The sequence below is a fragment of the Zhengella sedimenti genome, from assembly GCF_046506625.1.
In the GTDB taxonomy this organism is placed as follows: Bacteria; Pseudomonadota; Alphaproteobacteria; order Rhizobiales; family Rhizobiaceae; genus Zhengella; species Zhengella sedimenti.
The window spans coordinates 113,025-224,614 of record NZ_JBKFFP010000003.1; the positions used below are offsets into that span (position 1 = coordinate 113,025).

The 111,590-nt window shown below is 65.2% G+C and carries 105 protein-coding genes and 1 tRNA gene (2 of these 106 cut by a window edge); 64 read left to right on the top strand and 42 right to left on the bottom strand.

The annotated features are described in order from the left end of the window. Positions 1-465: the final stretch of a guanine deaminase gene (gene guaD / locus ACLB6G_RS09970; RefSeq protein ID WP_410356022.1), read on the top strand. The gene continues 849 nt to the left of window position 1, outside the view; 465 of the gene's 1,314 nt are visible here — the last part of the coding sequence; its start codon lies off the left edge, out of view; the stop codon is at positions 463-465. A 79-nt stretch (positions 466-544) separates the two neighbouring features. Further along, on the top strand, positions 545-1,324 hold the full coding sequence (otnI, locus tag ACLB6G_RS09975; RefSeq protein ID WP_410356418.1) for a 2-oxo-tetronate isomerase: 780 nt from the start codon (positions 545-547) through the stop codon (positions 1,322-1,324). 18 nt (positions 1,325-1,342) lie between these two features. On the opposite strand, the gene ACLB6G_RS09980 is transcribed toward otnI, so the two are convergent. The 3 genes from ACLB6G_RS09980 to ACLB6G_RS09990 form a co-directional block, all read right to left on the bottom strand. Next, positions 1,343-2,317, bottom strand: a complete 975-nt coding sequence (locus ACLB6G_RS09980; RefSeq protein ID WP_410356023.1) for a WD40 repeat domain-containing protein — start codon at positions 2,315-2,317, stop codon at positions 1,343-1,345. A 7-nt stretch (positions 2,318-2,324) separates the two neighbouring features. Further along, positions 2,325-3,413, bottom strand: coding sequence for a CobW family GTP-binding protein (locus tag ACLB6G_RS09985; RefSeq protein ID WP_410356024.1), 1,089 nt, complete (start codon positions 3,411-3,413; stop codon positions 2,325-2,327). A 91-nt stretch (positions 3,414-3,504) separates the two neighbouring features. After that, the gene (locus ACLB6G_RS09990) at positions 3,505-4,302 is read right to left on the bottom strand and encodes a creatininase family protein (protein WP_410356025.1); all 798 of its coding nucleotides are present in this window, start codon (positions 4,300-4,302) and stop codon (positions 3,505-3,507) included. Between the two features lie 130 nt (positions 4,303-4,432). Here ACLB6G_RS09990 and ACLB6G_RS09995 point away from each other — a divergent pair, with 130 nt between their 5' ends. From ACLB6G_RS09995 to ACLB6G_RS10010, 4 genes are all read left to right on the top strand, one after another. Then, a complete protein-coding gene (locus ACLB6G_RS09995; RefSeq protein ID WP_410356026.1) occupies positions 4,433-4,909 on the top strand; it encodes a MarR family winged helix-turn-helix transcriptional regulator in 477 nt (158 codons plus the stop codon). A gap of 102 nt (positions 4,910-5,011) precedes the next feature. Next, positions 5,012-5,950 carry a DMT family transporter gene (locus ACLB6G_RS10000; protein WP_410356027.1) on the top strand — a complete coding sequence of 313 codons (939 nt, stop codon included), beginning with the start codon at positions 5,012-5,014 and terminating at the stop codon, positions 5,948-5,950. A gap of 75 nt (positions 5,951-6,025) precedes the next feature. Next, positions 6,026-7,048 carry a LacI family DNA-binding transcriptional regulator gene (locus tag ACLB6G_RS10005; RefSeq protein ID WP_410356419.1) on the top strand — a complete coding sequence of 341 codons (1,023 nt, stop codon included), beginning with the start codon at positions 6,026-6,028 and terminating at the stop codon, positions 7,046-7,048. A gap of 60 nt (positions 7,049-7,108) precedes the next feature. Continuing rightward, on the top strand, positions 7,109-7,510 hold the full coding sequence (locus ACLB6G_RS10010; protein ID WP_410356028.1) for a hypothetical protein: 402 nt from the start codon (positions 7,109-7,111) through the stop codon (positions 7,508-7,510). On the opposite strand, the gene ACLB6G_RS10015 is transcribed toward ACLB6G_RS10010, so the two are convergent. Beyond that, positions 7,456-8,256 (bottom strand): gamma-glutamyl-gamma-aminobutyrate hydrolase family protein, encoded by an 801-nt coding sequence (locus ACLB6G_RS10015; RefSeq protein WP_410356029.1) that lies wholly within the window; start codon positions 8,254-8,256, stop codon positions 7,456-7,458. The two genes, ACLB6G_RS10010 and ACLB6G_RS10015, sit on opposite strands and share 55 nt — an antisense overlap. A gap of 253 nt (positions 8,257-8,509) precedes the next feature. Here ACLB6G_RS10015 and ACLB6G_RS10020 point away from each other — a divergent pair, with 253 nt between their 5' ends. Further along, positions 8,510-9,631, top strand: coding sequence for a TRAP transporter substrate-binding protein (locus ACLB6G_RS10020; RefSeq protein WP_410356030.1), 1,122 nt, complete (start codon positions 8,510-8,512; stop codon positions 9,629-9,631). A gap of 3 nt (positions 9,632-9,634) precedes the next feature. Here the strand turns inward: ACLB6G_RS10020 and ACLB6G_RS10025 are convergent, their stop codons facing one another. From ACLB6G_RS10025 to ACLB6G_RS10040, 4 genes are all read right to left on the bottom strand, one after another. Continuing rightward, positions 9,635-10,588: an alpha/beta fold hydrolase gene (locus ACLB6G_RS10025; RefSeq protein WP_410356031.1), complete on the bottom strand. Its 954-nt coding sequence runs from the start codon at positions 10,586-10,588 to the stop codon at positions 9,635-9,637. Between the two features lie 107 nt (positions 10,589-10,695). Next, positions 10,696-12,597 (bottom strand): TRAP transporter large permease, encoded by a 1,902-nt coding sequence (locus ACLB6G_RS10030; RefSeq protein ID WP_410356032.1) that lies wholly within the window; start codon positions 12,595-12,597, stop codon positions 10,696-10,698. Further along, the gene (locus ACLB6G_RS10035; protein ID WP_410356033.1) at positions 12,597-13,199 is read right to left on the bottom strand and encodes a TRAP transporter small permease subunit; all 603 of its coding nucleotides are present in this window, start codon (positions 13,197-13,199) and stop codon (positions 12,597-12,599) included. Before ACLB6G_RS10035 ends, ACLB6G_RS10030 begins: the two co-directional genes overlap by 1 nt. A 139-nt stretch (positions 13,200-13,338) precedes the next feature. Beyond that, entirely contained in the window at positions 13,339-13,635 is a 297-nt protein-coding gene (locus ACLB6G_RS10040) for a hypothetical protein (protein WP_410356034.1), read from the bottom strand. On the opposite strand from ACLB6G_RS10040, the gene ACLB6G_RS10045 reads away from it, so the two are divergent. The 10 genes from ACLB6G_RS10045 (at position 13,624) to ACLB6G_RS10090 (ending at position 28,837) form a co-directional block, all read left to right on the top strand. After that, entirely contained in the window at positions 13,624-17,103 is a 3,480-nt protein-coding gene (locus ACLB6G_RS10045; RefSeq protein ID WP_410356035.1) for an indolepyruvate ferredoxin oxidoreductase family protein, read from the top strand. The genes ACLB6G_RS10040 and ACLB6G_RS10045 overlap by 12 nt on opposite strands. Positions 17,104-17,212: 109 nt before the next feature. Next, on the top strand, positions 17,213-19,534 hold the full coding sequence (locus ACLB6G_RS10050) for a putative bifunctional diguanylate cyclase/phosphodiesterase (RefSeq protein ID WP_410356036.1): 2,322 nt from the start codon (positions 17,213-17,215) through the stop codon (positions 19,532-19,534). A gap of 154 nt (positions 19,535-19,688) precedes the next feature. After that, positions 19,689-20,465 carry an N-acyl amino acid synthase FeeM domain-containing protein gene (locus ACLB6G_RS10055; RefSeq protein ID WP_410356037.1) on the top strand — a complete coding sequence of 259 codons (777 nt, stop codon included), beginning with the start codon at positions 19,689-19,691 and terminating at the stop codon, positions 20,463-20,465. A gap of 114 nt (positions 20,466-20,579) precedes the next feature. Continuing rightward, positions 20,580-21,254, top strand: a complete 675-nt coding sequence (locus ACLB6G_RS10060) for a Crp/Fnr family transcriptional regulator (RefSeq protein ID WP_410356038.1) — start codon at positions 20,580-20,582, stop codon at positions 21,252-21,254. 253 nt (positions 21,255-21,507) lie between these two features. Further along, positions 21,508-23,487, top strand: coding sequence for an AMP-binding protein (locus ACLB6G_RS10065; protein WP_410356039.1), 1,980 nt, complete (start codon positions 21,508-21,510; stop codon positions 23,485-23,487). 47 nt (positions 23,488-23,534) lie between these two features. Next, complete coding sequence (locus ACLB6G_RS10070; protein WP_410356420.1) at positions 23,535-24,335, top strand: ABC transporter ATP-binding protein; 801 nt, start codon at positions 23,535-23,537, stop codon at positions 24,333-24,335. Positions 24,336-24,349: 14 nt separating this feature from the next. Then, positions 24,350-25,351 carry a branched-chain amino acid ABC transporter permease gene (locus ACLB6G_RS10075; protein ID WP_410356040.1) on the top strand — a complete coding sequence of 334 codons (1,002 nt, stop codon included), beginning with the start codon at positions 24,350-24,352 and terminating at the stop codon, positions 25,349-25,351. 6 nt (positions 25,352-25,357) lie between these two features. Further along, entirely contained in the window at positions 25,358-26,452 is a 1,095-nt protein-coding gene (locus ACLB6G_RS10080; protein WP_410356041.1) for a branched-chain amino acid ABC transporter permease, read from the top strand. 78 nt (positions 26,453-26,530) lie between these two features. Beyond that, positions 26,531-27,823, top strand: a complete 1,293-nt coding sequence (locus tag ACLB6G_RS10085) for an ABC transporter substrate-binding protein (protein ID WP_410356042.1) — start codon at positions 26,531-26,533, stop codon at positions 27,821-27,823. A 180-nt stretch (positions 27,824-28,003) separates the two neighbouring features. Further along, positions 28,004-28,837, top strand: a complete 834-nt coding sequence (locus tag ACLB6G_RS10090) for an ABC transporter ATP-binding protein (protein ID WP_410356043.1) — start codon at positions 28,004-28,006, stop codon at positions 28,835-28,837. A gap of 75 nt (positions 28,838-28,912) precedes the next feature. Here ACLB6G_RS10090 and ACLB6G_RS10095 read toward each other — a convergent pair whose 3' ends face one another. Continuing rightward, complete coding sequence (locus ACLB6G_RS10095; protein ID WP_410356044.1) at positions 28,913-29,626, bottom strand: HAD family hydrolase; 714 nt, start codon at positions 29,624-29,626, stop codon at positions 28,913-28,915. Between the two features lie 120 nt (positions 29,627-29,746). Here ACLB6G_RS10095 and ACLB6G_RS10100 point away from each other — a divergent pair, with 120 nt between their 5' ends. From ACLB6G_RS10100 to ACLB6G_RS10115, 4 genes are all read left to right on the top strand, one after another. After that, entirely contained in the window at positions 29,747-29,974 is a 228-nt protein-coding gene (locus ACLB6G_RS10100; protein WP_410356045.1) for an aa3-type cytochrome c oxidase subunit IV, read from the top strand. A gap of 100 nt (positions 29,975-30,074) precedes the next feature. Then, positions 30,075-31,265: a Re/Si-specific NAD(P)(+) transhydrogenase subunit alpha gene (locus tag ACLB6G_RS10105; protein ID WP_410356046.1), complete on the top strand. Its 1,191-nt coding sequence runs from the start codon at positions 30,075-30,077 to the stop codon at positions 31,263-31,265. Beyond that, positions 31,265-31,693 (top strand): proton-translocating transhydrogenase family protein, encoded by a 429-nt coding sequence (locus ACLB6G_RS10110; protein WP_410356047.1) that lies wholly within the window; start codon positions 31,265-31,267, stop codon positions 31,691-31,693. Before ACLB6G_RS10105 ends, ACLB6G_RS10110 begins: the two co-directional genes overlap by 1 nt. Before the next feature lie 11 nt (positions 31,694-31,704). After that, positions 31,705-33,105, top strand: a complete 1,401-nt coding sequence (locus tag ACLB6G_RS10115; RefSeq protein ID WP_410356048.1) for an NAD(P)(+) transhydrogenase (Re/Si-specific) subunit beta — start codon at positions 31,705-31,707, stop codon at positions 33,103-33,105. A gap of 116 nt (positions 33,106-33,221) precedes the next feature. Here ACLB6G_RS10115 and ACLB6G_RS10120 read toward each other — a convergent pair whose 3' ends face one another. The 3 genes from ACLB6G_RS10120 to rpsU form a co-directional block, all read right to left on the bottom strand. After that, on the bottom strand, positions 33,222-33,710 hold the full coding sequence (locus ACLB6G_RS10120) for a DUF992 domain-containing protein (protein ID WP_410356049.1): 489 nt from the start codon (positions 33,708-33,710) through the stop codon (positions 33,222-33,224). 109 nt (positions 33,711-33,819) lie between these two features. Then, entirely contained in the window at positions 33,820-34,668 is an 849-nt protein-coding gene (locus ACLB6G_RS10125; protein WP_410356421.1) for a tetratricopeptide repeat protein, read from the bottom strand. A gap of 157 nt (positions 34,669-34,825) precedes the next feature. Further along, positions 34,826-35,050 carry a 30S ribosomal protein S21 gene (gene rpsU, locus ACLB6G_RS10130; protein ID WP_410356050.1) on the bottom strand — a complete coding sequence of 75 codons (225 nt, stop codon included), beginning with the start codon at positions 35,048-35,050 and terminating at the stop codon, positions 34,826-34,828. Between the two features lie 324 nt (positions 35,051-35,374). On the opposite strand from rpsU, the gene ACLB6G_RS10135 reads away from it, so the two are divergent. The 6 genes from ACLB6G_RS10135 (at position 35,375) to ACLB6G_RS10160 (ending at position 41,256) form a co-directional block, all read left to right on the top strand. Further along, complete coding sequence (locus ACLB6G_RS10135) at positions 35,375-36,628, top strand: sarcosine oxidase subunit beta family protein (protein ID WP_410356051.1); 1,254 nt, start codon at positions 35,375-35,377, stop codon at positions 36,626-36,628. 21 nt (positions 36,629-36,649) lie between these two features. Beyond that, positions 36,650-37,066 (top strand): hypothetical protein, encoded by a 417-nt coding sequence (locus tag ACLB6G_RS10140; protein WP_410356052.1) that lies wholly within the window; start codon positions 36,650-36,652, stop codon positions 37,064-37,066. 15 nt (positions 37,067-37,081) lie between these two features. Further along, on the top strand, positions 37,082-37,384 hold the full coding sequence (locus ACLB6G_RS10145; protein ID WP_410356053.1) for a sarcosine oxidase subunit delta: 303 nt from the start codon (positions 37,082-37,084) through the stop codon (positions 37,382-37,384). Beyond that, positions 37,381-40,359: a sarcosine oxidase subunit alpha gene (locus ACLB6G_RS10150; protein ID WP_410356054.1), complete on the top strand. Its 2,979-nt coding sequence runs from the start codon at positions 37,381-37,383 to the stop codon at positions 40,357-40,359. Before ACLB6G_RS10145 ends, ACLB6G_RS10150 begins: the two co-directional genes overlap by 4 nt. Beyond that, positions 40,352-40,915, top strand: a complete 564-nt coding sequence (locus ACLB6G_RS10155; RefSeq protein ID WP_410356055.1) for a sarcosine oxidase subunit gamma — start codon at positions 40,352-40,354, stop codon at positions 40,913-40,915. Before ACLB6G_RS10150 ends, ACLB6G_RS10155 begins: the two co-directional genes overlap by 8 nt. A gap of 80 nt (positions 40,916-40,995) precedes the next feature. After that, entirely contained in the window at positions 40,996-41,256 is a 261-nt protein-coding gene (locus ACLB6G_RS10160) for a hypothetical protein (protein ID WP_410356056.1), read from the top strand. 286 nt (positions 41,257-41,542) lie between these two features. Here ACLB6G_RS10160 and ACLB6G_RS10165 read toward each other — a convergent pair whose 3' ends face one another. The 4 genes from ACLB6G_RS10165 to ACLB6G_RS10180 are packed head-to-tail and all read right to left on the bottom strand — an operon-like array spanning position 41,543 to position 44,697. Then, entirely contained in the window at positions 41,543-42,319 is a 777-nt protein-coding gene (locus tag ACLB6G_RS10165) for an SDR family NAD(P)-dependent oxidoreductase (RefSeq protein WP_410356057.1), read from the bottom strand. A gap of 5 nt (positions 42,320-42,324) precedes the next feature. Continuing rightward, a complete protein-coding gene (locus ACLB6G_RS10170; RefSeq protein ID WP_410356058.1) occupies positions 42,325-43,365 on the bottom strand; it encodes a phosphotransferase family protein in 1,041 nt (346 codons plus the stop codon). Next, the gene (locus ACLB6G_RS10175) at positions 43,362-43,865 is read right to left on the bottom strand and encodes a MaoC family dehydratase (protein WP_410356059.1); all 504 of its coding nucleotides are present in this window, start codon (positions 43,863-43,865) and stop codon (positions 43,362-43,364) included. Before ACLB6G_RS10175 ends, ACLB6G_RS10170 begins: the two co-directional genes overlap by 4 nt. 16 nt (positions 43,866-43,881) lie before the next feature. Further along, positions 43,882-44,697, bottom strand: coding sequence for an SDR family oxidoreductase (locus ACLB6G_RS10180; protein WP_410356060.1), 816 nt, complete (start codon positions 44,695-44,697; stop codon positions 43,882-43,884). A gap of 172 nt (positions 44,698-44,869) precedes the next feature. Here ACLB6G_RS10180 and ACLB6G_RS10185 point away from each other — a divergent pair, with 172 nt between their 5' ends. The 10 genes from ACLB6G_RS10185 (at position 44,870) to ACLB6G_RS10230 (ending at position 55,530) form a co-directional block, all read left to right on the top strand. Next, entirely contained in the window at positions 44,870-45,511 is a 642-nt protein-coding gene (locus ACLB6G_RS10185) for a TetR/AcrR family transcriptional regulator (RefSeq protein WP_410356422.1), read from the top strand. Next, a complete protein-coding gene (locus ACLB6G_RS10190; protein WP_410356061.1) occupies positions 45,508-46,746 on the top strand; it encodes an acyl-CoA dehydrogenase family protein in 1,239 nt (412 codons plus the stop codon). Before ACLB6G_RS10185 ends, ACLB6G_RS10190 begins: the two co-directional genes overlap by 4 nt. Before the next feature lie 6 nt (positions 46,747-46,752). Continuing rightward, positions 46,753-47,721, top strand: coding sequence for an NADPH:quinone oxidoreductase family protein (locus ACLB6G_RS10195; RefSeq protein WP_410356062.1), 969 nt, complete (start codon positions 46,753-46,755; stop codon positions 47,719-47,721). A gap of 7 nt (positions 47,722-47,728) precedes the next feature. Beyond that, on the top strand, positions 47,729-48,760 hold the full coding sequence (locus ACLB6G_RS10200) for a zinc-binding dehydrogenase (protein ID WP_410356063.1): 1,032 nt from the start codon (positions 47,729-47,731) through the stop codon (positions 48,758-48,760). 98 nt (positions 48,761-48,858) lie between these two features. After that, positions 48,859-49,734: a branched-chain amino acid ABC transporter permease gene (locus ACLB6G_RS10205; protein ID WP_410356064.1), complete on the top strand. Its 876-nt coding sequence runs from the start codon at positions 48,859-48,861 to the stop codon at positions 49,732-49,734. Between the two features lie 7 nt (positions 49,735-49,741). After that, positions 49,742-50,842, top strand: coding sequence for a branched-chain amino acid ABC transporter permease (locus ACLB6G_RS10210; protein ID WP_410356065.1), 1,101 nt, complete (start codon positions 49,742-49,744; stop codon positions 50,840-50,842). Further along, entirely contained in the window at positions 50,839-51,621 is a 783-nt protein-coding gene (locus tag ACLB6G_RS10215; protein WP_410356066.1) for an ABC transporter ATP-binding protein, read from the top strand. The genes ACLB6G_RS10210 and ACLB6G_RS10215 overlap by 4 nt, the downstream gene beginning before the upstream one ends. Beyond that, positions 51,618-52,424, top strand: a complete 807-nt coding sequence (locus ACLB6G_RS10220) for an ABC transporter ATP-binding protein (protein WP_410356067.1) — start codon at positions 51,618-51,620, stop codon at positions 52,422-52,424. The genes ACLB6G_RS10215 and ACLB6G_RS10220 overlap by 4 nt, the downstream gene beginning before the upstream one ends. Before the next feature lie 17 nt (positions 52,425-52,441). Further along, entirely contained in the window at positions 52,442-54,340 is a 1,899-nt protein-coding gene (locus tag ACLB6G_RS10225; protein WP_410356068.1) for an AMP-dependent synthetase/ligase, read from the top strand. A 29-nt stretch (positions 54,341-54,369) separates the two neighbouring features. After that, positions 54,370-55,530 (top strand): ABC transporter substrate-binding protein, encoded by a 1,161-nt coding sequence (locus tag ACLB6G_RS10230; protein ID WP_410356069.1) that lies wholly within the window; start codon positions 54,370-54,372, stop codon positions 55,528-55,530. 104 nt (positions 55,531-55,634) lie between these two features. Here the strand turns inward: ACLB6G_RS10230 and hemN are convergent, their stop codons facing one another. Then, positions 55,635-56,984 carry an oxygen-independent coproporphyrinogen III oxidase gene (hemN, locus tag ACLB6G_RS10235; RefSeq protein WP_410356070.1) on the bottom strand — a complete coding sequence of 450 codons (1,350 nt, stop codon included), beginning with the start codon at positions 56,982-56,984 and terminating at the stop codon, positions 55,635-55,637. A gap of 197 nt (positions 56,985-57,181) precedes the next feature. Between hemN and ACLB6G_RS10240 the strand changes: the two genes are divergently transcribed. Then, the gene (locus ACLB6G_RS10240; RefSeq protein ID WP_410356071.1) at positions 57,182-57,916 is read left to right on the top strand and encodes a Crp/Fnr family transcriptional regulator; all 735 of its coding nucleotides are present in this window, start codon (positions 57,182-57,184) and stop codon (positions 57,914-57,916) included. A gap of 27 nt (positions 57,917-57,943) precedes the next feature. Here ACLB6G_RS10240 and ACLB6G_RS10245 read toward each other — a convergent pair whose 3' ends face one another. Continuing rightward, complete coding sequence (locus tag ACLB6G_RS10245) at positions 57,944-58,468, bottom strand: hemerythrin domain-containing protein (RefSeq protein WP_410356072.1); 525 nt, start codon at positions 58,466-58,468, stop codon at positions 57,944-57,946. A 176-nt stretch (positions 58,469-58,644) separates the two neighbouring features. On the opposite strand from ACLB6G_RS10245, the gene ccoN reads away from it, so the two are divergent. The 13 genes from ccoN (at position 58,645) to pcaF (ending at position 72,037) form a co-directional block, all read left to right on the top strand. Continuing rightward, a complete protein-coding gene (gene ccoN, locus ACLB6G_RS10250) occupies positions 58,645-60,252 on the top strand; it encodes a cytochrome-c oxidase, cbb3-type subunit I (protein ID WP_410356073.1) in 1,608 nt (535 codons plus the stop codon). Positions 60,253-60,267: 15 nt separating this feature from the next. After that, positions 60,268-61,017, top strand: a complete 750-nt coding sequence (ccoO, locus tag ACLB6G_RS10255) for a cytochrome-c oxidase, cbb3-type subunit II (RefSeq protein WP_410356074.1) — start codon at positions 60,268-60,270, stop codon at positions 61,015-61,017. Between the two features lie 13 nt (positions 61,018-61,030). Then, positions 61,031-61,189: a cbb3-type cytochrome c oxidase subunit 3 gene (locus ACLB6G_RS10260; protein WP_410356075.1), complete on the top strand. Its 159-nt coding sequence runs from the start codon at positions 61,031-61,033 to the stop codon at positions 61,187-61,189. Positions 61,190-61,192: 3 nt separating this feature from the next. Then, the gene (ccoP, locus tag ACLB6G_RS10265; RefSeq protein WP_410356076.1) at positions 61,193-62,056 is read left to right on the top strand and encodes a cytochrome-c oxidase, cbb3-type subunit III; all 864 of its coding nucleotides are present in this window, start codon (positions 61,193-61,195) and stop codon (positions 62,054-62,056) included. 274 nt (positions 62,057-62,330) lie between these two features. Then, positions 62,331-63,947 carry a cytochrome c oxidase accessory protein CcoG gene (gene ccoG, locus ACLB6G_RS10270; RefSeq protein WP_410356077.1) on the top strand — a complete coding sequence of 539 codons (1,617 nt, stop codon included), beginning with the start codon at positions 62,331-62,333 and terminating at the stop codon, positions 63,945-63,947. A 2-nt stretch (positions 63,948-63,949) separates the two neighbouring features. Next, on the top strand, positions 63,950-64,444 hold the full coding sequence (locus tag ACLB6G_RS10275; protein ID WP_410356078.1) for a FixH family protein: 495 nt from the start codon (positions 63,950-63,952) through the stop codon (positions 64,442-64,444). A 1-nt stretch (position 64,445) separates the two neighbouring features. Beyond that, positions 64,446-66,716: a cation-translocating P-type ATPase gene (locus ACLB6G_RS10280; RefSeq protein ID WP_410356079.1), complete on the top strand. Its 2,271-nt coding sequence runs from the start codon at positions 64,446-64,448 to the stop codon at positions 66,714-66,716. 10 nt (positions 66,717-66,726) lie between these two features. Next, entirely contained in the window at positions 66,727-66,924 is a 198-nt protein-coding gene (gene ccoS / locus ACLB6G_RS10285) for a cbb3-type cytochrome oxidase assembly protein CcoS (RefSeq protein ID WP_410356080.1), read from the top strand. Between the two features lie 163 nt (positions 66,925-67,087). Beyond that, positions 67,088-67,750 (top strand): CerR family C-terminal domain-containing protein, encoded by a 663-nt coding sequence (locus tag ACLB6G_RS10290; protein WP_410356081.1) that lies wholly within the window; start codon positions 67,088-67,090, stop codon positions 67,748-67,750. Then, positions 67,750-68,703 (top strand): HlyD family secretion protein, encoded by a 954-nt coding sequence (locus ACLB6G_RS10295; protein ID WP_410356423.1) that lies wholly within the window; start codon positions 67,750-67,752, stop codon positions 68,701-68,703. The genes ACLB6G_RS10290 and ACLB6G_RS10295 overlap by 1 nt, the downstream gene beginning before the upstream one ends. After that, positions 68,703-69,620 (top strand): ABC transporter ATP-binding protein, encoded by a 918-nt coding sequence (locus tag ACLB6G_RS10300; protein ID WP_410356082.1) that lies wholly within the window; start codon positions 68,703-68,705, stop codon positions 69,618-69,620. Before ACLB6G_RS10295 ends, ACLB6G_RS10300 begins: the two co-directional genes overlap by 1 nt. Next, positions 69,617-70,753, top strand: a complete 1,137-nt coding sequence (locus ACLB6G_RS10305) for an ABC transporter permease (RefSeq protein WP_410356083.1) — start codon at positions 69,617-69,619, stop codon at positions 70,751-70,753. Before ACLB6G_RS10300 ends, ACLB6G_RS10305 begins: the two co-directional genes overlap by 4 nt. An 81-nt stretch (positions 70,754-70,834) precedes the next feature. Next, positions 70,835-72,037, top strand: coding sequence for a 3-oxoadipyl-CoA thiolase (gene pcaF, locus ACLB6G_RS10310; protein WP_410356084.1), 1,203 nt, complete (start codon positions 70,835-70,837; stop codon positions 72,035-72,037). Between the two features lie 43 nt (positions 72,038-72,080). Here the strand turns inward: pcaF and ACLB6G_RS10315 are convergent, their stop codons facing one another. The 3 genes from ACLB6G_RS10315 to ACLB6G_RS10325 all read right to left on the bottom strand — a co-directional run bounded on the left by ACLB6G_RS10315 (position 72,081) and on the right by ACLB6G_RS10325 (position 77,719). Then, positions 72,081-75,518 carry an AAA family ATPase gene (locus ACLB6G_RS10315; RefSeq protein ID WP_410356085.1) on the bottom strand — a complete coding sequence of 1,146 codons (3,438 nt, stop codon included), beginning with the start codon at positions 75,516-75,518 and terminating at the stop codon, positions 72,081-72,083. After that, entirely contained in the window at positions 75,518-76,753 is a 1,236-nt protein-coding gene (locus tag ACLB6G_RS10320) for a metallophosphoesterase family protein (protein WP_410356086.1), read from the bottom strand. The genes ACLB6G_RS10315 and ACLB6G_RS10320 overlap by 1 nt, the downstream gene beginning before the upstream one ends. A gap of 129 nt (positions 76,754-76,882) precedes the next feature. Beyond that, positions 76,883-77,719: an intradiol ring-cleavage dioxygenase gene (locus tag ACLB6G_RS10325; RefSeq protein WP_410356087.1), complete on the bottom strand. Its 837-nt coding sequence runs from the start codon at positions 77,717-77,719 to the stop codon at positions 76,883-76,885. A gap of 177 nt (positions 77,720-77,896) precedes the next feature. Here ACLB6G_RS10325 and ACLB6G_RS10330 point away from each other — a divergent pair, with 177 nt between their 5' ends. Then, positions 77,897-78,730: an IclR family transcriptional regulator gene (locus ACLB6G_RS10330; protein ID WP_410356088.1), complete on the top strand. Its 834-nt coding sequence runs from the start codon at positions 77,897-77,899 to the stop codon at positions 78,728-78,730. A gap of 6 nt (positions 78,731-78,736) precedes the next feature. Here ACLB6G_RS10330 and ACLB6G_RS10335 read toward each other — a convergent pair whose 3' ends face one another. Together ACLB6G_RS10335 and ACLB6G_RS10340 are read right to left on the bottom strand one after the other, a co-directional pair. After that, positions 78,737-80,437: an FAD-dependent oxidoreductase gene (locus ACLB6G_RS10335; protein ID WP_410356089.1), complete on the bottom strand. Its 1,701-nt coding sequence runs from the start codon at positions 80,435-80,437 to the stop codon at positions 78,737-78,739. Between the two features lie 28 nt (positions 80,438-80,465). Then, positions 80,466-81,218: an SDR family NAD(P)-dependent oxidoreductase gene (locus tag ACLB6G_RS10340; RefSeq protein ID WP_410356090.1), complete on the bottom strand. Its 753-nt coding sequence runs from the start codon at positions 81,216-81,218 to the stop codon at positions 80,466-80,468. Between the two features lie 163 nt (positions 81,219-81,381). Here ACLB6G_RS10340 and ACLB6G_RS10345 point away from each other — a divergent pair, with 163 nt between their 5' ends. The 3 genes from ACLB6G_RS10345 to ACLB6G_RS10355 all read left to right on the top strand — a co-directional run bounded on the left by ACLB6G_RS10345 (position 81,382) and on the right by ACLB6G_RS10355 (position 84,443). After that, positions 81,382-82,419 carry a TRAP transporter substrate-binding protein gene (locus tag ACLB6G_RS10345; protein WP_410356091.1) on the top strand — a complete coding sequence of 346 codons (1,038 nt, stop codon included), beginning with the start codon at positions 81,382-81,384 and terminating at the stop codon, positions 82,417-82,419. Between the two features lie 118 nt (positions 82,420-82,537). Beyond that, complete coding sequence (locus ACLB6G_RS10350; RefSeq protein ID WP_410356092.1) at positions 82,538-83,104, top strand: TRAP transporter small permease subunit; 567 nt, start codon at positions 82,538-82,540, stop codon at positions 83,102-83,104. After that, the gene (locus ACLB6G_RS10355; protein ID WP_410356093.1) at positions 83,097-84,443 is read left to right on the top strand and encodes a TRAP transporter large permease; all 1,347 of its coding nucleotides are present in this window, start codon (positions 83,097-83,099) and stop codon (positions 84,441-84,443) included. The genes ACLB6G_RS10350 and ACLB6G_RS10355 overlap by 8 nt, the downstream gene beginning before the upstream one ends. A gap of 207 nt (positions 84,444-84,650) precedes the next feature. Here ACLB6G_RS10355 and cydX read toward each other — a convergent pair whose 3' ends face one another. From cydX to ACLB6G_RS10380, 5 genes are all read right to left on the bottom strand, one after another. Then, complete coding sequence (gene cydX, locus ACLB6G_RS10360; protein WP_410356094.1) at positions 84,651-84,788, bottom strand: cytochrome bd-I oxidase subunit CydX; 138 nt, start codon at positions 84,786-84,788, stop codon at positions 84,651-84,653. 13 nt (positions 84,789-84,801) lie between these two features. Next, positions 84,802-85,965 carry a cytochrome d ubiquinol oxidase subunit II gene (cydB, locus tag ACLB6G_RS10365; RefSeq protein WP_410356095.1) on the bottom strand — a complete coding sequence of 388 codons (1,164 nt, stop codon included), beginning with the start codon at positions 85,963-85,965 and terminating at the stop codon, positions 84,802-84,804. Between the two features lie 5 nt (positions 85,966-85,970). Then, a complete protein-coding gene (locus ACLB6G_RS10370; protein ID WP_410356096.1) occupies positions 85,971-87,584 on the bottom strand; it encodes a cytochrome ubiquinol oxidase subunit I in 1,614 nt (537 codons plus the stop codon). A 118-nt stretch (positions 87,585-87,702) separates the two neighbouring features. Further along, positions 87,703-89,361, bottom strand: a complete 1,659-nt coding sequence (locus tag ACLB6G_RS10375; protein ID WP_410356097.1) for an amino acid ABC transporter ATP-binding/permease protein — start codon at positions 89,359-89,361, stop codon at positions 87,703-87,705. Next, positions 89,358-90,983, bottom strand: a complete 1,626-nt coding sequence (locus tag ACLB6G_RS10380; protein ID WP_410356098.1) for an ABC transporter ATP-binding protein/permease — start codon at positions 90,981-90,983, stop codon at positions 89,358-89,360. Before ACLB6G_RS10380 ends, ACLB6G_RS10375 begins: the two co-directional genes overlap by 4 nt. 128 nt (positions 90,984-91,111) lie before the next feature. Here ACLB6G_RS10380 and ACLB6G_RS10385 point away from each other — a divergent pair, with 128 nt between their 5' ends. From ACLB6G_RS10385 to ACLB6G_RS10405, 5 genes are all read left to right on the top strand, one after another. After that, entirely contained in the window at positions 91,112-91,591 is a 480-nt protein-coding gene (locus ACLB6G_RS10385) for an RrF2 family transcriptional regulator (protein ID WP_410356099.1), read from the top strand. Positions 91,592-91,975: 384 nt separating this feature from the next. Then, on the top strand, positions 91,976-92,857 hold the full coding sequence (locus ACLB6G_RS10390) for a LysR family transcriptional regulator (protein ID WP_410356100.1): 882 nt from the start codon (positions 91,976-91,978) through the stop codon (positions 92,855-92,857). 113 nt (positions 92,858-92,970) lie between these two features. Then, positions 92,971-93,594, top strand: a complete 624-nt coding sequence (wrbA, locus tag ACLB6G_RS10395; RefSeq protein WP_410356101.1) for an NAD(P)H:quinone oxidoreductase — start codon at positions 92,971-92,973, stop codon at positions 93,592-93,594. Continuing rightward, positions 93,594-94,232: a DsbA family oxidoreductase gene (locus ACLB6G_RS10400; protein ID WP_410356102.1), complete on the top strand. Its 639-nt coding sequence runs from the start codon at positions 93,594-93,596 to the stop codon at positions 94,230-94,232. Before wrbA ends, ACLB6G_RS10400 begins: the two co-directional genes overlap by 1 nt. Positions 94,233-94,415: 183 nt before the next feature. After that, positions 94,416-95,315 (top strand): EamA family transporter, encoded by a 900-nt coding sequence (locus ACLB6G_RS10405; protein WP_410356103.1) that lies wholly within the window; start codon positions 94,416-94,418, stop codon positions 95,313-95,315. Positions 95,316-95,766: 451 nt separating this feature from the next. On the opposite strand, the gene rsgA is transcribed toward ACLB6G_RS10405, so the two are convergent. From rsgA to ACLB6G_RS10430, 5 genes are all read right to left on the bottom strand, one after another. After that, positions 95,767-96,843 carry a ribosome small subunit-dependent GTPase A gene (rsgA, locus tag ACLB6G_RS10410; protein ID WP_410356104.1) on the bottom strand — a complete coding sequence of 359 codons (1,077 nt, stop codon included), beginning with the start codon at positions 96,841-96,843 and terminating at the stop codon, positions 95,767-95,769. Between the two features lie 4 nt (positions 96,844-96,847). Then, on the bottom strand, positions 96,848-97,387 hold the full coding sequence (locus ACLB6G_RS10415) for a GNAT family N-acetyltransferase (RefSeq protein ID WP_410356105.1): 540 nt from the start codon (positions 97,385-97,387) through the stop codon (positions 96,848-96,850). A 29-nt stretch (positions 97,388-97,416) separates the two neighbouring features. Beyond that, a complete protein-coding gene (locus ACLB6G_RS10420) occupies positions 97,417-98,586 on the bottom strand; it encodes a MerR family transcriptional regulator (protein ID WP_410356106.1) in 1,170 nt (389 codons plus the stop codon). 312 nt (positions 98,587-98,898) lie between these two features. Beyond that, positions 98,899-99,828, bottom strand: a complete 930-nt coding sequence (locus ACLB6G_RS10425) for an MBL fold metallo-hydrolase (RefSeq protein WP_410356107.1) — start codon at positions 99,826-99,828, stop codon at positions 98,899-98,901. Between the two features lie 10 nt (positions 99,829-99,838). Beyond that, positions 99,839-100,420, bottom strand: coding sequence for a Spy/CpxP family protein refolding chaperone (locus tag ACLB6G_RS10430; protein WP_410356108.1), 582 nt, complete (start codon positions 100,418-100,420; stop codon positions 99,839-99,841). 66 nt (positions 100,421-100,486) lie between these two features. Here ACLB6G_RS10430 and ACLB6G_RS10435 point away from each other — a divergent pair, with 66 nt between their 5' ends. Then, a complete protein-coding gene (locus ACLB6G_RS10435) occupies positions 100,487-101,023 on the top strand; it encodes a Crp/Fnr family transcriptional regulator (protein WP_410356109.1) in 537 nt (178 codons plus the stop codon). Here the strand turns inward: ACLB6G_RS10435 and ACLB6G_RS10440 are convergent. The 5 genes from ACLB6G_RS10440 to cpdR form a co-directional block, all read right to left on the bottom strand. Then, entirely contained in the window at positions 100,981-101,292 is a 312-nt protein-coding gene (locus ACLB6G_RS10440; protein ID WP_410356110.1) for a hypothetical protein, read from the bottom strand. The two genes, ACLB6G_RS10435 and ACLB6G_RS10440, sit on opposite strands and share 43 nt — an antisense overlap. Continuing rightward, entirely contained in the window at positions 101,285-103,972 is a 2,688-nt protein-coding gene (locus ACLB6G_RS10445; RefSeq protein ID WP_410356111.1) for a cation-transporting P-type ATPase, read from the bottom strand. The genes ACLB6G_RS10440 and ACLB6G_RS10445 overlap by 8 nt, the downstream gene beginning before the upstream one ends. Positions 103,973-104,296: 324 nt before the next feature. Beyond that, positions 104,297-104,740 (bottom strand): XRE family transcriptional regulator, encoded by a 444-nt coding sequence (locus ACLB6G_RS10450; RefSeq protein ID WP_410356112.1) that lies wholly within the window; start codon positions 104,738-104,740, stop codon positions 104,297-104,299. 169 nt (positions 104,741-104,909) lie between these two features. Beyond that, positions 104,910-104,984: transfer RNA gene (locus tag ACLB6G_RS10455), tRNA-Val, on the bottom strand. 142 nt (positions 104,985-105,126) lie between these two features. Beyond that, on the bottom strand, positions 105,127-105,489 hold the full coding sequence (gene cpdR, locus ACLB6G_RS10460; protein ID WP_099306048.1) for a cell cycle two-component system response regulator CpdR: 363 nt from the start codon (positions 105,487-105,489) through the stop codon (positions 105,127-105,129). Positions 105,490-105,683: 194 nt separating this feature from the next. Between cpdR and ACLB6G_RS10465 the strand changes: the two genes are divergently transcribed. Together ACLB6G_RS10465 and hisN are read left to right on the top strand one after the other, a co-directional pair. Continuing rightward, a complete protein-coding gene (locus tag ACLB6G_RS10465) occupies positions 105,684-106,589 on the top strand; it encodes an N-formylglutamate amidohydrolase (RefSeq protein ID WP_410356113.1) in 906 nt (301 codons plus the stop codon). A 226-nt stretch (positions 106,590-106,815) separates the two neighbouring features. Further along, positions 106,816-107,589, top strand: coding sequence for a histidinol-phosphatase (gene hisN / locus ACLB6G_RS10470; RefSeq protein ID WP_410356114.1), 774 nt, complete (start codon positions 106,816-106,818; stop codon positions 107,587-107,589). Between the two features lie 27 nt (positions 107,590-107,616). On the opposite strand, the gene ACLB6G_RS10475 is transcribed toward hisN, so the two are convergent. Beyond that, the gene (locus ACLB6G_RS10475; RefSeq protein WP_410356115.1) at positions 107,617-108,591 is read right to left on the bottom strand and encodes an alpha/beta fold hydrolase; all 975 of its coding nucleotides are present in this window, start codon (positions 108,589-108,591) and stop codon (positions 107,617-107,619) included. 443 nt (positions 108,592-109,034) lie between these two features. Here ACLB6G_RS10475 and ACLB6G_RS10480 point away from each other — a divergent pair, with 443 nt between their 5' ends. Then, positions 109,035-109,502, top strand: coding sequence for an Hsp20 family protein (locus tag ACLB6G_RS10480; protein WP_410356116.1), 468 nt, complete (start codon positions 109,035-109,037; stop codon positions 109,500-109,502). Positions 109,503-109,576: 74 nt separating this feature from the next. Here ACLB6G_RS10480 and ACLB6G_RS10485 read toward each other — a convergent pair whose 3' ends face one another. The 3 genes in view from ACLB6G_RS10485 to bufB are tightly spaced (each overlapping or abutting the next) and all read right to left on the bottom strand, a layout consistent with a single transcriptional unit that may run on beyond the window. Next, positions 109,577-110,176: a DoxX family protein gene (locus ACLB6G_RS10485; protein WP_410356117.1), complete on the bottom strand. Its 600-nt coding sequence runs from the start codon at positions 110,174-110,176 to the stop codon at positions 109,577-109,579. Continuing rightward, a complete protein-coding gene (locus ACLB6G_RS10490) occupies positions 110,173-110,970 on the bottom strand; it encodes an HvfC/BufC family peptide modification chaperone (RefSeq protein WP_410356118.1) in 798 nt (265 codons plus the stop codon). The genes ACLB6G_RS10485 and ACLB6G_RS10490 overlap by 4 nt, the downstream gene beginning before the upstream one ends. After that, positions 110,957-111,590, bottom strand: partial view of an MNIO family bufferin maturase gene (gene bufB / locus ACLB6G_RS10495; protein ID WP_410356119.1) — the 3' portion only. It continues 281 nt past the right edge of the window; only the last 634 of its 915 coding nucleotides appear in the window; its start codon lies off the right edge, out of view; its stop codon occupies positions 110,957-110,959. Before bufB ends, ACLB6G_RS10490 begins: the two co-directional genes overlap by 14 nt.

The window sequence follows — 111,590 nt, forward strand, 5'->3', positions numbered from 1 at the left end:
GACAGCGGGTCGGTGGCCGTGTTCTGTCCGACCTCGAACCTGTTCCTGGGCTCCGGACTGATGGACTGGCAGCGCTATGTGCGAAGGCCGAAGCCCGTGCGAGTGGCGGCGGCGACGGATGTGGGCGGCGGTACGAATTACTCCATGCTGCGCACAATGGACGAGGGCTACAAGGTGATCGCGCTCAACGGCGAGAAGATCAATCCGCTGGCCTCCTTCTGGCAGATCACGCGGGGCAATGCCGAGGCGCTTTCCATGGAAGACCGGATCGGCTCGCTGGACGAAGGCTCGGACGGCGACCTCGTCGTCCTCGATGCGCGCGCGACGCCGGCCATGGCCTTGCGCATGGAAACGGTGACAACGCTGGCCGAGGAACTGTTCCTTCTGCAGACCATGGGCGATGACCGGGCCATTGCGGAAACGTGGGTGGCCGGGCGCCGGGCCAAGGCGGCGCTCCCGCGCTGATCCTGTTTCATTGTGCGGCCGGACCGTACGGGACATGAAACGGCTTGCGCGGCATGCGGATTGGTCATAGCCAATGGCCATGCCGCGCTTTGCCGCCAACCTGTCGATGATGTTCGCCGAAGTGCCGTTCCTTCAGCGCTTCGCGGCCGCGCGCGCGGCCGGTTTCGGGGCGGTCGAGTATCTCTTTCCCTATGAATACCCGGCCGGCGACCTGAAGCGAGCCCTGGACGAGGCGGGGCTTCAACAGGTGCTGTTCAACGCGCCGCCGGGCGGGGATTTCGCAGCCGGAGCGCGCGGGCTGGCCGCCATGCCCGGGCGGGAGGCCGATTTCCTGGCTTCCATCGATCTGGCGCTTGAATACGCGGCCGTGCTTGGTGTCCGGCAGATACACGTCATGGCCGGGGTCATGCCCGGAGAGGCCGATCCCCGGGAGTGGCGCGCGGCCTATGCCGCCAATCTCCGCCACGCGGCGGCGTTGGCGGGCCGTCATGGGGTCGCCGTGCTGATCGAGCCGATCAACCCGTTCGACATGCCGGGCTATTTCCTCGCCACCGTCGAGCAGGCGGTTTCGGTGATCACGGACACCGGATCCAACAACCTCTTCCTGCAATACGATCTCTACCACCAGAGCCGTCACGGCGGCGAACTGACCGGCACCTTCCTGCGCCACCAGCGGCTGATCCGCCATGTCCAGGTGGCCGGCAATCCGGGCCGGCACGAGCCGGACACCGGCGAGGTCGACTACGGCTTCGTGTTCGCAGCGCTGGACCGGGCCGGTTACAAGGGCTGGATCGGCTGCGAATACCGCCCTGCGGGGCGAACCGAAGACGGGCTTGGCTGGCTTGCGCCGTGGCTGTAGCGCGGCTGCACCGGGACGTCAGGCGCGAATGTCGATGACGCCGCAGTCACCCGTCTCCGAGCCGAAGGCCACGCGGATGCCGTCGCGGTCCCAGCCCATCGACGTGATCGCAGCCTTGCCGCCGCGCCGCAGCACCGCCTCGCGGCCGTCGGCGAAGCGCACGGCCAGGATCATGCCGTCGGCGTAACCGATGGCGACGAGGTCCTCGGCGGGATGGCAGGCAACGCATGTCACCATGGAATCGCCGCGCGTGCCGAGTTCCAGCGGCGCCTTGCCCATCGGGCCGTCCTTGCCCTGGAACGGCCAGACGATGGCTGCCGGCGCGCCGGCGGTGGCCAGCCACTTGCCCTTGACGCTCCAGGACCAGCTTTTCACCTTGGCCGGATAGCCGGTCATGCGCATGTGCTTGCCGTCGGCCAGCTTCCAGCCATGCAGGGCGTTTTCCTGCATGGTGGTGACGAGGAACTCGCCGCCCGGCGAGAAGCTGACATCGATATGCGCGCCGGCCCATTCCAGTTCGACGGGCTTTCCGTCGGTGGCCGGAAAATGCAGCGTGGCGCCGTTGTAGCGGGCGGCGGCAAGGCGCAGGCCCTTCGGCGCGAAGGCCAAGCCTTCCACCGAACGCGAATGCGCCAGCACCTTCGCCTTGCCATCGGGCAGAACCACATGGGCGTTGCGTCCCTCAGCAAAGGCGATGGCACCATTGGGTCCGGCGGCAACCGCGTTGATCCACTTGCGCGGCGCCTCGGCGAGCGTCTTGGCCATGCCATCGGCGGTCACGGCGCAGACCTTGCCGTCCTCGCCGCCGGTCAGCAGGCGGTTTGCCGCGCCGTCGGACGTGGCGCAGAGCAGCCCGTCATGGGCTTCCACGGTCTTGTGGCCATTGTCGAGGCGGTGAACGAGGCCGTCGGCCATGGCGAAGTGCGGGACGCCGGACAGGAATGTGGCGGCGACGCAATGGCCGTCGAGATCGAGCGGGGCAAGCGTGGGCATGGCGTCCTCAGGCCTCGCAGGCCTTGAAGGTGCGTTCCAGCAATTCCGGATCGAGATTGCGGCCGATGAAGACCATGCGGCTTTCGCGCTTCTCGCCTTCCTTCCAGGGGCGCTGGTGGTCGCCCTCGACGATCATGTGCACGCCCTGGACGACATAGCGCTCATCGTCGCCGGCAAAGGCGACGATGCCCTTGAGGCGCAGGATGTCCGGCCCTTGCGTCTGGGTGATCTTCTCGATCCAGGGGAAGAAGCGCTGCGGGTTCATCTCGCCGGCGCGCAGCGAGACCGATTTCACCGTCAGGTCGTGGATGGCGGAAACCGCACCATGGTCATGGTGATGATGTACGTGGTCGTGCGCGTGATCATGGTGTTCATGACCGTGATCATGGTGATGGTCATGGTCGTGGTCGCAATGCGGCCCGCATTCATGGTCCGGGTGATCGTGGTCAAGGAAATGCGGATCGTTGTCGAGGGCGCGCTGCAGATCGAAGGCGCCCCGGTCGAGCACCTGTTCCAGCGCAATGGCCGAACGCTGCGTGCGGTGGATGCGCGCCGACGGGTTGATGGCGCGCACGAGGCGCTCCACCTCGGCCAGTTCGTCGGGCGAAACGAGGTCGGTCTTGTTGAGCAGCACGACATCGGCGAAGGCGATCTGGTCTTCCGCCTCGCGGCTGTCCTGCAGGCGCAACGGCAGGTGCTTGGCATCGACGAGGGCGACCACGGCGTCAAGACGGGTCTTCGCCCGCACGTCGTCATCCATGAAAAAGGTCTGGGCGACGGGGGCGGGATCGGCAAGGCCGGTGGTCTCCACCAGGATGGCGTCGAAACGGCCGGGACGGCGCATCAGGCCCTGCACGACGCGCACGAGATCGCCGCGCACGGTGCAGCAGACGCAGCCATTGTTCATCTCGTAGATTTCCTCGTCGGATTCCACGATGAGGTCGTTGTCGATGCCGATCTCGCCGAACTCGTTGACGATGACGGCGTAGCGCTTGCCGTGATCCTCCGACAGGATACGGTTCAGGAGGGTCGTCTTGCCCGAACCGAGATAGCCGGTCAGAACGGTGACGGGAACGGGATTGGCGGCTTCGCTCATGGGATCTGCCTCGGATCGTGTCTTTGCCTTGCGGCCGGGAAGTCTGTGTCGCCGTCATATAGGCGAGCGCGCGGCGCAAGGCCAGACGCTGCTAAGGCGCCAGCCAGGGCGGATTGAAGGCGTGCATGTCCGCCAGCAGGGCAGCGATGCCATCGGCGGCGGTATCGAGCAGGGCCTGTCCGAGTTCCGGCGTCGCGGCGGCCGCGTTTCCAGTCACGCCGTCGGCGTTCAGGTCGCTCATCTTCCAGCCATAGGCGTGAGGGCCATAGGCCCGCAGGTAGGTGAAGTCGCGGACGTGAGCGGCCTGCGCCGACGGGAAGTCGCGTGCCCGGGCCATGTCGACGAGGTCCGGGCGCAAGGCCAGCATGACGGCGGTCTCGATCTGTCCGCCGTGGATGCCATAGGCCTTTTCCTCCGCGCTGACGCCGCCGCCCGGCGCGATGAAGCGGGTCCAGCTTGTCGCCACGGCGAGCATGGACAGGCGCACGCGCAACTCGGTGGCCACTACGGTCATCAGCGGCGAGTTTCCGCCATGCGCATTGATCATCAGGAACTTCCGGAATCCTTGCGCGAACAGCCCTTCGCCGATGCCGATCCAGCGGTTGACTGCCTCGTCGAAGGCAAGCGTGCGCGTGCCCGCCACGTCCATGTGCTCGACGGAATAGCCGACCGGTTCGGCCGGCAGGACGGTGAAGGGGAGGTTTTGCGGCGCACGCGCGGCGACCCTGTCGGCCACGCCTTGCGCAATGATCGTGTCGGTTTCGAAAGGCAGATGCGGCCCGTGCTGTTCTGTTGCGCCAAGCGGCAGGACCGCGATCCACCTCTGCGCGCGGGCGGGCGACATTTCGCCGGCTGTCATCCGGGTGTAATGGCGGCGGGGCAAAAGCATCACGGCGCTCTCATGGCGGGGAAAGGCGGCGGTGCACGCTATCGTTTTCCGGCGGAAGTGCGCAACCGCTTCGTTGGCGAATCGGTTTCCTGTACGTAAAGTGGACCGGCAACAAAGACAGGAGCAATCCATGGCGAAGACCGGCAAGGGTGCCATATCGACGCGTCTGCAATCGGTCGCGCGTCTGGCGCGCACGGATCTTGCAGCCCGGCTTCTCGAGCACGGCTTCTATGCCGGGCAGGACCAGATCATGCTGGCGCTGAGCGCCGAGGAGGGCTTGACCCCGACGCAACTGGCCATGCGGCTTGGCGTCAAGCCGCCGACCATCACCAAGACGATCAACCGGCTGCAGGCACAGGGGTTCCTCGCCAAGACCGGCTCCGAGACCGATGCGCGCATCGCGCACATCGCCTTGACGGATGCCGGCCGCGACGCGATCAGGGCGATCGAGAAATCGGTCAAGCGCACAGAGAAGGCCCTGGTCAAGGGGCTCGACAAGAAGGAGCGCAAGGCGCTGCTCAAGCTCCTCGCCAGGGTGGAGGCGAACCTTTCGCGGCCCGGCGCGCAACCGGACGAGAACGGCGAAGACGAGGACGAGGCAGCCTGATCTGCCAGGGTGAGGCGGCCTGTCCCGTCGGACAAGGAAATTTGACTTGTGCGCCGCTGCGCGCCGGTCGAAGAGCGGAAGGGCATTTCGAAGGATGACCGCTTGACCCGACCCGACACAGGCGAGACCGCCACGCCGACCGCCGCGATCCTGCTGATCTTTGCCGCCTGTTTCCTCTTTGCCTGCCTCGACACCAGCGCGAAATTCCTCGTCACATCGGGCATGGATGCCCGGTTCGTTTCCTGGGTGCGCTTCGCCGAACACGCGCTGCTGGCACTCGTGCTGCTGCGCGGCTGGTCGCGGCCGGAGGTGTTCCGGGTGGCGAGCATTCCGGCACAGGCCGTCAGGGGCATGTTCCTGTTCGGCTCCACCTTCTGCAACTTCCTTGCCCTCCAGACGCTGCAACTGGCCGAGACGATCTCGATCTTCTTCTTCGCGCCCATGGTGATCACGGCGCTGTCCGGGCCGTTGCTGGGTGAATGGGCCGGCTGGCGGCGCTGGATGGCTGTCGCGGTCGGCTTCATCGGCGTTCTGGTGATCACGCGGCCGGGGGCCGGGGTGCTCGGCATCGGCCACCTCTATGTCACGCTCGCCATGCTCAGCTATTGTTTCTACGTCATCATGACGCGCAAGATGAGCGGCAGCGAGACCCCGGAAAGCCTGATCTTCTATTCCGCCCTCGCGCCAACGGTGCTGATGGCGCCGACGGTTCCGCTGTACGGGTCGCTCCCGGACACCGGCGTGCAATGGGCCGTCCTGATGGGACTGGGGTTCTTCGGCGGGATCGGGCACTGGCTGCTCATCAATGCCTACAAGCGGGCGACCGTGTTCGCCCTGGCGCCCTATCCCTATCTCCAGATGGTCTGGATGGTGCTCTTCGGCTGGCTTGTCTTCGGTGACCTGCCGGACCACTGGACCTTGGGCGGATCGCTCATCATCATCGCGTCGGGTCTCTACATCGTGCATCGCGAACGCATCCTGCGGCGCACGTCGCTGTCCACACCGCCGGTGCGATCCGTCTTGCCGGCAAAAAAGCGTTGAAACGCGGGCACGCCACCGCTAGGACTTTAAAACGTTTAAGTTGACGGTTCGGTCCGAGGCGGGGAGGCTGCGGCCCTGGCGCAAAAAATAAAACTATCGACCATCGCGGAAGCCCTCGGGGTCTCTACGGCAACCGTCTCGCTGGCGCTGCGCGACAGTCCGCTCGTCGCCGACCTGACGCGCGAACGCATCAAGGCGCATGCGCGCGAAATCGGCTACATCTACAACCGCCGTGCCGCCAGCCTGCGGACCTCGCGCTCGGGCATCGTCGGCGTCGTGGTGCATGACATCATGAACCCGTTCTACGCCGAGATCCTGCGTTCCATCGAGGACGAACTCGACCGGTCGGGCCAGACCTTCCTCCTGTCAAACCACTACGACCAGGTGGAAAAGCAGCGCGCCTTCCTCGACACGCTGCTGCAACTGGGGGCCGATGGCATCATCATGTCGCCGGCGATCGGAACGCCGCCGGAGGACATCGAGCTGGCGGAGAAGAACGGGCTGCCGGCGGTGCTGATCGCGCGCAACGTGCCGGGCGCCGACGTGCCGGTCTTCCGGGGCGACGATGCCTATGGAACGGGCCTTTCGACGCGTCATCTCATCGGGCTCGGCCACCGCCGCATTGCCATGGTGGGGGGCACCGACCAGACCTCGACCGGCCGCGACCGCTTCCAGGGCTACAGGGATGCGATGCAGGAAGCCGGCCTGGAAGTGCGGCCGGAATGGCGTATCGCCGGGCCGCGCACCAAGCTTGCCGGGTTCGATGCGACCGAGACGTTCCTCTCCATCAGTCCCCGTCCGACCGCGGCCGTGTGCTGGAACGACCTTGTGGCCATCGGCCTGATGAACGGGCTTGCGCGGGCCGGGCTGAACGTGGGGACCGACGTCTCTGTGACGGGCTACGACGACTTGCAGGAAGCGGCCATCGCCACGCCGGCGCTCACGACCGTCTGGAACGGCCAGCGCGAGGTGGGCCGCCGCGCCGCCAAGGCGCTGCTCGACCGCCTGGCCGGCCACGATGTGCATGGCGGGCAGGAGCTCATCCGCCCGGAATTGCGCGTGCGCCAGTCCACCGGAGCGCCACCGGCGGCTCCTTAACAACCCGTTTACCGTACAGGGGCCATTCTTCCGCGCTGACAAGCAGCGGAAAGGGGCGACATGTTGCGATTCGTCGTTCTGGCGGCGGGACTGGGCAGTGCCGCCATCCTTCTCATCCCCGCCGGCGGGGTGTTCCATGATGACGTCCGGGCGGACGCCCCCGTGCGGCCCATTGCGGCGGCCGTCTCACCGGGCACCCAATTCCGCCTCTGGCTGGCAGGCAGGAAAACCGGTTGCCTGGTGTCCATCGACATGGATACGGGCATGGCCTCGTCACAGGACTGCGGGGACGGCGCCGCAAATCCGCTCGTCGAGGCCACCAGCGTCACGGGGCACAGGGGCGGGCTCATCCTGACCGATGCCAGCGGCGAAGCGGTCGCCGAATTCGCGGTGGCCGAAGGCTTCGCCTACGAGGCGGTTGCGCCGGCCGGGCTGTTGATGGCGCTCTCGGCCGTGGATTGACGGGCGAGCGCCCGTTCGCGCGCCGCATCGCCGAAGGCGCGGAAGATCGCTGCCGATGGCGCATCCGTCCTGGCCCAGTATTCCGGATGCCACTGGACGCCGAGGGCGAAGGCCTTCGCCCCCGCCACCGACACCGCTTCCACCGTGCCGTCGGGCGCAAGGGCGTCGACGGAAAGGCCCGGAGCCAGTTCGCTGACGGCCTGGCGGTGCAGCGAATTGACCTGGATTTCGCCCTTGCCGACGATCGCGGCAAGGCAGGAGCCCGGCTTGACGCTGGCGGGATGGCGGATCGCGAAGCGCTCGTCGTTGTGATCGCTTTGCGGCGCGCGGTGATCGTCGATGCCTTCCAGTTCCTGGATCTCGGTTTCCAGCGTGCCGCCAAGGGCGACGTTGAGTTCCTGCATGCCCCGGCAGATGGCCAGAAGGGGAACGCCGCCGGCGATTGCCGCCCGGATCAGGGCGATCGAGGTTTCATCGCGTGCCGGGTCGAAGGGCTCATGGCGCTCGCTCGCCTCGACGCCGTAGCGCCCCGGATGAACGTTCGTGCGCGAACCGGTGACCAGAAGTCCGTCCATGCGCGCCAGCAGCGCCGCGGCATCGATGTTCCCGCCCATCGCCGGGACGGCAAGCGGCAGAACGCCGGCCACGTCCATCGCGGCGGCAAGATAGGTTTGCGGCGCGCAGTGCCAGACATAGTTGTCGAACTCGCGAATGTCGGACGAAACGGCAACGAGCGGTTGGATCATGAAAGACGACTCCTGGACGACCGGCCCCTACATAATCGGCAAGCTGACCGTCCGCCAGATGGCGGCAGGGGCAGCGGGACAAAAATCCTTGTGCTGCCGAGGGATGGCAACTGGTAAAAAAAATTGGCCACGTATTTCCACGGTGCTGGACAGCGTGCCGTCAACGTGTATTGATAACCTTCGGAAAAGGGCGAGGGCGTGAGGGCGCCGGACGCATTGTTCCTCTGTTCTGATCACCAATGGGAGGATATCCATGGATCGTCGTTCATTCATCAAGAAGGCCGGTCTCGCCGGCGCGGGCGCTGCTGCGGCCACGAGCCTGGCTGCTCCGGCCATCGCGCAGGAGAACCCGAAGATCACCTGGCGTCTGACCTCTTCGTTCCCGAAGGCGCTGGACACCATCTATGGTGCGGCCGAAACGATGGCGAGGTTCGTCAGCGAGGCGACGGGCGGCAATTTCCAGATCCAGGTCTTCGCCGCGGGCGAGATCGTTCCGGGCCTGCAGGCCGCCGACGCGGCTGCCGCCGGCACGGTGGAGCTTTGCCACACTGCTTCCTACTACTACTGGGGCAAGGATCCGGTCTATGCGCTGGGCACGGCCATTCCGTTCGGCCTCAACGCCCGCATGCAGAACGCCTGGTACTACTATCCGAATGCCGAAGGCGTTTCGGGCAACGACCTGATGAACGAGTTCTACGCCACGCAGGGCCTCATCGGATTCATGTGCGGCAATACCGGCACCCAGATGGGCGGCTGGTTCCGCAAGGAGATCAATTCGGTCGCCGACCTGCAGGGCCTGAAGATGCGCATCGGCGGCATGGGCGGCAAGATCATCGAGAAGCTTGGCGTCGTTCCGCAGCAGATCGCCGGCGGCGACATCTACGCGGCACTGGAGAAGGGCACGATCGACGCCACCGAGTGGGTCGGCCCCTATGACGACGAGAAGCTCGGCTTCAACAAGGTCGCCCAGTACTACTACTATCCCGGCTGGTGGGAAGGCGGCCCGGTGCTGCACACCATGGCCAACCTGGAGAAGTACAACGAGCTTCCGGAGCACTACAAGGCTGTGCTGGAAGTCGCCAACCGTGCCGCCAACACCGACATGATGGCCAGCTACGACGCCAAGAACCCGGCCGCGTTGAAGCGTCTCGTCGGCGCCGGCGCCCAGCTGCGTCCGTTCTCGCGCGAGATCCTGGAAGCTTCCTACGAAGCGGCCAAGGGCACCTATGCCGAGATCTCGGCCGAGAACGCCATGTTCAAGAAGATCTACGACCACCAGCTTGCGTTCAAGAAGGACGCCTATCTGTGGATGCAGATCTCCGAGAACACGTTCGATACGTTCATGATGATCCAGCAGCAGGCCGGCAAGCTCTGATCCTCAGCCCGCTGGCATGGCGATCTCACCGGACCCCGGGGCGGCAACGCCCCGGGGTCTTTCATAGGCGGGATGGGCGCCCTCAAGGTTATTGGCCGGTGCTGTCGGGCCGCCGGTCTGCAACAGGCCATGCATGCGCATGAAGGCATGCACGGCAACGGCAACCTCGCCGGGCTTCTCCACCATGGGGAGGTGGCCGGCGCTGGGCAGGAACAGCGTCGTCACCGCCGGCATTGCGGCCTGGATGCCGAACTGGTGACGGGGACGGATGACCCTGTCCATGCCGCCGACGATGTTGAGCGCCGGACAGGTGATCGCCGGCAGGACGTCCGACAGCGAGGTCCGGGAGAGAAGCCGCACCAGCGCCGCGATCTCCGCCGGATTGCTTCTCAAAAGGGACTGCCGGACCCGTTCGATCGCCTCGACATCCCTGCGCCCGCGCGGCGTTTCCCCTTGCGCCACGCAGGTGCGCGCGCCTTCGATGAAGCGCGCCGGCGTCGAAATCCAGAGCGACAGCAGGCGCTCGAATCCCCATTGACCGAAGCCGCGCAGGCGCAGAAGCCGCATGGCGAAGGGCTGGCAGCCATCAAGCCCGCCGCAGGACAGCGCGCCCATGATGACCAGACCCTCAACGAGCGCGGGATGCCGTGCGGCCAGGCCCAGCGCCATGAAAGCGCCGGTGGAATGGCCGACCAGCGTGACCGGACGGCCCTTGAAGTCGCGAACGATGGCATCCGCATAGGCATCAAGGATCGCATCCATGCAGAGCGCTCGGGCACCGGCACCAAGTGTCCAGGGAAAATGACCGGGGAGAGGGTAGGCGATGGCGGTGCCGGTACGGCAGACCGGCGGTGCATAGGTCTGCCAGAACGAGGGCGCCATAACCATGCCATGCAGCAGGACGGTGCGCGGGCCGTCACGGCGGGAGATGACAAGGGCAGGCGGTGTGGCAGGCATGGCGGCGATCCGGATGAGCCCACGTCAACGTGGCAGGCGCCGCCCTGGTTCCAATGAGAAAGCCGGGCGCGAGGCCCGGCTTTCCGTGTCTGGTCCAGAGGTTCCGGTCAATCGGCCGGGGCAGGCTCGATCCGCGGCGGGCCGCTGGGCATCTGGAGGCCGCCGGAGCCCTGCTGCTGTGCGCCATTGCCCGATTGCGGTGCCGGCGGCTGGTTGCCGAAATTCGGCGCGCCCTGCAGTTGCAAGCCCGGAAGCTGGATGGTGTTGCCATTGCCGCCGGTGGCCGGCTGGTTGCCGAAGTTCGGCGAACCCTGCAATTGCAGGCCCGGAAGCTGCAGGCCGCTGCCGCCGCCATCGGTCCCGGGAGCCGTTCCCGGCATCTGCAAGCCGCCGCCAAAACTTGGCACCTCGATCTTGATGTCGTCGGGATTGATGACCTTCTGGTCATCCTTGTAGTGGGTCACAAGGCGCGGATAGGCGATGATCAGCAGGATCACGCAGAACTGGATGATGATGTAGGGAATGGCGCCCTTGTAGATCTCGGTTGTCTTGACGCCCGGCATCGTCAGGTTCGTCGCCTTGTCGACCCATTCGGAGCGCGGCGCGATGGAGCGAAGGTAGAAGAGCGCGAAGCCGAAGGGCGGCGTCAGGAACGACGTCTGCAGGTTGATACCCAGGATGATGCCGAACCAGATCAGGTCGATGCCGAGCTTCTCGGCGACGGGCGCCAGCAGCGGCACGAGGATGAAGGCGATCTCGAAGAAATCGAGGAAGCAGCCGAGAATGAACACGATGATCGTGACGACGATCAGGAAGCCGTATTCACCGCCCGGCAGCGCCAGGAGCAGTTCCTCGATCCAGATATTGCCGTTCAGCCCGTAGAAGGTGAGGCCGAAGACGCGCGCACCGATCAGGATGAACATGACGAAGGCAGTCAGCTTCGTCGTCGAATCGAGCGCCTGCTTGAGAACGGAGAAGTTGATCCGCCGCTTCATCAGCGCCAGGACGAGCGCGCCGGTCGCGCCCATGGCGCCGCCTTCTGTCGGCGTGGCTATGCCGAGGAAGATCGTGCCGAGCACGAGGAAGATCAGCGCCAGTGGCGGGATCAGCACGATGACGACCTGTTCGGCCAGGCGCGACAGGATGCCGAGCTGGAAGCGCCTGTTGATGAGGCTGGCGGCAAGCGCCACGCCGACCGCTGTCGTCGCGGCCCAGACGAGCCGGACCTCGTAGCGCATGTCCGCGTAGACCGTGTGATAGGTGGCGAAATAGATGCCGACGGCCACGGCGAGAATGACAATCAGCGAGGTGACGCCGCCGCCCAGCGTGCGGGCCTCCATCGGCAGGGCCGGCGCCCAGGACGGTTTCACCAGCGTGACGGCGAAGACATAGAGACAGTAGGCGCCGACGATGATGGCGGCCGGCAGCAGCGCGCCGACATACATGTCGCCGACGGACCGGCCGAGCTGGTCGGCCATGACGATGAGGACGAGCGAGGGCGGCACGATCTGCGCCAGCGTTCCCGATCCGGCTATGGTGCCGGTCGCAAAGGAGCGGTTGTAGCCGTAGCGCATCATGATGGGCAGCGAGATCAGGCCCATGGCGATGACGGAGGCGGCGACGACGCCGGTGGTGGCCGCGAGGAGCGCGCCGACCAGGACGACCGCATAGGCAAGGCCGCCACGCACCGGGCCGAAAAGCTGGCCGACGGTGTCGAGCAGGTCCTCGGCCATGCCCGAACGCTCCAGGATCAGCCCCATGAACGTGAAGAAGGGGATCGCCAGCAGCGTATCATTGTACATGATGCCGTAGATCCGCTCCGGATGGCTCTGGAGCAAAGGCCAGAACAGGCGGATCTCGCTGGAAAACAGCGACATTTCCACGCCGATGGCGAAGAAGAGCAGGCCGCCGGCGGCCAGCGTGAAGGCCACCGGATAGCCGATCAGCAGCATCACCATGACGGAGACGAACATGATCGGCGCGAGTTCGTGTGCGATCAGGTCGAGCATCAGCGGGCCTCCTCGATGTCGAGTGCGGCTTCCGCCTCGGGCGGCAGGTCATGCTGGGGCATGGGGTCGTCGATGTCGCCGCGAAGCACGGCAATGCGCTTGATGATCTCGGAAATGCCCTGGGCCGTGAGCAGCAGGAAGCCGATCAGGACCATCATCTTGGCTGGCCACAGGATCAGCCCGCCGGCATTGGCCGAGATCTCGCCGCTGTTGTAGGAGCGCCAGAACCAGGGCCAGGCAAGCCAGACCATGAGCAGGCAGAAGGGCATCAGGAAGAAGGTGTGGCAGAAGAGGTCGACCCAGTCGCGCGTGCGCTTCGACAAACGGTTTGAAACGATGTCGATGCGGATGTGTTCGTTCTTCAGCAGGGTGTAGGCGGCCGCAAGCATGAAGACGGTGCCGTAGAGGTACCATTGCAGTTCGAGCAGTGCATTCGATGCACGCGGGATGGGCAGGAAGTCCGGCAGGCCTTCGCCGAGATAGCGCACGGTCGCGTTGTAGGCCGATACCAGGACGGCAGCGAGGATAAGCCACGATACCTGCCTGCCGATGAAATCGTTAATTCGGTCGATGAGTCGCGAGACCGCCAGTAGAACCGTCATGCATGCCCTCCCTTGCACCGGCTGCCCTGCCGGCGTGTTCTCCCGGACTCCCGGCTGCGCCGACAGTGCAACACAAGGGGTCGCTTGTCGACAGCAATACCGGTTCCCGCACGCCTGGCGGACCGCCCGGAATTTCCGGTTAGCAGATTTCAGGCGTGGCGAAAAGAAACTGGATAAGTTTTTTTACCAATTCATGCGTGTCCGCCAGGCACGGCGCATCCCGGCCCGTGGCACAGCCGGCAATTCCGTTACGCCAGACGGTCCATTCCGGTATTTTTCCGAATGGTTTCTGCTGGTTGGCTTCAACGGGCTTGCCAATATCAGCATTGGCGGCGAATTCGATTGACTGGATTTGCCCGGCGCAGAAAACTGCCCATGTATTGGGAAGGGCCACGCAGAGGGCCCGCGCCGGAGGAACGACAAAATGACGCTTCACGCGGTTAGCCTTGCCGACAAGTTCGACCTGTCCAGGAACCGGATCTTCGTGTCCGGCGCGCAGGCGATCGTGCGCATGCTGATGATGCAGCGCGAGCTGGACCGGCGCAACGGACTTGATACGGGGGGCTTCGTTTCCGGCTATCGCGGTTCGCCGCTCGGCGGGCTGGACCAGCAATTCTGGAAGGCGCGCAAGGAATTCGCCGCCAACGACATCGTCTTCAAGCCCGGCCTGAACGAGGAACTGGCTGCGACGGCCTGCTGGGGCAGCCAGCAGACGGAACTGCTCGGCGAAGGCACCAAGGACGGCGTTTTCGCGCTGTGGTACGGCAAGGGCCCCGGCGTCGACCGGTCCGGCGACGTCTTCCGCCACGCCAACCTGGCCGGAAGTTCGAAGCATGGCGGCGTGCTGGCGCTGATGGGCGACGACCACACGGCGGAAAGCTCGACCAATGCGCATGCCACGGAATTCCTCTTCGTTGACACGATGATCCCGATCTTCAACCCGGCCGGCGTCCAGGAACTGATCGATTATGGCCTTTACGGCTATGCGCTGTCGCGTTTCGCGGGCACCTGGTCGGCCCTCAAATGCGTCAAGGACAACATCGAATCGACCGCCTCCGTCGACGTTTCGCTCGACCGGCTCAACATCGTGCTGCCGGAATTCGACATGCCGAAGGGCGGGCTGAACATCCGCCACGAACTCAACCAGATCGGCCAGGAAGAGCGGCTGCACAACTACAAGCGGGCCGCGGCGGCCGCCTTCATCCGTGCCAACGGCCTCAACCGCATCATCTATTCGGGCGGGGCGAACGCCAAGCTCGGCATCATCACGGTGGGCAAGAGCTACCTGGACGTGCGCGAGGCGCTGGACGAACTGGGCATCGACGAGGCACGGGCGAACAGGATGGGCATCCGCCTGTTCAAGGTGGCCTGTCCCTGGCCGCTCGACCTTGAGCATATCAAGGAATTCGCCCTTGGCCTCGACACGATCATCGTGGTGGAGGAAAAGCGCTCGCTCATCGAGGTGCAGGTACGCGAGGACCTCTACGGCACGGCGAACCAGCCCGTGGTGGTGGGCAAGAAAGACGAGCGCGGCGACTGGCTGTTCCCGGTCAAGGGCGCGCTCGATCCCAATGACATCGCGGTGGCGATCGGGGAGCGCGTGCTGAAGGTCATCGGCCCGTCGGAGGAAATCGAGGCGCGCGTGAAGCAGATGCGCCAGTTCCAGGCCATGCTATCCGACACGAAGGACGTGGCGGTGCGCACCCCCTATTTCTGTTCAGGCTGTCCGCACAACACGTCCACACGGGTGCCGGAGGGGTCGCTGGCGGGCGCCGGGATCGGCTGCCACTTCATGGCCCTGTGGATGGACCGCAGCACCGTCGGCTTCACCGCCATGGGCGGGGAGGGCGCGCAATGGGTGGGCCAGGCGCCGTTCTCGAAGCGCAAGCACATGTTCCAGAACCTGGGCGACGGCACCTACAACCATTCCGGTTCGCTGGCGATCCGCTACGCCATCGCCTCGGGCGTCAACATCACCTACAAGATCCTTTACAACGATGCCGTGGCCATGACCGGCGGGCAGCCGCACGAGGGCACGCTTTCGGTCGACCACATCGCGGCGCAGGTGCGCGCGGAGGGTGTCGAGCGGATTGCTGTCGTCACCGACGAGCCGGACAAGTATGCCGGCGTGGTGGCGTTCCCGGAGCGCACGACCATCCATCACCGCGAGGAGATGGACGCCGTGCAGCGCGAACTGCGCGAGGTGCCGGGCGTCTCGGTGCTGATCTACGACCAGACATGCGCGGCGGAAAAGCGCCGGCGGCGCAAGCGCGGCACTTTCCCCGATCCCGACAGGCGGGTCATCATCAACGAGCTCGTCTGCGAGGGCTGCGGCGATTGCGGCGTGAAGTCCAATTGCGTCTCGGTCCAGCCGGTGGACACGGAGTTCGGCCGCAAGCGGCGCATCGACCAGTCAAGCTGCAACAAGGATTTCTCCTGCCTGGAGGGCTTCTGCCCCTCCTTCGTGACGGTGCATGGCGCCAGGATCCGCAAGTCCGAAGGCGCGAGCCTGGAGCAGGACCCGCTGGAGGGCGTGCCCGAACCCGCGCTGTTCGATCTTGGCAAGGGCGGATGGTCTTCCGTGGTCGACGGGGTCGGCGGAACGGGCGTGGTGACCATCGGCGCGATCCTCGGCATGGCGGCGCACCTGGAAGGCAAGGGATGCGGCATGATCGACATGGCCGGCCTTGCCCAGAAGGGCGGGGCTGTCTACTCCCATGTCCGCATCGCCGGGACGCCCGACGACATTCATGCGATCCGGGTCTCGGCCGGCAAGGCGGACCTGATCCTGGGCTGCGACCTCGTCGTTTCCGGTTCGGCCAAGGTGTTGGCGGCGACACGCGAGGGCGAGACACTGTTCGTGACCAACACGGCGGAAGTCATGCCCGGCGACTTCACGCGGTCGCCCGATTTCTCGCTGCCCACCGAACGCCTGAAGCAGGCGATCCGCAAGGCCGCAGGCGAGGAAAAGGCCCATTTCTTCGACGCCACGCGCACCGCGACGACGCTTTTCGGCAATTCGCTGGGCGCCAACATGTTCATGCTCGGCTTCGCCTACCAGCACGGCGGACTGCCGGTTTCGTCGGAAGCGATCGAGCAGGCGATCCGCCTCAACGGCCAGGCCGTGGACATGAACATCGCCGCCTTCCGCTGGGGCCGCCGCGCGGCCCATGACCGGGACGGGGTGATGGCGCTGGTCGACCGCCTGCGCGGGCGGCCGCGGCCGGACTTCTCGGCCGAAACGCTCGACGAGATCATCGCGCGGCGCGAGGCCTTCCTGACAGGCTACCAGAATGCGGCCTATGCGAAACGCTACCGGGCCTTGGTCGAAAAGGTGCGCGCAGCGGAGGCCAAGGCGGCGCCGGGATCCACGGCGGTCACGGAAGCCGTGGCGCGCAACCTGTTCAAGGCCATGGCGATCAAGGACGAATACGAGGTCGCGCGTCTCTACACCGACGGGGCGTTCAGGCAGCAGATGGCCCGCGAGTTTTCCGGCTATGACCGGCTGGAATTCCATCTGGCACCGCCCATCCTGGCGCGCAAGGACAACAAGGGCCATGCCCGCAAATCGCATTACGGGCCGTGGATGATGAAGGCTTTCGGCGTGCTGGCGCGGCTCAAGGGCCTGCGCGGCACGGTCTTCGACATCTTTGGCCATACCGAGGAACGGCGGATGGAGCGGGCGCTGCGCGAGCGCTATGCCGGCGACGTGGAAATGCTCGCGAAGCGCCTGGACAGCAAGCGGATCGCCGCAGCCGTCGAGGTGGCGGGCATTCCCTCCATGATCCGCGGCTTCGGCCACGTGAAGGCGGCGAATGCGGCCAAGGCGGATGCGGCGCGCGAGCAGGCACTCAAGCGCTTTGAAAACCCTGAACCGGACATGGCGCTCGCAGCGGCCGAATAGGCCGGAAGAGAGATGAAAAAGTCAAAAAAAAGGCGGCAAACCGTCGTGAAATAAGGGTTTCTTAAGCCGGAAATGCGAAAAGCCGGGTCCCGGGTACCGGATCTGGCGCATGCAGGACAAGAACAGAAAAACAGTCCAGGACCAGACGCACGACGAGTTCTATATCGCGTTCGTGCAGTCGCTCTTCGAGAATGGGCGCACGCTGATGATGGGCGTGGTGACCCAGATCGCGATGCTGTTGCTTGTCTACTGGAAGACCGGCGATCCCGTTTTCGCCTATATCGCGATCGGAATCCTCCCCGTCGGGCTCTTGCGCTCCTACACGGTCAACCGCTACCGCAATGCCGGCATCGCCCAGACGCTGGCAGAGGCCAAGCGCCGCGAATGGGCCTATATCGCCGTCGGCGCGCTGCATGGCGCGGCACTCGGCGTCTTCACCGTCTACAGCATCTATTTCGTGCGCGACGAATTCGCCGAGGTCGCCTCGATCAGCCTTGCGCTGGCGACCGCGGTCTCCATTCCGGGCCGCAATTACGGCTCGTCGCGCATGGTGTTCGTCCTCAACACCTTCCTGTCGCTGCCGATCTCGGCAACACTGATCGCGCGCATGGACGTCTATCACGTCGTCCTGGGCCTGCTGCTGGCGCCGTTCCTGTTCGCAATCCAGACCTTTTCCACCGACATCCGCGACAAGGTGCTTTCGCTTCTCAGGGAAAAGAAGAAGGCAAGCGCACTGGCCGTCCGCTTCGACAAGGCGCTCAACACCATGTCGCACGGTCTCGTCATGCTGGATGCGCGCGAATCGATCGTCGTGGCCAATTCACGGGCGTCGGACTTCTTCGGCCTGCGCAGCGCGCAGCACATGCAGGGGCGCACCTTCCATGCCCTGCTCAATCGCGGCGTCGCCGCGGGATTGCTGGACCGGCGGGACGCCCGCTACATCGCCGTCGAACTCTCTCGCGCCATCCGCGAGGGGCGCAACCGCAAGGTGCTGATCAAGCTTACCGACGGGCGCTATTTCGAACTGTCGGCCCGCGAGGGCGACGACGACCTTTCCGTGATCACGTTCGAGGATGTTTCCTCGCGCATCGCATCGCAGGAAAAGATCCGCTACATGGCGCGCTTCGATGCCCTGACCGGCCTCGCCAATCGCGGCTACTTCCAGGAGATCGTGGCGGAATCGCTGGCCGAGGGCGACCCGGAGCGGATGTGCGCCATGCTGGTGCTGGACCTGGACGACTTCAAGGGCGTGAACGATTCGCTGGGTCATCCGGTCGGCGACGCCCTGATCTTCGCGCTCGGGGAGCGGCTGAACGCCCAGAACGAGGACCACCTGAAGGTTTCACGGTTCGGCGGCGACGAGTTCATGGTGTTCTTCGACGAGATCCATGACGAGGAAGACCTGAGGGAGAAGATCAACGCCCTCTACCAGCGGCTCAAGGCGCCGGCCGACGTCGCGGGCAACCTGCTGTCGTTGCAGGTGAGCGGCGGCGCGGTCATGGCCAAGGTCCGCGACACGAGCGTCGACAATCTGATCGTCAAGGCCGACCTGGCCCTCTACAAGGCCAAGGGGATGGGCAAGAACAGCTGGGAACTGTTCGAGGAAACGCTCGACCGGGCCTTTCGCGAGCGGCAACGGCTGAAGGGCGAGTTGCGCGGTGCCATCGAGCGCGACGAACTGACGGTGCTGTACCAGCCGATCGTCGATGCGCGGACCCTGCAGGTTGCCAGTTGCGAGGCGTTGTGCCGCTGGCATCATCCCGAACTCGGCAACATTCCGCCATCGACCTTCATTCCGCTCGCCGAGGAAATGGGCATCATTTCCTCGATCTCTGCCTTCGTGCTGAAGCGGGCGACCCTCGATTGCGCCGAACTGCCGGGCGATATCCGCATTTCCGTGAACCTGTCGGCAAACGATTTCCGTTCGCCCGAGATCGTGGCGACGGTCGAGCGGGTGCTGAAGTTCTCGGGGCTGGAACCTTCGCGCCTGGAGATCGAGGTCACGGAAACGGCGCTGGTGGACGACAAGGCGAAGACCTGGGCCTATCTGGAGGAACTCAAGGTTCTCGGCGTCACCATCGCGCTCGACGATTTCGGCACCGGCTACTCGAATCTCGGCTATCTGAACGCCCTGCCTCTCGACAAGATCAAGGTGGACCGGTCGTTCCTCTCGGAGATGGAAACCAACCCGAAGTCACTGGAACTGCTCAAGGGCGTTGTCGAATTGTCACGGCGCCTGCAGCTTGGCGTGACCATCGAGGGCGTGGAAACCGAACAGCAGTTCCGGCTGCTGGTGGAAACCGTGCACCCCGATTTCATCCAGGGCTTCCTGTTCGGCGCGCCGCTTTCCAAGCGCGGCATTGCCGCCATGATCCAGGCAATCAGACCCCTCAAGGACGCGACCCGCAGGGCCAACGTCACGACACGCTGAAGGGCCGGCGGAAACACTGCCGGAGAACGATTTTTTCTAATTAACCAATTGTTAAGGTTAACGATAGGTAAATGGAACCCACCCATTTGTGGGCTTTTTCCGAAGCGTTTGTTTGCCTACACTCTCCCTCTGGTTCTTTTACGAGGGGAAGGCCATGAATGCGGCAAGCGAACCCGCCGTCGTCGGCCAGTTGACGAGAACGGCGTCTGCCCAGGGCGCCATGCTCAAGCGCTTTCTGGCCTATCTGGACCGGATCGAGTACAGGCGCGTGACCTGCGGCGAAGCCCTGGAAGAGGTCGCCCGTCTCCGCTACAAGTCCTATCTCCAGAACAGCCTCGTGACCCGGAACGAAACCCGGCAGATCATCGACCAGTATGACGGCGACGCGAACGCCTACATCTTCGGGGTCTATCTGGACGAGGAACTCGTGGCGACGATCCGCCTCCATCATGCCTCGAAGGCGTTCCCGCGTTCGCCCGCCATGGAGATGTACAGAGACATCCTGATGCCGCGACTGGAGGCAGGAGACAGCTATATCGATCCCAGCAAGCTGGCTGTCGATCCCGACATCGTGTCGGGATCCATCATGATACCCACCGTGACCATGCGGCTGGCCTATATCGCCTGCCGCTACCTGCAGGTTCCCTACTACATCACCATGCTGCGGGACGACCACGAGGTCTTCTACAAGAAGATGTTCGGGTTCTACAGGATTGCGGAAGCCCGCGACTACAAGGGCGCGGTCAACTGCAGCGTGCCGCTGTACGAAGGCGACATCGCCCGGTTCGGCGCCACGACAGTCGAGCGTTTTCCCTTCTTCCAGTTCACGGAAGCGGAAGGGCGCATGCTCTTCGAGCGCCCGGTCGTCGGCGCTGGCGCGCCGCTCTCGATCCTGCCATCGGCGAAATACCTGATCGGCGAACCCGCGTGATACCGTTCCGCCGCGGCACTTGCGGTGGAGTCGCCTTGCGGCGTATATGATCCAGCCCACGCCACTCCGGACCGGTGCGGCGCGATTGTGGCATCACGGCATGGCGGCCAAGGCATGAACGACAAGGTGGCACTGGTCCGGGGGGTCATCTGGGCCTCGGACCTGACCGAAGGCGAACTCGAACGCGCCGCGCAGGGAATCACCGAACGCACCTACGCCAGGGGTGCCTATGTCTGTCACCGCGGCGACCAGCTTTCCCACTGGGGCGGCATTCTCGAAGGGCTCATCAAGATGAGCACGATCGGGCGGTCGGGCAAGGCGGTCACGTTTGCCGGACTCGGCAACGGGGCCTGGTTCGGCGAAGGCTCGGTCATCAAGAACGAGCCGCGAAAGTATGACCTGGTGGCGCTGCGCGAGACCCGCCTGGCACTGATGAACCGGCAGACCTTCATGTGGCTCTATGAAAATTCCGTCGGATTCAATCACTACCTGCTGCGCCAGATCAACGAGCGGCTGAGCCAGTTCATCGCAACCGTCGAACATGACAGGATCCTCGATTCCAAGGCGCGCGTGGCACGCAACCTGTCCTGGCTGTTCAATCCCGTGCTCTATCCCGGCGTCGTCAGGACCGTCGAGATCACGCAGGATGAACTCGCCCTCCTGACCGGCGTGTCCCGCGCGGTCACCAATCGCAGCCTCGGCGAATTGCAGGACGAGGGCCTGCTGACCGTGGAGCACGGCAGGATCACGGTTCACGATGTCCGGGGACTGATGCACTACGGCGACTAACCTGCCTCAAGGCGACCGGACGCTAGAACCCGCTCGCCGACACCGGGCATGATTCGCACTCGCCAGCGCCGCACGCTTTGCGGCCTGTAAAGCATCACTACGACCTTTGTCTGTCAACCGGAAAGTTGCCAGCGGGCTGTTTTCGTGAAATTTTCAGCGGCACATAAAAAGTCCTGTCCGGAAAGGACGGGCGACCACGGGAGAAACACTGCCTTTCTTGCAAGAGGGGCAGATCGGCAAGGAGGAGGCCGCTTTGACGCAGCATCACGCGTCTTTGGACACGTTTCCCAAATACCTGCTTCTCAACGCGAAGCGGTTCGCAAACCGTCCTGCCATGCGTCACAAGGACCTGGGCATCTGGCAAAGCTGGACCTGGGCGGAGCAACTCGACGAGGTGCGCGCGCTGGCGCTCGGCCTTCAGGCCATGGGCGTGGTGGCGGGAGACAAGATCGCCATCGTCGGCTCCAACCGGCCGCGCCTTTACTGGTCGTTTGCGGCGGCCCAATCGCTGCAGGCCGTGCCCGTGCCCGTCTATGCCGATGCCGTGGCGGAGGAAATGGCCTATGTGCTGGACCATGCCGGTGTGCGCTTCGCCGTCGTGCAGGACCAGGAACAGGTCGACAAGATCCTCTCCTTCCGCGAGAAGATCCCGATGCTCGAACAGGTCGTCTATGACGAACCGCGGGGCCTGCGGGACTACGACCACGACCACATGCATGCCTTCGAGGCCGTGCAGACGCTCGGACGGTCGCGGCTGAAGGAGGATCCCTCGCTGGGCAAGGCGTGGGAGGAGGGCATCAATGGCGCCTCCGGAGAGGATCTGTCCATCATCCTCTACACGTCGGGCACGACCGGACGCTCCAAGGGCGTGATGCTCAAGGCCGTCTCGGCGGTCAGGGCGGCGCAGGACACGGTGGCCTTCGACAGGCTCTCCGAGCGTGACGAGGTGCTGGCCTACCTGCCGCTGGCATGGGTCGGCGACCACTATCTCAATTATGCGCAGGGCTATGTTTCCGGCTTCTGCATGGCCTGCCCGGAAAGCCCGGAAACGGTTCCGCAGGACCTCAAGGAAATCGGACCGAGCTTCTACTTCGCGCCGCCGCGCGTGTTCGAGGGGCTGCTGACTTCGGTGATGATCCGCATGGAGGATGCCGGAGCGCTCAAGCGGCGGCTGTTCCATTACTTCATCGACGTCGCCAAGGCGTATGGCGAGGACCTGCTGGAGGGGCGGCCGGTTCCGTTCTCCGGCAAGCTCAAATACTGGCTGGGCAACCTGCTCGTCTACGGGCCGCTCAAGAACACGCTCGGATTTTCCAACATCCGCGTGGCCTATACCGCCGGCGAGGCGATCGGTCCGGACCTGTTCTCCTTCTTCCGTTCGCTCGGCATCAACCTGAAGCAGCTTTACGGGCAGACCGAGGCCTTCCTCTATGTCACCTGCCAGAAGGATGCGGATGTGCGCGCCGACGCGGTCGGACCCGCGGCGCCGAATGTCGATATCCGGATTGCCGAGGATGGCGAAGTGCAGTTCCGTTCGCCGGGCATGTTCTCGGGCTATTTCAAGGAAGAGGAAAAGACGGCGGAGACGCTGACCGAGGACGGCTACGTCAAGACCGGCGATGCCGGGTTCTTCGACAAGGACGGACAGCTCAAGATCATCGACCGCGCCAAGGATGTCGGCCGGCTGACGACCGGCGCGCTGTTCGCGCCGAAGTTCATCGAGAACTCGCTCAAGTTCTTCCCCAACATCAAGGAAGCGGTCGCCTTCGGGCACGGGCGCGACAAGGTGGGCGTGTTCCTGAACATTGACCTGACGGCGGTCGGCAACTGGGCGGAGCGCAACAACATCTCCTACGCCTCCTACCAGGAACTGGCAGGCCACCCCAAGGTCTACGAGATGATGGCCGAGCATGTGGCGGAAACCAACCGCAAGCTGGCCGAGGTCGAGATGATGGCCGGCGCCCAGATCAGCCGCTTCCTCGTGCTGCACAAGGAACTGGACGCCGACGACGGCGAACTGACGCGCACGCAGAAGGTGCGCCGTTCCTTCATCGCCGAGCGCTACGGAGAACTCATCGAGGCGCTCTATGACGGCTCGACGGAGAAATATGTCGAGACGGAAGTGACCTACGAGGACGGGCGCAAGGGCAAGATCCGCGCGACGGTCCAGATCCGCGACGCGAAGACCTTTCCCGTGAACGCGGCACAGACGCACAAGGAGGCAGCGGAATGAACGCACCGCTGAAAACCGCCGACCTGAGGGCTTCGGAACGGTTCCGCATGACCGCCCACCAGGACGGCATCGCCAAGGGCGAGGTGCTGCTCGAAGTGGAAAACGTGTCGCTGTCCTTCGGCGGCGTGAAGGCGATCACCAACATTTCCTTCGACATCCGCAAGGGCGAGATCCGCGCGATCATCGGCCCGAACGGTGCTGGCAAGACCTCGATGCTCAACGTCATCAACGGCTTCTACCATCCGCAGGAAGGCACGATCACCTATCGCGGACAGAAACGCTCGCAGATGCGTTCCACCGAAGCCGCGCGCCAGGGCATCTCGCGAACGTTCCAGAACATCGCGCTGTTCAAGGGCATGTCGACGCTCGACAACATCATGACCGGGCGGATCACCCTGCAGAAACGCAACATCTTCTGGCAGGCGCTGTGGCACGGGCCGGCGATGAAGGAGGATCTGGAGCATCGCGAGGCGGTGGAGCACATCATCGACTTCCTGGAGATCCAGCATATCCGCAAGACGCCGGTCGGCCGTCTCCCCTACGGCCTGCAGAAGCGGGTGGAACTGGGCCGCGCCCTGGCGGCCGAGCCCGCGCTGCTGCTGCTGGACGAGCCCATGGCGGGCATGAACCTGGAGGAGAAGGAGGACATGAGCCGCTTCATCCTCGACGTGAACGACCAGTTCGGCACCACGATCGCGCTCATCGAGCACGACATGGGCGTCGTCATGGACATTTCCGACCGGGTCGTGGTGCTGGACTACGGCCGCAAGATCGGTGACGGTGCGCCCGACGAGGTTTCCAGGAACCAGGATGTCATCGACGCCTATCTCGGCGTTTCGCACGACTGAGGCGGGGGAGAACCATGTCACCAGAATTTCTCTACTTCATCGAAACGGTGCTCAACGGCCTGATGGCCGGCGTGATGTATTCGCTCGTCGCGCTCGGCTTCGTGCTGATCTTCAAGGCCTCCGGCATCTTCAACTTCGCCCAGGGCGTCATGGCGCTGTTCGCGGCGCTGACACTGGTCGGCCTGCAGACCGGGCAGGTGCCGTTCGCCCATCTCATCAACGCCATCTTCGGCACCGAACTGCACCATTTCGGCTGGGAACTGCCGGCTGTCGTCGCCATTGCCGGAACGCTCGTCGTCATGGTGGCCTTCGCCTGGCTCTTCGAGAAGCTCGTGCTCAAGCATCTCGTCAACCAGGAGCCGATCATCCTGTTCATGGCGACCATCGGGCTTGCCTACTTCCTGGAAGGTTTCGGCGACCTGATGTGGGGCTCGGACGTCAAGACGCTGGATGTCGGCATCCCGTCGGGCGGGTCCTTCTGGTGGGAGGACGTGACGCGCGAATGGGCAACCGAGGGCTCCGACTATTTCGGCATGTATATCGACGTGCTCGATGTCTATGCCGCCGTGATCGCCGTCATCCTCGTGGTCGCGCTGACCTTGTTCTCACAATACACGCGAACGGGCCGCGCGCTTCGCGCGGTGGCCGACGACCATCAGGCAGCGCAGTCGGTGGGCATCTCGCTGCGCAGCATCTGGGTCATCGTCTGGTCGATCGCGGGCTTCGTGGCCCTGGTCGCCGGCATCATGTGGGGCTCGAAATCGGGCGTGCAGTTCTCGCTGTCGCTCATCGCGCTCAAGGCGCTGCCGGTGCTCATCCTGGGCGGCTTCACCTCCATCCCGGGCGCCATCGTCGGCGGGCTGATCATCGGCGTCGGCGAGAAGCTGGCCGAACTCTACATCGGACCGCTCGTCGGCGGGGCGATCGAGAACTGGTTCGCCTATGTGGTGGCGCTGGTGTTCCTGCTGTTCCGTCCGCAGGGGCTGTTCGGCGAAAAGATCATCGAGAGGGTGTGACGAACAATGCTTTACCGTGAAGCCGGCGATTTCAAGTCGACCTACGCCGCCGACCAGCAGACCTTCCCGATCAAGTCGGAACGCGTGCTCTTCTGGGCGGCCATGGCCTTTGCCTTCATCGCCATGCCGCTCCTGCTGGGCGCCTATCCGGAAGGCTCCACCTACTGGGTGAAGGCCATCCTGCTGCCATTCCTGGTGTGGTCGATGATCGCGCTGGGGCTCAACATCCTGACGGGCTATTGCGGCCAGGTGTCGCTTGGCACCGGCGGGTTCATGGCTGTGGGCGCCTTTGCCTGCTACAAGCTCATGACCGCCTTTCCGGACCTCAACATCATCATCTGCATCGTGCTGTCGGGCGCGGTGACGGCCGGGGTCGGCGTCCTGTTCGGCCTGCCGTCGCTGCGCATCAAGGGGTTCTACCTGGCGGTGGCGACACTGGCCGCACAGTTCTTCCTGGTGTGGATGTTCAACAAGTTCTCCTGGTTCTACAACTATTCGGCCTCGGGCCAGATCACGGCGCCGGAGCGCACCATCCTGGGCGTGGCGGTGACGGGGCCGAACTCGGCGCCCTGGGCGACCTACCTGCTGGCGCTGACGCTGCTGTTCATCTTTGCCTGGGTGGCGCGAAACCTGACGCGCGGGCGCATCGGGCGCTCCTGGATGGCCATGCGCGACATGGACATCGCCGCCGAGATCATGGGGGTCTCGCCGCTCAACGCCAAGCTCTCGGCCTTCGCCGTCTCGTCCTTCTACATCGGCATGGGGGGCGCGATGTTCTTCGCCGTCTATCTGGGTGCTGCGGAAGTGACGGAAGCCTTCGGCATCGACAAGTCCTTCGATGCGCTGTTCATGGTCATCATCGGCGGGCTGGGTTCCATTCTCGGCGCCTTCCTCGGAGCCGGCTTCATCGTGCTCTTCCCGATCTTCCTGACCGTGGTGATGCGCGACGGCCTTGGCTGGCCGACCGCCACCGTGGAGCATTTCCAGATCATGATCGTCGGCGGGCTGATCATCTTCCTGCTGATCGTCGAGCCGCACGGCCTGGCGCAACTCTGGCGCCTGACCAAGGAGAAACTCAGGCTCTGGCCATTCCCCTATTAGGGGATAGACTGCACGCAACCGGCCGCGCAGCGGCCGGGTGCATCCCTTCGGATCGTCTCACAAATGGGAGGAACATTCATGAGACTGAAGACAATACTTGCAACGGCGGCGATGGTGGCCGTCATGGGAACGGCTCCGGCCATGGCCGAACTGGTGTTCCCGGCCCTGTCCTACCGGACCGGCCCCTATGCGCCGAACGGCATTCCCTTTGCCGACGGCTATGCCGACTACCTGACGCTCGTCAACGAGCGCGACGGTGGCGTCGAGGGCGAAAAGATCCGCATGATCGAGTGCGAGACCGGCTACAACACGGAAAAAGGCGTGGAGTGCTACGAGTCCACCAAGGGCGAAGGCGCGCTCATCTACCAGCCGCTGTCCACGGGCATCACCTACCAGCTGATCCCCAAGGCGACTGCCGACAATATCCCGGTCCACTCCATGGGCTACGGGCGCACCTCGGCAGCCAATGGCGCGATCTTCCCCTACATTTTCAACTATCCGGCGACCTACTGGGATGGTGCCTCGATCATCATCAACCACATCCTTGCGGAGAACGGCGGCGACATCAACGGCAAGAAGATCGCGCTCGTCTACCACAATTCGGCCTATGGAAAGGAGCCGATCCGCACCCTGGAGGAACTCGGCAAGAAACACGGCTATACGCTGTCGCTCTACCCGGTCGACCATCCGGGCCAGGAGCAGAAGGCGACCTGGCTGCAGATCCGCCGCGACCGTCCCGACTACACGCTGATGTGGGGCTGGGGCGTGATGAACCAGGTGGCCATCCAGGAAGCCGTCAACATCCGTTACCCGATGGACCGCTTCATCGGCATCTGGTGGTCGGGTTCGGAAAATGACGTGCTGCCCGCCGGTCCGGGCGCCAATGGCTACAAGCACGTGACCTTCCACGGCGTCGACGCCAACTACCCGGTCTTCGCCGACATCAAGAAGTATGTCACGGACGCCGGCAAGGCAGCCGGCGACGGCACCAATGTCGGCACCGCGCTTTACAACCGCGGCCTCTATGCCGCCATGCTGGCCGTCGAGGCAGCGCGCACGGCGATGGGCATCCACAATACCAAGCAGATCAACGGCGAGATGATGCGTGACGGCATGGAGGCCCTGAAGCTCGACCAGGCGCGCATGACGGAACTCGGCCTGCCGGGCTTCGGTCCGGAGATCAATGTGAGCTGCGCCGACCATGGCGGCCCGGGCCTGGGCGCCATCGCCCAGTGGGATGCAGAGGCCAAGACGTGGAAGCTGATCAGCGATTTCGGCCCGGCCGACCGGGAAGTCATCGACGCGCTGATCAAGGAAGACTCCGAGGCCTATGCCAAGGAGAACAACATCGAGCCGCGCAGCTGCGAGTGACGCGGACCTGACAACCACTCCGGCGCGGGACCCGTGTCCGCGCCGGGGATCCGGAGCATGTCCTGACCCGCTCGGGTGCTCTGTCTCATTTTTCCTGCAATTCCGGACGCGGAACCGGTTCCCGGTTTCGCCGGAATTGCCCTAGTGACGGCCGGGAGCCGGTGATCGGGAGGATTTCGCATGGCGGAAGCGGCAAGGGCCACGAACACGGCCGAAACGCTCTTGCAGGTCAACAATATCGAGGTGATCTACAATCACGTGATCCTCGTCCTGAAGGGCGTGTCGCTCTCGGTTCCCAAGGGCGGCATCACGGCCCTGCTCGGCGCCAACGGCGCCGGCAAGACGACAACGCTGAAAGCCATCTCCAACCTGCTGCATGGCGAGCGCGGCGAGGTGACGAAAGGATCCATCTCCTTCAACAACGAGGTGGTGCACAACCTGTCGCCGAACGACCTTGTGCGCCGCGGCTGCATCCAGGTGATGGAGGGCCGCCATTGTTTCGGGCACCTGACGATCGAGGAAAACCTGCTGACGGGCGCCTTCACCCGCAAGGACGGAAACGCCAATGTGAAGCGCGACCTGGAGATGGTCTATGACTATTTCCCGCGCTTGCGGGAGCGGCGGGGAAGCCAGGCGGGCTACACGTCGGGCGGCGAGCAGCAGATGTGCGCCATCGGGCGGGCGCTGATGAGCCGGCCGAGCATGATCCTTCTGGACGAGCCGTCGATGGGCCTGGCGCCGCAGCTTGTCGAGGAGATTTTCGAGATCGTGAAGAAGCTCAACGAGGAGGAGGGCGTGTCCTTCCTGCTGGCGGAGCAGAACACGAACGTCGCGCTGCGCTACGCCAAATACGGCTACATCCTGGAATCCGGCCGAATCGTGCTCGATGGCGAGGCCTCGGCCCTGCGCGAGAACGACGACGTCAAGGAATTCTATCTCGGCATTGGCGGCGAGGGGCGCCGCTCCTTCCGCGAGGTCAAGCACTACAAGCGGCGCAAGCGCTGGCTGGCCTGAGGCTGGACCGTTTTTCAGAAAATCATCAAGGGGCTGCCATCGGGCGGCCCTTTTCGTTGGCGGCCGGCCGATGCTTCAGCATCCGGCGCCGTTCCCGATCGCGTCGATGAGCGCGGGAAGATCGCCCAGATGCGCGATCTCGCGAAAGCGGGGGTGATCGACGGGCGCGGGCGCATGCTCCAGTTCCCAGGTCAGTTCATGGGGAACATGAACGGCCCAGCTTCCGGCCTCCAGGGCCGGGAGAATGTCCGATTTCAGCGAGTTGCCTACCATCAGCGCATTGCCGGCGCCGGTCCCGTGGCGGCGGAAAAGGTCGCGATAGGTCCGGCTTGTCTTTTCCGACACGATTTCCACGGCATCGAAGAAATCACCGAGGCCGGAGGCGGCGAGTTTCCGCTCCTGGTCGAACAGGTCGCCCTTCGTGATGAGCACGAGGCGATGCTTTCCGGCAAGGGCCGTCAGCGCCGCGCGGGCATGGGGCAGCGGCTCGACAGGGTGTTCATGCATCTCCCGCGCCGCATCGAGAATCAGGCGGATCTCGGCGCCGGAAACCGAATTGTCCGTCACTTCCAGCGCCGTCTCGATCATGGAGAGCGTGAATCCCTTGATGCCGTATCCGTAGCGGGCAAGGTTTCTCCGCTCGGCCGCGAGCAGGCGCTCGGACAGGCGTTCGGGGGAAACATGATCCGCGAGGATGCCGGCAAAGCGTTCCTGGGTCAGCCGATAGAAACGTTCATTGTGCCACAAAGTGTCATCGGCATCGAAACCGATCGCGTCCAGGTGCGGCATTTTCACCTCTTCCAATCACGGTGTGGCAATCTGGAACGCCCAAGCGCCATTGATGCCATTGCCCTTGGGGGCAGGATTCGCTAAGGGCAATAAAAACAGATTTCGGAAGGGGTTGATACGATGGCCGACAATACGCCGACGGGTCCTGTGGAAATGGGCGCGGAGATGGACTACGCCGAGCACGAAAAGACTTATTCCCTGTTCCTCGCCCTGGCAAAATACGGCACGATCGCCTGCGTGGCGCTGCTGATTGCCATGGCTTTCGGCTTCTTCACGACGGCCGGCTTCATCTCGTCGGTCATCCTTTACGTGATCGTCTTCGCACTCGGCGTGTATCTTCTGAAGTAAGGCACGCCGTGGCCGTGAGGCCGGAGCACCTGCGCCGCGACCTTGGGGGACATGGCGCGGGCCCAGTCATGTAGTCCGTCCCCCTGGGGAGGAGCTGAGGGTGGCTCACACAGTTTTCATTCCGGTTGAGTCCGACAGCGCGGAATCGCGCGTGGCGGCGTCGCCGGAGACCGTCAAGCGCCTCAAGGGGCTGGGCCTCGATGTGGTCGTCCAGAAAGGCGCGGGGCTGAAGTCGCGGATCACCGACGCCGAATACGAAAAGGCGGGCGCAACGCTCGGCACGGCCTCGTCGGCTGGAAAGGCCGATGTCGTGCTCAAGGTCCGCCGGCCGGACGCCAAGGAAACCAAGACCTACAAGGCGGGTGCGCTGGTCATCGCGGCCATGGACCCGTTCGGGCACGAGGACTCGGTGAACGCCATGGCGCAAGCCGGCCTGTCGGCCTTCGCCATGGAGTTCATGCCGCGCATCACGCGCGCGCAGGTGATGGACATCCTGTCCTCCCAGGCGAACCTCGCCGGATACCAGGCGGTGATCGACGCCGCGGCGGAATTCGACCGCGCCATGCCGATGATGATGACCGCCGCCGGCACCGTGCCGGCCGCCAAGGTCTTCGTGATGGGCGCGGGCGTCGCCGGCCTCCAGGCCATCGCCACGGCCAAGCGCCTGGGTGCCGCGGTCACCGCGACGGACGTGCGCCCGGCTGCCAAGGAACAGGTCGCCTCGCTGGGCGGCAAGTTCATTGCCGTGGAGGACGAGGAGTTCAAGGCTGCCGAAACCGCCGGCGGCTATGCCAAGGAAATGTCGAAGGAATACCAGGCCAAGCAGGCGGCGCTGGTGGCCGAGCACATTGCCAAGCAGGACATCGTCATCACGACGGCGCTCATTCCGGGCCGGCCGGCGCCGCGGCTGATCTCCGCCGACATGGTGAAATCGATGAAGCCGGGGTCGGTGATCGTCGACCTGGCCGTGGAACGCGGCGGCAATGTCGAGGGCGCCAAGGCCGGCGAGGTCGTGGATGTCGACGGCGTGAAGATCGTCGGCCATCTCAACATGGCCGGGCGCATCGCGGCCTCGGCGTCGCTGCTCTATTCGAAAAACCTCTATGCCTTCCTTGAAACCATGGTGAACAAGGAAACCGGCGAGGTCTCGATCAACCGCGACGACGAACTGGTCAAGGCGACGCTGCTGACGCACGGGGGTGCCGTCGTGCATCCGGCCTTCGCGCCGAAAGAGGCGCCAAAGGAAATCCTCGTGGCCGATGACGCCGCGAACAAGAAGGGAGAGGCGTGATGTCCGCCGAAAAACTCAACGACAGCCTCGACCAGCTTGAGCAGGCGGTTCAGGCGGTGCGACAGGCTGCCACGTCCTTCCAGGTCGACGTCCGCAACGGTGTGGCCGACGCCGCAGCCGCTGCCCATACCGTAACCGGCGGGATCGACCCCTTCGTATTCCAGTTCTCGATCTTCGTGCTGGCGATCTTTGTCGGCTACTATGTCGTCTGGTCGGTGACGCCGGCCCTGCACACGCCGCTCATGGCGGTGACCAACGCGATCTCCTCGGTGATCGTGGTGGGCGCGCTGCTGGCGGTGGGCATATCGGCCTCGGGCATGGCGACCGGCTTCGGCTTCATCGCCCTCGTCCTTGCCTCCGTGAACATCTTTGGCGGGTTCCTCGTCACCCAGCGCATGCTGGCCATGTACAAGAAGAAAGAGAAGTGAGGACCTGACCGATGAGTGTCAATCTGGCAGCATTTCTCTATCTCGTATCCGGCGTCCTGTTCATCCTGGCGCTGCGCGGGCTTTCGCATCCGACGACGAGCCGGCAGGGCAACATCTACGGCATGACCGGCATGGGCATCGCCATCCTGACGACGCTGGCGCTCGCCACGCCGTCGGCTGGCGGCCTCGGCCTGATCGTGCTCGGCCTCGCCATCGGCGGCGGCGTGGGCGCCTATATCGCCCAGCGCATTCCGATGACGGCGATGCCCCAGCTCGTCGCCGCCTTTCACAGCCTCGTCGGCCTCGCCGCCGTCATGGTGGCCGCGGCCGCGCTCTATTCGCCGGAAAGCTTCGGCATCGGCGCGGTGGGTGAAATCCACGGGCAGGCGCTGGTCGAGATGAGCCTTGGCGTGGCCATCGGCGCCATCACCTTCACCGGGTCGCTGATCGCCTTTGCCAAGCTGGACGGACGCATGTCGGGCAAGCCGATCATGCTGCCCATGCGCCATGCCATCAACATCGCCATCTTCGTGGCGCTGGTCGTGCTCATCGCCATGCTGGTGATGACCGAGAGCCACACGGTGTTCTGGCTGATCGTGCTGCTGTCGCTGGCGCTCGGCATCCTGATCATCATCCCGATCGGCGGCGCCGACATGCCGGTGGTCGTGTCCATGCTCAACTCCTATTCGGGCTGGGCGGCCGCGGGAATCGGCTTCACGCTCGGCAACATGGCGCTGATCATTACCGGCGCGCTGGTCGGCTCGTCGGGCGCGATCCTGTCCTACATCATGTGCAAGGGCATGAACCGGTCCTTCATCTCGGTCATCCTCGGCGGCTTCGGCGGCGAGACGGCCGGCGGCGGCGCGGATGACGGCATCGACCGGACGGTCAAGCAGGGCTCGGCCGACGACGCGGCCTTCCTGATGATGAACGCGTCCAAGGTCATCATCGTGCCGGGCTACGGCATGGCGGTCGCACAGGCACAACATGCGCTGCGCGAGATGGCCGACAAGCTGAAGGAGCATGGCGTGGAGGTGAAATACGCCATCCACCCGGTGGCGGGGCGCATGCCCGGCCACATGAACGTGCTGCTGGCGGAAGCCAATGTGCCCTATGACGAGGTGTTCGAACTGGAAGACATCAATTCCGAGTTCGCGCAGGCCGACGTGGCCTATGTCATCGGCGCCAATGACGTGACCAACCCGTCGGCGCGTGACGACAAGACCTCGCCCATCTACGGCATGCCGATCCTCGACGTTGACAAGGCCAAGACCTGCCTTTTCGTCAAGCGTTCGCTCGGCTCCGGCTATGCCGGCATCGACAACACGCTGTTCTACAAGGATGGCACGATGATGCTGCTGGGCGACGCAAAGAAGATGACGGAAGAGATCGTCAAGGCGATGGACGAGTAACGCCGCCGCGCTTCGCGCAGACGGCCGCGAAAGCAAGGCCCCCGCTGACAACCGCAGCGGGGGCTTTTTTCGTTGCTAGCCGGACGCCGGCTCTGGGCGACGGGCGCAAGAGCGCGTCAGCGCGCGACCGGCCGGATTTCCAGTTCCGCGATCCCGGCTGCGATGTTCACGCCTTCCTGGACCTGGACGGATACGGGCTGAAGGTTGATCGACTTGTCAAAGCCGCCGACGAGGACCGATGCGCCGGCCCCGGCGGCCGCGGACGCTTCCGCACTGGCGCCGACATAGGTCCCGGCCAGCGCGCCGGGTTCGAGCGGCGTCGCGGAAGAGGGCGCAAGCACCAGCCACTTCATCAGGGCCGTTCCCGTCACGCCGATGTCGATGCCATATTTGCTGATGGTGCCGGCATAGGTTTCCACCGCTCCGTCAACAGGGGTGAAATCGCAGACCAGGTTCTTGGTCGAACCGAAGACGAAGCCGGCGCCGCCTTCCACCCGGCAGTCGAGGGACCCGGCTTCGACCGTCTGGGCCGTCCCGGGCGTGATGGCGGCGAGCAGAAGCGCCGTTGCAATGGCGGTTGCCGCGAGAATGGATGATATACGCATGGTCTTTCTCCTGTGCCGAAAGGTATCGACGGGAGAAACACCGCATCAGGGCAACAGGTTCCCGGCAGCCCGGATCACGGTTTGTTGCCGTGTCCGGCCGGTCCCCGCGTCAGCTTCCGCGCGTGCGTTCCAGGCCGGCGCGGGCAGGGCCGTAATTGGGGTCGAGCGCCGCGGCGCGCGAATAGGAGGCGCGGGCCTTCTTCATGTCGCCGCGCTTTTCGTAGACCAGGGCCTGGTTGGCCCAGCTTTCGGCCTTCCTGTCATCGAGCTTGATGGCAAGGTTGAAGTCCGCGAAGGCGTTTTCGTCGTCGCCAAGCGCCATGTAGGAGATGCCGCGGCCGTTATAGGGTTCGGCGGCGTCGCCGGATAGCGATATGGCGGTCGAGAAGTCCTCGATGGCATAGGCATGCTGGCCGCGCGACTGGTAGATGAGGCCGCGATTGTGATAGGCGCGCGGGTCGGTGGTATCGAGCTGGATCGCGCTTTCGAAATCACGGAACGCATCCAGATCGCGGCCCATCTTGCGATAGAGATTGCCGCGTCCGATATAGGCGACGTCATAATTCGGATTGATCTGCAGGGCGCGGGAATAATCGGCCTGCGCTTTCGCGTGGTCGCCCTGGAGCCGGTGGATAAGACCCCGGTTGGCATAGGCCTGGTAGAAACTGCCGTTCAGACCGATGGCCGTGTTGAAGTCCTGCAGCGCCTCCTGGTAACGGCCGGCGCGGCCATAGGCGGAGCCGCGTACGTTGTAGGCTTCCGGGTCGCGCGGACTGCGCTCGATCACCGCTGTCAGGGAGGCGATGTTTTCCTCGGACCCCTGGGCCTTGTCGAAATTCGTCGATTCGATCGGTGCGGTCGTGTTGCAGCCGGCCAGAAGCGGCAGCGCGAGAACAAGGGCAATCGCAACCGCGAAGCCGGTCGGGCGTGGGGCGAACTGGCCGCTCCAGGAGGACAGTCTGCTATACACGGTCGAACTACCCCTTCCGGATCCCCGTCCGGCTGTGGCGCGTTCCCGCACTTGGCGGCGGGACGGCCCGATCAACAAAAAAGGTGGAGGCGATAAATCGCCGCCACCTGCGGTACGTCCGGAAATGGACAAAAAAACGGCGGGATCAGCGACCGGTGCGACCGCCGAGCAGACCCTCGCGCTGGGCACGCTTGCGAGCCAGCTTGCGGGCGCGGCGGACGGCTTCGGCCTTTTCGCGGGCGCGCTTCTCGGACGGCTTCTCGTAGTGACCACGCATCTTCATCTCGCGGAAGATGCCTTCACGCTGCATTTTCTTCTTGAGAGCGCGGAGCGCCTGGTCAACGTTGTTGTCGCGTACGAGTACCTGCACGTGTCGATCCTGTCCTGGTCTGTTGTCTGGAAGCGGGCCGTCCGGTGAACGACGGCCTGCTCGTGGAGAGACTGCTCCCCGCGATTTGGAGCGCTCCATAGCAAAAGCCACCCTGTTTGTCGAGAGGTGCCTGCAAAAAAGCGAAGGCCTTTGCGGCGCCCAAGGCTCTGCCGTCCGGGAGCGGCCTCCAAAGGGACATGCGACGGGTTGCCGCTCACGCCAACACGTCACGCGTGGTCGCAAACAGAGCATCGGCTTGCGGCCGCGGCCGCTAGTGATACCCTCGAAACTGTCGTGACAGGGAACAGGTGACGGGGCCGAGACATGCGCAAATATTCCGCTTTCGCCATTGCGCGCGAGGCGCTGCGCAGCCACAAGGGCTGGGAAAAGCAGTGGGACTCGCCGGAACCGCGCGCGGCCTATGACGTGGTGATCGTCGGTGCGGGCGGCCACGGGCTGGCGACGGCCTACTACCTGGCCAGGGAGCATGGCATCACCAATGTCGCCGTGCTGGACAAGGGCTGGCTTGGCGGCGGCAATACCGGCCGCAACACCACGATCATCCGTTCCAACTATCTCTACGACGAATCGGCGGGTCTCTACGATCACGCGGTGAAGCTGTGGGAAAACCTGTCGCAGGACCTGAACTACAACGTGATGTATTCGGCGCGCGGCGTGATGATGCTGGCGCACAACGTCCATGACGAGCAGGTGTTCAAGCGTCACATCCATGCCAACCGGCTCAACGGCGTCGACAATGAATGGCTGACGCCGGCAGAAGCCAAGGCTTTCTGCCCGCCGCTCAACATTTCGGCGACAGCGCGTTACCCGGTGGTGGGCGCGGCACTGCAAAGGCGCGGCGGCACGGCCCGTCATGACGCCGTGGCCTGGGGCTATGCGCGCGCTGCGGCGGCGCGCGGCGTGCATGTCATCCAGAATTGCGCGGTGACCGGCATCCGCCGGTCCGCCGATGGCGCGGTGGAGGGCGTGGAGACGACGCGCGGCTTCATCGGCGCCAGGAAGGTGGGCGTCGTTGCTGCCGGCAACACCACGCCGATCATGGAAATGGCCGGGCTGCGCATGCCGCTCGAAAGCTTCCCGCTGCAGGCGCTGGTGTCCGAGCCGGTCAAGCCGGCCTTCCCCTGCGTGGTGATGTCGAACACGGTGCATGCCTACATCTCCCAGTCCGACAAGGGCGAACTGGTCATCGGCGCGGGCACCGACCAGTACACGTCCTATTCGCAGACCGGCGGGCTGCACATCCTCAGCCACACGCTGGAAGCCATCTGCGAGATGTTCCCGATCTTCAGCCGCATGAAGATGCTGCGCTCCTGGGGCGGCATCGTGGACGTGACGCCAGACCGCTCGCCGATCCTGGCGAAGACGCCGGTCAAGGGCCTCTATGTCAATTGCGGCTGGGGCACGGGCGGCTTCAAGGCCACGCCGGGCTCGGGGCATGTGTTCGCGCACACCATCGCGCGCGACGAGCCGCACCGGATCAATGCCGCCTATACGCTGGAGCGTTTCCGCACCGGCCGGCTGATCGACGAAGCCGCGGCGGCGGCCGTGGCGCACTGAGCCATGGGGGCGGCTATGGCCATGGCGTTTTCAATCGCAGCCTCGGCGGCAATCGTGCCCGCAAGCGATGAGCGTGACCTGTTTGCCATGCCGTCCCAGGAGGATTTCCGGCTTCAGGAAATCGAGCGGCAACCCGGCGAGACCGACTGGCCCTTCGTGAGCGCGCGCGGCATGCTGGCCTGCGCCTTCGTGACCGGGCGGCGCCAGGGCTATTTCGTGCCGCGCGATGACGCCGGCGTCATTCCGGACGACGCGCCCGGGGTGCCCCTGTCGGGCGACCCGGTGGAAATGCTCACCTTCTACCTGATGATGCGGGATGCTTTCGTGCGCATCGACAATCCCGCGGAACTGGTGCGGCGGGTCGCCCCGCTGGCCGATACCGCCAAACGCCTTTGCGACCAGCCCCGCGGAACCGACGTGCCGCGCGGCGACCTCTAGGAAAAAGAGCCTGCCATGCTGCTGATCCGCTGTCCCTATTGCGAAGAGGAACGTCCGGAACTGGAGTTCCGCGGCGCCGGCGAGGCGCATATCGCGCGCCCGGCCAATATCGCGGAGATTTCGGACGAGGAATTCGAGGCCTTCTTCTTCCTGCGTGACAATCCGCGCGGGATCACCTTCGAGCGATGGAGGCATATCCATGGCTGCGGGCGCTTCTTCAACGCGGCGCGTGACACGGTCTCCGACAAGTTCCTCATGACCTACAAGGCTGGCGAACCGAAGCCCGATCTCGGCACCGGCCGGGGAGACAAGGCATGAGCCAGAGCTTCCGCATTGCCGGCAAGGGCCGGCTGTCCCCGTCGCGCGGCCTGCGCTTCTTCTTCGACGGCAAGGCCTATGACGGGCTCGAAGGCGACACGGTGGCGTCCGCGCTGCTCGCCAACGGGGTTCACCTGGCGGGCCGCTCCTACAAGTATCACCGGCCGCGCGGCATTCTCACCGCCGGCTCGGAGGAGCCGAATGCCCTCATCGGCGTGACCAACAGCGCGGCACGGCACACGCCGAACGTGCGCGCGACGGTGCAGGAAGTCCATGACGGGCTGGTCGCGCGGTCGCAGAACCGCTGGCCGTCGCTGGCCTTCGATGTCGGGGCCGTCAACAGCCTCGGCGCGCCCTTCTTCTCGGCGGGCTTCTACTACAAGACATTCATGTGGCCGAAGGCCGCCTGGAAGAAGATCTATGAGCCCTTTATCCGGCAAGCGGCCGGTCTCGGCACCGCGCCGAACGAACCGGACCCGGATCACTATGCGAACCGCAATGTCCATTGCGACGTCCTGGTCGTGGGCGGCGGCGCCGTGGGGCTGGCGGCGGCGCTGGCGGCGGCCAAGGCCGGGGCCTCGGTGATCCTGTGCGACGAGCAGGCGCAATGCGGCGGCGCCATGCGCCATGAAAGCGGTGCGCGCATCGACGGCCGGTCCGGCTGGGACTGGGCGCAGGAAACCGCAGCGAAGCTGAAAGCCATGGACAATGTGCGCGTTCTGACGCGCACCACGGCATTCGGCTATCACACGCAGAATTTCGTGGCGCTGGCCGAGCGGGTGACGGATCACCTGGCGGACGGCAAGGGATTGCCGCGCGAACGGCTCTGGCAGGTTCGTGCCGCACGCGTCGTGCTGGCGACGGGCGCGATCGAGCGGCAACTCGTCTTCGGCGGCAACGACCTGCCCGGCGTGATGTTCGCGGGCGCGGCGCGCACCTATCTCAACCACTACGGTGTCGCGGCGGGCCGCAAGGTCGGCGTCCATACCGCCTGCGATTCGGCCTATGGGGCGGCTTTCGACCTGGCGCGGGCCGGCGTGGCCGTGCCGGTCATCGTCGACTGGCGACACGACGTTCCGGAAGCGCTGGTGCGCGAGGCGCAGGATCTCGGCATCAAGCTGCTGACCGGGCACCGGGTCGTGCAGGCGCGGGGCCGGTTGCGCATTGCCTCCATCGCGGTGGCACATCGCGACGGCGGTCAGGAACGCTCCTTCGCCGTCGATGCGCTGATCATGTCCGGCGGCTGGACGCCCTCGGTCCATCTCTATTCGCAATCGCGCGGCAAGGTAGTCTGGGACGAGGCAACGCAACGCTTCCTGCCCGGTGACCCGGTGCAGGATTGCGTGACGGTGGGTGCGGGCAACGGCACCGACGACCTTGCCGACGGCATTGCCGAAGCGCTGGAGGCGGGCAGGGCCGCAGCGGCCGCCGCAGGTCATGCGGACGGCGAAGCCCCCGTTGTCCATGTCGAGGCCAGCGAGAGCTTTGCCGGCGGGCTTGCCGGCGATGCCGGGGAGATCAAGGGCAAGGCCTTCGTCGACTACCAGAACGACGTGACCGCCAAGGATATCCGCCAGGCGGTGCGCGAGGGGATGCATTCCATCGAGCACGTCAAGCGCTTCACGACCAACGGCATGGCTACCGACCAGGGCAAGCTGTCCAACATGCACGGCCTTGCCATTGCCGCCGATTCGCTCGGCCGTCCCATCCCGGACGTGGGCCTGACGACGTTCCGCCAGCCGTTCACGCCGGTGACCTTCGGCACCATCGTCAACCACGGGCGCGGCGACCTGTTCGACGTCACCCGGCGCACGCCGATCGACGGCTGGGCGCAGGAGCATGGCGCGGTTTTCGAGGATGTCGGCAACTGGAAGCGGGCCCGCTTCTTCCCGCAGGGCGGCGAGGACATGCATGCGGCGGTCAACCGCGAGTGCCGCACGGTGCGCGAGACGGCCGGCCTTTTCGATGCCTCGACGCTGGGCAAGATCGAGGTGGTGGGACCGGATGCCGGCGCCTTCATGGACCTGATGTACACCAACCCGATGAGCAAGCTTGGCGTCGGCAAGCTGCGCTATGGCATCATGTGCCGGGAAGACGGCTTCGTCTATGACGACGGTGTCGTGGGCCGCGTCGCGGAGGACCGGTTCCACGTGACCACCACGACGGGCGGCGCGCCGCGCGTGTTGCATCACATGGAAGACTACCTGCAAACGGAGTTTCCGCACCTGAAGGTGTGGCTGACCTCGGTGACCGAGCAATGGGCCGTCATCGCCGTCCAGGGGCCGAAGGCACGCGAGATCGTCGCGCCCTTCGTTTCCGGCGCCGACATCTCGGCGGACGCGCTGCCACACATGTCGATGGCCGAATGCGAGGTCTGCGGCGTGCCGGCGCGGCTGTTCCGCGTGTCGTTCACCGGCGAGACGGGCTTCGAGATCAACGTGCCGGCGGACTATGGCCGCTCGGTCTGGGAGATCATCGAGGCGCGGGGTGCGGAACTCGGTGCCTGCCCCTATGGCACGGAAACCATGCACGTGCTGCGCGCGGAGAAGGGCTACATCATCGTCGGGCAGGACACCGACGGCACGGTGACGCCCTTTGATGCGGGCTATGGCTGGGCGGTGTCGAAGAAGAAGCCCGATTTCGTCGGCATCCGGGGGCTGAAGCGCCCCGACCTGGTGGCCGAAGGCCGCAAGCAGCTTGTCGGGCTTCTCACGAGCGATCCCGCCACCGTGCTGGAAGAGGGCGCGCAAATCGTCGCCGATCCGAACCAGGCGGTGCCGATGACCATGATCGGTCATGTCACCTCGTCCTACTGGTCGGAAAATTGCGGCCGGTCCATCGCCCTGGCGCTGGTGGCGGGCGGACGGGCGCGCATGGGCGAGACGCTGCATGTGCCGATGCCGGACCGCACCATCGCGGTCACGGTCACCGAACCGGTGTTTTTCGATCCGAAGGGAGAGCGTCTCCATGGCTGAGACAGCAATCGTGAAAGCCGACCGGCGCGAGCCCATGGCGGGCGCGGCGATGGCCAATGCCGCGGTGACGGTAAAGGCGGTCGCGCCCATGGCACGGCTCAGCCTGCGCGCCGGCGCCGATACCTTGCCCGCCCTGTCGAAGGCCCTCGGACTGGACCTGCCGCAGCGGCCAAAGCAGACCGCCGGCAATGGCGAGCGGACAGCGCTGTGGCTCGGCCCGGATGAATGGCTGCTGATCGACAGCAGCGGCGCCGACCTGATGGCAGCGGTCAGCGGTGCCGACGGCGTGTTCAGCGCCGTCGACGTCTCGCATCGCAATACCGGCTTCGCGATTTCCGGACCGGGCGCCGCCGACACGCTTGCCTGCGCCTGTCCGCAGGATTTGCGTCTTCCGGCCTTTCTGGCAGGCGCGGCCAGCCGCACCGTTTTCGGCAAGGCGGAAGTGGTACTGTGGCGGCAATCGGAGACGCAATGGCACCTGGAATGCTGGCGTTCCTTCGCGCCCTATGTCTTCGGCCTTCTGAAGGAAGGCGCGGAGGATGCCGTCCTGACCTGAGCATTGCCATGCTCTGAAGACGAGGGAACCCCTGGCCCTGCATCCGCGTTTCACCATCGGAAGCAGACAGGAGACACCTCATGGAACGCGAACTGTTCGACCTGATGCCGCAGACCCGCTGGCCCGCTCCCGAGGGATTCCTGGCCAAGCTGTGCATGGGCGGCGGAAAGTCCTACGATCCGTCCGAGGACAAGGACCGCGAGGGCCTGGACGACGAACTCGACGAGGGCCTGGACGATACCTTTCCGGCTTCCGACCCGGTTTCGGTGTCGCAGACCACGACCACCGGCGCGCCCGGCGAGTTCCGCAAGAAGGGCGAAAAAGAGGCGGAGGATGACTGAAATCCGTCCGATCCTCATTCAAGCGTTTGACGATACTCACCTTTTGTTAACCATAATTTCACCACGAAAAGGCGATGTCCTTCCCTTGAGGAAGGAGGCGCCGATGAACCGGATACAGACAGGGTACAATCCCCCGGATCCGCGGTGGCCCATGCCGCAATCGCTGCTGGACAAGCTGACGGCGGCACGGCCTTGCGAGCGCAGCCTGCCTGCAAGCCCCTGGGTCGGGAATGCAAATCCCGCGGTTCAACCCCAGCCTTTCCTGACAGCCGCGAGGCCCGGCTGATCAGACCGCGGAAACGCCGCCATCGATGGTGAGCGTCTGTCCGGTCATGAAGCCGTTCGCCGGGTCGCAGGCAAACAGCACAGCTTCCATCACCTCGTCGATTTCCCCCAGGCGCCGCATCGGTACGCCCCGCACGATGTGGGCAATGCCTTCTTCCATGCTCTGCGACGTGTCGCGCAGGCCGCCGAGCACCATGTCGGTGCGCGCGAAGGCCGGGCATAGCGCGTTCACGCGGATGCCCTTGCGGGCATATTCGGCCGCCGCCGATCGGGTGAGGCCGACCACACCATGCTTGGCCGCCGAGTAGATGGCCAGTTGCGGCGCGCCCGCCACGCCGGCCAGCGACGACGTGTTGAGGATGGCGCAACCACGCCCGGTTGCCTTGGCGCGTTCCACCATGGCCGGGATCTGGTGTTTCATGGCGTAGAAGACACCCATCAGGTCGATGTCCACGATGCGCCGGGCAAGCGCGCTGTCGATGGCGGGCAGGGGCGTGAAGCCCTGGGCGATGCCGGCATTGTTGAAGGCGATATCCGGGCCGCCAAAACGCTCCCTTGCCAGCGCGACGAGGCGCGCGCTCGTCTCCTCGGCGGCGATGTCGCCTGCCTCGTAGACATGGCGCGCGGGATCGAGGGCGGCGAAGGCATCGCCCGGATCGGTGGCGAGATCGGAGAGCACGAGGTTGGCGCCCTCCGCGTGGAAGCGCTCGGCGGCGCGCTTGCCGAAGCCGCCCGTCGCGCCGGTCACGATGACCGTCAGTCCGTCGAACCGCGCCATTTTCCTCATCCTTCCCTGTGAATGCCGGCCACGGCGAGCCGTGCCAGCAGCGGCACTGCCTGGCCATAGAGCTTCGCCTTTTCCGGATTGGACGCATTGCCGTCCAGCGAGCGCTTGTAGACGCCCTGCAGGATCGCGCCGAGCCGGAAGAAGGAGAAGGCGATGTAGAAGCCCCAGCCGGGAATGCCCGAAAGGCCCCGCCGCGCGCAATAGCTTGCGACATATTCCTCCTCGGTCGGCAGGCCTATGGCATGGCGGTCGACGCCGCCCAGGCCCTTGAACCCGGAATCGTGCGGCAGGCGCCATTGCATGCACTGGTAGGCGAGATCGGCGAAGGGATGGCCCAAGGTCGACAATTCCCAGTCGAGCAGCGCGATGACGTCCGGGCGGTCCTTGGCGAACATCATGTTGTCGAGCCGGTAGTCGCCGTGGACGAGGCTGACCGTGCCGTCATCGGGCGGCGTGTTGGCTTCCAGCCAGGCGATCAGCCCGTCCATGTCGGGCAGGGTTTCGGTCTCCGAGGCCCGGTACTGCTTGGTCCAGCGGGAAAGCTGGCGCTCGAAATAGGAGCCCGGCCTGCCGAAATCCGACAGGCCGACAGCATCCACATCGACCGAATGGAGGGCCGCCAGCGTGCGGTTCATGGCGTCGTAGATACCGGCGCGTTCCTCGTTTGAGGGCAGTTCGGCGAGCGCGGGGTCCCAGAAGATGCGCCCGTCAAGGAATTCCATGACGTAGAACATGCGGCCGATGGGGCTTTCCCCGCCTTCGCCGGACAGGGCGAAGACGCGCGGCACGGGCACGCCGGTTTTCGCAAGCGCTGCCATGACACGGAATTCGCGGTCCACCTGGTGGGCCGACTTCAGCAGTTCGCCGGGCGGCTTGGCGCGCAGGACGTAGCTGCCGCTGGCCGCATCGACACGGTAGGTCGGGTTGGACTGGCCGGCGGAAAACTTTGTGACCGAGCGCAGGCCCGAGAATCCCTCGACATGGGCTTCCAGCCAGGGGGCGAGACGGGTGTCGTCGATGGCGTTGGGATCGCTCATGCGTTGACCACTCCTTCTTCCATGATGGCGATGGTCTTCCATTCCGCCGTCAGGGCCGGCTTGACGACGCCCTCGATCTCGACGGTCACGCCATAGGTCATCTCGACATAGCCGGAGGGACGGATCTTCAGGTGGTCGAGGGTGAAGCGGCCGCGAATGCGCTTGCCAGCCGGCACCGGGTTGACGAAGCGCACCTTCTCGAAGCCGAAATTGACGCCCATCTTCCTGCCCTCCAGCCGCGCGAGCGCCTGGTAGGCGAAGACGGAGAGCATGGACAGGGTAAGAAACCCGTGGGCGATGGTTCCGCCGAACGGCGTTTCGGCGGCGCGTTCCGGATCGACATGGATGAAGTTGTGATCCTTCGTCACGTCGGCGAAGGCGTCGATCATGCCTTGGGTGATCTCGTGCCAGGGCGATATGCCGATCTCCTTGCCGACCACGCCGCGCAGGTCGTCAAGCGTGGCCGGCGGCCTGCCGCTCTGGTCTGTCGGGTCGTTCATGCCGGTTTTCCTTCGCTCAATCCTTGAAGAGGCTCATTCCGTGCTGGACGGACTGTCCGCCGTCAAGCGGGAGGATGCAACCGGTGACATAGGCGCCCGCCCTGGAGCACAGGAAAAGCGTTGCGCCGGCGATGTCGGAGGGCGCGCCGATGCGGCCGAGCGGAACGCGCGCGCCGATGCGTTTGGCGTTCTCGTCGCCGGCCGTGGCGAAGGCGGTCATCTTCGACTGGAAAGGACCGGGGGCAAAGGCATTCACGGTGATGCGCCGTTCCGCGAACTCGATGGCGAGCGTCCGGGTGAGATGGTGCACAGCGGCTTTCGAGGCCGTGTAGGAATAGGCGCCGTCGGCGATGGGCTGGGTCCCCATGACCGAGCCGAGGTTGATGATGCGGGCGGGGTCCTCGTCGCTGGCCGCGGCATCCAGAAGGCCGGTCAATTGCCGCGTGAGATGGAAAAGCCCGGTCACGTTGACATCCATGACGCGCGCCCACGCCTTGTAGGGAAAGCTCTCATAGGACTCGCCCCAGGACAGGCCGGCATTGTTGACGAGGATGTCGAGCCGGTCTGTCCGGCCCTTCACTTCGGCGGCCAGGGCGTCCACGCCCTCCTCGGTGCCAACATCGCCGCCGAAGCCTTCCACCGTGCCCGGCAGGCCGAGCGCGTTGATCTCCGCGGCTGTCGCGGCGCAGGCCTCGGCCTTGCGTGATGCGATGAGGACGCGCGCGCCGCCCATGGCAAGTCCGGTTGCGCACATGCGGCCGATGCCCGTGGCGCCGCCCGTGACGAGCGCAACTTTCCCCTCGACAGAAAACAGTTCTTCCAGCCCGCTCATGACGGCTTCCCTCCTGTGCGTCTTTCCCTTGCGTGATCCCGTCGCGGTTCTTTCCGGAAGGATCACGTTGACAACATACTCAGTAGTATGTTCATATTTTCCGCAGCCGTAAAGAGCCTTGGAGAAAAGGCCGGCGGCCGGGAGAAGGGCTGGGAGGAGCCGGTTGGACACGGTGCCGGACATTGTCGCGCTGAACGAGCATGAGCCGCGATTCGAGATCCTCGAGGCGGCGGCCGCCTGTTTCGAGGCGCGCGGGTTTGCCTCCACCTCCATCGATGACGTGGCGCGCCGGCTGGGATCCACAAAGGGCCGGATCTATCACCACTTCTCGTCCAAGACGGATCTCTTCACCGCTGTCTACAGGCACGGCATGGAAATGCTGCATGTGCACCTGCAGCCGCTGGTGGAGCGCGAGATGGAACCGCTGGCGAAGCTGAAGCTGCTGGCCACCGAACACGTGCACATGATGCTGGCAACGCGCGCCTTCCAGCGCGTGGTCTGGGAAGGCGTGGAGCTGCATCTGCGCGGCGCCACGACGCCGGAGCAGCGCGAGGCCTTCGATGCGCTGATCGCCACGCGGGAGCGCTATTCGGCCTATTTCCGGCAGGCGGAGGAGGCGGCGAAGGCCGCCGGCCTGCTCGATTACGAGAATCTCTCGATCGCGAACCAGGTCATGTTCATGACGCTGAACTCGCCGATCTTCTGGTACAAGCCCCGGCCCGGCGAAACGGACGCGGACCGCGAGGCGCTGGTGCGCCAGATCGTCACTTTCGCGCTGAGGGGCCTTGGCGCACGCAAGGAGCTGATAGAATGACCGACATGAACCTTGGCATGAGCGAACGGGTGAAGCCGCTGCATGCGGCTGTGCGCCAGATGGTGCAGGAGGAAATCCTGCCACTGGAGGAGGAATATCTTGCCGAGGTGGCCAAGGGCAACCGGTGGGAATACACGCCGCGCCAGACCGAGATCCTGGAGGGCCTCAAGGCCAAGGCGAAGGAACGCGGCCTCTGGAACTTCTGGCTGACCGATTCGGAGCGGGGCTACGGCCTGACCACGGTGGAATACGCCTACCTGGCCGAGGAAATGGGCAAGGCCCATCTGGGCGGGGAAGTGTTCAACTGCTCGGCGCCCGACACGGGCAACATGGAGGTGTTCGAGCGCTACGGCACCCAGGCGCAGAAGGACGAGTGGCTGGCGCCGCTGCTGGAAGGCAGGATCCGTTCGGCCTTCCTGATGACCGAGCCGGACGTCGCCTCGTCGGACGCCACCAACATTTCCATGTCCTGCGTGCGCGATGGCGACGAATACGTCCTCAACGGCGAGAAGTGGTGGTCGTCGGGCGCGGGCGATCCGCGCTGCAAGATCTACATCACCATGGTCAAGACCGGCGGCGACGACGCCCCTAAGCACCGCCGCCATTCCATGGTGCTGGTGCCGGCGGGAACGCCGGGCGTCACGATCCTGCGCGCCATGGAGGTCTATGGCGAGGATGACGCCCCACATGGCCACATGCATATCCGTTTCGAGAACGTCCGTGTGCCGGTTTCCAACCTCATCAAGGAGGAAGGGGCGGGCTTCGAGATCGCCCAGGGCCGGCTCGGGCCGGGCCGCATCCACCATTGCATGCGCGCCATTGGCCAGGCGGAAAAGGCCCTGGAACTGATGTGCACGCGGGCGCTGCGCCGTGAGGCCTTCGGAAAACCGATCGCGCATCTGGGCCAGAACTACGATATCATCGCCGAAGCGCGCATGGAGATCGAGCAGGCGCGCCTGCTCTGCCTGAAGGCGGCGTGGATGATGGACCAGGGCGATGCGCGCGCGGCGGCGCCATGGATCAGCCAGATCAAGGTCGTGGCGCCGCGCATGGCGCTCAAGGTCACCGACGAGGCGGTGCAGATGTTCGGCGCGCAGGGCATCAGCCAGGATGCGCCGCTTTCGCGGATGTGGACGCACCTGCGCACGCTGCGGTTCGCCGATGGCCCGGATGCGGTACACCGTCGCCAGATCGCGCGCCAGGAACTGCGCAAGTACACCCAGGAAAAGGTCTGAATCGGAATGAAGGCTATCATCGCGAACGACTTCCAGCCGCTTGACAAGCTCGTCTATGGCGACTGGCCCGAACCGGAGGCGGGGAAGGGGCAGATCGTCATCGAAGCCGAGGCCATCGGTGTCAATTTCCCCGACGGACTGCTGGTGCAGGGCCTCTACCAGTCGCGGCCGGAGACCCCCTTCGTTCCCGGCATGGAAACGGCTGGGAAGGTGGTGGCCATTGGCGAGGGCGTGGACGGTTTCGCCGTCGGCGACCGTGCCGCGGCCATGATGCCGCTTGGCGGCTATGCCGAGCGTGTGGCGGTGCCGGCGGCAAGCGCCATGAAGCTGCCGGAAGGCATGCCGGCCGATCACGCCTGCGCCCTGCTCGTGGGATTTTCCACCTCGCATTACGCGCTGAAGCAGCGGGCGAACCTGAAGGCCGGCGAGACGCTGTGCGTCCTCGGCGCGGCAGGCCTTACGGGATTGGCCGCCATCCAGATCGGCAAGGCCATGGGCGCGCGCGTCATCGCGGTTGCCTCCAGCGTGGAGAAGCAGACGGTCGCGAAGGACAATGGCGCCGACGAGGTGCTGGGCTATGAAAACCTCAAGGATGAATTGAAGCGCGTGACCGGCGGCAAGGGCGTGGACGTGGCCTTCGATCCCGTCGGCGGCGATGCCTTCGACACGCTGTCGCGTTCGATGGCCTGGGGCGGCCGGCTGCTGGTCATCGGTTTCGCCTCGGGCACGATCCCGAAGCTGCCGGTCAACCTGACGCTGGTGAAGGGCTATTCGGTCGTCGGCGTTTTCTGGGGGGATTTCACGCGGCGCGAGCCGGAGGTCTACGCCGAGAACATGCGCGAGCTGATCGGGCTCTACATGGAAGGCAAGGTCAAGCCCGTGGTGGACGGAACCTACAAGCTGGCCGATGCGGCCTCGGTGCTGGAGCGGGTGCTCGGGCGCGGGGCCAGCGGCAAGATCGTGCTGACACCGTGAGGCGACCATGACCAGGACGATGCAGGCCCTGCTTCAATTGGCCGACGGCTTCGCCAGCAAGCCTTCGCCCATGCAACTGGAAAGCCTCGACCCCTATGTCGAACTGGCGCAGACGCCGGTGCCGGAGCCGGGCGAAGGGCAGGTTCTGATCAAGGTCACGCTGGCCTCGGTCAATCCCGCTGACGTGATGTTCATCAAGGGCATGTACGGCCAGCGGCGCGTGAAGGGAAATCCGGCCGGATTCGAGGGCGTCGGCGAGGTGGTCGCCTCGGGCGGCGGCGGTTTCGCCGACAGCCTGAAGGGCAGGCGCGTGGCCTTCATTGCCACGCATTCGGGAAGCTGGGCCGAATATGCCCTGACCGACGCGTCCGTCTGCATTCCGCTGCGCGACGACATCCGCGATGCCGACGGCGCGGCCATGATCGTCAATCCGCTGACCGCCCACGCGATGTTCGGCATCGTGAAGGAGGAAGGCGAGAAGGCCTTCATCATGAGCGCGGCGGCAAGCCAGTTGTGCAAACTTATTGCACGCATGGCGGCCGACGAAGGATACCGGCCGATCGCGCTGGTGCGCCGCGACGACCAGATCGATCTGCTGAAGAGCCATGGCGCGGCGCATGTGCTGAATGTCACGGCGCCGGATTTCGCCGCGCAACTGGCCGCGGTCCTGAAGGAGGAGAAGCCACGCATCTTCCTGGACGCGGTGACCGGGCCGCTGGCCGGCCAGGTTTTCGCCGCCATGGGGCGGGGTGCCCGCTGGATCGTCTATGGCCGGCTGGAGGCCGCCGAGACCGTGATTCCGGAGCCGGGACAGCTCATCTTCATGGACAAGCGGATCGAGGGCTTCTGGCTGACGCAATGGAAGCGCCGGGCCTCGCCCCAGGAAAACATGGCGGCGGCGCAGGCCGTGCAGGCGCGATTCGCATCGGGTGAATGGAAGACCGACGTGACCGCGGTCATCCCGCTGTCGCAGGCGCATGACCGATTGGCCGGCGAATTGGCAAAACCGAACGGAAAGGTATTCCTGATGCCCGGATAAGGTGACTTCAATCCGCTTTGCCAAGGAGGGGCAAAGCTGATTAACTTGCTGAAACACTACGGCACAAGACCGTATCGCGACAATGGGAGGAAACTGTCGTGGACGTATCGCAGCTGCTGGTGAGCGGCCTTGCGAATGGCTGTATCTACGGCCTGATCGCACTTGGCTTCGTGCTCATCTACAAGGCAACCGAGGCTGTCAATTTCGCCCAGGGCGACATGATGATGCTGGGCGCCTTCGTCACGCTCTGGCTGACCAATTCCGACCAGCTCGGCCTGCCCTTCTGGATCGCGGTACCTTTGGCCATCGCCCTGATGGGCGTCATAGGATACGTCCTCGACCTGGTCGTCATCCGCCAGATGTTCGGGCAGAGCCAGGTCGCCGTCGTCATCCTGACAATTGCGATCGGCTTCGTGATGCGGTTTGCCGCCGGGACCCTGTGGGGTCATGAGCCGCAATCGCTGGAAACGCCGTTTGCCGGCAAGGACGTTTCCTTCGGTGGCGTGGTGCTCGGTGTCGACGAGGTGGCGGTGATCATCTCGACGCTGGTGCTCACCGTGCTGTTCTATTTCTACTTCAACAACACCCGCCTCGGCGTGGCCATGCAGGCCTCGTCGCAGAACCAGCTTGCCGCCTATTACATGGGCATCCCTGTCAAGCGGGTGCAATCGCTGGTCTGGGCGCTGGCGGGCATGATGGCGACCGTGGCCGGCATCCTCTACGCCGCGAAGGGTTCCATCGACCCGTCGGCCGGCCTGCTGGGCATCAAGGCCTTCGCGGCCGCGGTCATCGGCGGCATGGGCTCGCTGCCCGGCGCGCTGATCGGCGGGCTCATCATCGGCGTCATGGAACCCTTCGCCGCCTATTACATCGCCGCCGGCTACAGCCAGATCGCCCCCTACCTGCTGCTGTTCCTCGTGCTCGTTTTCCGGCCACACGGAATCCTGGCGCAAGTTCATCGCAAGAAGGTCTGAGGACGCCATGCGGATACTCTTCAAGACGTCCTACGACCAGGACATCCGGCTCTTCAAGGACTGGCACCAGGCGCGCTGGTACCTGCTGCTGCTGATCCTCCTGATCGCGATGCCCTATCTCGTCAGCACCTTCGTTCTGGGCGAGGTGACGAACGTGCTCATCTGGGCGCTGGCCGGCATGGGGCTGATGATCCTGGTGGGCCAGACCGGCCAGGCCTCGCTCGGCCATGCGGCCTTCCTGGCCATCGGGTGCTACGCCAATGCGATCCTGCAATCGCGGCTGGGGCTGCCGTTCCTCGTCACATTTCCGCTGGCCGGCCTGATTGCCGGGCTCGCGGGTGTACTCATCGCCATTCCGACGACGAAGCTTCACGGCATCTATCTGGCCATCGCCACGCTGGCGGTCTCCATCCTGGTGGAAGACCTGATCGTCATCGCCGAGCCGCTGACCGGCGGCGTTGCCGGCATCCTCGTGCCCGACATCTCGATTTTCGGCTTCAACATCAACCGCTACGGCAATCCGTTCGCCTTCTACTGGGTCGTTCTCGTCGTCGCGCTGATCGTGACCCTGTTCTACCGCAACATCCTGCGCTCGCCGCTGGGCCGGGCCTTCGCGGCGGTGCGCGATTCGGAAATCTCGGCGCAGGCCATGGGTGTCAACGTGGCGCGCACCAAGGCAATCGCCTTCGGGGTCTCGACCGGTATCACAGGCCTGGCGGGCGCGCTGATGGGCCACTTCATCGGCTTCGTGAACCACGAGGCCTTCCTCATCCTGATCTCCATCCAGTTGCTGCTGATGGTGGTGATCGGCGGACTGGGCACGATCCACGGCGCCTATTTCGGCGCCATCCTGGTGGTGTTCCTGCCCCAGGTGCTGGCCTTCCTGCGCGACTGGATCGGCCAGGCGACCGGCGTCGGCTCGATCGTCATCCCTGGTATCGAGACCGCGGTGTTCGGGCTGATCCTCATTCTCTTCATTCTCTACGAGCCGCGCGGCATGTACGGATCGTGGATCAAGATGCGGACCTATTTCGAGCTGTTCCCCTTCTACCGCCGCGACATGTTCCGCCGCCAGAAAAGCTACCTGAAGACGGAGCGCATGCGATGAGCCTTCTGGAAGTCCGCAACGTCACCCTGAAATTCGGCGGGGTCATCGCTGTCAACAATGTCTCGTTCGACGTCGAAGAGGGGGAGGTCTTCGCGCTGGTCGGGCCGAACGGAGCCGGCAAGTCGACCCTGTTCAACCTGATCTCGCGCTTCTACGATCCGGTCGAGGGCGAGATCATCTTCGACGGGGAGAACCTGCTGAAGCATCCGCCGCACGACATCGCCAAGCTCGGCATCGCGCGCACGTTCCAGAACATCGAACTGTTCGAGCAGGCGACGGTGCTGCAGAACCTGCTGGTCGGGCGCAACCGCTTCCGCAAGACCAACCTGTTCTCCGAACTGCTGTTCCTGCCTTCGGTGCGCCAGGCGGAAATCGAGAACCGGCGCGCGGTGGAGGACGTGATCGACTTCCTCGACCTGCATGCCTATCGCGAGAAGTACATTGCCGGCCTGCCCTATGGCGTGCGCAAGGTGGTGGAGATGGGCCGTGCGCTCGCACTCAAGCCGAAACTGCTTCTGCTCGACGAGCCGGCCTCAGGGCTTTCGGTGGAAGAGACCCAGGATGTCGCCTTCTGGGTGGAGGATCTCAAGAAGCAGATGGGGATCACCGTGCTGATGGTCGAGCATGACATGCATCTCGTCGCCTCGGTTTCGGACCGGGTGATGGCGCTGGCCGACGGCAAGACATTGGCGCTTGGCACGCCGCATGAAGTGCAGAATCATCCGGCGGTGATCGAAGCCTATATCGGCACCGACGACACAACGGAGGACGCGGCATGAACGTGATGAGCCAATCCGCGGCCAGCCAGGCGGCGCAACCGGTGCTGCGCATCGTCAACCTGGAAAGCTATTACGGGCCGATCATGGCCCTGCGCGGGGTTTCGCTGTCCGTCCGCGAAGGCCAGATCGTCACCGTGCTGGGCGCCAATGGCGCGGGCAAGACGACATTGATGAAGACGATTTCGGGTGTCATGGACCCGGAAAAGGGCCAGGTGCTCTATGGCGGCCATGACATCGCCGGCCGCGAACCGGACCAGGTCGTGCGCGAGGGCATCGTCCATGTTCCGGAAGGGCGCGAGGTGTTTCCGCTGCTGACCGTGGAGGAAAACCTCGAGATGGGCGCCTTTACCCGCAATGACAGCCGCGGCGTGGCAGACGACAAGGAGATGGTCTTCTCCTATTTCCCGATCCTGAAGGAGCGCCGGCGGCAGGCGGCGGGCACGCTATCGGGCGGCCAGCAGCAGATGCTGGCGATCGGGCGTGGACTGATGGCAAGGCCGAAGGTCATGCTGCTCGACGAGCCGAGCCTCGGGCTGTCGCCATTGCTGGTGAAGGAAATCTTCGCCATCGTGCGCCGTCTCAACAGGGAGCAGGGCGTCACCATGCTGCTGGTGGAGCAGAACGCCAAGGTGGCGCTTGACGTGGCGGATTACGGCTACGTGATGGAACTGGGCCGCATCGTCATGGAAGGCGAGGCGAAGCGGCTCAAGGAATCCAAGGACGTGCAGGAATTCTATCTCGGTGTCCAGGAAGAGAGCCAGCGCGGGCAGAAGCGGTGGAAACAGAAGAAGACCTGGCGGTAGGAAACAGGGAGGCGCAGATGACGGTTCACCAGAACATCCCGCAGCAACAGGTCGTCAACGGCCTTTCCATCAATGCCGACCTGTCGAAGGGGCCGTTCTTCATCGACGGATGCGACACGCTGCCAAAGCTCTTCCTGGAACGCTGCAAGGAGCTTGGCGAGCGCACCGCGCATCGCGAGAAGGATTACGGCATCTGGCTGTCCTATTCCTGGAACGATTTCCGCGACCATGCCCGGCTGATCGGCCTGGGCCTGCACCGTCTCGGCCTCAAGCCCGGTGACGTGGTGTCGATCCTGTCGGAAGACAACAAGGAATGGGTCTACATCGACATGGGCGTGCAGTGCATGCGGGGCATCTGCTCGGGCATCTACACGACCGATTCGGCATCGCAGCTCAAATACCTCGTCGACGATTCAGACAGCCGCTTCCTGTTCGTCGAGAATGACGAGCAACTGGACAAGTTCCTGGAAGTGAAGAAGGACCTGCCGGGTCTGAACCGGGTGATCGTGCTGGATCCCGAGGGCCTGCATGATTTCTCCGACGAGAAGGTGATCTTTCTCGACGAGCTATACCGCCTTGGCCGCGAGCAATTGAAGGAAACGCCGGACCTGTTCGAGGCCGAAACGGCAAGGACCGATCCGGAGGCGACGGCCATTCTCGTCTACACGTCGGGGACGACCGGCATGCCGAAGGGGGCGATGATCTCGCATTCCAACATCATGTGCTCGCTGTCGACGGGCAACGTCGCCGCGCCGATCCATCCGACCGACGAGCAGGTCTGTTTCCTGCCGCTCTGCCACATCCTGGAACGGCTGTTCTCCGCCTTCGCGCCGATTGCCGGCAAGTCGACGGTCAATTTCGCCGAAAGCCCGGAAACGGTGTTCGACAACGTGCAGGAGGTGAGCCCGCACACCTTCGTGGCCGTGCCGCGCGTCTGGGAGAAGATCTATTCGCGGGTGATGATCCTGATCGGCGACGCGACGCCGGTGCAGCAATGGGCCTTCAAGCAGGCCATCGCCACGGGCATGAAGAAGGCCGAGGCGGAACTGGAAGGCCGGCCGGTGCCGGCGGGCACGGCGTTCGCCTGGAAGGTCTGGGATTTCCTGGTGCTGAAGAACCTGCGGCGCATGCTTGGCATGGACCGGCTGAGGCGCGGCGGGTCCGGCGCGGCGCCGATCTCGCCGGACCTGCTGAAGTGGTACCGGGCCGCCGGCGTGCCGATCCTTGAAGGCTACGGCATGACGGAAAGCTCCGGGGTCATCTCCATCAACACCTTCGAGGCCAACAAGAACGGCACGGTGGGCCAGCCGCTGCCGGGGACGCAGGTGCGCATCGCACCCGACGGGGAAATCCAGTACAAGGCCGGCAACGTGTTCCAGGGATACTGGAAGAAGCCTGACAAGACCGCGGAGACCATGACCGAGGATGGCTGGCTCAGGACCGGCGATATCGGCATGCTCGACAACGAGAACTTCCTGACGATCACGGGCCGGCTGAAGGACATCATCATCACCGCCGGCGGCAAGAACATCACGCCAGCCGAGATCGAGAACCGGCTGAAGTTCTCGCCCTACATCTCCGATGCCGTGATCATTGGCGACAAGCGCAAGTATCTGACCTGCCTGATCATGATCGATCAGGAGAATGTGGAGAAATTCGCGCAGTCGAAACGTGTTCCCTTCTCCGACTACCGCTCGCTTTGCGCGGCGCCGGAGGTGCGCGAGCTGATCGGCTCGATCGTGGAGGACACCAACCGCGCCTTCGCGCGCGTCGAGCAGATCAAGGATTTCCGCCTCATCGATACCCTGTTGACGGCGGAAGACGAGGAATTGACGGCCACCATGAAACTGAAACGCGGTTTCGTGGAGAAAAAGCACAAGCCGCTGATCGATTCCATGTATGGAAAAGAGGGATAACAAGGTTCAACCGGAACGGAGGAAATCGGATGAAGACTGCAATCAGGAAGTCCATTCTCGCACTCGGCATCGCTGCCGGCATGACGTCCGCCGCGATCGCCCAGCAAGGCGTGACGGACACGGAAGTGCTGATCGGCTCCAATGGCGACCAGTCGGGCATCTTCGCGCCCTTCAACGTGCAAGCCATCAAGGCCGCGCAGATGAGGTTCGACGAGGTCAACGAGGCAGGCGGCATCCATGGCCGCAAGATCCGCATGATCGTCGAGGATCACCAGTACCAGGTGCCCAAGGCGGTGGCGAACTTCAACAAGCTGATCAACTCGGACGGCGTGTTCGCGATGATCCTGAACCTCGGCACGCCGCACAACATCGCCGGCTTCCCGCTGATGCAGGCCAAGAAGGTGGCGAATATCGCGCCTCTGACTTCGGCCCGCCAGATGCTGGAAGGCGACATCACCTACAAGTATGCCGGATTCTCGTCCTACTATGACCAGATCCGCGCCGGCGTCGATTACCTGGTGAAGGAGAAGGGTGCCGAGGAAATCTGCGCCATGTACATCCCGTCGGATTTCGGCAAGGAAATCCAGGAAGGGGCGGTGGACCAGGCCAAGGAACTGGGCAAGACATGGGCAACGGAGACCACCCACAAGCCGGACGAGACCGACTTCGTGGGCGCGCTGACCAAGCTCAAGGACGCCGGCTGCGACATCGTCGCCACGGCGCTCGGCGTGCGCCAGACCATCATCGCGGTGGCCACGGCCAAGAAGCTGGGCTGGAACGACGTTTCCTTCCTCGGTTCCTCGGCGGCCTATCACGAGGCCATCGCCTCGCAGCCGGGCGGCATCACCGACGGCTACTATGCGGCCGGCGGCTGGGCAGACTACAAGCCGCGCATGGACAACCCGGAGGTCAAGGCGTGGCATGACGCCTTTGTCGCCAAGTACAACGAGGAACCCGGCATGGCCGCGATCCTGGGCTACGGCGCAGCGGAGACGCTGGTCAAGGCGCTCGAAGCAGCCGGCAAGGACCTGACGCCGGAGAGCTTCCAGAAGGGCATGGAGTCGCTGGAGTTCCGTGACGTGATCGCTGACGCCGACATCAAGTTCGGCCCCGGCGACCACCAGGGCGGCGACATCATCGTGATCTCCAAGGTCGAGGACGGCGTGTTCAAGGAGCAGGCCCGCCAGTAATCGGCCGTCGTTCCCTGCGCTGAAAAAAGAGACGCCGCGGACATCCCGTCCGCGGCGTTTCCATTCGCAATGAACGGACCGCCAGGCCCGGAACCCTGGCCTCCTCAGACCGCTGCGGAATGACGTGCCGCGCCCCTGTGAAGGTAGGCATCGAAATGGGCCGCGATGACGCGGACGAAAGGCCGTCCGGTTTCGGTGACGCGATAGGTCGCACCGTCGCGCGCGAACAGGCCGTCTCGGTCGGACGCGACCAGGCCGTCGGCTTCCGCGAGGATCGCGCGCGCGGATGCGCCGAAGGTGTCGAGCACCCATTCGCGGCTGAAGGCGAAATCGCACATCAGCTTCTCGATCACGGCGCGGCGCATGACATCCTCGCCGTTCAGGCGCACGCCACGCACTGTGGCGAAACCGTCATTGGCGATGCGGCGCTGGTAGTCGCCGGACGCCGGCGAATTCTGGACGTAGCCCTGGGGCAACTGCCCGATCGCGGAAGCGCCCAACCCGATGAGGACCGGCGCGTCATCGGTGGTATAGCCCTGGAAATTGCGCTTGAGGGTTCCGTCCTCCAACGCCCTCGCCATGCTGTCGGAGGGTCTGGCGAAATGGTCGAAACCGATGGTCACATAGCCCGCCTCGCGCAGGAGGCCGGCCGCATGGTCCTGCTGGCGGAAGCGTTCCACGAGGCCGGGCAGGACCGACTCGTCGATCATGGTCTGATGCTTCTTCATCCACGGGACATGCGCGTAGCCGAACAGCGCGATCCGGTCGGGCTCCATGGCGAGGCAGGCCCGTACCGTTCTCTCGATGCTCTCCACCGTCTGGTGCGGCAGGCCGTAGAGGATGTCGAGGTTGACCGATCCGACGCCGCGCCGGCGCACGCCGTCAACGACCGCGCGGGTCTGTTCCACGGTCTGTTCGCGGTTGATCGCCTTCTGCACGGCCGGGTCGAAATCCTGGACGCCGAGGCTCGCGCGCGTCATGCCGATGGAGGCATAGGCGTCGAAACGATCCTCCGTCATGTCATTGGGATCCATCTCGACCGAGATTTCGGCACCGGGCGCGAAGCAGAAGTGGTCGCGCAGCGTTTCTCCCAGCAGGCGGATGTCGGCCGCCTTGAGCATGGTCGGCGAGCCGCCGCCGAAATGCATGGCGGTCACGGAGGCCTGGCGGGTGACCGCATCGCCGGCATGGGCGATCTCGGCGCGCAGCGATCCGAGATAGACCTCCACCGGATCGTAGCGCTGCACCTGTTTCGTGGTGCAGCCGCAGAACCAGCACAGGCGGTCGCAGAACGGGATGTGGGCATAGAGCGAGACGGGCGTGCCCGGCGTGATCGCCTCGAGCCATGACCGGTAGGCCGAGGCGTCGATATCGGGCGTGAAATGCGGCGCGGTGGGGTAACTCGTGTAGCGCGGAACCGGCTTGGCATACCGCTCGATAAGTCCGCTGTGCATGGCGCATCCGTTCCAAAAAATCGACCAGATGGCCTCCATACGCAATCAAGGGCATTAAATCGTTGATCCGCATCAAACAACGGGAAAATGCAGGCAAGCCGGTGTCCGTGACATCGCGCGTCAGATTGTCGCGTCAGCTGCTAAAATGATGCAATTGCGGTATGGCTATTGCAAAGCAGCGCTGGTAAAAACCGAGCATGGACAAGAAAGTGCGCGACGACGTACATACGACCGGTGTACCGGCCCTTTGCCAGGCGTGTGAAGCACGCCATCGTGGCGTGTGCGGCGCATTGAACACCGAACAGCTCGTCAATCTTTCAAAGCACTCCGTGCGCCGCAAGGTCACGCCCGGGACCGAACTTGTCGGCGAGGAGCAGGATGTCTCCCAATATGCCAACGTGATCGGCGGCGTGGTCAAGCTGACCAAGATGCTGTCGGACGGACGCCAGCAGATCGTCGGGCTGCAGTTTGCCCCGGATTTCCTGGGCCGCCCCTTTTCGCGCTCGAGCCGGTTTTCGGCGGAAGCGGCGACCGAGGTGGAGCTTTGCAGCTTCTCCAAGGGGCTGATCGACCGGATGATCGACCAGTCGCCGGATCTGGAGCACAAGCTGCTGGAGCAGACCCTGAAGGAACTGGACGAGGCGCGCGACTGGATGCTCACGCTCGGCCGCAAGACGGCGGCGGAAAAGGTGGCCAGCTTCCTTCACCTGATCGCGATCAATGTCGATCCCGACGCGCCGACGCATGACGGCCCGATCACGTTCGACCTGCCGCTCACGCGCGCGGACATCGCCGATTTCCTTGGCCTGACGATCGAGACGGTCAGCCGGCAATTGACGAAGCTGCGCAAGGACGGCGTGATCCACATCGAGAACAACCGTCACATCACGGTGCCCGATCTCGAACGGCTCGACGAACGCGCCAGCATGTAAATTCCGCTTTCGCGGCGCCTCGATGCCTCAATGGGTCTGCCGCCCGGTGTCGCCTGCCATCTCCCTGTCGTTGACAAGGCGGAGGACGATTTCGCGCTCGAAGGCGACGTGGCGGCGCACCGATTCGAAGAATCCGCGCAGCATGTAACCCACCGCGTCGAAATTCACGCCCTTGTCCCCGGCGCCCAGCAAGAGCAGCGTATCGGTGAGTTCCTCGGCATAACACTCGTCCTCGGCATGTTCCGATTTCAGCCGGGCGATGGTTTGCTCGATGCCGGAAAGGTGTGCCAAGCGGTCGGCCAGTGCCGGGAAGATGATCTTCTCCTCGAAACTGTGGACGCTGCGCAGGAGGGGCCAGATCTCGCGGGCAGCGAGCTTGCACTTCTGCTTGTCCACCTCGTCGGGCAGCGAATCGGCGATTTCCTCAAGCGTCTGGCAAAGCGACAGCTTGTCTTCGTGAGCCCGCGCGAAGGCCTCGATGGCGTCGCCGCCGAAGCGCGACAAACCCTGCTGGTCCCACAGGCTGTCAGCCTTGATCGTTGTGCCTGCCATGCCCTGACCTACTCAAGAGGAAACTATGCCGCATGGTTTATGCCAACGAACCAATTTACCGACCTTGATCAAGATCAATGCGGCTGTCACCCTTGCATCGCATTGCTCAGCTCAAGATCGCGGAGGCGTGCTCCGGGATCGTTTAACCCGTACAGACTCGTGAGGGGGTCAAACTCATGACATTCGCGGCCGAAATCGTCGCGCTGGTGATTGCCACGTTCCTGGCAGTTCTCGGTGCGGCCTTCGCCCATGACAGCCTCTTCCAGGCACACATGGGCATTCTTGCTCTAACGCTCGCCATCTTCACCGTCATCCTGATGCGGCGCACCTCCTTCGCCGGAGCGCCGAAAGAGGATACGTCCGGCTACATGGACGGACCGGTGCGCTATGGCACCATCGCCACCATGTTCTGGGGCGTGGTCGGCTTCCTCGTCGGCGTCGTCGTCGCCGCGCAGCTGACCTGGCCGGACCTGAACATCGAACCGTGGTTCAACTTCGGCCGCATGCGTCCGCTGCACACGTCCGCCGTCATCTTCGCCTTCGGCGGCAACGCCCTGATCGCGACGTCGTTCTACGTGGTCCAGCGCACCTCGCGGGCGCGCCTGTTCGGCGGCAGCCTGGCCTGGTTCGTCTTCTGGGGCTACCAGCTCTTCATCGTCATGGCAGCGACCGGCTATCTGCTGGGGGGCACCGCCGGCCGCGAATATGCCGAGCCGGAATGGTATGTCGACCTGTGGCTGACGGTGGTCTGGGTGGCCTATCTGCTTGTGTTCCTGGGGACGATCTACAAGCGCAAGGAACCCCACATCTACGTGGCCAACTGGTTCTATCTCTCCTTCATCGTGACCATCGCCATGCTGCACGTGGTCAACAACCTGGCCATCCCGGTCTCGTTCCTGGGTTCGAAGTCCTATTCGGCCTTCTCGGGCGTGCAGGACGCGCTGACGCAGTGGTGGTATGGCCACAACGCGGTGGGCTTCTTCCTGACCGCGGGCTTCCTGGGCATGATGTACTACTTCATCCCGAAGCAGGCCGGCCGTCCGGTCTATTCCTACCGGCTGTCGATCATCCACTTCTGGGCGCTGATCTTCCTCTATATCTGGGCCGGCCCGCACCACCTGCACTACACGGCGTTGCCGGACTGGGCGCAGACGCTGGGCATGGTGTTCTCCATCATGCTGTGGATGCCGTCCTGGGGCGGCATGATCAACGGCCTGATGACGCTCTCGGGCGCTTGGGACAAGATCCGCACCGACCCGATCATCCGCATGATGGTCATCGCCGTCGCCTTCTACGGCATGTCGACCTTCGAGGGTCCGATGATGTCGATCAAGGCGGTCAACTCGCTGTCCCACTATACGGACTGGACCATCGGCCACGTGCATTCCGGCGCGCTCGGCTGGGTGGGCATGATCTCGTTCGGCGCGATCTACTACCTGGTACCGAAACTGTGGCATCGCGAGCGGCTTTACAGCCTGCGTCTCGTCACCTGGCATTTCTGGCTCGCCACGCTCGGCATCGTGATCTACGCCGCCGTGCTGTGGGTTGCCGGTATCCAGCAGGGCCTGATGTGGCGTGAATACGACGATCAGGGCTTCCTCGTGTACTCCTTCGCGGAGTCCGTGGCCGCCATGTATCCGTATTACGCGCTGCGCACGCTCGGCGGGCTGCTCTACCTCGTGGGCGCGATCATCATGGCCTACAACCTCACCATGACCATTCTCGGCTACCAGCGCGAGGAGCAGGGCTTCGTTTCTGCCCCTGCCGCCGCGCCGGCCGAATAAGGAGGTCCATTCATCATGGCAAACGAAGAGAAAAAGGGCCTTCTTGCGAAGCATGACAAGGTGGAGCGCAATGCCACGCTCCTCCTCGTCCTCAGCTTCCTCGTGGTCACCATCGGCGGTCTGGTCGAGATCGCACCACTGTTCTGGCTGCAGAACACGATCGAGAAGGTGCAGGGGATGCGTCCCTATTCGCCGCTCGAACTGGCCGGCCGCAACATCTACATCCGCGAAGGCTGCTATGTCTGCCACAGCCAGATGATCCGTCCGTTCCGCGACGAGGTGGAGCGTTACGGCCATTACAGCCTGGCCGCGGAATCGATGTACGACCATCCGTTCCAGTGGGGTTCCAAGCGCACCGGGCCGGACCTGGCGCGCGTGGGCGACCGCTATTCCAACGAATGGCACGTCCAGCACCTCATCGAGCCGCGCTCGGTGGTGCCGGAATCGATCATGCCGAGCTATTCCTTCCTGGCGACGACGGAGCTTCGCACCGACGACATCGCGGCACATCTGAAGACCAACGCCATGCTTGGCGTTCCCTATGATGACGCGATGATCGAGAACGCGCAGGCGGACATGATCGCCCAGGCCAATCCTGACGCCGACACGTCGGGGGTGGAGGAACGCTATCCCAAGGCCAAGCTCGGCGATTTCGACGGCGATCCGGCGAAGCTGACGGAAATGGATGCCCTCGTGGCCTATCTCCAGATGCTCGGCACGCTCGTCGATTTCGAGAGCTACGACGCCGAAGCCAATTATCGCTAAGGGAGCCCAGGATATGGACCTCGATTACCAGACCATGCGCACTTTCGCCGACAGCTGGGGACTGCTCTTCCTGTTCCTCGTCTTCGTGGGTGTGGTTGCGTTCGTCTTCCTGCGGCCCGGCTCGAAACGCCAGGCCGACGAGGCTTCCCGTATCCCGCTCCGAGAGGACTGAACCATGAGCGAGAAACACATTGACGAAGTCAGCGGCGTCGAGACCACCGGTCACGAGTGGGACGGCATCCGCGAACTGAACAACCCGCTGCCGCGGTGGTGGCTGTGGACCTTCTACGCCACGATCATCTGGGCCATCGGCTACACGATCGCCTATCCGGCCTGGCCGGGGCTGACGGGCAACACGCAGGGCGTGCTCGGCTGGTCCAGCCGAGGCGCCGTGGCCACCGAAATGACCGAGGCGGAGGCCGCCAAGGCGGGCATGGTCGAAAAGATCGCCAATACCGATCTGGCCGGCATCCTGGCGGACGACGAGATGCGCACCTTCGCCACGGCGGCGGGCGGTTCGACCTTCAAGGTCTATTGCTCGCAGTGCCACGGTTCCGGCGCGACGGGCGGTCCGGGCTATCCGAACCTGAACGACGACGACTGGATCTGGGGCGGCGACATCGAAGCCATCCACCAGACCATCGCCCATGGCGTGCGCTATGACCAGGATGACGATACGCGCATCTCGGAAATGCCGGCCTTCGGCGAAATGCTGGAGGGCGACCAGATCCGCCAGGTCGCGGCCTATGTCGCCAGCCTGTCGGGCACGGCGTCCGATCCCGCGGCCGCCGAGGAAGGCGCGACGATCTTTGCCGACAATTGCGCGGCCTGTCACGGCGATGACGGCCGGGGCATGGTGGAACTCGGTGCGCCGAACCTGGCCGATGCGCTGTGGCTCTACGGCTCCAGCGAGGAGGCCATCGCTTCCCAGATCCGCAATCCCAAGCATGGCGTGATGCCGGCATGGGTATCGCGCCTGGGTGAAACGAAGGTCAAGGAACTGGCCGTCTACGTCCATTCGCTGGGCGGCGGCAGCTGATCCGGCGCGCCTCCCGCTTGGGCTGGCGCCACGCATCGAGACGGCCCGGCATGCCTAGCCGGGCCGTCTTCACATCAGCCGGTGAGTGAAAACGTCGCGTCTGTCCATCGGGGGTTTGACCCATGTCAACGCAGGGCTCATCTTCGGCGCGTAAACGTGACGGCAAGATACATCATTAGCGTTGCGTTGCTGTTCCAGGCGGCCGGTCCATTCTTCCGGGACACTGGCCATTTGGGGACACAAGCCACGCAACGGGAGCGGAGCAAGACCGGGCATGGATACGGCGACACCTGACATCAAGCACACCAAGGCCAACGAGGCGGAAGCCGGTACGCCGGCAGAACAGCCGGATGTCCAGCCGCTGGATGCGACGCCGGTCAATTCGGCCAAGGTGCGCCAGCCGCTCTACGCGGCGCGCAAGAAGGTTTTCCCCAAGCGGGCCGAGGGCCAGTTCCGCCGGTTCAAGTGGCTGGTCATGGCCATCACCCTCGGCATCTATTACCTCACGCCCTGGCTGCGCTGGGATCGCGGACCCTTCGCTCCGGATCAGGCGATCCTGATCGACATGGCGAATCGCCGGTTCTATTTCTTCTTCATCGAGATATGGCCGCAGGAATTCTTCTACGTCGCCGGCCTGCTCGTCATGGCGGGCATCGGCCTGTTCCTGGTCACCTCCGCGGTGGGGCGCGCCTGGTGCGGCTATACCTGTCCGCAGACGGTCTGGGTGGACCTGTTCCTGGTCGTGGAGCGCGCCGTCGAGGGCGACCGCAACGCCCGGATGCGCCTTGAGAACGCGCCATGGACCTTCGACAAGATCTCAAAGCGTGTCGTCAAGCACGCGATCTGGCTCCTGATCGCGGTGGCCACCGGCGGCGCCTGGATCTTCTATTTCGCCGATGCCCCGACGCTGCTTGTCAATTTCGTGACGGGGCAGGCCGCGCCTGTCGCCTACATCACCGTCGCGATCCTGACAGCGACGACCTACACGTTCGGCGGCATCATGCGCGAACAGGTTTGTACCTACATGTGCCCCTGGCCGCGCGTGCAGGCGGCGATGCTCGACGAGCATTCGCTGACCGTCACCTATAATGGCTGGCGCGGCGAGCCCCGGTCCAAGCACGCCAAGAAGATGGCGGCGCGCGGCGAACTGGTCGGCGATTGCGTCGATTGCAATGCCTGCGTGGCGGTCTGCCCGATGGGCATCGACATCCGCGACGGCCTGCAGCTCGAATGCATCACCTGCGCGCTGTGCATCGACGCCTGCGACCAGATCATGGACAAGCTGGGCAAGGAACGCGGGCTCATCTCCTACACCACGCTCAACACCTATGCGCACAACATGGCGCTTGCGACCGAGAACGGCGCGCATCCGGCCGACCCGCGCCGGGTCTACGGGGCGGACGGCAAGCTGGTACCCGATGTGCGGCATTTCCGCTGGCGCACACTGGCGCGGCCGCGCACGCTCATCTACCTGGCGGCATGGTCGGCCATCGGCGTGGCGTTGCTGGTTTCGCTGGGATCACGCGACCGGCTGGAAGTGAATGTGCTGCATGACCGCAATCCGCAGTTCGTGAAGCTCTCCGACGGGTCGATCCGCAACGGTTACTCGGTCAAGCTGCTGAACATGATCCCCGAGCCGCGCACGATCCTGCTGAAGATCGAGGGCCTGCCGGGCGCCATGCTCGACATCCCCGAACTGCCGCAGTTCTCGGGCGGCTACAGCTATGCCGTTCCGGTCGAGCCGGACAGGATCCGCAGCCTCAAGGTATTCGTCACCATGCCGCGCGACTATGCACTGGACGGCGACGCGACGTTCCGCTTCATCGCCGAGGACAAGCAGTCCAACGAACGTGACGTGTACAGCGCCAATTTCTTCAGCCCGGAGCAGTGACAATGGACGGCAAGACGGCAGGACGCGAATTCACCGGAAAGCACATGCTGGCCGTGCTGGTGCTGTTTTTCGGCACCATCATTTCGGTCAATCTGACGCTGGCTTATTTCGCCAATTCCACCTGGTCGGGGCTGGTGGTCAAGAATTCCTATGTGGAGAGCCAGCTCTTCAACGGGAAACAGGACATTGCCCGCGCCCATGCCGCGCTCGGCTGGCATCCGTCCGTCGCCTATGAGGGCGGCCAATTGCGTTTCACGCTGCTGGACGCCAAGGGCGCGCCGGTTGTCACCAATGGGATCAAGGTCAAGCTGATGCGGCCTGCGCACGAGGGGATGGACCAGATCGTCGTGCTCGCGGATGCCGGAGACGGGATACACACTGCGACCACGCATCTGGCAGATGGCCAATGGGTGGTGGAAGTGCTGGCCGAAGCCGGACTGGATACGCCCTACCGCCACGCCGTTCGCATCTTCGTGAAGGGCGAAGGAGCACAATAGCATGAGCTGCTGCGCGCCCGGAACGGAAGGCGAAGCCTGCGAACTCAACTCCCTGCCACTTGACGAGGAGTTGCGGGATGCAAGCCGGCCCGTGGGCGAGGGCGTGCGCCAGAACGATCTTTCCGTACCGGGCGTGCATTGCGGTGCCTGCATCGTCGCCGTCGAGAACGCGCTCGCAAAGGTCGAAGGCGTGGTCTCGGCGCGCGTGAACCTGTCGACCCGCCGTCTCGTGGTGCAATGGCGCGACGACGGCGCGACAGTGCCGCCGTTCTGCCAGACCCTGGCGTCGATCGGCTATCCGGCGCATATCTTCGATTTCGAGGCCCAGGGCCGTGACAGCGAATTGTCGAAGCTGCTGCGCGCCGTCGCGGTGGCCGGGTTCGCGGCCGGCAACATCATGCTCCTGTCGGTCTCGGTGTGGTCCGGCGCGGAAGGGGCCACGCGCGACGTCTTTCACCTGATCTCGGCAATCATCGCCATCCCGGCGCTTGCCTATTCCGGCCGGATCTTCTTTTCCTCGGCATGGAGCGTTCTCAAGCACGGGCGCACCAACATGGATGTGCCGATCTCCATCGGCGTGCTGCTCGCCTACGGGATGAGCCTTTACGACACGCTGAACCACGGCGAACATGCCTATTTCGACGCAGCGGTCATGCTGCTGTTCTTCCTGTTGATCGGCCGCACCCTCGACCATGTGATGCGCGAGCGCGCACGCACGGCGGTCAAGGGGCTGGCGCGGATGGCGGCGCGGGGCGCTCTGACAGAGGACGGGGCGGGCAGCCGGCGCTGGGTGGCGGCCGGCGAGATCGAGCCCGGAATGCGCATCCTGCTCGGCGCCGGCGACCGCGTGCCCGTGGACGGGCGCGTTCTCGAAGGCCGGTCCGATCTCGACTGCTCGCTGGTTTCCGGCGAGAGCGCGCCGCAGGCGGTGACGCGTGACATGGCGGTGCGTGCCGGCACGCTGAACCTCACCGGACCGCTGACCATCGAGGCGACGGCGCGGGCAGAGGATTCCTTCCTGGCGGAAATGGTGCGCCTGATGGAGGCGGCGGAGGGCGGCAAGGCCCGCTACCGGCGCATCGCCGACCGCGCCGCGCAGCTTTACGCGCCGGTCGTGCACCTGACCGCCCTGCTTTCCTTCATCGGCTGGTTCTGGGCGACGGGCGACTGGCACCAGTCGCTGACGATTGCCATCGCGGTTCTGATCATCACCTGCCCCTGCGCACTCGGCCTTGCCGTTCCCATCGTGCAGGTGGTGGCGGCGCGGCGGCTCTTCGAGCGCGGCATCATGGTCAAGGACGGAAGCGCGATGGAGCGGTTGGCAGAAGCGAACGCGGTGCTGTTCGACAAGACCGGAACGCTGACCATGGGCCGGCCGCGGCTGGCCGATGCCGCGAGCATTCCGCCCCATCTCCTGGCGGTGGCGGCCGATCTTGCCAGCCATTCCCGTCACCCGCTGGCGCAGGCGCTCGCGGCCTATCGCGGCGACGGCGCCCAGGGCTTTGACGGCATTCGCGAATTCCCCGGCCAGGGCCTTGAGGCGTCAAGCGCCGACGGCGTCTGGCGTCTTGGGCGCAGGGACTGGGCCGTGCAGAGCGATAACGGCAGCCCGACCGACGGCCTGACCGCGACCACGCTCTCGCTCGATGGCAAGGAAATGGCCGTGTTCCGCTTTTCCGACCAGTTGCGTCCCGGCGCGGCGGAAGCGGTGCGCGCGCTGGCGGGTGCCGGCCTGCCATCGCGGATCGTGTCGGGCGATCACCGTCACGCCGTGGCCGACATCGCCAACCGGCTGGCCATTGCCGATTTCGACGCCGGCATGATGCCGGCAACCAAGGTGGAGGCGGTGCGCAGCCTTTCCGCGCAAGGCCGGAAGGTGCTCATGGTGGGCGACGGACTGAACGACGCGCCTGCACTGAATGCCGCCCATGTTTCGATGGCACCCGCGACAGCCGCCGATATCGGCCGCAATGCGGCGGATTTCGTATTCCTGCGCGATTCGCTCGAAGCCGTGCCCGTGGCGCTCACCGTCTCGCGCAAGGCCGGCAGCCTGATCCGGCAGAATTTCGCCATCGCCATCGTCTACAACATCATCGCCGTGCCGCTGGCGATCATGGGCCTGGTCACGCCGCTGGTCGCGGCTGTGGCCATGTCGGGATCCTCGATCCTTGTCATTTCCAACGCCATGCGCCTCATGGCGTCGCGCACGCCGGACCTGCCGCAGCCCCAAACCGCCGCCGGCGGCGCGGCGCGGCTGGAGCCTGGCGAATAGGAGCGGGCACATGAATGTGCTGATCTACCTCATCCCCATCGCCCTGCTGCTTGGCGCGCTCGGCCTGGGTGCCTTTCTCTGGTCGCTGAAGAGCGGCCAGTATGAAGATCTCGACGGAGCGGCCGAACGCATTCTCCACGACGAGGACGATGACCTCGAGCCCGGCAGGCGCGGGGCGGACGGAATGAAATCAAGCTCACGGCGCTGATGCCCTTTCCCTGGCCGCGTCCGACCGGCGGACAATGACAGGCGCTAGCCCGGTACCGGCGCGTTCGAATTCAGCGAAGGACGGCTGGCCGGCAAAACGGCTCCATCCGATGTCTTGTTTTCAATCAATCGATTGATTAAAAAGGTATGGGAAAGGGCGTGGCATGACAGAGACCAGAAGCAACAGGAGTGGCGCGGACGAAACGCGCGAAGCCCTTGTCCAGGCAGGGCTCACGCTGTTCGGGCGCGACGGCTTTGCCGCCACATCGACACGCGCAATCGCGGCCATGGCGGGCACGAACGTGGCGTCCATCGCCTATCATTTCGGCGGCAAGGAAGGACTGCGCCAAGCCTGTGCCAAGGCGGTGGCGTCGCGCATTTCCCATGTCGCGGGTGCGGCGGCGCAATTCGATCCGGGCGGCGATCCGCAGCGTGCGCACACCTTTCTCGAGGGCGTCATCGACCGCTTCATCGACCGGATCATCGCCAGTCCGGAGGGCCGGTCCCTCAGTTCCTTCATCCTGCGGGAAATCGGCGAGCAGGGGGCGGTGTTCGATGTGTTGCTGAACCGGTTCATCACCCCGGTTCATACGGGCCTTTGCCGCGTGTTCGCCGCGGCGGCGGGCACGGATCCTGCCAGCGCGGATACCCGCCTCGCCGTCTTCGCGCTGGCTGGCCAGCTCCTGTATTTTCGCATCGGCCAGCCGGTCGTGCTGGCCCGCATGGACTGGGAGGCGATCGGACCGGCGGAGCGCGAGCAGCTTTCCCGGACCGTGAAGGCCAACCTTGCCGGGATGATCGCGGCGAGAAGGGAGAGACTGCCATGATGGAACTCGTGTGCGCCATACCGTTCGTTGCTGGCTGGTTCATGGCCTGCGCACCGGCGGAAAACCTCGTCACCGGCTATGCCGAGGCTGAAACGGTGCTGGTGGCGCCCATCGAGACCGCACGGATCGACGTCCTGCATGTCAGGCGCGGCGACCGTGTGGCGAAGGGTGCGCCGCTGGCGGAGATGGAAAAGCGCGACGCGAAAATCGCCGTCGCCCAGGCGGAGGCAGCGCTGGCGCAGGCCGAAAGCCAGCTTGCCAATATCAGCCAGGGAAAACGGCCGGAGGAAATCGCGGTCATCGAAGCCGCGCTCAATTCGGCGGAAGCCCAGCGCGAGGAGGCCATGCGCACCGTTTCGCGCATGGAAGACCTGGAACGGCGTGGCGTCGCCACGAAAGCCTCGCTTGACGATGCGAGCACCGCCCTGGCGGTGGCGCAGGCCAAGGTGCGCGAACTGCAGGCCAATCTGAAGGTCGCGCGCCTGCCGGCCCGCGCCGACGAGATCAAGGCCGCCAAGGCCCAGCGTGACCAGGCCGGTGCCGCGCTGGAAAACGCCCGCTGGCGGCTGGACAATCGCGAAATCATGGCGCCGGAATCCGGGCAGGTCACCGACGTGATCCGCAATCCGGGCGAACTGGCCGGTCCGCAGGCTCCCGTGCTTGCCCTGCTGCCGGACGGTGCCGTCAAACTGAAGATCTATGTTCCGGAGGGTTTCTTCCGGGGCATCGGCCGGGGCACCGTGCTGCCGCTCTCCTGCGACGGCTGCGCGGACGGCATGACCGCCACCGTTTCCTATGTGGCCGATGAGCCGGAGTTCACGCCGCCGGTCATCTATTCGCTGGAGAACAGGCAGAAGCTCGTCTACCTGGTCGAGGCAAGGCCCGACGGCGAGGGCGCGGCCCGTCTCAAGCCGGGCCAGATCGTGGATGTGCGCCTGCCGGACCGTCCGTGATGAGCGAGCCGGCGATCTCGGTCAGGGACCTTGTGAAACGCTTCGGCGGCCGGGCCGTCGTGGATCACGTTTCGATGGATGTTGCAAAAGGGGAAATCGCCGGATTCCTGGGTCCGAACGGTTCGGGCAAGACCACGACCATTCGCTGCATGTGCGGATTGCTGACCGCCGACGAAGGCGAGGGCACGGTGCTCGGCCATGACATGCGCACGGAGGCCCGCGCCATCAAGCTCAAGACCGGCTACATGACGCAGCGCTTTTCCTTTTACGAAGACCTTTCCATCGCCGAGAACCTGCGCTTCGTGGCAAGGCTCTACCAGTTGCCGCGGGGCGCGGTGGCCGACACGCTCGAGGATCTCGGCCTGACCAGCCGCCGCAACCAGCTGGCCGGCACGTTGTCCGGCGGGTGGAAACAGCGGCTGGCGCTGGCCGCCTGCCTCATGCACAAGCCGGACCTGCTTTTGCTGGACGAACCGACGGCGGGCGTCGATCCGAAGGCGCGGCGTGATTTCTGGGACGAGATCCATGCGCGGGCCGCCGACGGGCTGACCGTGCTCGTTTCCACCCACTACATGGACGAGGCGGAACGCTGCCATCGCATCCACTACATTTCCTATGGCAGGCTGCTGGCCAGCGGCACCGTGGCTGAGGTGGTCGCGGACGCCCGGCTGACCACCTGGGTGGTGGAGGGCGGAGACCTGACCGCGGCGGTCCGGGCCCTGTCGGGTGCGCCGGGCGTCGACCAGGTGGCGCCGTTCGGGGCGACGATCCACGTCGTCGGCGCCGATGCCGAAACCCTGGAACGCACGGTCAAGAGCGCGGCCCGGCAGACCGGCTCGCGGGCGCGGCGCGGCGAGACCAGCCTGGAGGACGTCTTCATCCGTTTCATGGCACAGTCGCGGGACAACATGACATGAACCGCTGGTTCTCCCTCGCAAGGCTCGGGGCCATGCTGGCCAAGGAATTCATCCAGATGCGCCGGGACCGCGTCACCTTCGCCATGATGCTGGGCGTGCCGCTGATGCAACTCGTGCTGTTCGGCTACGCGATCAACAACGACCCCAAGGGCCTGCCGGCCGCGCTTGTCGCCTTCAGCCAGGACCGGTTCACCCGCGCCATGGTGACGGCGCTGGAAAACACGGGCTACTACCGCTTCGTCCTGCACGGCTCGGATGCGCGCAAGGCAGAGGCGATGCTGGCTTCGGGCGATGTGTCCTTCGTCATCACGATCCCCTCCGATTTCGGCACGCGGGTGCTCAAGAACGATCATCCGCAATTGCTCATCGAGGCCGATGCCACCGACCCTTCCGTCGCATCCGGCGCGATCTCCACGCTTTCCACCGTGGCCGCCCAGGCATTGCAGCGCGAGCGCGGCGACAGCGCCGTGGACGGCGCCGGTGTCCCGCAGCCGCCCGACATCGTCGTGCACCGGCGCTACAATCCTGAGGGAATCACGCAATACAACATCGTTCCCGGCCTGCTCGGCGTGATCCTGCAGATGACGATGGTCATGATGACCTCCATGGCGCTGACACGGGAATCGGAACGCGGAACGATGGAAAACCTGCTCGCCATGCCTGCGACACCCGGCGAGATCATGCTGGGCAAGGTGTTGCCCTATCTGGTTGTCGGCTCTGTCCAGGTGGCGGTGGTGCTGGGGGCGGCGCGGCTACTTTTCGCCGTGCCGTTCTTCGGCTCGATGGGCCTGCTGCTGACCGGCATCTTCATCTTCGTGCTCGCCCTGGTGCTTCTCGGCTATACGATCTCGACCGCCGCGAGGAGCCAGATGCAGGCCATGCAGCTGACATTCTTCTTCTTTCTTCCGTCCCTGCTCCTGTCCGGGTTCATGTTTCCCTATCGCGGGATGCCGGTCTGGGCGCAGTACCTCGGCGAGATCTTTCCGCTGACCCATTTCCTGCGCCTGATCCGCGCCGTCATGCTGAAGGGCGCGGAGCTCCCGGCGGTGGCTTCCAGCATGCTGGCGCTGATCCTGTTCGTGCTGATCTATGCCGGGCTTGCGCTCATGCGTTTCCGGCGCACCCTGGACTGATCATCTTGTGCAATGCACTTGCGCAGGACCGCATAAATCGCGACAAAGGCGCCGAGATTTCCCCAGGGAGAGAAACCACCCATGGCTGACGCCTTCATCTGCGACTATGTCCGCACACCCATCGGCCGCTTCGGCGGCGTGCTTTCCTCCGTCCGCGCCGACGATCTGGGCGCCGTACCGATCCGTGCGCTCACCGAGCGCAACAGCGGCGTCGACTGGAGCGCGGTGGACGACGTCATCTACGGCTCGGCCAACCAGGCCGGCGAGGACAACCGCAACGTGGCGCGCATGGCGCTGCTGCTGGCCGGCCTGCCGGTGGATGTGACGGGCACCACGGTCAACCGGCTGTGCGGCTCGGGCATGGACGCGGTCATCATGGCGGCGCGCGCCATTAAGGCCGGCGAGGCGGAACTCATGATCGCCGGCGGCGTGGAAAGCATGAGCCGTGCGCCCTTCGTGATGCCCAAGGCCGATACGGCCTTCTCGCGCAACGCCGAAATCTACGACACGACCATCGGCTGGCGCTTCGTCAATCCTCTGATGAAGAAGCAGTATGGTATCGATTCCATGCCGGAAACGGCGGAGAACGTGGCCGAGGACTTCAACATCTCGCGCGAGGACCAGGATGCCTTCGCGCTGCGCTCGCAGATGAAGGCGTCCGCCGCGCAGGAAAACGGGCGGCTGGCGAAGGAAATCGTGCCGGTGACGATCCCGAGCCGCAAGGGCGATCCGGTTGTGGTGGACAAGGACGAGCATCCGCGTGCCACTACACTGGAAAAGCTGGCTGCGCTGAAGGCACCGTTCCGGGCCGGCGGTTCGGTGACGGCGGGCAATGCGTCGGGCGTCAACGACGGTGCGGCGGCGCTGATCATCGCTTCGGAAGCGGCAGCGAAGAAATATGGCCTGACGCCGGTGGCGCGCATCCTCGGCGGCGCAACCGCCGGCGTGCCGCCCCGCATCATGGGCTTCGGCCCGGCACCGGCGACGAAGAAGCTGTGCGCGCGGCTCGGCCTCACGCCGCAGGCCTTCGACGTGATCGAACTCAACGAGGCCTTTGCCTCGCAGGGGCTGGCGACGCTGCGGGATCTCGCAATCGCCGACAACGCGGATCATGTGAACCCGAATGGCGGGGCCATTGCGCTCGGTCATCCGCTCGGCATGTCGGGCGCGCGCATCACCGGTTCGGCGGCGCTCGACCTGCATCACCGTGGCGGCAGGCTGGCGCTGGCGACCATGTGCATCGGTGTCGGCCAGGGCATCGCCGTGGCGCTGGAAAAGGTCTGACGGCATCTGACGGCATGGGCCGGGTAGTTCCGGGCGGCGCGGGTCAGGCGATTTCGTGGATCCTGACGCCGTCCGGACAGACTTCGCGGGCGATATCGACGACGTGGCGGTGGTGGGTCAGGTAGATGGCCTGCCCGCTGCGGCCGATCCGCTCCATGATGCGGCAGGCGGCACGGGTGCGGTCCTCGTCGAAGGTTTCAAAGATATCATCGCAGAAGAAGGGCAGGCGGATGCCCTGTTCGCCAAGCTGTTCGTAGGCGGCGGCGCGCAGCGCGAGATAGAGCTGGAAGCGCGTTCCCTTCGACAGGTCCTCGACGCGCTTGGCAGCGCCCGAGGCGTCAACCACCAGCAGTACCTCCGACGCGCCGTCCGGCTGGCTGCGCAAGTGCTGGTAGGCGCCATTGGTGAGCGTGGCGAACACGGCCTCGGTGGCCGCCATCATGCCGCTGCGATGCGCATCGCGATAGCTGCGGATGGCGGCATCGGCCAGGCGCAGGCCGAGCGTCAGTTCCAGGTAGTCGAGCGCCGTTTCCTCCATTTCGATTTCGAGCGTCGCCTTGCGTTCCACCAGCAGGGCGATGTCGGCATCGCCGGTGACGGCGGCGAGATCGCGCTCGGCCGATGTCCGGGCTTCTGTCGCCCTTGTCAGGCGGTCATCGATCGCTTCAAGGTCGGCGGCACGTTCCTGCGCCCCGGCCAGCAGGCCGGCCGAGGTTTCGTCCCGCAACGCCCCGCGGGCGGCTGCCATGTCCGGCACCGAAAGGGCGTCGAGCACCTGTCGGACAAGGGCATCGCGCTGATGGCGCTTGTCGATGATTTCCTGCGTGAGGGTCACGGCGGCGCGCAATTCGATGAGCGTGGCAACCGGAATCCCGTCCGGGAACAGGGCTCCCCACTGGCGCACCTGCAGGTCGATGTCGTCCAGTTCCTGGCGGGCGCCCGCCAGCGCCGCGGTCTTCCTTTCCAGGCTGGTTTCGATTTCCTGTCGCCGGAAAAATGCCTGCGCGGCCGCTGCGGCACGCTGGCGCAGCGCATCGAAGGTGGCCAGCGGATCGTCACCGGCGGGCATGGCGCGGCTGGCGGCAAGCGCGGCGATGCCCTCTGAAAATTGCCGCCGGTCTTCCTCCATCGCCGAAATCTGGCGTTCGGCGGCCGCGCGCCGGGTTTCCAGTTCGCGCAGGTCGCGCAAGGGTTCCAGCGACGTCTCCAGCACGCCCGGCGCGATGCGCCCCGCGAAGAGGTCAGTGACGAGTCCCGTCCAGCTATCGCTCATCCTGCCCGCCTCCGCTTCCAGCGCGGCAAGCCTTTCGCGCCGCGCGGCAAGTTCGCGGTCCAGCGCGCCGAGCCTTTCTTTGGCTGCCCGGACCTTGTCGCCATGTTCCCGCTCGGCCACCGCCAGACGGCGGGCCGCATCGAGACAGGTCTCGAAATCCGGGTCGGCGCGGTCGAGAAGGGGGCGCAAGGCCGACAGCAGCGCATCCGCCTTCTCCAGCACCGGGCGGTGCTGTTCGCGGATGCGCCCAAGCCGCTGATGGGCGGCCCCCGCCGCGGCCAGGCGGTCGACCCACGGAAAGAACGCGGCCGGGCTTGTTTCCGGATCGAGGCCCGCGGCCCTTGCGGCGCTGGCAATCCCGGCTTCGAGGCCGGCCCTCTCAGCCTCCAGCCGGGCCAGTTCCCCTTCGGCCTGTGCACGCAGCGTATCGGCTTCCGCCAGCGCCTTCTCCGCCTGGCGCAATTCGGCCAGTTCGCGGGCCTGGGCGAGGCGGTTCTGCGCCATGTCGTCCACGCGCCGCATGGATGTCTCGAAGGCAGCGGCACTTTCATCGCTCAGCGCTGCGCGGTGGGCCGACCATAGCCTGTCGCGCTCGCCGATCGCGGCCATCGCGTCGTGGTCGGCGATCACGGCCCGGCCGGCGGTCAGCCGCTCGATCTCGCCGGCGCTCAAGGCGGACGTCTCGCGATGGCCGGCAATGCGTTCCCGCAGTTCCGCGATCTTCCGGTCCAGGGCATCCAGACGCCCGGCCGTGGCGCGGGCGTCTTCCGGCGAAAACGGACAGTGCGGAACGGTGTCGAAGCTGCGGCCTGCCAGTGCCAGTGCGTCGAGGGCTTCGCGCAGTTGCAGGCGCGCGGCTTCCACCGACTGCAGGGCGGCGGCGTGCGCCGGCGCGAGACGGTCGGCGTCGTGGCGCTCAAGCAGGGCGCTCACGCCGGTTGCGGGCGGAGCATCCCGTTCGAGGTCTTCCAATGCCTGCAAGGCTTCCCGGCGGCGCGCTTCCAGCGCCGCCACCTCGCGGGCCTCGCCGTCGCGATCGCGAAGGGCCGTGCGCAATGCCTCGCGCGCCGCTTCCAGCGCGGTCAACCCCGCAGCCGGGCAGACCAGCGAGGCGGGAGAAACGTCGTCGCCCACGCCCAGTTCGGACGCCGCGCGGCCCATGTCATGAAGGAGGTCGCGAAGGGCGATGCGCCGCCTGGGCAGGTCGAGGCCGGCTGCCGCGTAGCGGCTGCGCAACGTGTCGAGGTCGTCCAGTTTTCCGGCGAGGCGCAGGTCTTCCGGGTCCGGGGCAATGCCGGCCAGCAGATCTTCCAGTTCGGCGATTTCCTGTTCGAGCCGTTCGGCGTCGCGCAGGGCCCGCGCCTGGACGGTCAGCAGGGATACAAGGGTTTCAGCATCGATGTCGAGGCGGCCGGGCAAGGCGGCATGGGGAGCGATGGCTTCCTCCAAGGCATCGATTTCGGCCAGAAGGGGCAGGGCACGGCGGCGGGCGTCGATGGCCGCGGCTTCCCGGCGCAGGCGCTCGCGCTCCGCGCGGATGGTTCCTTCCTCCGCGGCCGCCTGGTCGCGGGCCATGCGCAGCCTGCGCCAGGCGCTGGCAGTGACGTCGCCCTCGCGGATCTGGCGTTCCACATCGGCCAGGTCCTTCTTCAGGGCGGCCATGCGGGTGGTGCTGGCGCGCTTGCGGTAGAGCGTGTCGGCCTCCGCGCGCGCGTGATCCAGCACGCCGGACAGATCGGCGACGCCCGCGGCTGCGGAAAACAGCAACCGTCCGATATCGCCCCTGGCATTGGCGATGTCCTCGCCGCCACGCTCGATGGTCTCGTCGTCGAGGCACAGGAGATTGCGGTAATCCTCCTGCGTCAGGCCGCCCAGATGAGCCGAAAGCGCGCTCTCGGGCAGCGGCGTGCCGCCGGCGTCAACGAGGGAAGCGTTGCGGGTGGACAGGCGGGTGAAGGCGCGCAGGCCTTCCGGCGTCTCCAGCAGGCCGGAAACGCGCAGGTTCTTGCGCTGATGCTGGAAATCATAGGGCTCGCGCAGCGGAAAGCCGTAGAGCAGGCGCAGGAACGCCTCCTTGGTGGTGGTCTTTCCCGCCTCGTTCGGGCCATGGATGATGTGGAAGTCGGCGCCGCCACCGGTCTCGCCGAAGTCGAAGCGGCGGGCGGTGAAATGGCCGAAAAAATCGAGATCAAGGCGGCGGATCCGCATTATCCGGCAGCCCCCTTCATCCGGGCGATCAGCCGCCTGGCACCCGACGCGAGGAGACGCTCGCCAAGCGCGGCCGCCGCGTCTTCTTCCGGTATCAGCGCGTTGCGGCGATGGGCCGGAAGTTCCGAGAGGACGGCTTCCACCTCTTCCCCGACGGATGCGGCAAATCCCGGTTCCCGGCTGATCGCGTCCATCAGGCGTGCCAGTTCGTCGGTCGCGGCCGCTCCCGGCGCCGTCCTGGCCGGGGCGGAAAGTTCAAGGACCAGCTTTTCCAGCCAGAGACGGCCGGTCTGGCGCGCCAGGTCGGCCGCGGTTTCCTGCCAGATGTCGCGGTCGCGCAGGATCTGCCAGTGCCGGGCCGGCGTGCCCGTCAGCGTGACGCGCACGATGCCCGCATCGGCTTCCGTGGCGGAGGCCAGGGCGGCAAGGCGCTCCCTCAGCAGGGCACGAAGGCCGTCGTCGTCCCCGATGGCGGAAACGTCGATCTCCAGCGCGGCGAACTCGGCCACCGACGTCGCGATCTCTCGGATCTCCAGCGCATGGCCGTCGATGGCGATCAAGGTTGCCGATTTCGGTCCCGCTTCACCGATGTCGCGGCCCTGCGGCATGCCGGGCATGACGATGAAGGGCGCCCGCGCATGGACCTGGCGCTTGTGGACGTGGCCCAGCGCCCAGTAGTCGAAGCCCATGGCGGCGAGTTCGGCCACCGAACAGGGGGCATAGACGTCATGGCCCTCGGCACCTGCCAGCGAGGTGTGCAGCATGGCGATGTTGACGGCGCCGGGAACGGGTGGCGGAAACTTGTCGAGCAGGCTCTCGGGCGCCTGTGCGCGCGCGAAACTGACGCCGTGGATCCAGACGCCGTCGGCCAACTGTTCCTTGCCGCCGCGACCGTCGAAGACGTGGACGTTGTCCGGCAGCGACAATTCGCCGGTGACCGGGTTCTCCGCGTCATGGTTTCCCTTGATGTAGAAGGCCCGGATGTCCGCCTGGCGCAAGCGGTCGAACTGGCCGGTGAGAAAGGCGGCGGTGCGGGCGCTGCGTTCGGCGCCGTCGAAGAGATCGCCAGCGATGAGCACTGCCGCGACCTCCTCGGCGATGGCCGTATCGACCAGGCGCGCGAATGCATCCCGTGTCGCCGCATGCACCACATCGCGCAAGGCCTCGCTGCGAAGGGCAAGCGACTTCAGCGGCGAATCGAGATGGATGTCGGCGGTGTGCAGGATCCTGATCAAGCGTTGTCCCTGTTTCCGGCAAGACCATGGGCGGCCGGCCGATTCGTTGCGTTTTTCATTTTGGCCGAGCAAGCAGATTATGCGCATCCATTTCAAGGATGAAGATCACCGGCAGCGGCTGCCTGCCGGTCATTCCTGCCGCACGAGCACGAAATCGAATTGCGTTTGCCATTGCGTCCCGTCATCCACCCGTTCGAAGCGCGCGACGAGTGTTTCCTTGACGCCGAAGACGGCATCGGAGGCGAGCCACGGATCGCCTTCAACGAAGATGTGGGTGACGAGTTTCTCATGACCCGGCGCGGTCACAAGGAAATGCATGTGGGCGGGACGAAACGGGTGACGGCCCAGCGCCGCCAGCATGCTGCCCACCGGTCCGTCATCGGGGATTGGATAGGATACGGGCTTGATGCCGACAAAGCTGTAGTTCCCGTCAGCACCCGTCGTGAAGATGCCGCGATTGTTCCACTTCGGCTGGATATCCGGTTGCTGCACATCATAAAATCCCTCCGCATTGTCGGACCAGACATCGATGCGCGCGCCTTCGACGGGTTTTCCGTCCAGGTCCGTCACGCGTCCGCGGAACAGGCAGGTTTCTCCCTTGCCGTCTTGCACGATGCTGTCACCCATGGCCCGCTCGGGGGCACCCTCGACGTGAAAGGGGCCGAACACGGTGTTTTCGGTCGCTCCGGGCGGCCGCCGGTTGTTGATCGCGTCGACGAGCATGGAAAAACCCAGCACGTCGGACAGGAGAATGAACTCCTGGCGGTTCTCGGAGCACATCTGGCCGGTCCGTGTCAGGAAGCCGATGGCCGTTTCCCACTCTTCCTGCGTCAACTGAACGTCGCGGGCAAAGGCATGGAGGTGGCGGACAAGGCTGGTCATGATCTCCCGGAGGCGCGGGTCGGTGGCGTCGTCCATTCGGGCATTCACGATCTCTGCCGATGTCTCCTCGGTGAAATAGTCCATGGTCCGTTTCTCCCGTTCCGGCCGGTCACTCCTCGAAGGCGGCAGCATGTGTTGCGGTCTGCCTGCAAGCTGGAATGTGACATGGCCGGGGCCTGGCGGAAAAGCGCTTTCGCGGCGTGGTCATCGCGGTCGAGCGGTGCTAAGCAAATCGGCAAGGCAAACAATGGCATGGATCACATGGCAACGGGCACAGGCGGCGGGAACGGGGAGACGGATGGCGTGCCGGCCAGGACGCGCGCGCCACGTGGCGTGCAGTCCATCGAGACGGGCGGCGCCATCCTCATGGCGCTCGCCAAGGCCGGCGGTCCGGTCAAGCTGCGGGACCTGGCCGAGACGCTCGGCATGGCGTCGGCGCAACTGCACCCCTATCTGGTCAGCTTCCGCAACATCAACATGGTCGAACAGACCGAGACGGGCCAGTATCAGCTCGGCCCCTTCGCGCTGCATCTCGGACTGACGCGCCTGCGCAACCAGAATGCCTATCGCGAAACCATCCGGCGCCTGCCGGAACTGGCCGACACGCTGCAGCTCATGGTGTCGATCAGCGTCTGGGGCATGCACGGGCCGACCATCGTCTACCTGCAGGAATCGGAAGCGCGCATCCATTCCAACGTGGTGGTCGGCGGAACCTACATGGTCACCATGACGGCGACGGGCCGCGCCTTCGCTGCCTTCATGCCGGGCAAGATCACCGAGCCGCTGGCGCGGGCGGAACTGGAGGGACGGGCGCCGTCGCTTTACGCCATACCCGGCGTGAGCGAGGACACTTTCCGAAGGGAAGTCGCGGCGGTGCGCCGGCTCGGCTACTCGATCACGCGGGACGCGCCGATCCCCGGGGTCAGCGCGGTTGCCGCACCGGTTTTCGACCATACCGGGACCGTGCAACTGGTCGTCACCGCCATCGGGCCGTCGAACTATATCGACCTTTCGCCCGACGGCCCCTGCGTGACGCGCCTCATGGCGTTCACGCAGGCGCTTTCACACGATCTCGGTCATTTCGACAGCGTATGATCCTTGTCAGGCGTTGGCGCCGGACATGTGCCGCGCGGCGATATAGCCGAAGGTGATTGCCGGCCCGAGCGTGATGCCGCCACCGGGATAGTTGCCGCCCATGATGGATGCAGCGTCATTGCCGGCCGCGTAGAGCCCCTGGATCGGCTTGCCGTCACCATCGAGAACGCGGGCGTTCTCGTCGCAACGCAGGCCTGAAAAGGTGCCGAGATCGCCAATGAAGAGCTTGACCGCGTAGAACGGGCCCTTCTCGACCGGGGCAAGGCACGGATTGGGCTTGTGCTCCGGATCGCCGAGCGAAAGGTTGTAGGCGGTGGAGCCCTTGTGGAATTCCGGGTCCTCGCCACGGCGCGCCGGTTCGTTGTAGCGGGCAACGGTGCGTTCCAGTTCGTCGCCATCCACGCCGATCTGCGCCGCGAGTTCCCTGAGCGTCTTGCCCTGGAAGAGGTATCCGGAGCGGATGTGCTGGCCGAAAGGAACCGGCGCCGGCTTGACATAACCCAGCCCGTATTTGCGCAGGGTCTTGTGGTCGGCGATGAAGAAGGCGCAAATCTCGCCGTCTTCCTCGCGGCAGCGCTTCACCATGGCCTGGCAGAAGTCGTGGTAGGAATCGGCCTCGTTGACGAAACGCCTGCCGGACCGCGTCACGGCGATGACGCCCGGTTTCGAGCGGTCGACGAAATGGGGGAAGACACCCAGGGTTCCATCAGCGCGTGGCGGCCGCGACACGGGCACCCAGGCCGCCGAATGCGGCAGCGTGTCGTCCACCGTGGCGCCGACGGTCTCGCCCAGGCGCAGACCGTCGCCGGTGTTTCCGGGCGGGGCTGGGGAGACATGCTCATAGCCGGACGGCGCGTGCGGAAACAGCGCCTTGCGGCGCACCGGGTCCTGCGGAAAGCCGCCGGCCGCCAGCACCACACCCTTGCGCGCGGTCACTTCCACCGGTCCTTCGCGCGTGTCCACGATGGCGCCCGTCACGCGGCCGGTGCCGTCCTCGACCAGTTCGCGCACCGGCGCGTCGGTCCAGATGGGCACGTTCCTGTCGAAGCAGGATTTTGCAAGGCGCCCGACCAGCGCATTGCCGTTCATCAGGCGCATCGGCCGGCCGTGAAAGGCCATGTCGCGCAGGAATTTCAGGAACAGCTTCGCGACGTAGAAGGCCGAGACCGGCGACTTCGTGACGTTGAAAAAGTGCAGCAATTCCTTGCCCGAGCCGATCATCATGCCGAGAAAGGTGATCTCCGACAGCGGCGGGCGCAGGCGGCGGATCTCGCCCTTCAGTTCACGCCCGTCGAACGGCCGTGCCACGATGGAGCGTCCGCCCGGCATGCCGCCTGGCGCGTCGGGATGATAGTCGGAAAAGGTCGGGCCGAGGTCGAATTGCAGGGCGGTGTTCTGCTCGAAGAATTCCACCGCCTTGGGTCCGGTTTCCAGAAAGGCATCGACGCGCGCGGCATCGAAATGATCGCCCGCCTCGTGCCGGAGATAGGTCCGTGCCTTCTCGATGCTATCCTCCACGCCTTCGCGCCGGGCCGGTCCGTTGCAGGGGATCCACATCCAGCCGCCCGAACGCGCCGTCGTGCCGCCAAAGACGTGCTCCTTCTCGACCACCAGGACATCGAGGTTGCGGTGGGCGGCCGAAACTGCCGCCGAAAGCCCGCCGGCACCGGATCCGACAACAAGAACGTCGCAGGTCTTCGTCTTCATGACAGGGTTCCTCCCGTTCGATCCGGTTTCATGCTGTGAGATAGCCGCCGTCGACCGGCAGAATGGCGCCCGTGACATAAGTCGACATACCCGATGCCAGGAACAGCACGGGGCCGACGAGTTCCTCCGGCCTGCCGGTGCGTCCCATCGGGGTGTGCGCCATGAAGCGGCCGATGGCATCCGGGTTGGCGCGGGTGGTCTCCGTCATCGGCGTGTCGATGACACCCGGCGCCAGCGCGTTCACGCGGATGCCGCGCGGGGCCAGTTCGTGGGCCAGCGCCTTGGTGAACTGGGCGATGGCGCCCTTGCTGGCCACATAGGCGGGGATGCCGGGGCCGGCGGAGAACGCCATGATCGAGGCCAGGTTGACGATGCGGCCGCCGGTTCTCTCAAGCTGGGGCAGGAATGCGCGTACCATGTTGCGCGTGCCGTCGACGTTTATCCGGAACGTGTCGTCCCAATGCCGGTCGAAGTCCGCGTCGTCGATACCGTTGCGGCGGATGATGCCGGCATTGTTGACGAGGATGGCGGCATTCCCGAGTTCGGCCGCGACGCGCGCGGCGAAGGCATGGGCCCCGGCGCCATCGGCGACATCGAGACGGGCGGCAAGCGCGGTCCCGCCGGCCGAGGCAATCATCGCGGCGGTTTCGCCAGCGGTTTCGCCGTCGATGTCGGCGACCGCCACCTTCGCACCCGCATCGGCCAGGCCAAGCGCGATGGCGCGGCCATTGCCCTGTCCGCCGCCGGTGACCACGGCGACGCAACCCTCGATGTCGATCATGCTCCGGCTCTCCAAATTAGGTTATTGCTAACACGTTTGATTATCGCTAATGTTGGTTCCAGGCAAGACGGCCGGGAAAAATTCTGCCGCCTTGACGGAAACCGGCGCGACCGAGGCGCCGGGGAGGAAACCGCGCCCGACGGGCGCAAACCGGGAGGACATCATGACGAAACGGCTGATGGCAGCGGCGCTGGCCGCTGCAACCATGCTTACCACCGCTCCGGCTCTTGCCGAGAGCTATGATCTTCAGAGCGTCTTCGGGCTCCAGGTGCCCTCGATCGGCCAGAGCCCGGTCAAGTGGGCCGAGCGCGTGAAGCTGATGACCGGCGGCAAGGTCGACATCAAGGTTCACGGCGCGGGCGATTTCGTGCCGGGCTTCGAGGTGTTCGGCGCGGTCTCTTCCGGCGCCCTGCCGATGGGCTTCGACTGGATCGGATACTGGGCGCAGTCCATCCCGGTCGCCAATCTCGTGGGTTCCATGCCGTTCGGCCCGAGCCCCGACGTGGCGCTGGCATGGATGTTCGAGGGCGGCGGCATGGAGATCATCCAGAAGGCCTATGACCCGCACGGGGTCAAGGTCATTCCCTGCCACCTTGTCGTGCCCGAGGCAGGCGGCTGGTTCAACAAGGAGATCAACTCGGTCGACGACTTCAAGGGCCTGAACATGCGCATCGCCGGCCTGGGCGGCAAGGCGCTGGCGAAACTGGGCGCCAATACCCAGCTCGTGCCGGCGGGCGAGATCTACGTCTCCCTGGAGACCGGGCGCATCGACGCGACGGAGTTCTCCGCGCCGCAGCTCGACATCGGCCTCGGCTTCCAGAAGGTGGCCAAGTATTACTACTTCCCGGGCTGGCACCAGCCGTCGAGCTGGGATTCCATCATCATCAACATGGATGTCTGGAACGGCTTCGACGAGGCGACGCAATCCATCATGGTCGAGGCCTGCAAGGCCAACATCACCTACAATCTCGGCGACCAGCTCAACGCCCAGGCCGATGCCATCGCCAAGATCCGCGAAGCCGGGGTCGAGGTGCGCCGCTTCCCCGACGAAGTGCTTGCCGGCATCCGCGAACAGGCCGAGGCCGTGCTGGCCGAGGAAGCCGAAGCCGACCCGATCTTCAAGGAAGCCTATGAATCGCTGACCGCCTACATGGACCGCGTCGGCGAGTGGGAAGCCCTGCAGGCCATTCCCAAGAAGTGACATGGACCCCGACCCGGTTCCGGGTCATGCTGACAGGACGTCCCGGCAAGCCTTGCCGGGACGTGCGGCCGGTCCATCCAGACCGGCTGACGGCACACATGCGCGCGAGATGGCTTCCATGACCGCATTGCTCAACAGGATATTCGCGGCGTGCACCTGGCCGGGCCGGATTGTCGGCTGGCTCATCCTGCCGCTGATCGCCAGCGTGTGCCTCACCGTGCTTGCCGCGCAACTGGGGCTCAACGTGCTGGCCGAATGGGGCGTGGCGGTTCCGGTCTTCGGCAAGGCGCTGACGGTCAACTCCCTGCTGGACCTGCAATGGCACATCTTCGCACTGATCGTGCTGTTCGGCGGCATCTATGCCTATCGCGACAATACCCACGTTTCCGTCGATGTCTTTTCGTCTGCCCTGCCGGACCGCACGCGCCTCATCGTGCGCACGGTCGGCGATCTCATCTTCCTGCTGCCCTTCTGCGTCATCATCGCCTGGTATGGCGCCAGTTTCGCCGAGAAGGCCTTCATGACGGGCGAGGGGTCCACCTATGGCGGCCTCATGGACCGCTGGCTGATCAAGGCGGCGATCCCCGTCTCGTTCACGCTGCTCGGCATCAGCGCCGTGATCCGGGCGGTGCTGACCTTGCGGCGCATCATGGATATGCGCGGGGAGAGACCATCCCATGGGTGACGCCTATCTGATGCCCATCCTGATGCTGCTCGGCCTGATGGCGGGCATCTTTTCGGGCTATCCGGTGGCCTTCGTGCTGGCCGGGGTCGGTCTCATCTTCGCCTTCATCGGCGGCGTGCCCATGCTGTTCCTGTCGCTCGGCGTGTCGCGGATCCATTCCGGCATCCTGACCAACTGGCTGCTGATCGCCATTCCGCTGTTCGTCTTCATGGGCCTGATGCTGGAGCGCTCGGGCGTTGCCCAGCGGCTGTTGCGCTCGCTCGCCTCGCTGTTTCGCGGCCTGCCCGGCGGCTATGCCTTTGCCGTGGCGATCATCGGGATCGTCATGGCGGCCTCCACCGGCATCATCGGCGCGTCCGTGGTCCTGATGGGCATGATGGCGCTGCCGACCATGCTGAAGAACGGCTATGACGCCCGCATCTCCACCGGCCTCATCGCCTCCAGCGGAACGCTGGGCATCCTCATTCCGCCCAGCGTCATGCTGATCGTGCTGGGCGACCAGTTGCGGGTGTCCGTCGGCGACCTGTTCATGGGCGCGGTGGGTCCGGGCCTGCTGCTCGGCTTTCTCTATATCGGTTTCCTGACCTTCGTCGCGATCTTCCAGCCGCACCGCATGCCGGCCGCCAGGCCCGAAGGCGGGCCGTCCAGCATGGCGGAAGCATTGTTCGACCTGACGCGCGACCTGCTGGCGCCGGTGGCGCTCATCGCCGCCGTGCTGGGCACGATCGTCACCGGCATTGCCACGCCAACCGAATCCGCGGCGATCGGCGCGCTCGGCGCCATGATCCTTGCGCTGATCTCGGGAAACCTGAACCTGGCCGTATTCACCGACGCGCTGCGCGACACGACCAAGACGACGGCGATGATCATCTTCGTGATGATGGGGGCCACGGTGTTCAGCGTCATCTTCCGCAAGCTCGGCGGCGACCAGATGGTGATGGACGCCTTTTCCCTGCACGGGGACAATCCCTACGCGGTGCTTCTCACGATCATGGCCCTGGTCTTCATCCTCGGCTTCTTCCTCGAATGGGTGGAAATCTCGCTTGTCGTGGTTCCGATCGTGGCACCAATTGTCGCCGGGCTCGATTTCGGACTGACACAGGAACAGACGCTGATCTGGTTTGCCATCGCCTTGTCGGTCAACCTGCAGACGTCCTTCCTGACGCCGCCTTTCGGCTATGCGCTTTTCTACCTGCGCGGCATTGCCCCGGAAGGGGTGGGGATCGGCACCATCTATCGCGGCATCATTCCATTCGTGATCCTGCAACTCATTGCCCTGACCATGGTCATCCTCTGGCCGCAGATCACGCTCTGGCTGCCCGGCTACCTGGCAGGATAGAGGGTCCGCACTTCGCATCGCACGGCCACCCTTGCCCGTTCGCCTCCGCCGCCGTGTCCATTGCCTTCATCCATGGGAGCAACGCCCGGAACGTCGTCGCGGACAGTGGCGGGATGCCGTGCAACTACAGCAGCGTCTCCGAAGCCGTGGTTGCGGCCGGAGAGGACCGGGCGCGCGACGCCGCGCAGGCCCGGCCGCCGCCCGGTGTCAGCGATGATGTTCGCCGACCGGGCAATCACCTTCTTCGGTGAAGCAGGCATCCGTGCGCAACTCCAGCCACATGGCGTTCATGACGGCGAAGAGCGCGGCAAGGGGAAGACCAAGAAGCCACGAAAAATACCACATGGGCTCAACTCCTTCAGTAGAGCGTGTCTGCGTTGCCGGTGACGTCATCCTGCGTGACCTTGCCCCACAGCACCTTGTAGACCCAGGCGGTGTAGGCGAGGATCAGCGGCATGAAGATCAGCGTGCAGACGAGCATCACGAACAAGGTCTGGTGCGAGCTTGAAGCGTCCCACACGGTCAAGGAACTGTTCGGGTCCACCGTCGAGGGCAGGATGAAGGGGAACATCGTCAGCCCGACGCTGGCAATGATGCCGGTGATGGCCAGCTTGGACCAGAGCAGGGTCGATACCTCCAGGCCCGCGCGCAAGCCGCGCACGGCCATGGCGATCCCCGCAAAGCCCATCAGCGGCGCGACCGCGATCCAGGGCCGCTCGGCATAGGCGCCGAGCCACGATCCGCCGCGCGCAACCTCGCTGTAAAGCGGGTTTGACGGGCCATCCGTGACTACAGTGCCAACGATGGCAAAACCGTCGACGCCGAAGGCAAGCCACAGTCCCGCCAGCGCATAGGTCACCGCGGCCACGATCCCCGCAACGGTGCCATAGGCGCGGGCGCGCTTGGCAACGGGGCCATCCGCCTTGAGACTGAGCCATGCGGCGCCATGCATCAGCAGCATGGAGAGCGACACCACGCCCGCCAGCAGCGCGAAGGGGCGAAGCAGGCCGGCGAACTTGCCAAGGGCACTGCCGTCGTACATCGGCATCAGGTCCGGGGTCAGGTGGAAGGGCACGCCCAGGAGCACATTGCCCACCGCCACGCCGAAGAGCAGCGCCGGCACCGCGCCGCCGACGAACAGCGCCCAATCCCAGCGTGCGCGCCAGGCGGCGCTTTCACGCTTGGAACGATACTTGAAGGCCACCGGGCGCAGGATGAGCGCGGCCAGCACGGCGAACATCGCCAGGTAGAAGCCGGAGAAGCTGACCGCGTAGAGCGGTGGCCATGCTGCGAAGATCGCGCCGCCGCCAAGGATGAACCAGACCTGGTTGCCTTCCCAGACCGGGCCGACGGTATTGATCGCCTGGCGCCGTTCGACGTCCGTTTTCGCGACGAAGGGCAACAGCGCGCCCACGCCCATGTCGAAGCCGTCGGTGAGCGCAAACCCGATGAGTAGGACACCGAGGAGCCCCCACCAGATCACGCGCAGGATTTCGAAGTCGATCATTTCATAAAGGATCATGTCACTTACTCCGCCGGGGTGGTTGCGAAGGGGCCTTGCCCGTCATGGGTGCGCAGCCGGTGCTCGTGGCGTCTCTGCCAGGCCTCGGTCTCCTCCACGTCCTGGAACGGGCCCTTGCGGATGTATTTCACCATCAGGCTCATCTCGATCACGAACAGGACCGAGTAGAACGTGAGGAAGCCCGCCAGCGTGATCAGCAGATCGGTTATGCTGAGGTGGCTGGCCGAGAGCGCCGTCGGCAGGACACCGTCCACCGTCCAGGGCTGGCGCCCGAACTCGGCGACGAACCAGCCCAGTTCCGCGGCGATCCAGGGCGTCGGAATGATCGCGACTGCCGCGTAGAGGGACCATCGCGGGAACTGCATATTCCGGAAATTGGCCCGGTAGAAGAAATAGAGCATCACCGCGATGAAGCTGAAGCCGAGGGCGACCATGATGCGGAATGCCCAGAAGAGCGGGGCGACGCCCGGGACCGTATCATCGGCGGCCTGGGCGATCTGTTCGGGTGTCGCGTCGCGGGGGTCGTCGACATAGCGCTTCAGCAGGAGGGCGAAGCCAAGGTCGCCGGAATGCGTCTCGAAGGTCTCGCGGACCGATGCCGGCGTGTTGTCGCGCTGCTCGCGGATGGTCATCAAGGCGTCATAGGCGACGATCCCGCGTTCGATCTTGTGGCGGGCTTCCTCAACCAGATCGTTGATCCCGGGGATTTCCTCGGTGAGGCTGCGCGTGCCGATCAGGCCCATGACCCAGGGGATCTCGATGGCGTAGTGCGTCTCGCGCGCTTCCTGGTCGGGAAAGCCGATCGCCGTGAAGGGCGCCGGAGCCTCGTGGGTCTCCCACATGCCCTCGATCGAGGCCAGTTTCATCTTCTGGGTATGGCTGGCGGAGTAGCCGGACTCATCGCCCAGGACCACGACCGACAGCGCCGCGGCAAGACCGAAGCTGGAGGCCACCGCGATGGAACGCCGCGCCAGATCCTTGTGCCGGTCCTGCAGCAGGTAGAACGCAGAGACGCCCAAGACGAAGATGCTGGCCGTGACATAGCCGGCCGAGACGGTGTGAACGAACTTCGCCTGCGCCACCTCGTTGAAGACCACGTCGAAGAACGAGGTCATCTCCATCCGCATGGTGTCGGGGTTGAACTCGGCGCCGACCGGGTTCTGCATCCAGCCATTGGCGATCAGGATCCAGAGCGCCGAGAAGTTCGATCCGATGGCCACGAGCCAGGTGACGATGGCATGCTGCACCTTTGTCAGCTTGTCCCATCCGAAGAAGAACAGGCCGACGAAGGTCGCCTCGAGGAAGAAGGCCATCAGGCCCTCGATCGCCAGCGGTGCGCCGAAGATGTCGCCGACATAATGGCTGTAGTAACTCCAGTTCATGCCGAACTGGAATTCCATGGTGATGCCCGTGGCAACGCCGAGAACGAAGTTGATTCCGAACAGCGTGCCCCAGAATTTCGTCATCTGCCGCCAGATCGGGCGGTTGGTCATGACGTAGACGGTCTCCATGATGGCGACGAGGATCGACAGGCCCAGCGTCAGCGGCACGAAGAGAAAGTGATACATGGCTGTCAGCGCGAACTGCAGGCGCGACAACTCAACCAGTCCGATCTCCATGATGCGTGTCCTTTCGACGATTTATCCGCATCGCAGATGCGAATTTATGCGTCTCTTCTATTTCACATGCGGAATACTGAATTGATCCATGTCAAAAGACTTATCTGAAATGCACGTTTTATGTTGCCGCGTATGGTTCAATCCTGACGTGGCGGTCGGCGTTCCCGATTTCTTCCGATTGGTGGGCCGCGATCAGGATGGCGGCGTGCGGACAGGCACGGCGCAGCCCTGCCATGACGGCGTGAGCGGTGGCCGCGTCCAGGCCCTCGGTCGGTTCGTCCAGAAGCAGCAGATGCGGTTGGCGCAGGATCGCCCGTGCAAGGACGAGACGGCGCGCCTCGCCACCCGAAAGCCCCGATCCGCGGAAGCCGAGGCGGGTTTCCAGTCCGTTTCGCCGCTTCAGCGTTTCTGTCAGACAGACGGAATCCAGCGCCTGCCACAGGACGTCGTCCGGAGCGTCCGGCGCGGCAAGGCGCAGGTTGTCGGCCACGCTTGCGGCGATCAGGGCGTGACGCTGGGGCACGAGCGCGACACTTTCCGTCAAGGCCTCGACGGGCAGCGCGGCCGGATCGGCATCACCGAAACGCACCCGTCCGGAGGATGGCACCAAGGCACCGGCCGCAAGGAGCAGCGCCGTGCTCTTCCCGCTGCCGCTGGGCCCTTCCAGCACGACGGTTTCGCCGGGAGCGATGGTCAGGCCGAGCGGTGCAAAGACCGGCTGCGCATTCGGCCCCCTCGCGTAAGTGACGTTCTGGAAGACCAGCAAGCCGGCAGGCGGTTGGCCGGGCGTATTGCGGCGGCCCGGAACGGGTTCGACGGCGGGCAGGATGCGGCGCGCGGCCTGTGTCATGCGGCCGAGTTCCGCCAGGGCCCGACGGACCGGCGCCACGGTTTCACCGAGGGCGAGCGCGGCAAAAATCGCGATGGCCGCTTGCGCCGCGGTGATGCTGCCTTGCTGAACCAGAAAGATCCCGATCCCGAGGGCCAGTGCGGTCACGCTGGCTCCGGTCATTTCGAGGACAGCCCCCGTCGCGCGCTCGATCCGGTCCAGCCTGGCGCGTGCCAGCCGGTGGCGCGAAAAGGCTGTTTCGATGGCGGCGGCGCTGGCCGGCAACTGGCCAAAGACCGTCAGGTCGTCCCGGCCCGCGATCATGTCGACCAGGCGGCTGCGCGTGGCCTGCATCGCTGCTTCGGCCTGACGCGCTGGCCGGGATGCCACGCGCTGGCCGATCAGGAACACGCCTGAGGGAAGCAGGAGATAACCCGCGCCGATCACCGATGCGACGGCCGGGTGCACCAGCCACCAGAGCAAGGCCGTGCTCAACAGGATCACGGACCATCCCGCCAGGGCGGGCAGGACCAGCCGCAAAAGCGCCCCGTCAAGCGCGTCGGTATCCGCGGTCACCCGGTTCAGGAAGGCATTTGCCCGCAAGCGCTCCAACTGCCGGTGCGGACTTTCGAGCAGGCCACGCAGCAGGCGAATGCGCAAATCCGACAGCGCACGCAGCGTCGCATCATGGGTCAGCACGCGTTCGCCGTAGCGGGCGGCAGTCCGCCCCAATGCCAGGAAGCGCACCATCGCAGACGGTGCGAAGACGTTGAACAGGATTCCCAGCCCTGCCATGCCCGCGGCTGCCGCGGCGGTGATGAACCAGCCCGACAGGCCCAGCAGGGCGACACCCATTGCCAGCACGGTCGCGGAGAGAAGCAGACCGCGCAGCAGCGCCCGGCGTTCGTTGCGGACAAGGAGAAGGACAAGCCTGACCAGCGCGCTCATGCCCCGTCCCTCATGCCGTCCAGGGCGATGCACCGGTTCATGCGGCCGGCCAGAACGGGGTCATGGGTCGCGACGATCAGCGTTCCGCCATTCCCGACATAGCGTGTCAGGCTTTCGGTGATGGCCTTGGCTGTCGAGGCATCCAGGTCCGCTGTCGGTTCATCGGCAATCAGCAGGCGCGGCGCGCCATGCAGCGCCCGCGCAAGGGTCACACGGCGCGCCTCACCGCCTGACAGTCCGGCGCCGCGTTCGCCGATCAGGGTCAGGTCCCCCCTCGGCAGCGCTGCCATGACACCGGAAATCCGGGCGTCCGCCATCACCTTCGGATCGAGCGGCGCGCCGAACCCGATATTGTAGCGCAGGCTGCGATTGATGAAATGCGGCGCCTGCGGCATCCAGCCGAGGCACGCGCGCCAGGCATCGGCATTGCCGTCATCCAGAGGTTCGTCATCCAGCAGGATCGCCCCGCGGTCCGGCCGCTCTAGCCCGGCAAGAAGGCGCAGAAGGGTGGTCTTGCCACAGCCGCTGGGGCCGGTGATTGCGATGGCTTGGCCGGGCGCGACGCGAATGCCGGGATAGGAGATGCCGCGATGCGTCATATCCTGCACCCGGATGACCGGCTGCGGCGTCAGCGGGCCGGCGGAGATCCCCTGGCCCAGACGAACGGGTCGCTCCTCTGCCCTCCATCCTTCCAGTTCGTCCAGGACGGCCTCGGCGGCGGCGCGGTCGTGCCAGGCGGCGGCCAGGTCCCTCAACGGCTGGAAGTAGTCCGGCGTCACCAGCAGCAGGTAGATCCCCACGGCAGGCGTCAGTCCGGCGCCCCATGTTCCCCAGTCCAGTTCCCCCAGAAGCGAGAAGCCGACCCAGACCGCGACCATTGCCACGCCAAGGGCGGCGAACAGTTCAAGGACGGTCGACGACAGGAAGGCGATGCGCAGGACGGCCATGGTCCGTTCGCGCAATTGTTCGGAAGCGCGGGCAAATCCGTTGACGGTTTGCGGACCCGCGCCGATCAGCCGGAGATCGGAAAGCGCGGCAAGCCGGTCCACCAGCAGGTCGTTCAACGCGCCGATCTCGGACATCTGGCGTTGGCTTGCCGCCTTTGCCGCCCAGCCGACAAGTGCCATGAACAGCGGGATCAGCGGCCCCGCCAGAAGCAGGACCAGGGCAACCGCCCAGCTGTGCCATGCGGCGATCGCGAGGATCACGACCGGGACCACGGCGGATCGCATCCGTGCAGGCCGATAGCGCATGAGCCAGGGACGCAGGGCTTCCAGTTTTTCCCCTGCCAGTGCCGCCAGGGCTCCGGGGCCACCCAGTCCGGAAATTGTCACCGCCATCGACTCGACGCGGGTAATCTCTTCGCGTAGCTCTGCAATGCGCATGTCCGCGGCTGATGCGAGACGGCTCTGAGCCAGGGCCTCGAGCCAGCTCCGCAAAGCGGCAATCACGAAAAAGGCAGCGGCCATGGCAAGTGGCGACAGCGATCCCGGATCCGTGAGCAGGGCGCCGAGGGACAAGGCGATGGTTCCGGCGGCGGCCAGCGACATAAACGATGCCGCAAGGCTGAGCCAGGTTCCCTGTCTTTCCTGCCGGGAGGAATGGGCGGTGCGCGCGTTCACGAATGCTCCGGAAAAATCTGGATCCTGATGCGCAAATATGGCGCTTTGGCCGATGCCGATTTGATCTTTCTCAATGTCTAATCCCCATCTGCGATGCAGAAAACACCCGTTGTCAGCCAGGAGAGACGATGAGACTGACCACGCGAACCAATCTTGCCGCGCGCATTCTCATGACCTGTGCGACGAATGGCGACCGGCTCATGCGCACCGCGGAGATTGCCGAGATGTGCAATTGCTCGACCAACCATGCGGCGCATGTGGTCCAGCGTTTGCAGATCGAAGGCTACCTGACCACCCTGCGCGGAAGGTGTGGCGGGATCTGCCTTGCCCTGCCACCCGACCGGATCTCCATCGGCGCGGTATTCCGCCTCTTTGAAAGCGAAATCCCTTTTGCGGAATGCTTCGACAGCGCCAACAATGCCTGCCCGCTGACAGGAGCCTGCCGCCTGCGAAACTATATCCAGCGCGCCCTGGATGCCTTCTATCATGAACTCGACATGGTCACGCTGGACGATCTCGTGCGGGGCAATTGCGGTCTTGGTGAGCTGCTCTCAATGCGGCCGGCACCGCCCCCGGGTTGCGCCAGCGGACCGGCCGGCATCAACTGACATGGCAGCGCGCGTCGAAACGGCCCGGCGTCAGTTTCGGACAGAAGCGGCTACAGGTCCGGCGACGGGCAGGCGGGCCGCAAGGACCCGCCTGCTGGTTCTGCTCGTTTCTCAGAGCGCGCGGGTCGAAAAATACCAGTCGACCGTGAGGCAAGCTGATGCAGACGGGTTCGTAGAGAGTTGCAACGTCCGCTCCCGAGGGGCCGAATGCCCGCTGGTTCCTGACGCTTGCCGAAGCGGGTCAAAAGTTGGAGGATCAACAAGGATATACAAAGAGTAGCGCCCATACGGCGCTATCGGTCACAGGACGGCGATCTCGTCGATCGATTCCGATGGCGCCACCAGCCCGCCAGCGTCCGGCGGTGCAGGGAATTGTATCAGGACATGGACAAGCTTTCCGTCATGCACGCCTTTCGCCGGATTGTCGAACGCCACAGCTTTGCGCGGGCGGCAGAGGATCTTGGCGTCTCACCTGCGCTTCTGAGCCGGGAGATCAAGCTGCTCGAAGAGAGCCTTGGCACAACGCTGCTCACACGCACGACACGCTCCATGTCGCTCACCGATGCCGGGCGGCTCTACTACGACGAGTCGAGCGGCATCCTCGATGCGGTGAACGAGGTCGAGACGCGCATCCGAGAGGGGGCCGGGGCGGTGCGCGGTCACCTGAAGGTCAATGCCTCCAGTTCATTCGGGCAGACGGTGATCGCGCCGATCCTGCCAGGTTTCCTTGACGCCCATCCCGACTTGCGGCTCACGCTTTCGATGGACGACCGGGTCGTGGACATGGTCGAGGGCGGGTTCGACGTCTCGATCCGCATCCGCCCCGCCATGCCGGACTCGGCACTGGTGGCGCGCAAGATCGGGACGATGCGGCAACGGATCTTCGCCGCGCCGGCCTACCTCGAAAAAGCTGGCGTCCCGCACACCCCGCAGGACATCGCGCAGCACCGGGTGATTGGCTTCCTGCTTGCCGATCACCTCACATCATGGGCCTTGGAGGGCCCCTCCGGCGCGACCGCCATCGACCTCGATCCGGCGGTCCGCGTCGGAAACAGTCTCGTGCTGCGCGATCTCCTGATCGCCGGCCAGGGCATCGGCACGCTCCCGGACTTCGTCTCCAACGAGGCCGAGCGGCGGGGCGAGCTTGTGCGCGTCCTGCCCGGCTGGGAGCTCCCGGCCCCCGACATCTTCGCGGTGACGGCCTCCCGGCTGGGCATGGACGCCAAGGTCACGGCATTTCTCGACCACCTGCGTGCCGCGCTATAGCCCTGACATTCTTCAGCCCACGTAAAGAATGAAGTGACAGCCGGCCGGTTATTCCGGCCCCGCCATTCCCCGATCCTCTCAGGCAACGAAACCCGAAGCCTTGAGAGGATACCATGACCCGCGTTCTCGTTCTCTACTATTCCAGCTACGGCCATGTCCGCGCGCTAGCGCAGGCCGAGGCCGAAGGTGCCCGCAGCGTGCCCGGCACCCATGTCGACCTTCGCCGCGTGCCCGAGACCGTCCCTGAGGACATCCGGCAGAAGGCCGGCTTTGTTGGGGACGACACGCCCGTTGCCAGCCCTGCCGACCTGGCGTCCTATGACGCCATCATCTTCGGCACGCCGACACTGTTTGGCATGATGGCCGGGCAGATGAAGTCCTTCCTTGACCAGGCCGGCGGTCTCTGGGCGCGGAACGCGCTGGTGGGCAAGGTCGCCGCCGTCTTTGCCTCCACCGGTTCGCAACACGGGGGGCATGAGGCGACACTGCTCTCCACTCAGATCCCGCTCCAGCACTTCGGGATGCTGATCGTCGGCATGCCCTACACCTTTGCCGGTCAGAAGACGGCCGAGGGAATTGTCGGCGGCGCGCCCTATGGCGCGGGAACGATTGCCGGTGCCGACGGCTCGCGCGTGCCCACTGGGACCGACCTCGCCGGTGCGCGCTTCCAGGGCGCCCGTGTGGCGCGGATTGCCGCGCGCCTCTCCGGGGCCGGCCTGGCCGAGGAGGCTGCGTGATGACCTCCCTCACCATCGATTTCTTCCACGACGTCGTCTGCTGCTGGTGCTTCAACATCTCGTCGCGCCTGCGCAGTCTTGGTGATGAGTTCGATCTCGACATCCGGCACCGGACCTTCGTCCTGCAGGCGAGCACCGCCGAGATGGCCGCGCGCTGGGGCAGCCCCGCAGACGCCCGCGAGACCATCCTCGGCCACTGGGCGGTCTGCCGTGAGAACAGCGACCAGCCGGAGCGCGTCGATATCGACGCCATGCGTGCGGCTCCGTTCGACTATCCGCACGGCATGACCGCGGCGCTGGGGTGCAAGGCAGCCGAACGGCTTGGCGGACAGGCCGCCCATTGGGACATGTTCGACCGGCTGCAGCGTGCCCATCTCACCGAGGCGCGGAATGTCGCCGATCCTGCCACGGTGTTGCACGTTGCCCGAGACCTCGGCTTCGAGACCTCGGCCTTCGCCGAGGTCGTCGACGATCCGGAAACCATGCGAGCCGTGGAGGCCGATCGGCAATATGCCCGGGCTCTTGAGGTCCGGTCCATCCCGACGCTCATCATTCGCGAAACCGGCACCCGGCTCGTCAACGGACCACGCGAGGACCTCGCCGCGCAGCTGCGCTCCGTCCTTCGCCTCGTCGCCTGAAAGGAAATCCAATGACCCTCTGGTTCCTCCGCCCAGGTGCGCGGCACCGCCGGCACGTTCCGCGCGGCGTGCCGCCCGACATGACGCCCCACCTCTTGCGCGATATCGGTCTCGAGCCCTGGTCCGAATGTCCGCGTCTTCCGCTTTTCCATTTCTGCTGAGCCAGTCCCGGAGACATGACCCATGTCACGCACCACCGATACTCTTCTTACCGCGCTTGCACCGGCCGTCTGGGGCAGCACCTATCTCGTCACGACCGAGGCGCTGCCCGCAGGCTACCCCATCACGATGGCGGCGCTGCGAGCCTTGCCGGCCGGGCTCCTCTTGCTCGCGTTCACGCGCTGTCTGCCGCCCAGTGCCTGGCTTGGCCGTGCCTTTCTGCTCGGCAGCTTCAACTTTGCGCTGTTCTGGGTGCTTTTGTTCGTGGCTGCCTACAGGCTTCCCGGCGGGGTAGCGGCCACACTGGGGTCGTTGCAGGCAATGATGGTGATCTTCTTGGCACGGGGCTGGCTCGGCACGCCGGTCAGGGCGGGGGCGGTCGCTGCGGCAGGGGCGGGCGTTCTGGGCGTGGCGCTCCTTCTCCTGGGTCCTGAGGCCGAGCTCGATCCCGTGGGTGTAGCGGCTGGCCTGGGCGGCGCGGCGTCCATGGCAGCAGGCACGGTCCTCAGCCGGAAATGGCAGCCGCCGGTCTCTGCGCTGAGCTTTACCGCCTGGCAACTGACTGCCGGCGGGCTGATCCTGTTGCCGCTGGCGCTGGTCATGGAACCCGCGCTGCCGCCCCTGACTGCGACAAACCTCGCCGGGCTCGCCTGGCTCGGCCTCATCGGCGCTGCGGCCAGTTATGTCATCTGGTTCCGGGGTATCGCCCGGATAGAGCCCGGCGCCGTCTCGATGCTCGGCATGATGAGTCCCGTGACGGCCGTGCTGCTGGGGTGGGTGGTTCTGGGTCAGTCCCTGTCACCGTTGCAAGGGCTCGGTGCCGCCATTGTCCTCGGCTCCGTCTGGGCGGGGCAGTTGGCAAACCGCCCAACCGCCGAAGGCCCAAAAGCGCACACGGTCTCGAGCCGGGCAAGCGTCGCCTGATCGCCCTCCCGGAAAGGACCTTCCGAATGTTGCCGCTGACACTGACCCGGAACCTTGCGCGCAAGGCGCGCCTCGCCGGCCTGCTCTGCCCCGTCATCCTGTCTTGGCTGGTCTCGGTGCCAAGCTGGGCCCATCCTGTCTGAGGTCAGCAAGTAGGAGAACTGCAGCTGCGCGAGGTTGGCGGGAGGGCAAGACACCGGATCGGCGAATGTCGTCAAAATTCGTCAATCTTCGGGCTTGAGCGCTACTCGTTCCAAGATCCACGCCACCATAGCGGTGGATCCGGCCCGGGATGCTCTCGGCGCCAGAACGCATCCCCATGGCACTGCCCTGCGTGGCCGCCGGCCGACAGATGCGGCGCACACGCTGATGGGGACTTCGGTGGCCATGAACCTTTGAAGGCGAACTTTCGCTTCGAGCCCGATGCAGACCGGGTTGGCAGGGCCCGGACCTATCGCGCTCGATCCGATTTCGCCTTCATTGCGTTGCGCACGAGCTTGCCGAAGGCGCGGTCCTTTTCGCGGCGCTCGGCGAGGGTGGCGGAGTTGAAGGCGTCCTCGGCCTGGAGCTTGCGCCAGCGGGCGAGCCGTTCGGAATCGAGCCTGCCGTCCTCGATCGCGGACCGGACGGCGCAGCCGGGCTCGGTCTCGTGCCGGCAGTCGGTGAAGCGGCAGTGGGCGGCCAGTGTGTCGATATCCTCGAAGACATCGGCGATGCCCGCGGCGGCGTCGGTCAACTGCAATTCTCGCATCCCCGGCGTGTCGAGGACCAGGCATCCACCCGGCGTGGCGTGCAATTCGCGTCGGGTCGTGGTGTGCCGGCCCCTGGCATCGTCCTCGCGGACGCCCTGGGTCGCGATGATCTGCGCACCGAGCAGCGCGTTCGTCAGGGTGGATTTGCCGACGCCGGAGGAACCGAGGAAGGCAACGGTGCGGCCGGGCTTGCACCAGTCGGCCAGCGCCTCCGCGGGCTCGGCGCCGCGCGCGTCCAGCGCCACGACCGGCACCCGCTCCGAGACGGCGCTGGCCGCTTCGACATAGGGCGCGGTGTCGTCGGTCAGATCCGCCTTGGTCAGGACGATCACGGGGGCGATCCCGGCCTCGAAGGCCAGCGCGACGTAGCGCTCCAGCCGCGCCACGTTGAAATCCGCGTTGCAGGAGGTGACAACGAAGACGGTGTCGATGTTCGCCGCGACAAGCTGCACCTCGCGGCCGGTTCCCGGTGCGCGGCGCTTGATCAGGCTCTCGCGCTCCAGCACGCGGCTCGACCTGGGGCGTGCGCGGTCCAGCAACAGCCAGTCGCCGACCGTGGCGTCCGGTCCCGGCGGGATCGTCTCGTCTATGCCGTCGCCCGCTACCTGCAACCCGCTGCGATGCACGGCGACCACGCGCACCGGTGGCGTGGCGGTCAGCGCATCGGCGTCGATCTGCCGCGCGAAGGCCGGGCCCCAGCCCAGCCGCTCCAGCGCCGTGGGCTCGCGCCGTTTTGGCGTGGCTCCGGGCATGAAGGCGGAGTAATCGCGGACCATGGGACTACCAGAGCGCTGGATCGTCGAAGGCGGCGACGCAGCGCGCCGGCCCTCGCAAGGGCGTCAGCGGCGCCCGAGTCAGGGATTGCGCGATCCAGCCCTGCGGCTGCTGGAGCGGCTGCGGCGCGGGCAGATCGGCCTCCGAGACGGGCTTGAACCCCACGCGGCCGTAGAAGGCCGGGTCGCCATAGGTCACGGCGATGTCCACGCCCTCCTGCCTGAGCGCATCGAGGCCGTGGGCGATCAGACGCTGCCCGATCCCCAGGCCTTGCCGTTCGGTCGCCACCGCCACGGGCGCCATCATGAAGACCGTGCGCGGATCGCCTTCGTAAGTGAGGCGCGTGAAGAAGATGGCGCCGAGGAGCGTTCCGTCCTCCCAGGCGGTGAAGACACGCAGATCCTCGGGCGGCGTCTCGGCGATCAGGCGGCGTGCGAGGGCACCGATCAGCGCGCCTTCCTCCGCGCCCTCGGAAGCGCTGAATGCCGCCGCGAAGAGCTCCGCGATCGTCTCGGCATGGGTCTCGTAATCCGTTGAATAGTCCATGACTCGATCCTCTCTGGTGCCAGGCGGGGTCAGACCCGCTCCAGCACAAACATCTCGTAGCTGAACTGCCCGCGTCCGGCCTCGAACACGGCGATCTCGCGGCGCAGGTCGTCAAGGACACGGCTCCCCGCGAGATCAGGCTCCAAGGCCTCGAGCCGCGCGGCAAGCGGGCGATAGTAGGTCTCCATCCCATCCGGCCCGATGTCGAAATGGCCGAGGACGCGGTAGCCCGTGCGCTTGGCCTGTGCGACGCGGGTCGCGGGCGTCGTCATAGCCGGGTATTCCGCGGTCCAGAATTCGCGGATCTCGTCGTCGGGTTTGTCGGTCCGCCAGACCATGTCGGAGACCACGAGGACGCCGCCTGGGCGCAGGAGCGCCCGCCAGTCCGCAAGCGCCTTTTCCACGCCGAGGATATAGGCGCTGCCCTCCGACCAGATCACATCCCAGGGACGCTTTGGGGGCGGGATTGCGGCCATGTCGACGTTCTGCACCTCGATCCGGTGGGCGAAACCGCGCGCTGCGATCCGCGCCCTGAGCTTGTCGAGCGCGACCTCGGCGGTGTCGGTGGCCGTGATCCGGGCTTTGCTCGCTTCGGCCAGCGTCATCGTCGCCATGCCGGGGCCGCAGCCGATCTCCAGGATCGTCTCGGGCTCGAACGGCAACATTGTCAGCGCCCGGCGTGTCGCCTCGGCCGTTCCCGGGCCCCAACAATCGAGCCCGGAGAAGACCTGCATGAAACCGGCCATGTAGGCGTCGTGGGCGTTCATGTCCTTGGAGACCAGCGCGACCAGCCCCGCCTCCGCGCTGGAAAACCCTTGTGACATGAGCCAGGCGCGGTGCAGATCGGGCGCGACCCGTTCGACCTCCTCGTGCCAGCCCTTCAGGCTGGCGCGGCCGAGAAGTGCTGCGAGCAGGTCGCGCGACCGCGTCTTCTCGGCGGTCTCGCGCTCCAGCGTCTCGAGCCGATGGCCCAGCATCTCGCGGTCGAGCTTTCCATCGAGGCAGGCCTGACACTCCTGCAAGCTGAGGCCGCCCGCCTGGAGCTGTTGCATCAGACGCAGCCGCTGCCGGTCGGCGTCGGAATAGACGCGATAGCCGTTCGCCTGCCGCTTCCCCTTCAGCAGGCCGAGCTTCTCGTAATAGAGCAGCGTCGCGCGCGACAGGCCCACGCTCTCCGCCAGTTCCGAAATCCGCATCATCCGCCGCCCTGTCCGCTCACACCGATTCTCGACCGTTGAAACCGTCATAAGGTGTGAAGCCATAGTCAGGTCAAGCTTCGGTGAGGATGAAAGCCTGCTTCGTCCGCAAAGCGGCCGCGTCATCGTCCGACGCGCTTTGCTTCCTTTCGTGGAAAACAAGGACAATTTTGATGCACACAATGCGTTCAGGGAGTGATGCGGCCTGAGAATCGGTGGCATCCGGCCGGTCGAAACCTCGCGGTCCATGCCTTCTTCAGCACGCGCCGGAGTAACTGCACTTACTTCAAAGTGGGGGCGGGATCGCTTCCACCCTCACTCCCACTCCATCTGCTGGAACACGGCCTGCGCATTGCGGCCGGCAAGAGCCTCGAACTGCTCAAGATGGCTGAACGCCGACTGGTCCACCTTGACCGAGCCGATGATGTCGCCGCCCGCGTCGATATGCGCGCGCATCCGGTCACGCAGGTTTGCGAGGTAGTCCCATGTGTCCGACCGTGCCCGTTCCAGCGTCGTGGGATCGCCGTGGCCTGGAACGACGTGCAGCGGGTCGAGTGCTGCCATCGCCTCGAAAGCCTCGAGCCAACCCGCCGAGCTTGAGAACTCCAGCACGCCCAGAAGCCGCTCGGTGAACACGATGTCACCCGCGAAGACGACCCGTTCCCCGGGCAGCCAGACGAAGGCGTCACCCGGCGTATGGGCGGGTGCGGGGTGAACAATCTCGATCCTGCGGCCACCGACCGCAAGCCCGAGCCTGTCCTCGAACGTTTCGGCGGCATGGACGGGTTCCGTGCCGGCAAGGCCCCCGCCGATCAGCTGGCTGAGCATGGTCATCTGCATGGAGGCGCGCGCCTTCTGGTCCTCGACCGCCGCTGTAGAGGCGATGATCCGGGCACCCTGTCCGGTCCAGTAGCCGTTGCCCATCCAGCGGTGGTCCTGCCCGCCGGTGTTGATGACCAGCGTCACGGGTTTGTCGGTCAGGTCCCGGATCGCCGCGTGCAACTGTTCGGCCCCCTGGTAACTGCCGCCCGCGTCGACCAGGACCGCGCCCTCGTCGGTTTCGATCAGGCCGAAGGTGGCATTGTTGCCGAGATTCTCCGGGCTGCGCTGACCCTTGTCGCCCACGATGGCCCATACGCCCTCGGCCACCGGCAGGCTGCGCAATTCAGCGAGCGCCGGGGTGGCAAGGGTCAGCGCGGCCAGAAAGCCGAGTGCGGCGCACGTGCGGGTCAAAAGGAACTGCATGGGGCGCTCCTCATTCGCAGTTGTTGTGGCGGCGCCACATCGCCGGATCGTGGCCTTCGGGCACGTTGGCGCAGGGGTCCGCCGCGCCGTAGCCCCGCAGTTGGTTGTAGCGCGCGACCTGTTCGGCCGTGAGCAGGGGCGGCGTTTCCAGATGCCGCGAGAGATGAATCAAGCGCAGTTCGGCACGCGCGGCAGCGGCGGTGTCGATCAGGTCGCGCAAAGCCTGCGACGTCAGATCGCCGTCGCTAAAGGCCGCCTCGATGGCCGCCTCAGCCGCGATCAAGCGTTCTCCCGCCGCCTGCGCCTCGGCCTGCATGGCGGCGAAGATCGCTTCGATGGCGGTCACCTGTTCGGGCGACAGACCGATCCGGTCTTTCAGTTCCAGAAGATGCGCCGGCCCCGGCACACCGTTGAGTTCCGCTGCAAGCGCGAGGCCCCAGCCGCGGCCTGCGCGCAGATCCTGGATGTCCCCGGCAGACAGGCTCTTGATCTCGCGGCCTTCCATGCCGGCATAGGGGGAATGGGCCTGATGCTGCGCAACCGCAGTGAGGGGAATGGCCAGAACGAGACAAGCGAGCGCAAGACGGATCATCGGGAGACTCCTGTGATTTTCTTTCCTCTCTCGCATCTGCCGGCGGCGATGCATATGATTGGTATCATGTCAGACCTGTTCGAGCCTGTCTTTGCCGATGCGGCCGCGCGCGAGTTCGCGGCTGGAGACGTGCTGTTCCGCGCCGGCGACCCGGTGGCGTGGATGATCCTGCTGCGGGCCGGACAGGCCGATCTGGTCCGCCATACGGGCCATGGGCTGACGATGATCCTGCAACGCGCCGGGAGCGCGCAGATCCTCGCCGAGGCTTCCGCCTGGTCGGACGCCTATCATTGCGATGCGGTAGCGGTCGAGCCCTGCGTTGCGGCGCTCCTGCCGCGCGCGGTGTTCCTGGCGAGGCTGAGAGCTGATCCCGACCTTGCGGAACGTTGGGCGAGGAACCTGGCGCGCGCGGTCCAGGCGGCGCGCTTCAGGGCCGAACTTCGATCATTGCCGCGGGTCGCGGATCGTCTCGATGCCTGGCTCGCCGAGGGCCACAACCTGCCGGACAAGGGCCGCTGGCAGGAGGTGGCCGCCGAACTGGGCGTCACGCGGGAAGCGCTCTATCGCGAATTGGCCCATCGCCGCTCGAAGAGCCGCGCGTGATTTTCGTCTGGTATCCCATTGCGGCCTTCATCGGGGCGCGCCTCTATCGCCTGTAGCGGCGTCCCTATCGCGAACTCTGTTCCGTGGATGTAGGCTGCGGTCACCGCCTTGGCGCGATACAGGCTGTCCTTGACCCGGATCACGGTGAGCGGCAACGCCAGCAAGACCATGACCATGCCGCAGACCAGAAGCCCCGGCCGCGCGCCCGGCCACCTTGCGGTACAGGCCGTCAGGATGCCGGCAAAGCCTCCTGCCCGGTCATCACCCATTGCCCTTGATGGCCAGGCGGAGCTGCTTCTCGATCTCGATGATCGCGAACAGCAGGACCCCCACGCCGACAATGATCATGCCGTCGAAGAGCGGGACCGCCTGCGTGGAGAAGACACGCTGCAAGGGCGGCAGATAGGTGATGGCGAACTGGGCCGCGGTCACTGCGATGACGGTTGCCCAGATCACCGGTGTCGCCCGCACCGCCTTCCAGGTCAGGGATGTGCCGTAGATGTTGCGGACAATGAACAGGTAGGCGATCTCCATCACCACCAGCGTGTTCAGTGCCATCGTGCGCGCAAGGTCGATCGAATGGCCCCGGTCCGTCGCATAGGCATAGATGCCGAAGACGCTGGCAAAGAACAGGCTGGAAACGAGCACGATCTGCCACGCCATCTGGCCCGTCAGGATCGGTTCGTCGCGCGGACGCGGCGGGCGGCGCATCGTGTTCTCCTCGGTCGGCTCGAAGGCCAGCGCAATGCCCAGCGTCACCGCGGTGATCAGGTTGACCCAAAGGATCTGGATCGGCGTGATCGGCAGCGTCATGCCGAAGAGAAGCGCGACGACAATCGTCATGGCCTCGCCGGCATTGGTGGGCAGCGTCCAGCTGATGACCTTCTTGATATTGTCATAGACGGTCCGCCCCTCGCGCACGGCCGCCACGATGGAGGCGAAGTTGTCGTCGGCGAGCACGAGTTCGGCGGCTTCCTTCGCCGCCTCGCTCCCCTTCATGCCCATCGCGATTCCCGCGTCCGCGCGCTTGAGTGCGGGTGCGTCGTTGACCCCGTCGCCGGTCATGGCGGCCGTGATGCCCTGCGATTGCAGTGCCATGACGAGGCGCAGCTTGTGCTCCGGGTTGGTGCGGGCGAAAATGTCGGTCGTCGAAATTGCCATGGCCAGTTCCGCGTCGTCCATGGCGTCCAGTTGGCGGCCAGTGAGCACATCGCCTGGATTTTCCAGGCCGATCATGCGGCCGATCGCGGCTGCCGTTCCGGCGTGATCTCCGGTGATCATCTTGACGCGGATCCCCGCCTCACGGCACTGCGCCACAGCCTCGATGGCCTCGGGACGCGGCGGGTCGATCAGTCCGACAAGGCCGATCAGCACGAGGCCGCCTTCCACATCCGCGAAATCGAGGGCGGTCTGGTCATTGCCGACCTGGCGTGTGGCGATTGCCAGCACACGCTGGCCGCTTTCCGCCATGCTGTCGGCGGCCCCGGTCCAGAAGGCTTCGTCCAGCGGTTCGCTCCGCCCGTCGGGGCCGCGCTGCTCGGCGCACATGGCCAGGACCTGTTCCGGCGCGCCCTTGACGAAGATGTCGGCATGGCCCGGATGGTCGTGATGAAGCGTGGCCATGAACTTGTGGCGGGAATCGAAGGGGATCGTATCGGTGCGGGTGCGTGCCGACAATTCACGGCTGACATCGACGCCGACCTTCCCGGCCAAGGCCAGCAGCGCGCCTTCCATCGGGTCGCCTTCCACCACCCAGCCTTCGTCACGCCGGTGCAGCGAGGCATCGTTGCAGGAGGCAGCTGCGCGCGCCAGTGCTGCCAGGTGAAGCTGGTCCATTCCCCTGACCGGTGCCTGTGCCAGCAGCACGGCGCCTTCCGGTTCGTATCCGTTGCCTTCGAATGCGTAGCGATGGCCGGTGACAGCGACCGACGCCACCATCATCTCGTTGCGCGTCAGCGTGCCGGTCTTGTCCGTGCAGATGACCGAGACGGAGCCCAGGGTCTCGATGGCCGGCAGACGGCGCACAATGGCATTCCGCCTGGCCATGGCCTGGACGCCGACGGCAAGCGTGATGGTGAGGACAGCCGGCAGGCCTTCGGGGATCGCGGCAACCGATAGCCCGACAACGGCCATGAACATGTCGTTGAAGTCGTGATGCTCGACGAAATAGCCGAAGACAAGAAGGATGGCCGCGATCAGCAGGATGAGTATGGTCAGCCAGCGGGCAAAGACGTTCATCTGCCGCACCAGCGGCGTCGTCAGCACCTCCACCGTGGACAGGAGGCCGCTGATGCGTCCGATCTCGGTTCCGGCACCGGTTGCAACGATCACGCCGCGGCCCTGGCCGCTGGTCACCATGGTTCCGCTATAGGCCATGCAGGAACGGTCGCCGAGCGGTGCATCGGCCGGAACGGGTGCGGTTGTCTTGTCCACGGGCACGGATTCGCCGGTCAGGATCGCTTCCTGCACCTGCAATCCATGGGTGCGTATGAGCCGCAGATCGGCCGGCACCTTGTCGCCGGCCTCAAGCAGGACGATATCGCCCGGCACCAGCACTTCGCCGTCGACGCTGCGCCGCTCGCCGTCGCGCAGGACGGCAGCATGGGGTGCCAGCATGCGGCGGATGGATTCCATCGCCTTTTCCGCCTTGCCTTCCTGTATGAAGCCGATGACCGCATTGGCGATCACGACCGCCAGGATCACCGCGGTATCCACGTAGTGTTGCATGACAAGGGTGATGGCGGCCGAACCAAGCAGGACGTAGATCAGGATGTTGTGGAAATGGGAGAGAAAACGGAGCGCCGCATGGCGTTTCGGCGGCTCGGGCAGGCGGTTGGGACCGTGCTTTTCGAGCCGGCGCGCGGCGTCCTCGCCCGAAAGACCCGCTGCCGTGGCGCCGAGGCTCTCCAGGCATTCGTCGATCGTGCCGGAATGATGATGGGATGTCATATGTTGCTCTTGCCAGGTTGATTGACGGGCGAACGCCATGTGCGGTTCACCAGAGGATCAGAGCAACTGTGCTAATGTTCAAGGGTGCAAGGGCGCATATGCCGGGGTAACTCACCATGACGTGCTTGAGGCGCGACGACCGGAGACGCATCCGCAGTTTCATATCCAACTGGGTTCGGTCTTACCGCCACATTGACTTCTTCCGGCTCAGCACGCACCGCAGCAACTGCACCCGCCTCGGTGTCGGGGCGGGGTCGCGGCCGTCCGAGATCATCCTCAGGAAGGTGATCCACGCCTTCTCGTTTTCGCCCAATCCCGAAATCGTCATTTGCCGAAAATCCCCCTGATGGCCGCACGCGCCCGGGTCGTCAGCGCGGGGTCGCTGTTGTCGCTGGCGTCGCGCAACTCGTCCAGCCAGGCGGCCTCGTTCACGGTCACGACCGCGCGGAAGATCTGCCGGATCGCCGTCTCCGTCGTCGGGCTGTCATGCTGGTCGAGGGCCATGCGGAACAGCAGGGCCGCGTCGCATTCGAGTGCCTTGGCCAGCGCAGGCACGCGGTCTAGCGCCAGCTTGGACGATCCGTTCTTGATCAAGGACATGATATTCGCGTTGGTGAAACCAGCCTCGGCGGCGATCTGCGCCTGCGTCTTGCGATATTTCAGTTCCAGCACCCTCCTGGTGACGAACTTCGCCAGGAGGGTGTCTGCGTAAGGGCGGCCAGGCTTGCGGGTGGACATGATCAGCGTCTCCATCTGCACACGCGACATGAGTGCTTCTGATGAGCGCCATGCAAGGGGTCAGCGGAGAGTTGTCAGGGGGAAGAAAACTTGTGAGAACAACAGGTTGTCGCAATTGCGGCGATGTGAGGGTAACAGCCTTCAGGTTCACTGAACCTAAAGGGAACTACGTAGAATGCCGCCAAGTGCTTGAAAAGGATGGTGGGCGTGACAGGGATTGAACCTGTGACCCCTACGATGTCAACGTAGTGCTCTCCCGCTGAGCTACACGCCCATCCGTGGAGCGGCATAGACCACAAAGCGGGTGCGCCCGTCAATAGGTTCGCGAAGCAAAAAAACCGGGTGCCCGAAGGCCAATAAAAAAGCCCGCGCAGGGCGCGGGCCGCATCGGCTTGAGCTTCCTGCGGACAGGTGTATCAGGCCGCTTCCAGCATCTTGGAAACCTCGGCGACGAGGTCTCGCAGGTGGAAGGGCTTGGACAGGATGCGGGCATCCTTCGGGGCCTTGGAATCGGGATTGAGCGCCACGGCGGCAAAGCCCGTGATGAACATGACCTTCAGATCGGGGTCGATCTCGGTCGCCCGGCGGGCAAGTTCGATCCCGTCCATCTCCGGCATGACGATGTCGGTGAGGAGCAGGTTGAACGGTTCCTCGCGCAAACGCTCGAAGGCGGAAGCGCCATTGTCGAAATCGCAGACGTCGTAGCCTGCCTTCTCCAGCGCCTTCACCAGGAAGCGGCGCATGTCGTTGTCATCTTCTGCCAGTAGGATGCGCGTCATGGTTCCATGTCCGTTGGCGCAGGGACCGTCCTGCGTATCTTGACCATGCCTCTTCTATGACGCGGCGGGGGTAAACATCAAGTGAATGAAAGCCCCGCCGGTTTCACCCGGCAAGCCGTCCTCCGGCGGCAGCCCGTGACTGGACAGAGGGCACGCGGACTGCCATTGTCCCGTTGCTGGGATACGGAGACGGCATGAGCGACATGGCAAGCGACGTGGCGGATGATTTCCGGACGGTTGCGCCGTTTCACGCGCTCATGCCGGATCGCCAGACGGTTCCCTTCGTCTTCAATTCGCCGCATAGCGGCCGTCATTATCCCAGGCGCTTCCTCGACATGGTGCGGCTTGACGCCCAGGCGATCCGCAGGTCGGAAGACTGCCACGTGGACCTGCTGTTCCGGCACGTCGCACAACAGGGGGCGCCGCTGCTGTCGGCCGGGTTCCCGCGCGCCTATCTGGATGTCAACCGCGAAGCCTACGAACTCGATCCGAAGATGTTCAGCGACCGGTTGCCGCCCTTCGTCAACATGCGCTCGGTCAGGGTCGCCGGCGGGTTGGGAACGGTGCCGCGCATCGTGTCGGAAGGCGTCCATATCTACGATGGAAAGCTGCGCGCGGCCGAGGCCCTGCTGCGGGTGGAGCATTACTACAAGCCCTATCACGCCCGCCTTCGCCGGATGCTGCTGACCACGCACGCCCTGTTCGGCATGGCCGTGCTTGTCGACTGCCATTCCATGCCTGCCTCCGTGCGGGTTCCCGACAACGGGGGGGCGGCCGATTTCATCATCGGCGACCGGTTTGCGACGGCTGCCAGTCCGGCACTCAGCGACCATGCCATCGCGCTGCTGAAGGGCATGGGCTACCGCGTGGCCTACAACAAGCCCTATGCCGGCGGATTCATCACCGAACACTACGGCCGCCCGGCCCGGGGCCTGCACGCCATCCAGGTGGAGGTCAATCGCGGCCTTTACCTGAACGAGGCGACCTATGAGCCGACGGCGGGTTTCGATGCCCTGCGCGCCGATCTCGAACGGTTCACGGATGCCCTTGCCGCATTGCCGCGCGAAATGCTGGCGCCACCCGTCCTCGCGGCCGAGTGAAACAGCCGCGACGGACCGAAAAAAAGACCGCGACGCAGGGCGGCGCGGTCCAAGTCTAGGGAGGAAACGCCCAAGGAGGGCATGGACAGGACTGGCCTGTCCGACTACAGGTTATGTTGCATCGCAAAAAAGTCAACCGGGATTAACTATTCCTCAATTGTACCTTGGTGCAGGGTCGGCTGTGTCCTGCCGCCCGGGGGCATCACTCACCGCACGGACAGACCCCATGACCGGATTTGCCGATTTCTTCCGACAGGCCGCCGAAGCCGCCGCGCGCGAGGGGCTGCCCCGTTTCCGTACCGGGCTTGGCGTGGACAACAAGCTCGACGAGGGGTTCGACCCGGTCACGGAAGCCGACCGCGCCATCGAGCGGGCCATCCGCGCGCTGATCGCCAGCGCCTATCCGGATCACGGGATCCTGGGCGAGGAAGAAGGCGGAGAGGGGCTGGACCGCGATTGCGTCTGGGTCATCGATCCGATCGACGGGACGCGGGCCTTCATCTCCGGCCTGCCGGTCTGGGGAACACTCATGGGCCTGACCGAACAGGGTGACGCGGTGGCCGGCATGATGGCGCAGCCCTTCACCGGCGAACTCTTCTACGGCGACGAGACCGGCGCCCATTACGAAGGCCCCGGCGGACCGCGCCGGCTGGCGACACGCAAGACACCTTCGCTTTCGCAGGCATCGCTGTTCACCACCTCGCCCGCTCTCTACCAGGGCGACATGCGGCGCAGGTACGATGCGCTGGAACGCGTGGTGCGCCTGCCGCGCTATGGCACCGACTGCTATGCCTTCGCCATGGTCGCAGCCGGTCACGCCGACATGGCCTGCGAATGCGGCCTGAAGCCCTACGACATCGTCGGACTGATCCCCATCATCGAGAAGGCCGGCGGCGTCGTCACGCGATGGGATGGCGGTCCGGCCGAGACCGGCGGGGACATCCTCGCTTCGGGCAATCCGGCGCTCCATGGCGAGGCCCTGGCGCTGCTGAACGGCTGACGGGGGCCGGCCGGACCATGGCCGGTTTCAGGCTGCCGGTTCCCCGTCGAAGAAGGCAAGCATGGCAGCCATGAAGGGCGCGCGGTAGGCGTCGGCTTCCTGCATGATTTCATGGCGGGCACCGTCGATGGTCAGGCAGGACCCCGAGCGCATCCGCCGGCCGTAATCCTCCACCGCGCGCAGCGGCACGATCTGGTCGGCGCCGGCGGCAACCAGCAGGGCGGGTATGCGCAGGCCGGCAATGAATTCCGGGTCGCGCACCGTCTCGATCGCCTGGATCGCGGCGTTCACCCAGCCGGCGGTCGGTCCGCCAAGCGCAAGTTCGCGGTGCCTTTCATAGAGGGTGGCATTGCGCATGTAGCGGTCGTAGTCGCTGGTCAGCTTGTTTCCCATGAAGGGTGCGATCTCGCGCGGGCGCTTTCCTCCGGCGATATACATGGTGCCCAGCCCGATCATGGTGAGGAAGCGCGCCACGAAGGCGATGCCGCCTTGCGACAGTGGCGGATGGCTCAGTTCGAGCAGCGGCGAGGCCAAGACCATGCGGCGGATGCGGTTGACCATGCGGTCGCTGGCCAGCAGCGCGACCAGCGCGCCGGTCGAATGGGCAAGGACGTGGAACGGCGCGCGGCAATCGGGAAGGATCACGTCGGCGAAGACCTGCTCCAGGTCGTTCACATAGCCGTCGAAATCATCGGCATGGCCCTTGCCGCGATCGCGCAGCAGGCGGGTGGAGCCACCCTGGCCACGCCAGTCGAAGGTGGCGCATTCATAGCCGGCAGCCGAAAGCTCGGTGATCGTCTCGAAATACTTCTCGATGCACTCGTTGCGGCCATGCAGGATGATGATGGTGCCGCGCAACGGCCGGCCCGTGGCCGGAAACCGCGCATAGCGCAGGCGCATGCCGTCGCCCGTCACCACATGGCCCGCAACGGCGCCCTCGGGCACCGGGTTCTGCGGCATTGCGACAAGCAGATCTCTTTCCTGTCCGGCGGCAACGTCCATGCAATGGCCATGTCTTTGCGAGTAACAGCGCTCCGGCATAGTCAGGCACGGCTGCAAAAGCAAAGAAAATGTGGCGGGCGGGAGGAGATGCGGCGGACGCCAGGCGGTCGGGCCGGGGCCTTTCGCAGGTCGGGAAGAACGCGGATCCGGGAGGAAGGGACGATACACCCGGATCCGCTCCGCCATCCGGCCTTGTCTGCCGTCCGAGCGTTGAAGGGAGAATGCCACGGTCTGCCTGAACGCAGGCGGAAGGAGCTGTTCATGTGCCGTTCATGCGCTGTGGGCGTGGCAATCCCGCGCCGTCTTGAAACCGGCACGCCGCCTTCCCAAATGGTGGATGCAGCCGCCGAAATCGGGGCTGCTGGTCCGCACCGGAACGCCAATACGGGTTTCATGCGCGGGGCCAAACGCAACAACACGTCGCTTCCCATGGAGGACTTACCATGCGTCACGTCGATTTTTCCCCCCTCTACCGTTCCACCGTTGGCTTCGACCGTCTCTTCACCATGCTCGACAGCCTTGCCCAGCCGGACAATGGCCAGTCCTATCCGCCCTACAACATCGAGCGCACCGGCGAGAACGCCTACCGCATCACCATGGCGGTGGCCGGTTTCTCCGAGGCCGACCTTACCATCGAGGCCAAGCGCAACACGCTGACCATCAAGGGTGAGAAGAGCGAGGAAGAGAAGGACGAGGGCCGCGAATTCCTGCATCGCGGCATTGCCGCGCGCAGCTTCGAGCGCCGGTTCCAGCTTGCCGACCACGTCGAGGTAAATGGCGCGGAACTGGTCAACGGCCTGCTGCATGTCGATCTCAAGCGCGAAATCCCGGAAGAGATGAAGCCGCGCAGGATCGCCATCGCCGAAGGCGGCCGCAAGGACGCCAGGCAAATCGAGGCCAAGGCCGAGTAATCCGGACGGTCCGTTTACGGCTTCCAGCCATGACAGGGCGGCGCTTCACGGCGCCGCCCTTTTCGTTTGCGCGGTCAGGCCGCGCGCCCTGCCATGACGGCCGGTGCGGCTGCCTGGCGGCGGGCAATCAGCCCGTCAAGGGACACGAGGCCGGCGCCCTTGAAGACCAGATAGGCAAGCGGCAGGACCCAAAGCAGGCGCTGGTCGGCGATGATGGCGTCGGGGAAGCGGTCGAACAACGCGCCCGTGGCCTCCGCGCCGATGTTGTGGAACATGACGTCGACATAGCTCTGCACCGCGATGAAGCCGATCATGCCGAAGGCGGCCAGGCGGGTGGCCAGTCCAAGGACAATGAGCAGGGGCAGCGCGAACTCGGCATAGGTGCCGAAGATGACGATGATCTTCCAGGGGAAGAAGGCGACATTGGCGGTATCGTAGCCGGCCGCCTCGATAACCGGCGGCAGCATCTGGTAATAGGCGCCGTCGGAAATGGTGAAGAAGCCGGCAAACCCGGCTCCGACCTTGGTAAGGGCGGAATTCCAGTAATAGCCGAACAGGACGGAGGCGAAGGCCATACGGGCTGCCAGGCCCATGAGCCAGCGGTCGCTGATGGCTTCCAGCCTGCCGGCCACGGCCGCGTGGAGGCCGGCCATCCGTTCGATCATCGCGTTCATGTCAGTTTTTCCTCTCCTGTTGCGCAAGCCGATTCGATGCCGGCCAGGGCGCCCGCCGCCAGCAGCAGGCCCAGGCTGACGCCGATATCGAATGCTCCGGATCCGGCGGCTTCTCCCGCCGTGTGGGCATCTTCAAGGGTCGCGCCTGCCAGCAGGCGGGCAGCGAAGACGCCGGCGGCCTCGTCGAGCACGCGTGTTTCCACGTTCAGGTGCGGGCGCGTCACGAGCACGGTCTGTGGGCCGCCGGGACTGGCGGGCAAGCCCGCGCGCCCTGCCTCCATCAGGTCCGCGATGGCGAAGGGCGCGGCAATGATGCGGGCGGCGGGGTGCGGCCTGAACCGGGTTTCCGCCAGGGATTCCGGCGCGATGGCGGAAAGGGCGCCCGCGTCCATTGGCGCGGCATCGGCGGCGTGCCAGGCATCGAGCCAGGCGCTTTCCAGCCGTGCCAGATGGGCCAGCCATGGCATTTGCTGGCGGGCCGGGGGAAAACGGTCCAGAAAGGCCGGAAAATCGCGGCCGAGTTCCGCCAGGACGGGCGAGCGCGGCGGGCATTCCTCAAGGTAGAGGCGGGCCACATGGGCGAAGCGTTCCTTGCCCGCCAGCGCGGCCACGGCCGGGAAGATGTCGGCGATGGCCGTCACCAGCGAATGGACGACATTGTTCCGGTAAACGGCAAAGCGGCGAACGGCCTTGCCGCCACCGCGCCGGGTGACGCCCGCCGGCATGGGTGCCAGCGGGTCGGTCAGCGCGCCGGCGAAGGCGTTGCGGTTCCAAGCGGTTTCAGAGGCACGCATGACGCTTGCCCATCATGTATGTAGTGGCGGCGTCGTCGAGTATGGCCTGGGCGGCTTGCGCCTCGGCCTTGAGAACCGGCCATTCCGGCAGGTCGGCGTCCCATTCCACCAGGGTGGGCAACGGGCCGGTCTGGCCGATGATGGTCCGGTAGAGCGCCCAGACCGGATCGGCGACCGGGCGGTCATGGCTGTCGATCAGCAGCGGTTGGCCGTCGTCATCGGCCTGCGTGTCATGGCCGGCCAGATGGATTTCGCCGACATGGTCGAGCGGAAAGCGGCCGAGATAGGTCATGGGCGAAAAGCCGTGGTTCGTCGCGGACACGAAGACGTTGTTGAGGTCGAGGAGCAGGCCGCATCCGGTGCGCCGCACCACCTCGGCGAGGAATTCGGTCTCCTCCCAGTCCGATTGGGCGAACAGCACATAGGTGGCGGGATTTTCCAGCAGGATGGTGCGGCCGATGGCCTCCTGCATGCGGTCGACATGGTCGCAGACGCGCGCCAGCGTCGCATTGGTATAGGGCAGCGGAAGCAGGTCGTTGTAGAACACGCCGTCATGGGTGGACCAGGCGAGGTGTTCGGAGACGAGGGCCGGCCGGTAGCGGTCGACCAGTGCCGCGAAG

Excerpts from the sequence above, each read along its gene's own strand:
- ACLB6G_RS10295 (WP_410356423.1), top strand. The coding sequence starts at position 67,750 with ATGGAACTCGTGTGCGCCATACCGTTCGTTGCTGGCTGGTTCATGGCC.
- ACLB6G_RS10155 (WP_410356055.1), top strand. The coding sequence starts at position 40,352 with ATGGCTGAGACAGCAATCGTGAAAGCCGACCGGCGCGAGCCCATGGCG.
- ACLB6G_RS10370 (WP_410356096.1), bottom strand. The coding sequence starts at position 87,584 with ATGGAGATCGGACTGGTTGAGTTGTCGCGCCTGCAGTTCGCGCTGACA.
- ACLB6G_RS10095 (WP_410356044.1), bottom strand. The coding sequence starts at position 29,626 with ATGCCGCACCTGGACGCGATCGGTTTCGATGCCGATGACACTTTGTGG.
- ACLB6G_RS10230 (WP_410356069.1), top strand. The coding sequence starts at position 54,370 with ATGAAGACTGCAATCAGGAAGTCCATTCTCGCACTCGGCATCGCTGCC.
- ACLB6G_RS09985 (WP_410356024.1), bottom strand. The coding sequence starts at position 3,413 with ATGAGCGAAGCCGCCAATCCCGTTCCCGTCACCGTTCTGACCGGCTAT.
- ACLB6G_RS09980 (WP_410356023.1), bottom strand. The coding sequence starts at position 2,317 with ATGCCCACGCTTGCCCCGCTCGATCTCGACGGCCATTGCGTCGCCGCC.
- ACLB6G_RS10390 (WP_410356100.1), top strand. The coding sequence starts at position 91,976 with ATGGACAAGCTTTCCGTCATGCACGCCTTTCGCCGGATTGTCGAACGC.
- ACLB6G_RS10175 (WP_410356059.1), bottom strand. The coding sequence starts at position 43,865 with ATGAACGACCCGACAGACCAGAGCGGCAGGCCGCCGGCCACGCTTGAC.
- ACLB6G_RS10215 (WP_410356066.1), top strand. The coding sequence starts at position 50,839 with ATGAGCCTTCTGGAAGTCCGCAACGTCACCCTGAAATTCGGCGGGGTC.
- ACLB6G_RS10120 (WP_410356049.1), bottom strand. The coding sequence starts at position 33,710 with ATGCGTATATCATCCATTCTCGCGGCAACCGCCATTGCAACGGCGCTT.
- ACLB6G_RS10200 (WP_410356063.1), top strand. The coding sequence starts at position 47,729 with ATGACCAGGACGATGCAGGCCCTGCTTCAATTGGCCGACGGCTTCGCC.
- ACLB6G_RS10345 (WP_410356091.1), top strand. The coding sequence starts at position 81,382 with ATGACGAAACGGCTGATGGCAGCGGCGCTGGCCGCTGCAACCATGCTT.
- ACLB6G_RS10135 (WP_410356051.1), top strand. The coding sequence starts at position 35,375 with ATGCGCAAATATTCCGCTTTCGCCATTGCGCGCGAGGCGCTGCGCAGC.
- ccoS (WP_410356080.1), top strand. The coding sequence starts at position 66,727 with ATGAATGTGCTGATCTACCTCATCCCCATCGCCCTGCTGCTTGGCGCG.
- ACLB6G_RS10485 (WP_410356117.1), bottom strand. The coding sequence starts at position 110,176 with ATGAACGCGATGATCGAACGGATGGCCGGCCTCCACGCGGCCGTGGCC.
- ACLB6G_RS10190 (WP_410356061.1), top strand. The coding sequence starts at position 45,508 with ATGACCGACATGAACCTTGGCATGAGCGAACGGGTGAAGCCGCTGCAT.
- ACLB6G_RS10075 (WP_410356040.1), top strand. The coding sequence starts at position 24,350 with ATGTCACCAGAATTTCTCTACTTCATCGAAACGGTGCTCAACGGCCTG.
- ACLB6G_RS10035 (WP_410356033.1), bottom strand. The coding sequence starts at position 13,199 with ATGACGGTTCTACTGGCGGTCTCGCGACTCATCGACCGAATTAACGAT.
- ACLB6G_RS10110 (WP_410356047.1), top strand. The coding sequence starts at position 31,265 with ATGTCCGCCGAAAAACTCAACGACAGCCTCGACCAGCTTGAGCAGGCG.
- ACLB6G_RS10425 (WP_410356107.1), bottom strand. The coding sequence starts at position 99,828 with ATGCAGTTCCTTTTGACCCGCACGTGCGCCGCACTCGGCTTTCTGGCC.
- ccoO (WP_410356074.1), top strand. The coding sequence starts at position 60,268 with ATGGCAAACGAAGAGAAAAAGGGCCTTCTTGCGAAGCATGACAAGGTG.
- ACLB6G_RS10160 (WP_410356056.1), top strand. The coding sequence starts at position 40,996 with ATGGAACGCGAACTGTTCGACCTGATGCCGCAGACCCGCTGGCCCGCT.
- ccoP (WP_410356076.1), top strand. The coding sequence starts at position 61,193 with ATGAGCGAGAAACACATTGACGAAGTCAGCGGCGTCGAGACCACCGGT.
- ACLB6G_RS10050 (WP_410356036.1), top strand. The coding sequence starts at position 17,213 with ATGCAGGACAAGAACAGAAAAACAGTCCAGGACCAGACGCACGACGAG.
- ACLB6G_RS10420 (WP_410356106.1), bottom strand. The coding sequence starts at position 98,586 with ATGATGCGGATTTCGGAACTGGCGGAGAGCGTGGGCCTGTCGCGCGCG.
- ACLB6G_RS10305 (WP_410356083.1), top strand. The coding sequence starts at position 69,617 with ATGAACCGCTGGTTCTCCCTCGCAAGGCTCGGGGCCATGCTGGCCAAG.
- ACLB6G_RS10430 (WP_410356108.1), bottom strand. The coding sequence starts at position 100,420 with ATGATCCGTCTTGCGCTCGCTTGTCTCGTTCTGGCCATTCCCCTCACT.
- ACLB6G_RS10220 (WP_410356067.1), top strand. The coding sequence starts at position 51,618 with ATGAACGTGATGAGCCAATCCGCGGCCAGCCAGGCGGCGCAACCGGTG.
- ACLB6G_RS10150 (WP_410356054.1), top strand. The coding sequence starts at position 37,381 with ATGAGCCAGAGCTTCCGCATTGCCGGCAAGGGCCGGCTGTCCCCGTCG.
- ACLB6G_RS10450 (WP_410356112.1), bottom strand. The coding sequence starts at position 104,740 with ATGTCGCGTGTGCAGATGGAGACGCTGATCATGTCCACCCGCAAGCCT.
- ACLB6G_RS10145 (WP_410356053.1), top strand. The coding sequence starts at position 37,082 with ATGCTGCTGATCCGCTGTCCCTATTGCGAAGAGGAACGTCCGGAACTG.
- ACLB6G_RS10385 (WP_410356099.1), top strand. The coding sequence starts at position 91,112 with ATGAGACTGACCACGCGAACCAATCTTGCCGCGCGCATTCTCATGACC.
- cydX (WP_410356094.1), bottom strand. The coding sequence starts at position 84,788 with ATGTGGTATTTTTCGTGGCTTCTTGGTCTTCCCCTTGCCGCGCTCTTC.
- ACLB6G_RS10100 (WP_410356045.1), top strand. The coding sequence starts at position 29,747 with ATGGCCGACAATACGCCGACGGGTCCTGTGGAAATGGGCGCGGAGATG.
- ACLB6G_RS10015 (WP_410356029.1), bottom strand. The coding sequence starts at position 8,256 with ATGATCCAACCGCTCGTTGCCGTTTCGTCCGACATTCGCGAGTTCGAC.
- ccoG (WP_410356077.1), top strand. The coding sequence starts at position 62,331 with ATGGATACGGCGACACCTGACATCAAGCACACCAAGGCCAACGAGGCG.
- ACLB6G_RS10070 (WP_410356420.1), top strand. The coding sequence starts at position 23,535 with ATGACCGCCCACCAGGACGGCATCGCCAAGGGCGAGGTGCTGCTCGAA.
- ACLB6G_RS10440 (WP_410356110.1), bottom strand. The coding sequence starts at position 101,292 with ATGGGTGATGACCGGGCAGGAGGCTTTGCCGGCATCCTGACGGCCTGT.
- ACLB6G_RS10080 (WP_410356041.1), top strand. The coding sequence starts at position 25,358 with ATGCTTTACCGTGAAGCCGGCGATTTCAAGTCGACCTACGCCGCCGAC.
- ACLB6G_RS10330 (WP_410356088.1), top strand. The coding sequence starts at position 77,897 with ATGGCAACGGGCACAGGCGGCGGGAACGGGGAGACGGATGGCGTGCCG.
- ACLB6G_RS10350 (WP_410356092.1), top strand. The coding sequence starts at position 82,538 with ATGACCGCATTGCTCAACAGGATATTCGCGGCGTGCACCTGGCCGGGC.
- ACLB6G_RS10325 (WP_410356087.1), bottom strand. The coding sequence starts at position 77,719 with ATGGACTATTTCACCGAGGAGACATCGGCAGAGATCGTGAATGCCCGA.
- ACLB6G_RS10090 (WP_410356043.1), top strand. The coding sequence starts at position 28,004 with ATGGCGGAAGCGGCAAGGGCCACGAACACGGCCGAAACGCTCTTGCAG.
- ACLB6G_RS10480 (WP_410356116.1), top strand. The coding sequence starts at position 109,035 with ATGCGTCACGTCGATTTTTCCCCCCTCTACCGTTCCACCGTTGGCTTC.
- ACLB6G_RS10260 (WP_410356075.1), top strand. The coding sequence starts at position 61,031 with ATGGACCTCGATTACCAGACCATGCGCACTTTCGCCGACAGCTGGGGA.
- pcaF (WP_410356084.1), top strand. The coding sequence starts at position 70,835 with ATGGCTGACGCCTTCATCTGCGACTATGTCCGCACACCCATCGGCCGC.
- ACLB6G_RS10165 (WP_410356057.1), bottom strand. The coding sequence starts at position 42,319 with ATGGCGCGGTTCGACGGACTGACGGTCATCGTGACCGGCGCGACGGGC.
- ACLB6G_RS10490 (WP_410356118.1), bottom strand. The coding sequence starts at position 110,970 with ATGCGTGCCTCTGAAACCGCTTGGAACCGCAACGCCTTCGCCGGCGCG.
- ACLB6G_RS10055 (WP_410356037.1), top strand. The coding sequence starts at position 19,689 with ATGAATGCGGCAAGCGAACCCGCCGTCGTCGGCCAGTTGACGAGAACG.
- ACLB6G_RS10020 (WP_410356030.1), top strand. The coding sequence starts at position 8,510 with ATGGATCGTCGTTCATTCATCAAGAAGGCCGGTCTCGCCGGCGCGGGC.
- hisN (WP_410356114.1), top strand. The coding sequence starts at position 106,816 with ATGACCGGATTTGCCGATTTCTTCCGACAGGCCGCCGAAGCCGCCGCG.
- ACLB6G_RS10170 (WP_410356058.1), bottom strand. The coding sequence starts at position 43,365 with ATGAGCGATCCCAACGCCATCGACGACACCCGTCTCGCCCCCTGGCTG.
- ACLB6G_RS10030 (WP_410356032.1), bottom strand. The coding sequence starts at position 12,597 with ATGCTCGACCTGATCGCACACGAACTCGCGCCGATCATGTTCGTCTCC.
- rsgA (WP_410356104.1), bottom strand. The coding sequence starts at position 96,843 with ATGGTCCGCGATTACTCCGCCTTCATGCCCGGAGCCACGCCAAAACGG.
- ACLB6G_RS10405 (WP_410356103.1), top strand. The coding sequence starts at position 94,416 with ATGTCACGCACCACCGATACTCTTCTTACCGCGCTTGCACCGGCCGTC.
- ACLB6G_RS10010 (WP_410356028.1), top strand. The coding sequence starts at position 7,109 with ATGTTGCGATTCGTCGTTCTGGCGGCGGGACTGGGCAGTGCCGCCATC.
- ACLB6G_RS10475 (WP_410356115.1), bottom strand. The coding sequence starts at position 108,591 with ATGGACGTTGCCGCCGGACAGGAAAGAGATCTGCTTGTCGCAATGCCG.
- ACLB6G_RS10240 (WP_410356071.1), top strand. The coding sequence starts at position 57,182 with ATGGACAAGAAAGTGCGCGACGACGTACATACGACCGGTGTACCGGCC.
- ACLB6G_RS10280 (WP_410356079.1), top strand. The coding sequence starts at position 64,446 with ATGAGCTGCTGCGCGCCCGGAACGGAAGGCGAAGCCTGCGAACTCAAC.
- ACLB6G_RS10025 (WP_410356031.1), bottom strand. The coding sequence starts at position 10,588 with ATGCCTGCCACACCGCCTGCCCTTGTCATCTCCCGCCGTGACGGCCCG.
- ACLB6G_RS10400 (WP_410356102.1), top strand. The coding sequence starts at position 93,594 with ATGACCTCCCTCACCATCGATTTCTTCCACGACGTCGTCTGCTGCTGG.
- cpdR (WP_099306048.1), bottom strand. The coding sequence starts at position 105,489 with ATGACGCGCATCCTACTGGCAGAAGATGACAACGACATGCGCCGCTTC.
- ACLB6G_RS09995 (WP_410356026.1), top strand. The coding sequence starts at position 4,433 with ATGGCGAAGACCGGCAAGGGTGCCATATCGACGCGTCTGCAATCGGTC.
- ACLB6G_RS10115 (WP_410356048.1), top strand. The coding sequence starts at position 31,705 with ATGAGTGTCAATCTGGCAGCATTTCTCTATCTCGTATCCGGCGTCCTG.
- ACLB6G_RS10275 (WP_410356078.1), top strand. The coding sequence starts at position 63,950 with ATGGACGGCAAGACGGCAGGACGCGAATTCACCGGAAAGCACATGCTG.
- ACLB6G_RS10180 (WP_410356060.1), bottom strand. The coding sequence starts at position 44,697 with ATGAGCGGGCTGGAAGAACTGTTTTCTGTCGAGGGGAAAGTTGCGCTC.
- ACLB6G_RS10210 (WP_410356065.1), top strand. The coding sequence starts at position 49,742 with ATGCGGATACTCTTCAAGACGTCCTACGACCAGGACATCCGGCTCTTC.
- ACLB6G_RS10355 (WP_410356093.1), top strand. The coding sequence starts at position 83,097 with ATGGGTGACGCCTATCTGATGCCCATCCTGATGCTGCTCGGCCTGATG.
- ACLB6G_RS10085 (WP_410356042.1), top strand. The coding sequence starts at position 26,531 with ATGAGACTGAAGACAATACTTGCAACGGCGGCGATGGTGGCCGTCATG.
- ACLB6G_RS10140 (WP_410356052.1), top strand. The coding sequence starts at position 36,650 with ATGGCGTTTTCAATCGCAGCCTCGGCGGCAATCGTGCCCGCAAGCGAT.
- ACLB6G_RS10045 (WP_410356035.1), top strand. The coding sequence starts at position 13,624 with ATGACGCTTCACGCGGTTAGCCTTGCCGACAAGTTCGACCTGTCCAGG.
- ACLB6G_RS10245 (WP_410356072.1), bottom strand. The coding sequence starts at position 58,468 with ATGGCAGGCACAACGATCAAGGCTGACAGCCTGTGGGACCAGCAGGGT.
- ACLB6G_RS10340 (WP_410356090.1), bottom strand. The coding sequence starts at position 81,218 with ATGATCGACATCGAGGGTTGCGTCGCCGTGGTCACCGGCGGCGGACAG.
- ACLB6G_RS10060 (WP_410356038.1), top strand. The coding sequence starts at position 20,580 with ATGAACGACAAGGTGGCACTGGTCCGGGGGGTCATCTGGGCCTCGGAC.
- ACLB6G_RS10435 (WP_410356109.1), top strand. The coding sequence starts at position 100,487 with ATGTCAGACCTGTTCGAGCCTGTCTTTGCCGATGCGGCCGCGCGCGAG.
- ACLB6G_RS10290 (WP_410356081.1), top strand. The coding sequence starts at position 67,088 with ATGACAGAGACCAGAAGCAACAGGAGTGGCGCGGACGAAACGCGCGAA.
- ACLB6G_RS10375 (WP_410356097.1), bottom strand. The coding sequence starts at position 89,361 with ATGAGCGCGCTGGTCAGGCTTGTCCTTCTCCTTGTCCGCAACGAACGC.
- otnI (WP_410356418.1), top strand. The coding sequence starts at position 545 with ATGCCGCGCTTTGCCGCCAACCTGTCGATGATGTTCGCCGAAGTGCCG.
- ACLB6G_RS10445 (WP_410356111.1), bottom strand. The coding sequence starts at position 103,972 with ATGACATCCCATCATCATTCCGGCACGATCGACGAATGCCTGGAGAGC.
- hemN (WP_410356070.1), bottom strand. The coding sequence starts at position 56,984 with ATGCACAGCGGACTTATCGAGCGGTATGCCAAGCCGGTTCCGCGCTAC.
- ccoN (WP_410356073.1), top strand. The coding sequence starts at position 58,645 with ATGACATTCGCGGCCGAAATCGTCGCGCTGGTGATTGCCACGTTCCTG.
- wrbA (WP_410356101.1), top strand. The coding sequence starts at position 92,971 with ATGACCCGCGTTCTCGTTCTCTACTATTCCAGCTACGGCCATGTCCGC.
- ACLB6G_RS10300 (WP_410356082.1), top strand. The coding sequence starts at position 68,703 with ATGAGCGAGCCGGCGATCTCGGTCAGGGACCTTGTGAAACGCTTCGGC.
- ACLB6G_RS10335 (WP_410356089.1), bottom strand. The coding sequence starts at position 80,437 with ATGAAGACGAAGACCTGCGACGTTCTTGTTGTCGGATCCGGTGCCGGC.
- ACLB6G_RS10415 (WP_410356105.1), bottom strand. The coding sequence starts at position 97,387 with ATGGACTATTCAACGGATTACGAGACCCATGCCGAGACGATCGCGGAG.
- ACLB6G_RS10225 (WP_410356068.1), top strand. The coding sequence starts at position 52,442 with ATGACGGTTCACCAGAACATCCCGCAGCAACAGGTCGTCAACGGCCTT.
- cydB (WP_410356095.1), bottom strand. The coding sequence starts at position 85,965 with ATGATCCTTTATGAAATGATCGACTTCGAAATCCTGCGCGTGATCTGG.
- ACLB6G_RS09990 (WP_410356025.1), bottom strand. The coding sequence starts at position 4,302 with ATGCTTTTGCCCCGCCGCCATTACACCCGGATGACAGCCGGCGAAATG.
- ACLB6G_RS10195 (WP_410356062.1), top strand. The coding sequence starts at position 46,753 with ATGAAGGCTATCATCGCGAACGACTTCCAGCCGCTTGACAAGCTCGTC.
- ACLB6G_RS10315 (WP_410356085.1), bottom strand. The coding sequence starts at position 75,518 with ATGCGGATCCGCCGCCTTGATCTCGATTTTTTCGGCCATTTCACCGCC.
- ACLB6G_RS10465 (WP_410356113.1), top strand. The coding sequence starts at position 105,684 with ATGAGCGACATGGCAAGCGACGTGGCGGATGATTTCCGGACGGTTGCG.